This window comes from Paractinoplanes durhamensis, assembly GCF_016862175.1.
GTDB classification, from domain to species: domain Bacteria; phylum Actinomycetota; class Actinomycetes; order Mycobacteriales; family Micromonosporaceae; genus Actinoplanes; species Actinoplanes durhamensis.
In genome coordinates this window covers 53,673-144,389 of the sequence record NZ_BOML01000071.1, presented here as the reverse complement: position 1 = coordinate 144,389, position 90,717 = coordinate 53,673, and the positions used below count along the sequence as shown (strand labels likewise).

Below are 90,717 nucleotides of genomic sequence, written 5' to 3'. Positions count from 1 at the left end.
GAGTGATATATCTGCCGTGTGCAGGCCGTCTTTGTGGGTTTTGGTGGTGAAGATTGTCCATAGTTTGGACTCGTGGAACGGTAGGATTCTGTGGGGGTTGTTGGCTACCTTTTCTAGCATTTTGTCGGCCAGGGTCAGCCAGGTTGTGGCGCTTCCTGTTGTCATGGCTATGGGGGCAAAGGTGCCGTCGTTGTTCAGGCCTGTCAGGTTTTCGTAGCTGTATACGTTGTCGCCTGCGAAGATCCAGGTTCCGTCTTTCTGGTTGGTTACCTCTATTAGCTGGGAGCCTGCGGTGTGGGTGTCGTGGGCCGGGTGCAGTGTTATGCCGGGGGCCACCTCGGCGTAGCCGTCTACCAATGTGGTTTGGCGGGTGGCCAAGTGCTCCGGCAGGTTGGGCTGGCAGGAGCGGGTCAGGAACTCGAAACGTGGCGGGCGGGACTTTGCGGCCACGTAGCTTTCGATCTCGCGTTGCTGGATCCATACGTGGGCGTTGGGGAACTTGTCTACGCAGCCTGCGTGGTCGAAGTGGTTGTGGGTCAGCAGGATCGTGTCTATCTCGTTCGGGGTCACGCCCACTCTCGCCAGTGCCTCTGTCGGGGTGCACCACTGTGTTCTGCCGTATTTTTTGGTAAGGCGCTGGTAGATCTGCTCGTCGGTGAAGCCGGTGTCTACCAGGATTTTGCGAGTGGGGGTGCTTAGCAGGCCGAAGCAATATGGCATTCGGCGGTGGCCCTCGTTCGGCTGGGCGGCGAACAGGTTGCTTGCTGGGAAATTGTCTACGTAGCCGTATTCTAAGATGTGGATTGACCAGTTCATGATTCTGGGCTTACCTCGAACACTGCCAACTGCAGTGCCACCATCGTGTAGTAGCCGATTACGGTTACCAGCTCGAACAGAGGCGCTTCGCCCAGTTTTGTTACTGCCTCGGCGTACTCCTCGTTGGTTAGTTTGTTGTTTTTGAGGATTTGCTTGGTGATTTGGAAGCAGCAGGCCTCTACTTTGGTCAAGGCTGCTGGTTCCGCGCTGTCGGCAAGTGCCTTCAGGTCTTCTGGGGTCAAGCCTGCTGCTGCTCCGGCCCGTTCGTGGGCGTACAGCTCGAAGGGGCTTTTGTGGTGGTGGGCCACCTGCAGGATGGCTATTTCCTGGGCTCGGGGCGGCAGGCTTGAGCCGAAGCGGACGGCGCCTCCTATTTTTTGCAGGGCGTGGCCGAACGTTGGGCTCAGGATCCAGACCGCGGGTGGGCCCTGCAGCCGGCCGTCCGGGGTCACCAGTTTGAACGGGTTGTCTGCGGCTGCTCGCGGGCCGGTGGCGTACCAGTCGTAAAGGCTCTTTTGGTCTTCGGTCATGTCCGCGGGGTCCAGGTCGTCGATTCTCATGCCGGGTTCTCGTCTCCCAGGAAAGTGCGGGGGTTGGTGGCGGTCATCGTGGCCAGCTGCTCGGGCGGCCATCCCAGGTAGGCGAGCTGCTCCAGGAACATGCGCAGGCACTCGGGCTCGGGTGGCACCCAGCGGGAGAAGACGTCCGTGGTGAGGATTGCGTGCTCCGGGCCTACGGCGGTCAAAGCCTCGTGTACCTGCCGCACGGTCAGGTGGCCGTCGGGGTGGATCAGTGGGGCGTTGCAGAACTCCAAGTAGGCGCCGGTGTCGGTCAGGTCTCGCAGCTCTGCCTCGTCCGTCGTGTAGTGCAGCGGGTGGGTGATCAGCAGGCGCTGGGCTTTCTCGGCGCAGTAGGCGGCTACCGCTCGGCTCTCGGCCGGTGACGCGTGACCGGTGGCCAGGGCCAGGTCGAGTGCGCGGCAGGCGTCGATCACTGCGCGTGCCCGGCCGGACAGTTTGCCGGTTGGCTCCAGGAGGTTAACGGCGGTTCGGCTGTTGTAGTCGGCGAACGACGGGGACGTTCGGCGCAGCAGCTTTGTTATGTAGCCGTCGCGTTCGACGTCGTCGGCGGCGCCCCACGTCGGCAGGAACACCACCCGGGCGCCGTGGGCCGCGGCCAGCTCAACGACCGCGGGTTCGAGGCCGCCTACCGGTGGGTTGAGCGTGATGCTGCCGTGCACGGTGAATCCGGATTCGCTTTCGGCCATTGCTTTTTGCAGGGCGCGAGCCCGGTCCATGGTTGTCCACAGGTGGGACTTCAACACCCAGCCGGCCATCCCGTACGCGTGCGCCAGCCGCGCCACCGCCAGGTCGTCGCCTCGGTTCGGGAGGTCGGCCGAGATGTCCGGTCGGCCGTGGACGTGCACGTCGATCGCGCCGCGCAGCAGGCGATCGAAGCCTTCCGGCTGGGCCGCGGCCAGCAGATCCGTCATCGCAAGATTGTATGACGGTATTACCAGATGCTCAATGATCTCCGGGCGCCGGCACAAGATCGGCCGCGGGTGCAACAAAACCGGGGCCCGCGCACGTCATTACGGGTATGACGGTTCGGCCATTGATCCATAGACTGCGCTCGCTCGTAGTCCTCTCCGGCCCCCACCGCTGAGATCGGGAGAGTCATGGTTCGGCGACGTACTGTCATTGTTGGCGCTATCGGCGCGGCTGCTGGTCTTTCCGCGGCCGGGCTCGCGGTCGCGGGCCGGTCCTCGGCGAGTCACGCCCGCGCTGCCGCCGCGGCCGGTGATCCGTCCGGCGCCACGTGGGTCACGCCGACCGCGGCGCCGATCACCCTGACCGTGACGCCCGCGGCCGATGCGGCCAAGGTGTCGCCGGCCGACGACGTCACCGTCTCGGTCGAAGGTGGCACGCTGCAGTCGGTCACCGTCGCCGCCGGCGGGAAGAAGGTGGCCGGCGCGGTCGGGTCGGACGGGCTGACCTGGAAGTCCACCGGGAATCTGGCCTACGGCAAGACCTATCAGGTGACCGCCTCGATCGTCGACAGCATGGGGGCCAAGGTCGAGAAGACCTCCAGCTTCGCCACGATCAAACCGAAAGCCGTCGCCGGGATCACCTTCCAGGCCAACGGCATGGGCGTACTGAAAACCGGCGGGACGTACGGCGTGGGGCAGCCGGTCATCGTGGCTTTCAGCAGGGCGGTCAGCGACAAGGCCGCGGCCGAGAAGGCGATCGCCGTCGAGACCACGCCTTCCGTGGAGGGCAAGTTCTTCTGGGTGAGCAACACGATCGTGCACTGGCGGCCGGCCAAATACTGGGCCAAGGGCACCACGGTCACCACCAGCGTGAACGCGCTCGGGGTCCATCTCGGCAACGGTGTCTACGGCTCGTCCAACGCGAAGACCCACTTCACCGTCGGCCGAGCGCTGGTTGCGGTCAATGACAACACCACGCACCGTACGAAGGTCTACGTCGACGGCAAGATGGTCCGCGACATGGCCAGCAGCAACGGGCGCGGCGGCACCACCAGGATCTCGGACGGCAGCGAGATCCACTTCTGGACCCAGAGCGGCCCGCACGTGGTGCTCTCCAAGGAGCGGACGCACAGCATGAGCTCGGCCAGCTACGGCCTGAGCGACCCGAACAACCCCAACTACTACCCGCCCGAGATCGTCGAATACTGCACCCGGATCACCTACTCGGGCGAGTTCCTGCACGCGGCGCCGTGGAACCACTCGCTGGGTAAGGCGAACATCTCGCACGGCTGCGTCAACCTGAGCGTCGCCGACGCGAAGTGGGTCTACGAGACCTTCCTGGTCGGCGACGTCGTCGAGGTCCACAACAGCCCGAAGACCCTGCCGATCCGCGACGGCCTGGGCGACTGGACGGTCGCGTACGACAAGTACGGCACCTGACCTTCTGACCCAGGTTCCTAGGACGCCTTGCGGGGTGTGACCCCCGGCGCCGAGTGCGGCGCCGGGTCGGTCGTCACGCCCACTGCAGGACGTCGTCGGGGGACAGGCGGGGCAGCCGCGCGAACCAGGGGTTCTCGCCGGGGTGGCCGATGTTGACTACCAGGAGGGCTCGGAAGCGGCCGTCGGGGAAGAACTCGGCGTTCAGGCCGTCGGCGTCGAAGCCGCTCATCGGGCCGGCGGCCAGGCCGTGAGCCCGGACGGCCAGGATGAAGTAGCCGGCCTGCAGGGTCGCGTTGAAGGTGGCCGTGTTGGTTCGCATCGTCTCGTTGGCGGCGAATGCGTCCTTCAGTTCCGGGCGGAACGGCAGGACCGTCGGGATGTGCTCGTGGAACTCGGTGTCCATGGCCAGCACCGCCACCGCCGGGGCGGCGGCCGTCTTCGCCCGGTTGCCCTCGTTCATGTGCTTCACCAAGCGGTCTCGGCCCTCGCCCGGGTGCACGTAGAGCACGCGCAGCGGCTGCGAGTTCGCCGACGTCGGTGCCCACTTCGCCAGCTCCCAGATGTCGGTCAGCTCGGCGTCGCTCACCGGCGTCTCGGCGAAGGTGTTCGCCGTGCGGGCACCGGTGAAGAGCAGGTGCTTTCCGCTCGGGTCCAGGTAGTCGCTCATGTTGCCTCCGAACTGGCCGCTCCGCAGCACGTCGCCGACGTGTGTGCCGCGGTCATCGACCATCTCAGCCCGGCCGAGCTGGCGACCCTCGCCGCCATCGGGGACAAGGTTCGCGCTCGCCTCACCGCGCTGTCGCGCTGAGCCGGGTGGCCGGCCGGTTCAGTGGCGGGGGCCGTGGATCTGGGCGTGCAGGCGTTCCATGCGCTCGTCGAGGCGGGCGGCGTCCTCGGCGGCCGCGCTCAGCTCCTCGTGGAGGGCGGCCGGCACGTCCTCCTCGTACTTGTAATAGATCTTGTGTTCGAGGCTTGCCCAGAAGTCCATGGCAACGGTGCGTAACTGAACCTCGACCGGGACGGTGACCACGCGATCGGAGAGGAAGACCGGGATCTCCACGATCAGGTGAAGGCTGCGGTAGCCGTTGGGCTTGGGCTGGGCGATGTAGTCCTTGGTCTGCAGCAGCGTGACGTCCTGCTGGCGGGTCAGCATGTCGGCGACGGTGTAGACGTCCGAGACGAAGCTGCACACCACGCGGACGCCGGCGATGTCGCGGATCCGGGTGCGGACCGCGTCGAACGCCTGCGGGCAGCCGATCCGCGCCGCCTTCGCGGTGAGGCTCTCGACCGTCTTGAGCCGGGTGTTGACGTGCTCGATCGGGTTGCCGCGACCGCGGTGGGCCAGCTCCTCGGCCAGAATGGTGATCTTTGTGCCGATCTCGGCCAGTCCGAACTTGTAGACCAGCATGAAGTGGCGCAGCTCTTCGGCCGGCCACCGCAACACCTCAATGTCGGCGTTGGGCACCCGGGCCAGCTGGAACCCGTCGGTGGTCACTGTCTCGTCTCCCGTTCGTTGACCCATACCACCGTATGCGGCCGTGTCAGGGGGCGGGCGCGAGCACCCAGAGGACCTCGCATTCCTCGTCACTCTCAGTGGCGTTGGACCAGGTGTGTGGTTCCCGGCCGGGGAAGGTGAAGGCGTCGCCCGCGTCGAGCAGCACCGATTCGTCGGACAGGGTGATCCGGAGCCGGCCGCGCACCACGTAGACGAACTCGACCTCGCAGTCGAGGGTGTAGAGCTCGTCGCCGCCGCTGCCGCCGGGCTCGACGGTCGAGTGAAGCACCTGGAGGTGGGTCTGAGTGCCCGGGGTGAGCAGCAACTCAAGGACGTTGCTGCCGCCGAAGTTGATCGGCCGGCCCTTGCCCGCGCGAACCAGGGAGGTGGCCGGGGGCTCGAACAACTCGCCGACCCGGATGCCGAGCACCTCGCAGATCGACACCAGCGACGCCACCGAGGGGGAGACGTCGTCGCGTTCGAGGCGGCTGATGAACCCCTTGTTCAGGCTGGTCGCGTCGGCCACCTGCTGCAACGTGAGCCCGCGGGCCTGCCGGGCGGAGCGCAGCCGGCCACCGATCGCGGCGGCGGTCACCGGTGGCTGGGCCACCCGCCGTACTTGGCCTGCCATGTCCCTCCTCCGGCTCGCCTACGCACCGCATTGTCCAAGGCGGTGGAAAAGCGGGGCGCCAGGGGTTACGCCGTGGTAAAAGAGTAGCCCGTCAGGCAACAACCGTTGCGTGGCAAATAACTTCGGCTTACGCTCCCCGCCATGACCGACACGCGGCCCAGAATCACCGAGGTCGAGCAGCACGGCATCGACACCATTCCGGCGGAACATCGGCACTCGCGGCCCCTGGACCTGTTCCGCATCCAGTTCGGCGGCGCCAACACGTTCGCCACCGTCATCCTCGGTACCTTCCCCGTGATCCTCGGCCTGTCGTTGTGGCAGGCGGTCGCGGCCACCGTCGCCGGCGTCCTCGTCGGTGCCCTCTTTCTGATGCCGATGGGCCTGTTCGGGCCGGTCACCGGCACCAACAACGCGGTCAGCTCGGGCGCGCACTTCGGTGTCCGCGGGCGGATCGTCGGCTCGTTCCTGTCCCTGCTGACCGCCATCGCCTTCTACTCGATCTCGGTCTGGGTCAGCGGCGACGCGGTCGTCGGCGCGCTGGTCCGGCTGGCCGGGGTGCACGACTCCGACCTGCTGCGCGGCATCGTCTACGCGGTGCTCGGCGGCGTGGTCATCGTCGTGGTGATCTACGGCTACGCGTTCATGCTGCTGGTCAACAAGGTCGTGGTCATCGGCAACACGCTGCTGATCCTGCTCGGCGGCCTCGCCTACACCGGCAAGCTCGACCTCGGCTACAACCCCGGACCTGATGCGTACGCGCTGGGGTCGTTCTGGCCCACCTTCGTGCTCTCCGCCCTGATCGTGATGGGCAACCCGATCTCGTTCGGCGCCTTCCTCGGCGACTGGTCCCGCTACATCCCGGCCGGCACCAAACCGTCGCGGCTGCTCGGGGCCACCCTGTTCGCCCAGCTCGCGACGCTCGTACCGTTCCTCTTCGGCGTTTTCACCGCGACCCTGGTCGCGGGGGAGGCCGACTACATCGTCGCGCTGATCAACGCCTCGCCCGCCTGGTACGCGGTGCTGCTCATCGTGGTCGCGTTCCTCGGCGGGCTGTCCACCGGGATCACCTCGCTCTACGGCACCGGGCTGGACTTCTCCTCGGTGTTCCCGCGGCTCAACCGGGTGCAGGCGTCGCTGTTCATCGGTGCGCTCGCCTTCGTGTTCATCCTGGTCGGGCGGCTGGCCTTCGACCTGATGGCGAGCGTGAACGCCTTCATCGGCGCGATCGTCATCTGCACCACGCCCTGGATGATCATCATGACGATCGGTTATGTGGTTCGCCGTGGCTACTACCGGGCGGCCGACCTGCAAGTCTTCAACCAGGGCCGGGTCGGTGGCGCCTACTGGTTCCTCGGCGGCGTCAACTGGCGGGGGATGGCGGCCTGGATCCCGTCGGCGATCCTCGGGCTGCTGTTCGCGAACTATCCGCCGCTGATCGAGGGGCCGTTCCGGAACGTCGCCGGCGGCGTCGACATCAGTCTGCTCGTGTCGATCGGGACGGCTGCGGTGGCGTACGCAATCCTGCTCTTCGCCTTTCCGGAACCTCGCTATGTCTTCGGGCCGGAGGGTCCGCTGGGGGTGCCGAGTGCGGACGGCGCCGAACCGGAAATCGTCGGGGCGCTCCGGGAAGCCGCAGTCTGAGCACATGTCTGTTCCCCGGATCACCCCTGTTCCCCGGATCGTTCAGGACGGTCGCGTCGGCCAGGTCGACGCGACCGTCGTCCCCCGCTTCGCCGGGCCCGCCACCTTCGCCCGCCTGCCCCGCATCGACGAGGTCTCCGACGTCGACGTCGCCGTGCTCGGCGTGCCGTTCGACGCCGGCGTCTCCTACCGGCCCGGCGCCCGCTTCGGGCCGGGCCACGTTCGCGAATCGTCGCGGCTGTTGCGGCCCTACAACCCGGCGGTCGACGTGGAGCCGTTCGCCCGGCAGCAGGTGGTGGACGCCGGTGACCTGGCCGTCAACCCGTTCGACATCGGGGAGGCGATCGGCGCGATCGAGGCCGGCGCCCGGGCCGTGCTCGAACGGGCCGCGCGGCTGGTCACCATCGGCGGCGACCACACCATCGCGTTGCCGCTGCTGCGGGCGATGGCGGCGGTGCACGGGCCGGTCGCCGTCGTGCACTTCGACGCCCACCTCGACACCTGGGACACCTACTTCGGGGCGGCGCACACCCACGGGACGCCGTTCCGGCGCGCCTCCGAAGAGGGGCTGATCGACCGGTCCGGCTGCCTGCACGTCGGGACGCGCGGGCCGCTCTACTCCACCCAGGACCTGGCCGACGACCGGGAGCTGGGCTTTCACGTCGTGCCGAGCGTCGAGATCGATGACCTCGGGGCGCGGGGGATCGCCGAGCGGATCCGGGACCGGGTCGGGGATCGGCCGGTCTATCTCTCCATCGACATCGACGTGCTGGATCCGGCGTTCGCGCCCGGGACCGGGACGCCCGAGGCCGGCGGCATGACCAGCCGGGAGTTGCTCGCGGTGCTGCGCAGCTTCGGTTCGCTCGATCTCGTCGGGGCGGACGTCGTCGAGGTCGCACCCGCCTACGACCATGCCGAGATCACCGGGATCGCGGCGGCGCACACGGTTTACGAGATCCTGTCCGCCCTAGCTTTTGGGAAAAGTTGATGACTGACGTGCTTCAGGCCGCGCGGAAGCTGGTGGACGCGTTCGCCGCGCACGACACCGCGGCCTATTTCGGCAGCTTCGCCGCCGACGCCACCTTCGTTTTCCACACCCACGAGCGGCCGTTGCGCTCCCGTGCCGATTACGAGCAGCTTTGGTACGGCTGGGAGCGCGACGGTTTCCGCGTCCTGTCCTGTTCGTCCGCGGATCAGCACGTCCAGGAGTTCGGTGACGTCGCGGTGTTCAGCCACCGGGTCCGCACCGTCGTGCTGCTCGCCGGCGCGAAGCAGGCACTCGACGAACGGGAGACTATTGTCTTCCATCGTGCGGAGGACGGTCGATGGCTGGCCGTCCACGAGCACCTGAGCGCGACGCCCTGAGCGCGACGCCCTGAGCGCGAGGCTCTGAGCGCGACGCTCGGGGCGCGAGGCTCTGAGCGCGAGGTTTCCGAGCGTGCCGCTCGGGGCCGCGAGGTTCTGAGCGTGCCGCTCGGGGCGCGGCGGCGGCCGCCGATGTTAATTGCGGTTCGCCGCAGGCCGTCACCGTCGTCGCTGTGGACAGATGCGATCGTCCTCGTGCTGACCTGCGATTTTGCTTTGTTCGGACGTTCGTGAACGTTCCGATCAGTACGGACCCGTTCGGACCGGTGGCCGGTCACGTGTCGCGCCGATGTGCTGTCGCTGCGGGTCGCGCAAGCGCTGCCCGCGATGACAGTCATCGATCGGGAGGAGCGCGATGTTCAGGATCGGAAAACGGGCGGCTGCGGTAATTGTTGGGCTGTTGATCGCCGGTGGCTGGGGAGTGGCGCCGGCCGAAGCCGCCGGTGCCGCTGAGTCCGCTGCCGTTGGTTCTACTGCCGTTGGTTCTACTGCCGCTGGTTCCGCTGCTGTTGGTTCTGCCGCGACGCCCGCGACGCCCACGGCGGCCGGCGCGGTGTCGGAGGGCGCGGATGCCGCGGCGTACGCAAATGCCTTGAAATCGCCGGACTGGGCCAAGATGCCGGGTGGGCTGGTGCGTAAGTCGTGCGTGCACCAGTTGCCTGCCGGTGCGACGTTCGAGGACGGCGCGTTCGTCTACGCCGACGGCACCCGCAAGACCGTCGCCGCCTGCAGTCAGCCGCGACTGACCCGGCCGCAGAAGACCGCGGCGCCCGGCTCAGCGCCCGGCTCAGCGCCCGGCTCGGCGCCCGGCTCAGCGACCGGCTCAGCGGCCGGCTCGGCGGCCGGCTCGGCGGCCCGCTCGGCCACGAGCGTCGGGACCGGGCCGATTCCGGCCACCAACGGCTGGATGATGGCCTCGAACTGGCTGGCGCCGCAGTGGCTTCGCCGGATGTGGGTCAACATCGCGGTGCCCGCCGCGCCCGCCAAGGCCGGCGCCACCGACTTCGTGTTCCCGTCGCTGACCGGCACCTCGACCATCCTGCAGCCGGTGCTGTCCTACGGCGGGAGCGCCTGCGGCGGCGGCAACTACTGGTATGCCACCAGCTGGTACGTGTGGCCCGGCGGCGCGGTCTGCGGTGCGAACATCCGGGTCAACACCGGCGACACCATCTGGGGTGGCCTGGAGGGCAACGACTGCAACAGCGACGGCACCGGCTGCCACTGGACGGTCCGGACCGTCGACAAGACCATCGGCGGCGAATCGCGGATCGACATCACCAGCGGCGTGGTCTTCAAGGAGGCGCAGGGTGGCGTGCTCGAGTCCTACGGCGCGGCCGGGTGCAACATGCTGCCGGCGAACAAACATCTCGCGTTCCGCGGCATCCAGCTCTTCGGGCCGACCTTCAACGCACTGACCCCGGCCTTCTCGACGAAGATCTGGGACCAGGAGTGCGGCATGACGCTCGGCTACACCAGCAACAGCACCGACATCTACTGGACCGTCGGATGAGGGCCGTCCTCGCGGCCGCCCTGGCCACCGGCCTCGTCGTGGCCGGAGCCGTCACCGCCGCCCCGCCCGCCGCGCTGGCCTCGCCCGGCGACCAGACCATCATGACGCTGACCGTCGGCGGCAACCGGCTCGGCTTCGCGTCGCTGACCGTCAACGCCGACGGCCGGTCCCGCCGGCTGGAGGTCTGCGACCAGCTCGCGACCGACGGCGGCGAGGTGGCCGGGCAGTTGATGACCCCGTCCGGGCAGATCATCACCTACCCGGACGCCAACGGCGGCGGCTGCTACCTGCGCGACATCTATTACGCCGTCAACTGGATCCGGGCGGTCCGCGACCAGTACCACACCGTCTGGGAAGGGGCTCCGCCGCTGAACTGACACCGTGCCGCGGCCTTGCGGTCCGTCGATAGGCTTCGGTCTATGTTGGACGCCGCGAACACGGTGGGAAGTCGGCCGGCGCCGGTGGCGAGCGCCGCGGATTTCGTCGCCGAGCTGCGACGGCTACGAGCCTGGGTGGGCCGGCTGTCGCTCCGCGAGTTGAGCAAGATCGCGGAGCGGCGCCGGCTCGCCGATGGCGGGCGCACCGAGCTGCTGCCGCCGAGCACCACGTCGGAGGTGCTGGCCGGCAAGCGCCTGCCCCGGCTGCCGCGGCTGGAGTTCGTCGAGTCGTACGTCGCGGGTTGCCTGTCCGCGGGCAAGGTGGACGAGGCGCAGATCGAGATCGAGTTGGCCCACTGGCGTGAGTTGTGGCGCAGCCTGGCCGAGCCGTCGACGGCGCCGGCGTGCGAGCCGGTCGCCGTCCGGCCCCGGCCGAGGCTGAGCGCGTGGCTCGTCCTGGCCGCCGTCTTCCTGTCCGGCGGTGGACTGGGGGTGGCCGGCACGCAATGGTGGAACGGCCGGCAGCCGGCCGCCGGCAGCCTCGCGGCCGCGGCCTCCCCGGACGCCTGCGCCGGACCGGACACTCCCGTCCCGGCCGGCCGGGACATCGTCGGCCCCACGCCGGCCTGGTGGGTGAACGACACCACGATCCCGCTCCACAGCGCCGGGCTGGCCTTCGACGCCGAGGTACGCCCGGGGACGCAGCGGGCCGGCGACGTGGTGATCGTCAAGAACGTGCAGCTGGTCCAGGGCCGGCACTACGCACTGGCCTTCACGGCCTCGACCGACCGGCCGACCACGGTGAAGGTGCGGGCCCAGGACAACGAGCAGCCCTACTACTACCCGTCGATCGACCGTGACTTCCCGGTCGACGCGAATCCGTGCCGGCACGTCTATGCGTTCGTCGGCGGCAAGACCAGCAGCCATTCCGAGCTGACCTTCCAGGTCGGTGGCCACCCCGATCCCTTCCGCCTGGCCGTTTCCGGGGTCGCCCTGGTCGATCAGGACGGTTGAGGGGGCACACGCAGCGCGGCTCTTTTGCTACGTTCCGGAGCGACAAGATCGTCGATCGTTGAGCGGGCCGGGGGGTGGCGCGAATGAGCGCCCGTCGCGATCGGGTGGTCGCAGTGATGCGCGCCGGGCAGGAGGCGTTCGCGCGCGCCCTCGAGGACTGCGACGAGGAGGGCCGCTTCACCGCACACCGGTGGAACCGGCCGGGCGGGGGCGGCGGCGAGGCCCGCATCCTCGAGGGCGGTCAGGTCTTCGAACGCGCCGGGGTCAACGTGTCGGCCGTGCACGGCGACGAGGCGCCGGCCACCATCGCGGCCGAGCACGGCGTCGACCCCGCCGCCGGATTCTTCGCCACCGGACTCTCCACCGTGGTGCATCCCAACAACCCGCACGTGCCGTCGTTCCACGCCAACTTCCGCTACTTCGAGATGGGCGAGGACACCTGGTGGTTCGGCGGGGGCGCCGACCTCACCCCCTCCTACGGGTACGCCGAGGACGCGGCCCATTTCCACCGGACGCTCAAGGACTACTGCGACAAGTACGATCCGGCGTTCTATCCCGAGGCCAAGAGTGCCTGCGACCGTTACTTCTACCTGCCGCACCGGCGCGAGACGCGGGGCGTGGGCGGGATCTTCTTCGACGGGCTGCGACCCGGCGGCCCGGACGGCTGGGAACGCGCCCTCGACCTGGCGCAGCGCGGCATCGAGACCCTGGCCGCGGCCTACCTGCCCATCGTGCGGCGGCGACTGGACCAGGCGTACGGCAAAAAGGAGCGTGAGTGGCAGCTCCTGCGCCGCGGCAGATATGTGGAGTTCAACCTGGTCTATGACCGGGGCACCAGGTTCGGGCTGCAGACCGGTGGCAACATCGAGGCGATCCTGATGTCGCTGCCGCCGCTGGCCGGCTGGGGTTTCGACGTCACGCCCGAGCCCGGCAGCCCCGAGGCGGAGATGCGCGACCGGTTCCTCACCCCGCGGGATTGGGCAGCGGCCGCGCCCGGTTGGTGAACCGTGCGCGGCCGCCTCCGTGCCCCCATACAGTTGGGACTATCCGAAGATCGACGAAACCCATTCCGGGTGGTCGATGAACGGGTTGCGGTTGTGCTGGTAGGTCGAGTAGATGACCTCGTTGCGGTTCTTCTCGAACGAGTCCGGCGGGTCCTGCGCGCTCCAGGTCAGCAGCTTGGAGAGCTTGCCGATGTAGGGGTTGCTGCCGTTGGAGACCGAGTCGTTGACCTCGAGGTCGGCGAAGCCATCGTCACCCTCGTACCGCACCGCCATGTAGAAGATCATCCGGGCGACGTCGCCCTTGACCGCGTTGCGGGGCTCCCACGAGTCCGAGTCGGTGTAGTTGCCGGGGGCGCCGGTGGCCGCGCTGCCGCCGCTGTCGAAGTCCTTGTTGTCGCGCAGCGCGTTGACCGAGACGTCCTCCGGCCGCAGGTGGTGCAGGTCGGTGCCGGGGCCGGCGGTGGTGCCGAAGTCACCGTGCGACTTGGCGTAGACGTGCTCCCGGTTCCAGTCGCCGGAGTCGCCACCGTTGAGCGTCTTCGACCGGCTGATCCCCGAGTACAGCAGGATCACGTTGGACGAGTTCGACGGGTCCTGGTCGGTGACCTTCAAAGCGTTCCAGACGCCGTCGTACGAAAGCTTCGTCACGCCCGACGAGATGATGCTGTGCAGGGCGTTCTTGAGGCTGTCGCCCGACTTGCCGAGCGCCGACGCGTAGTAGGTGTCGGTCGAGCTGGACGACGTCGGCGACACGGTCGGGCTGGTCGTCGGGCTCGTCGTCGGGCTGGTGGTGCTGCCGGTGCCGCCCTTGACCATCGAGGACGGCGACTTGAGACCGGCGTGCGAGAAGTACGCGGTGAGCGTCCCCGTCACGGTGATCTGGGTCCGCATCAGGCTCGGGTTGGTGAGCAGCCCGAACGCCGACCGGTAGGAACTGGTGATCTGCACGTACAGCATCGACCCGGTGGCGGTCGTGGTGCTGCTGTCGGCCAGCGCCAGCGCGGTGTCCCCGGTGAAGCTGCTGGTCCGCACGGTGCTGGTGGCGGTGGGCTCACCCACGACATAGCCGGTGACGGTGCCGGTCCCACCGGTCTGGCTCGCGATCGCCTGCGCGACCGTCATCGAGGCCGCCGCGGCCGGAAGCATGACGGGCGGCGCAACCGGCGCCCGGAAGAACGTGACCACAAGTGCCAGCACTGCGACAAGCGCAGGTGTGGTTATCGCCGCAATGCGCCGATGGCGGGACGGGCCGGACATGAGCACTCCGATCACCAGGCTATATAGATGCTGGTGAGCGTATGGGCCGGAGCTCTGATACCCGTCATACCGAATCTGTCATACGTGCTCCGGCTCCGTGAACTTTAGGTAGATCCCCTCAGCGTTGCCAGGCTTCCACGACGTTGTCGGGGTTCCAGACGACGTCGACAGCCTCGGGGGACAGGCTCGCACCGGAGCGAGTGACGGCGATCAAGCCGGTGTGTGCTGAGTCGAAGCCGGGGACCTGGCGGGCGCCGTCCTGGAGCCGGCGCAGGTCGTGGGTGTCGAAAGGGACGCCCAGCCATTTCACCGAACCGCAGAAATGGAGCCGCGAGGCGATGGGGGCTCGGTCGGCGCCGACCAGGTCGATCTCCGGGTTGAACTGGCGGTTCCACCAGCCGCCGACCACCTGAGCCTCCGGCCAAGGCAGCGAACCGTTGATCACGGCCTCTTCCAATGACGTACGGATCAGTGGCTCCACCGCTCGGCCGCGCCAGCTTGTCCATCGGTTCTGGAAGAGGGTGAAGCCGGCGTCGGGGCGCCCGCGCCGGGTCAGGTTGTGGACCTCGCGCAGGATGGCCAGGTAGAGCCGCAGGTTGCTGTCGGCGACCCGGTAGAGCGCGGGTTTTCCGCTGGTGGTCGACAGTGGCTGATCGGTGGTCAGGACCTGCTTGTCGTCGCTGAGCTGCCGGAGCAGGGGCGACAGGGTGCCGGAACTGACCGCGCCGTCCCGGCCGCCGGCGGTACTTGCGATGTTCGCGAAGGTGCGGGCGTCGCCGCCGACCGCTTCGAGAACGCGCCGGGCGACGTCCGGGTTGGGGAACTCGGAAGCGAGCGACTGTTCGGGCACGGCGAACAGGAGTGACGCCTGGTCGGCGCACTCGCTGCGCAGGTAGTCGTCGGCGGAGGTTCCGGACGGCCAGCGCAGGAGGATCCCGGGCAGGCCGCCGGTGATCAGGTGCGCGTCGATGGCGTCGGAGCCCGTGAGCCCGGCCGCTACGGCGGTCTCGGCGAGATTGAGGGGGCCCAGGACGAGATTATCGGCGCGGCCGTAGAACGGGCGGTCGTACGCGGTGAGGCGCTGCATCATGTGCAGGTCGCTGCCGAGGAGCATCAGCAGAATCGGGCGACGGGACAGTAAGCGGTCCCAGACGACCTGCAACTGGCCGTCGAACGTGTCGTCCTGCTCGGTGAGCCATGGCACCTCGTCGAGCACGACGATGCACGGCCGATCGGGCAGCGCGCCGGCCAGGACACGCAGCATGTCGCCCCAACCGCCGGCCGGTGGCGTTTCGGGAAGCAGAGCATGATCGTTGGGCAGGTCCGACTCGGTCAGACCGGCGAGGAACTGGGTGGTCGCCTCGGTGACTGATGCGCCCTTGACTGCGGTGAAATACAGATAAGGCAGGCCGGAGCGGTCACAGAGCTCTTGGACCAGGCGTGATTTGCCGACCTGGCGGCGGCCGCGGATGGCCACGGCCAGGCCGGTCCCGGTCCGCGTGACGTGGTCGATCCGCTTCGTCAGGAGAGACAGCTCGGTGCGCCGACCGACGAACATGGGAACCTCCGGCAGATAGATAGCATCTAGGTAGATGAAATCTACGTAGATGCAATCTACCTCAACCGGGTTGGAGTGTCAGGCCGCCAGGTCGGTCGCGGTCGCGGGGGCGGGAGCCGGAGCCGGAGCCGGAGCCGGAGCCGGGGCTTCGGCCCGGCGCCAGCGTGTTGACGGGGCCGGGGCCTTCTTCTCGATCGGGCGGCGGATGGCCGCTTCGCCTCGGTTGGGCAGGGCCAGGCGGAAGACCTTGAACCAGGCCGACGCGACCTGCTTCGGCAGCGGGCCGGAAGTGTAGGACAGGCCGTACCGCTGGAAAAGGTCTTGGATCTTGGGGGCGATCGTGCGGTAGCGGTTGCTCGGCATGTCCGGGAACAGGTGGTGCTCGATCTGGTGGGACAGGTTTCCGGTCATGATGTGCATCGCCCGGCTGCCGCTGATGTTGGCCGAACCCAGCATCTGGCGCAGGTACCACTCGCCGCGGGTCTCGCCCTCGATGGACGTCTTCTCGAACGTCTCGACGCCGTTCGGGAAGTGGCCGCACATGATGACCGAGTGGCTCCACACGTTGCGGATGATGTTGGCGGTGAAGTTGGCGGCGATCGTGTGCAGGAAGAACGGGCCGGACAGCGCCGGGAACACGATGTAGTCCTTGAGGACCTGCTTGCCGATCTTCTTGCGTACGCCCTTGAGCGCGGCCCGGAACTTCGGGTCCCGCCGGCGCTCCTTGGTCTGCAGGTTGCGGCCCAGCTCCAGGTCGTACGCGGCGATGCCGTACTCGAAGAACAGCGCGTTGACCATGTTGTAGAACGGCTGCCCCAGGTGCGCCGGGTGCCATTTCTGGTCCTCGTCGACCCGCATGATGCCGTAGCCGAGGTCGTTGTCCTTGCCGATCACGTTGGTGTACGTGTGGTGCAGCTCGTTGTGCGAGTGCTTCCACTGGTCGGCCGGGGTGACGTGGTCCCATTCCCACTTGGACGAGTGGATCTTGGGGTCCCGCATCCAGTCCCACTGCCCGTGCAGGATGTTGTGGCCGATCTCCATGTTCTCCAGGATCTTGGCGATCGACAGGCCGGCCGTGCCGACCAGCCACGCCGGTGGGAACAGCGAGAACAGCAGGATGCCGCGGCTGCCGATCTCGAGCCCGCGCTGCCAGGCGATCACCCGCCGGATGTACGCCGCGTCCTTCTCGCCCCGGCTGTTCATGACCTCGTCGCGGATGGCGTCGAGCTCGATGCCGATCTGCTCGATGTCCTCGGGGGTGAGGTGGGCGATCGGGCTGATCTTCTTGCGCTGGATCGTCGTCATTTACTCAGCCTTCGATTGTGCAGGGGCCGGCGGCGGCCGAGATGCAGGTCTGGACGAGGATGCGGTCGCCGGGTTCGGCGATGGTGAGCCGGCCGTCGCGCAGGTCGCGCACGGCGCCCTCACGCAGCGGCAGTACGCAGCTGAAGCAGATACCCATCCGGCAGCCGGACGGCATGAGAACGCCGGCGGCCTCGCCGGAGTCGAGCAGCGGCTCCGAGCCGTCGGTCTCGACCACGGTGCCGGATTCGGTGAACGTGACCGTGCCGCCCCCGCCGCCGGTCAGCAGCGTCGGGCGGAAGCGTTCGGTGCGGAGTCGCTCGGCGGCGCCCCCGTCGGCCCAGTGGGCCTCCAGGTCGTCGAGCATCTCGTTCGGGCCGCATGCCCACGTCTCGCGTTCGAGCAGGTCGGGGACCAACTCGGCGACGTCGGCGGGCTTGAGCCGCCCATCGGCCCGGGTGTGTCGCTCGATCAACCGGATCCGTCCTTCGGCGGCCAAAACCCGAAGTTCCGACCCGAAGACCACCGCTTCTTGCGTACGGGCGGAGTGCACCACGACCACGTCGGCCAACTCGTGCAGCGCGCTGCGGAGCATGCCCATGACCGGGGTGATGCCGCTGCCCGCCGTGACGAAGAGAGCCTTCGGCGGCCGGGGTGCGTGCAGCAGGAACTCGCCGGTGGGCGGGTCGAGGTGCAGGATCATCCCGCGCTTGGCGTTGCGGACCAGCTCGGTGCTGACCGCGCCGTCCGGGACCGCGTTGACCGTGATGGTGATCCGGCCGTCGCTGCGCCAGGGCGGGCTGGTGATCGAGTAGGAGCGCCACAGGCGGACGCCGTTGACGTCCACGCCGACCCGGACGTACTGCCCGGGCTCGTGCCGCACCCAGCCGCGGCCGGGCCGCAGCACCAGGGTGACGCTGTTCGCCGTCTCCGCGTGCACAGCGTCGATCTTGGCGCGGAGCACCGACGCGTTGCGCAGCGGAGCGATCACGTCGAGGTAGTCGGCGGGCACCACCGGGGTGGTGATCAACTCGACCACACGCCAGGCGCCGGTGCGAAGGTTCCGGATAACGGCCACGTAACAAGCTTCCTGCGCTCGCGGGGGTAGAGTCCTAACCACATGAAGTGAATCCGACCGTGTTCTTTGTTCGCTGCGAACAAGAACGGGGGTAAAAGGTGTGACGGAGGCCCTACCGGACGTCCGAACCTTCCGGCTGTCCCCGGAGGTGGTCGCCCCGCTGCGCGAACGGCTGTCGCACGTCTCCACGCAGACCATCGATGCCATCATGGCCGAGGTCCCGGCGTACGCGGAGGCGTTCACCGGCGATCTGGGCGCGAAGATCGAGCGAGCCGTCCGCACCGCCCTGGGCACCTTTCTCAAGCTGGTGTCCCGTGACCACGGCCCCGACCCGCAGTCCCCGCTGGCCCCCGGGCTGGAGGCGGCGTATGCACTGGGCCGCGGCGAGGCCCGCAACGGCCGCAGCCTCGACGCGCTGCTCGCCGCCTACCGGGTCGGCGCCCGGGTCTCCTGGCACGAACTGGCCGAGATCAGCGTCGCCACCGGCCAGCCGGCCGCCACCATCGCGCACTTCGCCGAGCTGGTCTTCGTCTACATCGACGAGCTCTCCGCGGCCAGCGTCGTCGGGCACTCCGACGAGCTCGCCTCCTCCGGCCGGGCCCGCACCCGCCACCTGGAGCAGCTCACCCTGGCCCTGCTGGCCGGCGAGACCCAGCACACGATCGTGACGGCCGCCCAGCGCGCCGACTGGTCACCCCCACGCACGCTGACCGCCGTCCTGGTCCCCGAGCACGCCGTCCGGACGGTGGTGGACCTGCTCGATCGCCGCACGCTGCGGCTGAGCGAGGCCGGCCCGGCGGTGCCGGACTTCTCGGTCCTGCTCGTCCCCGACGCCGACGGCACCGCCCGCGCCGCGGTCCTGGGCCTGCTCCGCGGCCAGAACGCGGTGGTCGGCCCGGCCCGGCCGTGGCTGCAGGTCAAGGCGTCCTACGACCGGGCGGTCCGCACCCTGCTGCTCCCCGGCACGTCCACCAAGACCGTCGTCGACACCGAGGATCACCTGGCGACGCTGGTGCTGACCGCCGACCCGCAGGCGCTCGCCGACCTGCGGGCCAAGGTCCTCGAACCGCTGTCGGCCGCCGCCGATCTGTCGGCGGCCAAGCTGGCCGAGACGCTGCGCAGCTGGCTGCGGCACCAGGGCCGGCGCGAGGACGTGGCGGCCGAGCTGTTCATCCACCCCCAGACGGTGCGCTACCGCATGACCCGGCTGCGCGACCTGTACGGCGACCGCCTGCGCGACCCGGAATGGCTGTCGTCGCTGTTCATCGCCCTGTCGGTGCCCGGCGAGGCGTGACGGCTACTCACTGCGGGCCGTCTCCGGGCCGGTGATCCTTTCCAGCAGCGGCATGGTGGAGGCGATGATGGCCAGGCAGGCCGCCAGGCCGGCCACGACCACCAGGTAGAAACCGGCGCCGGGCGCGACCAGCGCGTAACCCATCTGGGCCTGGAGGAACAGCGTGGCCGCCAGGAAACCCATGCCGATCGCCACCACCGCGACGACCAGCAGCGGGGCGGCGGTCTCCAGCGCCACCACCCGGCGGAGCACCCGGACCGGGGCGCCGCTGAGCCGGAGCAGGCTGAACGGGCGTTTGCGCTCGGTCAGGCCGCCGACCACGCTGACCGCGAGGCTGCACCCGGCGATCGCCAGGCTCGCGATGATGACCACGTCGGCGAGCTGCTGCCAGCCGCGCAGCGTGTCGGCGAAATCGGACTCGAAGTCGCCGGTCACGTTCGGCGCGATCCGATAGCCGGGATAGGCCAGCTCGAGAGCGGTGCGGGCGCGTTCGATCGTGGCGGCCGCGCCGTCGGTGAGGATGACGACCGATTCCATCGGCAGCCGCGTCAGGGCGTCGGGCGGCACGGCCGAGGTGGGCCAGATCCGGTCCGGGTCGGCCGATTCGCGCCACGGGATGAAGTCGCCGGCCACCACCGCGACCGCGGCGCCGGGCGCGCACCGGCCGTAGACGGCCGGGATGTCCGCGCACGCGACCAGCCCGGGATCGGCGTACTTCTCGGGGTTCCGGCGCAGTTGCGACACCGAGAGGACGCCGGGCAGCGAACGCAGGTCGCCGGGAGTGGCGTCCGGCAGCGGCGTGCCGTCCGGCGAGTACATCGAGACGGTCCGGCTCTCCAGGGAGCCGGCCGGGGCCTGGCCACGGTTGGCGACGATGGTGGTGATCACGCCGGTCGCCACCGTGGTGATGAAGAGCGCGAGCATGATGCCGCTGATCGCCCGGAAGCCGGCCTTCGGGTTGTCGGCCAGGCGCCGGGCCGCGATCAGGGTGGCCGGCCGGGTCGAGCGGCGCACCATGAACCGGGCGCTGAGCATGGTCAGCAGCGGGCCGGCCAGGATCAGGCCGGTCATCACCAGCAGCAGGCCGGGCAGGAACACCGCGGCCTGGCCGCCCGACGTCTGCGGCCTCGGGCCGAGCAGGAAGAACGCCAGTTCGCCGAGGCCGAGGGCGATCGGCAGCAGCCGGAACCAGCTCGGCGGGCGCGGCGTGGCCCGCCGGGCGATGCCGAGCGGGGAGACCCGGACCCGGCGCAGCGAGACCCCGGCCGCCAGTGCCGCCCCCGCGGGGACACCGGCGGCGACGATCAGCACGTCGCGCAGGCTCAGCGACATGTCGCTGGTGAAGAACCGGTCGCCGGTGAAGGGAATGCTCGCCAGCGAGTCGCGGAAGGCGAGGAAGAGGACGAACCCCAGCGCGGTGCCGGCCAGCGCGGCCGCCGCGGCCTCGATCGCGGCCACCACCGAGATCTGCCAAGGGGTCGCGCCGACCAGGCGCATCGCGGCGAACCGCTGCTCCCGGCGGGCGGCGTTGAGCCGGGTCGCGGTGCCGATGAAGATGAGCACCGGGAAGAGCAGGCCCGCGACGATCACACTCATGATCAGGTTGACGAAGGTCGCCGGGATGGCCGGGGCGTCGGCGCCGACGCTGGTCCGCGGCACCGCACCGGGGAGGTCGGCGGCCCCGGCGTTGCCGGCGATCAGCAGCAGCGAGTCCGGCGACGGCAGCGCCGCGTCGCCGACCGTGCCCATGGCGCGGGCGGGATAGCGGTCGGCGAGCTGGTCGCCCGGGTGGGCGGCCAGCAGCCGCTGCAGGGCCGGGGACGCGTAGAACTCGCCGGGCGCGGGCACGGCCGGAATGCCGACCGGGACGGGGGAGCCTGGCCCGGTGGCGGCGACGTCGATCCGGGTGATCTGCTCGCCGTGGAAGTAGTCGTCGCGGCTGGCCCACCACAGTGGCTCCGGGCCGGGGGCCGGCGCCTGGGGGAACAGGGCCGCGTATCGAGTGAGCTGCTCGTTCACGGCGTTGATGCCGGCGAAGGTGGCCAGCAGCAGGCCGGCCCCGACCGCCACCGCGGCGGCGATGACGATCAGGCGGGTCAGCGCCTCCCGGCCGCCGGCGACGGCCAGCCGCAATCCGAAGCTGATCATGCCGCCCTCCGCACCGGCACGGTCACCCGGCCGTCGCGAACGACAACCTCGCGATCGGCGTACGCCGCGACCCGCGGCTCGTGCGTGACCAGCACGACCGTGGTGCCCTGGGCCCGCGCCTCGCCGACCAGCAGGTCCATCACCTGCTCGCCGGTCAGTGAGTCGAGCGAGCCGGTGGGCTCGTCGGCGAACAGCACCTTCGGCTCGGCGACCAGCGCCCGGGCCAGCGCGACCCGCTGCGCCTGCCCGCCGGACAGCTCACCGGAGCGGCGCTGCTCCAGACCGTCCAGCCCGAGGCGCTCGAAGTAGCCGTGCGCGCTGCGCAGCGCCGCCGCCCGGCGGATCCCGCCGAGCATCAGCGGCAGCGCGACATTTTCCGCCGCGGTGAGCTCCGGGACCAACTGCCCGAACTGGAACACGAACCCGAACTGATCGCGCCGCAGGGCGCTGCGCCGGGCCTCGCTCATCGTGTCGAGGCGCTCCCCGTTGTAGCGGACCTCGCCGCTGTCGGGCACGAGGATGCCGGCCAGGCAGTGCAGCAGCGTCGACTTGCCGGAGCCGCTCGGCCCCATGATGGCCAGGATCTCGCCCGCCTCGATCTCGATCTCCGCGCCGCGCAGCGCCGGGGTGGCGCCGAACGAGAACGCCAGATCCCGCGCCTCCATAACGACAGTCATGAGCGCACCACTTTCCGCAGGGCGTCCAACCGGGCGCCGGTCGTCTCGATCCATCGCAGGTCGGCCTCCAGGTGGAAGAGGCCGTGGTCGGCGAGCAGGCCGTCGACCAGGCTGCCGGTGCGCTTGAGCTCGGTCAGCTCACGCATCCGCTGCAGGTGGGCGGCGCGCTGGGTGTCCAGATAGTCGCCGGCCGGGCGGTCCAGCATCAGGGCCAGCACCACCTTGGCGAACAGCACGGTCTGCAGGTGCGGCTCCGGCTCGACCGGCTCGGTCAGCCAGTGCTCGACCTCGGTCGCGCCCAGCTCGGTGATCAGGTAGCGCTTGCGGTCGGGACCGTCGCCGGGGCTGACGTCGCCGACGGTCACCTTGCCGTCCCGGGTGAGGCGGCTCAGCGTCGAGTAGACCTGGCCGAACGGCAGCGGCTTACCGCGGCCGAAGAAGGTGTCGTAGTCACGCTTGAGGTCATAGCCATGGCTCGGCTCTCGTTCGAGCAGGCCGAGCAGGGTCAGGGGCACACTCATGCCAGGAGAATACACTCGGTGTATACCCCGGGTATATACCCCCGGTGGATAACTAGATGAGAGTCAGCGCCTCCGCGAAGTGGCAGGCGGTCTCGTGGCCCACGCCGCGGGCGGTGAGCGCCGGGATCTCGGTGGTGCACTTCTGGCGCTCGTCGTCGCTGAGCCGGTCGGCGAACTTCGGGCACCGGGTGCGGAAGCGGCAGCCGCTGGGCGGCACGACCGGGCTCGGCACGTCGCCGGAGAGCAGGATCCGCCGGCGGGACCGTTCCTTGCGGGGGTCGGGCACCGGGATCGCCGAGATCAGCGCCTGGGTGTACGGGTGGGCGGCGTTGCGGAACAGGTCCTCGACCGGCGCCGTCTCCACGATCCGGCCCAGGTACATCACCGCGACCCGGTCGGCGATGTGCCGCACCACCGACAGGTCGTGCGAGATGAACAGGTAGGACAGGCCGAGCTCGTCCTGCAGGTCCTCGAGCAGGTTGACCACGCCGGCCTGGATGGAGACGTCGAGCGCCGACACCGGCTCGTCGAGAACCAGCACCTTGGGCCGCAGCGCGAGCGCCCGGGCCACCCCGATCCGCTGGCGCTGGCCGCCGGAGAACTCGTGCGCGTAGCGGTTGCCGTGCTCCGGGCTCAGCCCGACCATCTGCAGCAGGTCGCGGACCTTGTCCCGGGCGTACAGGCCGTGGATGCGCAACGGCTCGGCGATGATCTCGTTGACCGTCATCCGGGGGTCGAGCGACGCGTACGGGTCCTGGAAGACGATCTGCATCTCGCGGCGCACCGGCCGCATCTGGGCGCGGGACAGCGGCACGATGTCGCGCCCTTCGAACAGCACCGAACCCGCGGTCGCCGGGAGAAGGTTGAGCAGCAGCCGCCCGGTGGTGGTTTTGCCGCAGCCGGACTCGCCGACCAGGCCGAGCGTCTCGTGCGAGAAGATGTCGAAGTCGACACCGCAGACCGCGTGCACGTCGCCGATCCGGCGCCGGACGACCCCGCGCGACCGGACCGGAAAGTGCTTGACCAGCCCGCGTACGGAGATGATGGGGGACGCGTCGGCAGTCACGCGAAGACCTCCTCGGCCGTGGCGGTGGCCAGCTCGGTGTGGAAGTGGCAGGCGGCGAGATGCCGCGGATTCGTGGTGGCCGTCAGCTCGGGCTCCACCTCCGCGCACCGGTCCCGGGCCTTCGGGCAGCGCGGCAGGAACGGGCAGCCGGACGGCAGGTTGAGCAGCGACGGCGGCGACCCGGTGATCGGGATCAGCCGCGGCCGGCCGGACTCGTCGATCCGCGGCAGACTGCCGAGAAGCCCCAGGGTGTACGGCATCCGCGGCTCGTAGAAGATCTCGTCCACCGAGCCGGTCTCGACGAGCTTGCCCGCGTACATGACGTTGACCCGATCGGTGTGCCCGGCGATCACCCCGAGGTCGTGGGTGATCAGGACCAGCGCCGCGCCGGTCGCCTTGCGGGCCGCCTCCAGCGCCTCGAGCACCTGGGCCTGCACGGTCACGTCGAGGGCGGTGGTCGGCTCGTCCGCGATGATCAGATCGGGGTCGTTGGCCATCGCGATCGCGATCACGATGCGCTGCCGCATGCCGCCCGACAACTCGTGCGGATAGCTGTTGACCCGCAGCGACGGGTTCGGGATGCCGACGATGTCGAGGAGCTCGACCGCCCGCTTCATCGCCCGGCTCTTCGGCACGTCCTTGTGCGCCAGCACCGCCTCGGCGATCTGGGTGCCCACGGTGTAGACCGGGTTGAGCGAGGTCAGCGGGTCCTGGAAGATCATCGCGACCTTGCTGCCCCGGATCTTCGACATCTCGGCGTCCGAGCGGCCCAGCAGTTCCTCGCCCATCAGCCGGATCGAGCCGGTGATCCGGGCGCTGCGCGGCAGCAGCCCCATCACCGCCATCGACGTCACCGACTTGCCGGAGCCCGACTCGCCGACGATGCCCACCGCATCACCGCGGTTGACCTGGTAGGACACGCCCCGGACGGCCTGGACGACGCCGTCCTCGGTGGGGAAGGCGACGGTGAGGTCATCGACCTCGAGGAGCGCTGTCATTGCCGAACCCTCGTTTGCTTCGGGTCGAAGGCGTCGCGTAGGCCGTCGCCGACGAAGTTGATCGTCAGGGCGATCAGGATGATGAGCAGGCCGGGGAAGTAGAACAGCCACGGCCGGGTGTTCACCGCGTCCCGGTTGATCGACACCAGCAGGCCGAGCGACGTGTCCGGGGCCTGCACGCCGACGCCGAGGAACGACAGGGCCGCCTCGCCGAGGATGCCGGTCGCGATGGTGAGCGTGGCGACCACGATGATCGCGCCGAGCGCGTTGGGCAGCAGATGCCGCAGGATGATCCGGGCATTGCCCGCCCCGAGCGCCCGCGCCGCCTCGATGAACTCCTGCTCGCGCAGGGAAAGAACCACACCCCGAACCACCCGGCTTACGTACGGCCAGGTCAGCGCGCCGAGGATGACCGCGATCGACCACCACTGGCTGCCCCCGACCCCCTGCGCGGCGACCGCGGCGGCGACCGCGATCGTGGGCAGCGTGAGGACGACGTCGACGATGCGCATCATCAGGAAGTCGAGCTTGCCCCGGTAGAGGCCGGCGATCGCGCCCCAGAGCGCGCCGAGCACGGTGCCGATCAGCGCGATCGCGAGGGCGATCTTGAGCGACTGCTGCGTGCCCCGCATGACCTGGGCCATCGTGTCGTGCCCGATCAGGTCGGTGCCGAACGGATGGCCCAGGGACGGCGGCTGGGACAGGTCGTCGGTGATGTCGGTGTAGCTGTACTTCCAGAGCAGCGGGCCGACATAGGCGAACAGCGCGACCACGACGAACAGCACCAGGCTGGTCACCGCGGCCCGGTGCCGCAGGAAGCGGCGCAGCACCAGTTGGCTCTGGGTGCGCTCGCGCACGGTGAACGTCTCGGCCGTCGGCCGCGCGGCGGTGTCACTCATGGCGGATCCTCGGGTCGAGCACGGCGTAGAGCGAGTCGGCGATGACGTTGAAGGCGATCACGACCAGGCCCGCGAGCAGCAGCCAGGCGGCCACCGCGTTGGTGTCGGCGCGGGCGACGCCGTTGAGCAGCATCCGGCCCAGGCCGTTCCAGTTGAAGACGGTCTCGGTGATCACGGCGCCGCCGAGAATGGCGGCGATGTCCAGCGCGGTGACCGTGACCAGCGGGATCAGCGCCGTCCGCAGCACGTGCTTGACCAGCACCTTGCGCCAGGTCAGGCCTTTCGCCCGGGCCAGCCGTACGTAGTCGGAGTTGAGCACCTCGAGCATGGCGGCCCGCTGGTAACGGCTCCAGGCCGCGTACGAGATCAGGGCGAGCGCGATCGTCGGCAGCACCAGGTGCCCGGCGACGTCGGCGAACTTCCCGGCCGCCGACAGGCTCTCATAGTTCTGCGAGGTCTCGCCGATCGTGTAGAACACCGTGGTGCCGGAGGCCCGGTTGTAGCGGACCGCGAGGTCTTTGAGGACGATGGCGATCCAGAACGACGGCATGGCCAGGAAGACGAAGCCGGCGAACGTGGTGGCGTAATCGAACCGCGAGTACTGCCGGACCGCGCTCAGCACGCCGGTGAGGATCGCCAGGACCAGGGCCAGCAGCATCGCGACCAGAACCAGTCGCAGGGTGACGGTCGCCGAGCGGCCCAGGTTGGCGCCGATGTTGTAGTTGCTCTGCACCGACTGGCCGAAGTCGCCGTGCAGGACTCCCCAGAGCCAGTCCCAGTACCGGACGAAGATGTTGTGGTCGAGGCCGAGACGCTGCGTCTCCAGCTCGATCGTCCGCGGTGGCGCGGGCGGGTTGCGCAGCTTCAGCGGTTCGAGCGGATCACCCGAGAGCGCCACCAGGGCGTACGCGAGGAACGACGCGACCAGGAGGACGGGTATCGCGGCGGCCAGGCGCCGCACGACGTACGCGAACATGATTTTTCTCTTTCGAGGAGGCTGCCCGGCGCGGCGGAACCGCGCCGGGCAGCTCGGTACCGGCCTAGTTGGCGGTTGCCTTCAGGCCCCACTCCTCGGTGTTGAACGTCGGACCGGTCGAGGTGGAGTTCGGCCGGATGTTCAGGTAGTCGGCCTTGGCCACCATGAAGTTGGGCCGCTGGAAGAGCGGCAGGACGTAGTAGTCCTTGGCCATCAGCGCGTCGGCCTGGTTGAGCAGGTCGGCGCCCTTCGCCTCGTCGAGGCCCTCCTGAACGCCCTGGTTCAGGACCGTGTCGGCCTGCTCGTTGACCCAGTGGCCGTAGTTGCTGTCACTGGCCTTGCCCCACAGCTGCTGGGCGCCCTGGAAGAAGAACGGGGTGTTGACCCAGGCGTACACGATCAGGTCGAAGTCGCCGGAGTCCAGCGTCTTGCCCAGCGTGTTGGTGGTCTGGATGGTCATCGTGATGCCCAGCTGCTTGAGCGTCGCCTGCACCAACTCCGCCGTGGCGGCCCGGTTGACGTTGCCCTCGGTGTGCCGGAACCGCAGCGTGACCGCCTCGCCGCCGGGGGTCTTGAGCGCGCTGCCGACGCCGGTGTAACCCGCGTCGGTCAGGACCTTCTTCGCCCCTTCGATGTCGGCCTTGCCGGCGCCGGTCTCGCTCACCACGTCCTTGTAATAAGGACTCTGCGGGATGAAGTTGTGGTTGCCGAGCGGCTTGGCGTCCTTCCAGAACGTGCCGACCGTGCGGTTGATGATGCCCTGCACGTCGATCGCCTTGAAGATCGCCTCGCGGAGCGCCTTGTCCTTCAGGAACTTGTTCTGCAGGTTGGCGTCGATGTGCTCCCACGAGAGACCGCCGCTGAGCTTCTGGTTGAAGCCCTGCAGGTTCTGCACCTGGGTGACCATGTCGATGTTGGGCTGCGGGTCGCCCGCGTTGATCTCACCGTTCTGCAGCGCCGGGACGAACGACGACTGGTCCGTCACGATCTTGAAGATGATCTTGTCGAGCGACTGCTTCTTGCCCCACCACTTCGGGTTCGGCACCTCGACGAGCTGCTGACCCTCCTGGTAGCTCTCGATCATGTACGGGCCACCGGACCAGGTCGGCTGGGTCTTGCCGAAGGCGTCCCACGACTTGAGCAGGCCGGCCGGCGTGCCGTTGTCGCCGGCCGCCTTCGCGATGTGCGCCGGGTAGAGCTCGCCGAACAGCGACTTCCAGTCCGGGTACGTCTTGCCGGCCTGGAACACCGCGGTCACGGTCTTGCCGTTGTCGCTGCCGGTGACGCTCTGCAGGACGTCGTAGCCGGAGCTGCTCGAGGTGCCGCAGTCCGGGCAGTCCTTCGTGTTGCGCGCCCGGAAGGCGTAGTTGAAGTCGTCCGCGGTGATCGGCGTGCCGTCGCTCCACACCGCTTCGGGCTTGAGCTTGTAGACCACGGTCTGCGGGCTGGTGCTGGTGACCTTCGGCTCCTCGACCACGAGGTCTGTGTTGAGCCCGGCCTTGTAGTCCGGCGCGCCGTAGTAGACGTTCTGGACGAGGCCGCCCAGCATCACCGAGGTGGCGTAGTGACCACCGTCGGCGCCCACCGTGTTCCAGGTGGCGATGTCCTGCTCCTCGTAGTACACGATCGAGCCGCCGGCCTTGGTCTCGCCGGTGTTGCAGGTCAGCGGGGTCTTCGTGCAGGAGTCGAAGCCGAGCAGCTCCTCGGTCGGAGTTTCGCTGCCGCCGCTGCATGCGGTGATGGCGAGCATCGAGGCGGTCGCGATGGCGATCAGCCTCAGTGCCCCCGTTGAACGGGTAGTCATCTTCCCCTCCGGGACGTGCCGGGGCGCCCGTCGATCAGATGGCCGCCGAATGCGGGATTGCGGTGTGAGCACATCTGACTGCACTGCGTACTGGCGCGCCTAGTCTCCTGTATTGACTTGTGACTATCTCGTTATTGGATCTTGTTCAATATGGACGAATCCGTTGATCGATGTTTCGGCAATGTGAAAGGCCACCGCCGAACGGCGGTGGCCTTCCCGGGGCGTACTAGAAGAAGATCTGGTTGGCCTTGCTGGTGTCGCCGCAGGTCCAGATCTGTAGCTCGGCTCCGTCCGTATTGCCCCAGTTTCGCACATCGAGGCACGTCCCTGAGTAGACGTTCCGGAACTGGTAGCCGCCGTTCGCCGAGAACTGGGCCCACTGCTGGCTGCGGTAGTCGTCGAACTCGGTGCAGCCCCACTGGTGCACGTTGGTGCCGTCCGCCGCCGACGGCCCGGCGATGTCCAGGCACTTGCCGGTGTAAAGGTTACGGAACTTGTAGACGTTCGCGCCGTTGACCTGGTAGCCCTGCGGCGCCAGGCACCAGTACTGGCTGTCCCCGCCGTACCAGTGCCACAGGTGCACCTTCGTGCCGTTGTCGGTCCACGGGCCCTGGACGTCGAGCACCATCCGGGTCGAACCGGGGCTGGCGTTCTTGTTCGCCCACCAGTACGGGCCGCGGTTGTAGTAGTACCCGCTGACCGGGTCGGCGTTGGGGAACTTGGTCGAGCAGCTGGTCACCGCCTGCGCCGCACCCCCGGTCGCCACGACCGCGCCGAGGGTGGCGGCGACGATCGTGACCAGGGACAGCAGGACGGATGAGAACTTCCGCATGTGGCCTCCACTGCTGAAACCGCCGCCCCCTTCCCCCGATGGTGGGGACGCTCGGTTCGAGGTCCACGATGGAGTGAGCAGTCGGCAAACCCCTAGTGGCGCCCGGAAAGTTGCACGATCATGCAGCGGGTCAGGCAGGGTCGTAGCGCTGGTAGATGGCGGCCCGGGTGCCCTCCGGGTCGAGGCGGTGCAGGATGGCCTCGCCGATCTCGGTGAGCTGGGCGATCTGCTCCGGGGTCAGGGCGTCGATGACCGTCTCACGGACCGTTGCGACGTGTCCGGGGGCGGTCTCCTGCACCTTCGCCCAGCCCGCCTCGGTCAGTCGGGCGTTGGTCGCCCGCCGGTCCTCCGGGCACGGGAAGCGCTCGATCAGGCCGCGGCCCTCCAGGCGGGCGACCACGTGCGAGAGGCGGGCCAGGGTGGCGGTGGTCCGCTCGGCCAGCGCGGTCATCCGCAGCGTGTGCGCGGGGGTCTCGGAGAGCATGGCCAGCACGTAGTAGTCGAAGTGGGTCAGCCCGGCGTCCCGCCGGAGCTGACTGTCGAGGGCGGCCGGCAGGAGTTCCAGCACGGCGGCGAGCCGCACCCATGCCGCCATCTCGTCCGGGCTGAGCCATCGTGTGTTCACGCTCACCATGATGACACCGCTTTAGTTGTTGCTACAACCATGCCGTCGGCCGTAGGTTGTAGCTACAACCAATTCGGGAGGCCATTATGGCGCACATCAGCATCATCGGCAGCGGCAACATGGGTCAGGCGATCTCCGGTCTCGCGGCCAAGGGCGGGCACACCGTCGAGCTGCTGACCAGCTCGGACAGCGACAAGGCGGTCACCGGCGACATCGTGGTGCTGGCCGTTCCGTACCCGAAGGTCGCCGAGGTCGTCAGCCGGCGCGGTGCTCAGCTGGCCGGCAAGGTCGTCGTCGACATCACCAACCCGCTCGACTTCGCGACGTTCGACGGCCTCACCGTCCCGGCCGACGGCTCGGCCGCCACCGAGATCGCCGCCGCGCTGCCCGAGTCCACCGTCGTCAAGGCGTTCAACACCAACTTCGCCGGCACGCTGGTCGCCGGTGAGGTCGGCGGCGCGCCCACCACGGTGCTGATCGCGGGCGACGACGCCGACGCCAAGGCCCTGCTCAGCGGCGTGGTCAGCGCGGCCGGGCTGCGCGCGGTCGACGCCGGCAGCCTCAAGCGGGCCCGCGAGCTCGAGTCGATCGGCTTCCTGCAGATCACCCTCGCGGCCGGCGAGAAGGTCTCCTGGACCGGCGGCTTCGCGGTCGCCCAGTGACGACCACCCCCGCGGTGGTGGCGACGGCGGGATCGGACGATCCCGCCGCGCCGCTGGTCCTCCTGCTGCACGGCCGGGGCTCCCACGAGCAGGAGATTCTCGCTCTGAGCGATCATCTCCCGCCCTCCTTTGCGTACGCGGCGGTCCGCGCCCCGATCGCCGAGGGCGGCGGCTTCGCCTGGTTCGCCAACCGTGGCATCGGCCGCCCCCGGCCCGAGTCGCTGCGCGAGACCATGGACTGGTTCCGCGGCTGGCTCGACGGCGCCGCCCCGGCCGGCCGGCCGGTGATCCTGGTCGGCTTCAGCGGCGGCGCGGCCTTCGCCGGCGGCCTGCTGCTCGACGACCCGGCCCGCTACGCCGGCGCCGCCATCCTCTACGGCACGCTGCCGTTCGACGCGGGCGTGCCGACCGCGCCCGGGCACCTGGCCGGCGTCCCGGTCCTGGTCGCCCAGGGCGACTTCGACAACGTGATCCCGCGCGAGCTGCTCGACCGCACCTGGAGCTACCTGACCGGCGAGTCGGGCGCGGCCACCACCGCCCGCCGCGACCCGGTCGGCCACGGCATCGCCCCCGACGCGCGGCGCGCCCTGGCCGAGTGGCTATCCGTGCTTCAGGCCGCGCCACATAGCTAGCACTCCGGCGGTGGGCTGGTGGATCTCGACGGGGTGGCCGAACACCGGGCCCCCGTCGAACCAGTCCGCCCACGCCCCCGCCCGCGAGGTGGTGAGCAGCGGGCAGCCCGCGTCCGCCATCCGGGCGCCCTCGGCGTCGAGGTCGTCGGTGGTCCACGCGAGGTGGCTGACGTTGCCGTGCCCGACGTTGAGGGCCCGGCCCAGCTCGGGCGTGACGTCGTGGACGACCCCGAGCTCCAGGATGATCGAACCCCACTGCCCGAACGCCGCGCTGTGGTCGAGCACGGCCGGCTCGCCCCGGAACCGGAAGCCGGCCCCGAGGTCGACGTGCTCGACCACGGTGAACGGGCCCGCGCCGAGCACCCGCCCGGCCCAGTCGACGGCGGCGGCCAGGTCGTCGACCCAGTAGCCGATGTGGTGGATCTCGGTCATGGTCTCTCCTTGACGGCGCTGGTCCAGCGGAACGTGTTGCGCATCGCGACCGACCCGTCGGCCGCGGTGAAAGGGAGCACCGCCGTCCGGATCGCGGCCGCGGCGGCCGCGCGCCCGGCGAACTGCGCCGCGCGGGCACCCCCGGCCGAGGACAGCAGGCCGCGGACGACCTCGTCGTGCCCGGCATACGCCCACACGCACTCGACCTCGCCGTGGCCGAGCACTCTCAGCCCGGCCGCGGCCATCGCTTCGTCCAGGCGGCCGGGCTCGGACAGCAGGTAGGGCGCGTGGTTCCCGGCCGGTGCCAGCGCCGACAGGGCGTGGTGGATGACCGTCGACTCGGAGCGCTCCGGCTCGGCGAACATGCTGGCCACCACCCGCCCGCCCGGTGCGAGGACCCGGCTCGCCTCGGCCAGCGCCACCCGCGGATCGGCCGCGAACTGGAACGCGTTGATCCCGGTGACCACGTCCACGCTCCCGTCCGGAAGGAGCAGCTCGTCGAGCTCGCCGACGATCAGCTCGGCCTCGGGGACCACGCTCGCGGCCAGCGCAAGGAGCGGCCCGGAGGAGTCCAGGCCGGTCACCGTCGCGCCGCGGTCGGCGGCCAGCCGCAGCGCCCGCCCGGTGCCGCAGCCCACGTCGAGCAGCCGGGTGCCGGCCGTGACCCCGGCCGCGTCGAGAACCGCGACGAACAGCGCCTCGTTCTGCCGCTCGGCGTACGTCGCCCAGCCCTCGGGATCGGTGTCCCACAGCCCGGTCATGCTGTGCCCTCCTTGTGCAAGCCCTTCTGGCCCTCGCCTGCGATGTCGTTGTTCGGTGCAGCTGGGTGCCGCTCGGTGCAGGCGGTCATGCCGGCTTGATGTTCTGGTTGAGGTGAAAGACGTTGGCCGGATCCCACTCCGCTTTGACCTGGCGCAGGCGGCGCAGCGTCGACCCGTACGCGGTCTGCTCGTCGCTGGCCTCGTCGGCGTCCATGAAGTTGCTGTAGCTGGTCCCGTCCAGGTGCGGCCGGACCGCGGCGTACGTCCCGCGCACCCAGGCCAGCTCGTCGTCGCCGTCGGTCGGGTCGGTCCACGACGCCGGGATGTTGACCAGCCAGGACGCGCTCCGATGCGGGTACGCGGTGGCGTCGGCCGGCACGTCGGCGATCGCCCCGCCCTGGGCCAGCAGCTCGATCTGGCTGATCTCCGACCCGAGGAGCCGCCCGCGTTCGATCAGGTCGGCGACGAGGTCCGGCGTGAGCGCATCGGCAAAACCGGCCTTCACGTACGTGTAGAGGCCGTGCCGGAACATCTCGTCGCCGGCCGTCTGCAAGGTCAGGAACGGCACCGGGTCGACGGTCGCCGCGACCGGCGCGAGCTCGTCGCGCAGCTTCTCCAGCAGCCGCAGGCCCTCCGCGACGTCGCCGGACCACTCGATCACCGTCATCAGCCCGGGCGTGCCGACCAGGTCGGCCGGCATCCAGGGGAGCGGGTGACCTTTGCGGAAGAAGCTGGTCCAGAGCAGCTCGCGCGGGGTGGCCGGGTCGGCGATGACCTCCTGGGCGCGGGCCAGCACCCGCGGTGCGTCGGCGAGCGGGTGGAAGCAGGCGAGCACCGGGATCGTGGTCAGCTCGTGGGTGCGGTAGGTGAATTTGGTGACGATCCCGAAGTTGCCGCCGCCCCCGCGCAGCGCCCAGAAGAGGTCCGGGTGCTCGGTCGCGCTCGCGGTGACCACCTCGCCGGCCGCGGTGACCAGCTCGACCTCGAGGAGGCTGTCGATGGTGAGGCCGAAGCGCCGCATCAGCCGTCCGACCCCGCCGCCGAGGGTCAGCCCGGCCACCCCGGTGTGCGAGATGACCCCGGCCGGCACCACCATGCCGTGCTCCTGGGCGGCCCGGTCGACGTCGCCGAGCAGCGCGCCACCCTCGGCGACGAGCACTCGCCGGTCCGGGTCGACGGAGACGCCGCGCAGGCCGTCGAGCGCGATGACGATGCCGTCGTCGACCGTGCTGAACCCGGGCATGCTGTGCCCGCCGCCGCGGACCGCGATCTCCAGGCCCTGCTCCCGGGCGTAGCGCACGGATTCGACGACGTCGGCGACGCTGCCGCAGTGCGCGATGAGGGCCGGTCGCCGGTCGTGCATGGCGTTCCACACCCGGCGGTCGGTGTCGTAGTCGGGATGATCGGGGCCCACCAGCCGTACGGTCATGGATCCTCCTCGAATTTTATCTCTTAGTTCAGAGGTATTTATCTCGTAAGGTAGAGATATCTCGGAGGACCGTCAAGGGAGCAGACCGTGGCCACCACCCGCACCGACGCCGAGGCGCTGGCCGTCGTCCTGCACGATCTGGCCTGGCTGCTGCCGCGCACGATCGGCGCCGAGGCCGGCCGGGCCGAGCCGCTGCCGCCCACCGCGCTCGAGGTGATGCGCCTGCTGACCCGCCGCCCCGGCCGCTCGGTCAACGAGGTGGCCGCCGAGATCGGCGTCGCGGCCAACAACGTGAGCACCGCGGTGTCCCAGCTCGAGGCGCGCGGCCTGCTGGCCCGGCAGCGCGACGAGACGGACGGCCGGGTGACCCGCCTGCACCCCACCGCGACCGCGCACGAGGCCCGGCAGCGGCGCGAGCACTCCTGGGGCGAGCGGATGGCGGCGGCCCTGTCCGGCCTGTCCGCCGCCGAGGCCACCAGGCTGGTCGGGGCGCTGCCGGCGCTGCGGCACCTGGCCGGCGACCTCGCCGACGCGGAGGCCAAGGGATGAGCGCGGATGGGTACTGTGACCCATGCGCTACCAGATCGCCACCCCCGCCGGGGCCTCGCTCGCCGTCCTCGACCTCGGCGCGGCCGAGCCCGTCCGCGTCTACCTGGGCGGACTCGGCTCCGCCTCGACGGTCGCCTTCGCCGAGGTGACCGGCCACCCGGAGCTGGCCGGCCACGGACGGCACATCCTGATCGACCTGATCGGCAGCGGCTGGAGCGACCACGACGACACGTTCGGCCACACCATCGACGAGCACGCCCGCACGGTGATCGGCGTCCTCGACGAGCTGGCCCTGCGCGAGGTCACGCTGATCGGCCACTCCCTGGGCGGCTCGATCGCCATCAGCCTGGCCGCTCAGCGCCCCGACCTGGTGGGCCACCTGATCGTGGCCGAGCCCAACCTGGACCCGGGGGTCGGCTCGATCTCCGCCGAGATCGCCGCCTCCGACGAGGACACGTTCGCCGAGACCGGCCACAAGAGCCTCGTCGACGAGCTGCTCAAAACCGAACCCGAATACGCCCGGACGGTGGCCCGCTGGTCCGCCCGCGCCCTGCACCGCACCGCGGTCTCGCTGCTGGCCGACCGCCCGGCAACGTTTCGCGCACAGCTGGCCGCCTTCGCCAAACCAAGCCGCTACCTCTCCGGCGAACGCTCAGCCGAGGACTTGACCGAGCTCCGTAAGACAAATTCCGAGGTGTACGTCGTCCCCGCGGCCGCTCATGACCTGATGACCGACAACCTGGACGGTTTCGTGGCCGCCCTCCGCTGAGGCTGAGCTACCGGGGTGTCTCGAAGCCGGCCAGCCACGTGGTGAGGATCGCCTCCAAGCGGTCGGCGTCCTCGGGGGACAGCTGGTCGAGCAGGCGGCGCTCGTTGCGCATGTGGTCGGTGAAGGCCCGGTCGATCAGTTCTCGGCCGGCCTCGGTCAGGGCCACCACCCGCCCCCGGCCGTCGGTGCTGCTCGGGCGGCGGGCGACCAGGCCGTCTCGCTCCAGGCGGTCCAGTCGCTTGGTCATCGCTCCGGTGGTGACCATCGTGAAGGCGGCCAGCTCGCCGGGGGCTCGCTCGAACGGGGCGCCGGCCCGGCGCAGGGCGGCCAGGACGTCGAACTCGCCCTCGCCCAGGCCGTAGCGGCGGTAGACCAGGGTCAGCTCCTCGGTCAGGTGGCCGGCCAGGCGGTGCAGGCGGCCGATCACGCCCTGTGGGCGTACATCAAGATCTGGTCTTTCTTTTTCCCATGCCTGCTGGATGCGGCCCACGTGGTCGAGGTGCTCGGTCATGGTTGCCAGAATAGCTTCCTTGGAAGGTATAGTACCTTCCATGGAAGCTAATTTGCGGTGGGTGTCGGTAACCGCCCTTGCGCCGATCGCGTGGGGGACCACCTACTTCGTGACTCATCGGTATCTTCCGGCCGACTATCCGCTCTACGGCGCGGCCATCCGGGCGCTGCCGGCCGGGCTTCTGCTCCTGCTCGTGCATCGGCGGCTGCCGGCCGGGTCGTGGTGGTGGAGGTCGATGGTGCTCGGCACGCTCAACATGGGGGCGTTCTTCGCGCTGATCTATCTGGCCGCGCAGACCCTGCCGACCAGCATCGCCTCGACCGTGATGGCCACCTCGCCGGTGATGCTCATGCTGTTCGCCTGGGCGGCACTGGCCGAGCGGCCGAGGGTGGCGCACCTGGCCGGCGCCGCGATCGGGGTGGCCGGCGTCTGCCTCATGCTGCTGACCGGGCCGGTCGCCATCGACGCTCGCGGGGTGCTCGCCTCGATCTCGGCGATGGTCATGTCGTCGTTCGGGTATGTGCTGGCCAAGAAGTGGAGCGCCGACGTCGACGTGTTCTCGCTGACGTCGTGGCAGCTCATCGCGGGTGGCATCGTGCTGGTCCCGGTGGCCGTGGCGGTCGAGGGGGCGCCGCCGGCCCTGGGCGGGCAAGCGGTGCTGGCGTTCGGCTACGTCACGGTGATCGCGACCGCGGTGGCGTTCGCGGCCTGGTTCACCGGGTTGCGGCACCTCAGCGCCGGCACGGTCGGGCTGGTCGGGCTGCTGAACCCGGTGACCGGCGTGCTGCTCGGCACCGCGGTCGCCGGGGAGGCGCTGTCCGGGCGGCAGATCGGCGGGCTGGTGCTCGTCTTCCTGGGTGTGCTGCTCGGTCAGCCCGCGCTGGCCCGGCTCAGCGCCAGCCGGCCGCGGTGGAGTCGGGTGCGGTCAGGTCCGCGGCCATCCGTACGATCAGCTGGCTGACCCGGGTGTCCCGGTCGTGGGCGCTGTGCGTGAGGCTCGCGGTGCGGGCGGCCGCGGCGTCGCCGGTCCGGATCGCGTCGAGGATCGCGGCGTGCTCGGCGTAGCTGGGGCCGAACTCGCGCGGGCCGCCGCCGGTGGTGGTCCATGGCGCGGACACCTTCACCTGGGCCTCGATCGTGCGCAGCAGCGCGGTGATGGTCCGGTTGTGGGCGGCGTTGCGCAGCGCGTCGTGGAAATGGTTGAAGATCCGGCGGACCTCGGCCGGGTCGGTGGTGGCCTGCGAGCGGTCGTGCAGGTCCTGCAGCCGGGCCAGGTCGATCGGGGTTGCCCGGGTCGCCGCCGCGTAGACCGCCGAGGACTCCAGGATGGCCCTGGTCTCGAAGATCTCCAGGATCTCCTCGTCGCTGCGGCGGCGGATCTCGAAGCCGCGCTTGCCCGAGACGAGCAGGCCGTCCTGCTCCAGCAGGGCCAGCGCCTCCCGGACGGGAGTGCGGGAGACCTCGAACTCCTCGCTCAGCGCCTGCGGGATCAGCGGGGAACCGTCCCGGTAGTCGCCGTGGGTGAGCCGCTCCAGCAGCGTCCGGTAGATGGTGTCTCGTGCGTTCGCGGTCATCGGCCGGTCTCCAGCGGCAGCGCCGCGGCGCGCCACTCGTTGAGCGAGCCGTCGTAGAGCCGGGGCGCGGGCAGGCCGGCCGCCTCCAGGGCCAGCACCAGGCCGGCCGCGTTGATCCCGCCGCCGCAGTAGGCGATCGCCGGCGTCCGGTCGAGACCCAGGTCGGTGGCGCGGCGGCGGACCAGTTCCAGGTCGAGGGTGCCGTCGGCGCGGAGCAGTTCGGCGTACGGGAGGCTCGCGCTGCCCGGGATGTGGCCGTTCTCGAAGTCCGGCTGACGGATGCCGCAGACCAGCAGGTCCTCGGTGCCGCCGGAGATCTCGGCCAAGCCGGCGGTGACCTCGCCCGGCTCGTGCAGGGTCAGTTCGCCGGGTTCCGGTGCTGCCGGAATTCCCGATTCGACCGGGCCGGTCCAGCCGCCGAACCCGCCGTCGAGCACACTCACCTCGGCAAATCCGTGGATGCGGAGCAGCCACCACACCCGCGCGGCCCAGGCGCCGCCGTTGCGGTCATAAACCACAACCTTTACCCCATTGCGTACGCCCACCTCTCGGGCGGCCGACCGCAATTGCTCGGCCGTAGGCAGCGTGAAGGGCAGCGGCGCGTCCGGGGCGGAGAACCCGCCGAACAGGTCGGCGAAGCGGGCGCCGGGCAGGTGCGCCTCGGCGTACGCATCAAGGCCGGAACTGAACGGGCGGGGGCCCTCGCCACGCCGGATGGACGCGTCCAGCAGCACCACCTCGGCCAGGTGGTCGCGCAGCCAGGCCTGGTCGACCAGGGTCATTTGCGGCGGGCCTTCCACTCGCCGCGCTCCGGCCGGGCCAGGCCGAGGTTCTCCCGCAGGGTGGTGCCCTCGTACTCGGTGCGGAACAGGCCGCGGCGCTGCAGCTCGGGCACGACCTCGGCGACGAACTCGTCGAAGGAGCCGGGCACGTGCGTCGCCTGGATCACGAAGCCGTCCGCGGCGCCGGCGTCCACCCACTGCTGGATGGTGTCGGCGATGTCGGCGGCCGAACCGATCAGCCGGCCCTCGGTGCGGGCGCCGTACCAGCGGCCGATCTGCCCGACCGTCAGTTTCTCCCGCTCGGCGAACTCGACCACCTCCCGGTAGTGCCCCTCGACCCCGACCTCCTCGAGGGTGGGCAGCGGACCGTCCACGTCGTAGGCGGTCAGGTCCACGTTTACGTGGTAGGCCAGCCGGGACAGGCCGGCCTCGACCGACACCAGGTCGGCGAACGCCTCGTGCTTGGCGAGAGCGTGCTGCGCGTCCCGGCCGATCACCGGGGTCGCCGCGGGCAGGATCAGCAGCTGGTCCGGGTCGCGGCCGTGCGCGGCGGCGCGGGCCTTCACGTCGGCGTAGAACGCGACCGCCGACTCGAGCGACTCGTGGCTGCAGAAGATGACGTCGGCCCACCGGGCGGCGAAGTCCCGGCCCGACTCGCTCGCCCCGGCCTGGATGATCACCGGATAGCCCTGCGGCGGCCGGGGCACACTGAGCGGCCCCTGCACCCGGAAATGCTCGCCGTCGTGGTCGATCCCCTCGACCTCGTCCGGCCGGCCGAACACCCCGGACTCCTTGTCGGCGACGATCGCGTCGTCCGACCAGCTGTCCCAGAGCCGGGTGGTGACCTCCAGGAACTCCTCGGCCCGGGCGTAGCGCTGCGGCCGCGGCGGCAGCTTCGCCTGGCCGAAGTTCTGCGCCTCGGCGTCCTGGAAGCTGGTCACCACGTTCCAGCCGGACCGGCCGCCGGTGAGGTGGTCGATGGTGGCGAACTCGCGGGCCACGTTGTAGGGCTCGTGGTAGCCGGTCGACACGGTCGCGGCCACCCCGAGGTGGGTGGTCACCGCGGCCATCACGGTGATGACCGGCACCGGATCGAGCCGCGGGGTGCCCGAGCCCCACTTCACCGCGGGCGCGAACGAGTCGCCGAGGCTGCGCGGCACGCTCAGCGCGTCCGGCACGAACGCGAAGTCGAACAACCCCTGTTCCAGCACCTGGGCGATCCGGACGTAGTGCGCGGCGGTCAGGAAGCCCGGCGCGGCGTCCGGATGCCGCCAGCCCGCCGTGCCCTGCACCCCGGCGTTCAGGAAAGCGCCCAGGTGGATCGTCATTTAACGTCCTCGCCCAGCAGCGACAGCTCGTCGACCAGGGCGACCGCGAACTCGCCGGTGCCGCGGGTGCGGGCCCCGGCCCGCTCGGCCGCGACCGCGTAGGCGGCGTGCGCGACCACGGCGCCCCGGAGTGGGTCGCCGGTGGCGAAGATCGCGGCCGCGGTGAGTGCGCCGAGCGCGCAGCCCGCACCGGTGACCTTGGTGAGGCGGACGTCGCCGCCCGGGACCTCGACCGTGCGGGAACCGTCCGAGATGTAGTCGACCGGGCCGCTGACCGCCACGATGGTGCCGGTCCGGGCGGCGAACTCGCTGACCGCGGCGACCGCGTCGGCCGAGCTGACCGTCGTCTCCACGCCCTTGCCGGTGGCCGCGCCGCCGGCCAGCGCGATGAGCTCGCTGGCGTTGCCGCGGATCGCCGCGGGCTTGAACTCCAGCAGCGAGCGGATGAAGTCGTCGTAGCCGCTCGCGCCCGCGCCGACCGCGACCGGGTCGAGAACCCACGGGGTGCCGGCCGCGTGCGCCGTGCGGGCCACCGCGCGCAGCGACTCCTCGTCGCTGCTCATCAGGGCCGCGGCGTTGATCCACACCGCGTTCGCCCCGGCCGGGAACGTGGTGGTCCAGTCGGCGGCCGCCCCGATCGCCGGTCCGGCCCCGGCGGCCAGCAGAACGTTGGCGCTCAGGTTGGCCGCGATGTAGTTGGTCAGCCCGTACACGAAGGGGCCCTTGCCCGCGATCTGCGCCCAGCCCTCGCGGACGTCCGCGTCGTTCCAGCTTGCCGAAGTCATGGTCTGCATACTGCTGCATGCAGCTGGCCGCAAACCAGGTTTCCGCTGGTGACGAACATCGCTATCCTAGTTCTCCTTGCTGCCTAGTAGGATATTCCGACCCCGACCTCCCGCCGGTCGGAAGGAGCGACCGGCCGGTTGGCGGGGCTGGGGAAGGCGGCGCTAGTTGCCGAACGCGGCGCCCAGGCCGGTGAGGTCGATCGGGCGGCGGGCGCCCGGCGGGACGTGCGCGACCAGGGGGCGCAGGACCTCCAGCGCCGCCAGCACCTCGCGGCCGACCTGCTCGACCGGGCGCATGGCGTCGACCGAGACCAGGATGCCGCGCTCCGCGTACCAGTCGACGATCGGCGCGGTCACCTCGTGGTAGAGCGCGAGCCGCTTCCCGATGATCTCCGCGGTGTCGTCCGACCGGTGCTCCAGCGCGGCCCGGGCGAGCAGCCGGCGGACCAACTCGCTGTCGGCCGCCTTGAGATGCAGCGCGACGTCGGCGGTCATCTCGAGCTTGACCGCGGTCTCGTAGAGCGCCCGGGCCTGCGCCATGTTGCGGGGCAGGCCGTCCAGCACGTAGCCGAGGCCGGCCTCCTTGGCCGTCGCGAACGCCTCCTCGACCATCTCCAGGACGATCTCGTCGGGCACCAGGCCGCCCTGGTCGAGGTGGTGCTTGATGGCGTTGCCGAGCTCGGTGCCACGCGCGACGTGGTCCCGCAGGAGATCGCCGGTGGCGATGTGCGGGATGCCGAAGTGGGTGGCGATCAGCGCACCCTGAGTGCCTTTACCGGCGCCCGGCGGCGCGATGAGCAGAATTCGCACGGATGCCCTTTCGCGAAACCCGGCCGGAGACGAACCTCAGAACTATAACAATCTGCCGATCGCCCCGCGGCGGCCACGGACCCCGGCCGACTTTGACCGCCGGTTTCCGCCGGTCGGCACCGCGATGGGCGCGGCCGGTAGAAAAGCGGTAGGAATCTTCGGAAGCATTGGCCGGTTCGGCTGCCATTAATGGTGGTGATCGCCGCGCGAGATGAATAATTCAATGCTGGTGATCTTCGCTGATCGTGCGATAGCCTTCCGTCCATCGCTCGGCTGAATCGGGCCTGGGAGCAGGCGATGGCGGGTGCCGAAATTGGATCGGATTCATAATAATTCATTGCCCGACCGGCCGCGCGTCGACATGGCCAGCCCTCGGGATTTAGGAATTCACAGCGCAATTCCAGGAGTCGGTGACGATTCCGAATTGCCGACCTACGTCGACCGCAGTTTCGATTTTCCGCTGCGCACCGTGCTCTCCGCCAACCTGCCCGATCGCGGGAGCTTCGTGGTCATGGTGGGCGGCTCGTCGGCCGGCAAGACCCGATCGCTGTACGAGGCGGTCTACGCGCTGGTGCCCGACTGGTCGCTGGTCCAGCCGGCCGAGGCCGCCGAGTTGCTGGACCTGCGAAACGCGCCGCCGCGGAGCACCGTCTTCTGGCTCGATGAGCTCCAGCGGTACCTGGGTGGCAAGGACGCGCTGACCGCCGAGTGCGTCCGCGCCCTGGTGCGGCACGGCAACCTGGTGGTCGGCACGCTGTGGCCGGACCAGTACGCGAAATGGACCTCCGGCCGCGACGACGTCTACCGCCTGCTGCAGATCGCCGTCCCGATCTCGGTCCCCGAGTCGCTGGACCTCATCGAGCTGTCGGCGGCGCGGGCCGTCGCGGTGCACGACAGCCGCATCCAGGACGCCCTGAACACCAGCGACGACGGGATGACCCAGGTCCTGGCGGGTGGGCCGCGGCTGGTGATGTGCTGGGAGCAGCCCGCCAACCCGTACGTGAAGGCGATCATCGCGGCCGCCGCCGACGCGCACCGGCTCGGCGTGCAGTCGCCGCTGAGCGAGGAGCTGCTGGCCGACGCCATGTTCGGCTATCTGAAGCCACGCGATCGGGTGCGCCCGGCCGCCCAGTGGCTGGCCGCGGCGCTGCCGCACGCGACCCGGCCGACGCACGGCGACGTGTCGCCGCTCTACCCGGTGGACGACGGGCGCGCCGGCACCCTGGCCGGCTACACGATCGCCGACTACCTGGCCCAGCACGTGCGGCGCCGGCGCCGCAGCGAGCCGCTGCCGCACAAGGCCTGGCTGGCCCTGGTCACCCACCTGCAGCGGCCGGAGGATCTGCGGCGGGTGGCGAACGGCGCGATCGCCCGGCTCCGCTACTGCTACGCCGAGCCCGCGCTGACCCGGCTCGCCGCCGAGTTCGGCGACGGCCGGGCCGCCGCCGAACTGGCCGACCTGCTGGTCCGGCAGGACAGGCTGAAGCAGGCCGTCGAGGTGCTCCGGCATCAGGTGGCCGCCGACCCGCAGGACACCCTGGCCGGCCAGAAGCTCTCCGACATCCAGCGGCTCTGGCAGCGGGTGGAGCAGATGCGCCTGCCGGCCCGCCGCCGGGCCCGCGGCCTGCCCGACGAGGTCGCCGAGATCCTCGCCGACGGCGGGGTCGGTGACGAGCTGCGCCGGCAGGCCGCGGCCGGCAACGCGATGGCGGCCGAGCGGCTGGTCGAGCTCCTCGCCGACCGTGGCTGCCTGCGCGAGCTCCGCGAGCGGGCCGACCATGGCGAGCGGCGGGCGGCCGAGGCCCTGGCCGACCTGTATGCGGCGTGGGGCGACGTGCACCAGCTCCAGGCCCGGGCCGATGCCGGGGACCGGGATGCCGAGCTGCGACTGTCCAAGACGCACCTGGCCCAGGCCCGCCACGAGGGGGCCAAATACCAGATCGGCGAGCTGCGGGCGGCGGCCGACGAGGGCCGGGCCGAGGCCGCGCTGCAGCTCTGCACGCTGCTGTTCGAGCTGCGCGACGCGGACAGCCTGCGCGCCGAGCTGGACGCCGGCACCACCGGCGCGGCCGACCGGCTGATCGCCCTCTACACCGCCCAGGACCACCGTTCGCTGATCCAGGTGCGGGCCTTCGGGCTCGACGCGGACGGTCACCCCCTCACGAACGTCCGTGGAAAGGACTCCTGATGGCTGCCGAGCTCGCCTCCGCCGAATACGCGTTCCTGATCATCCTGCGGGCCGAGGGCCGCGAGATCTCCAACACCGAGATGGACAAGCTCTACGAGGTCCGGTTGCGGACCCCGATCTACGAAAAACTCAATGCCCTGGGGTACGTCTCCTCCGACACCTCGCACCGCCCCTACCGGCACGCGATCACCAATCAAGGCCTGAAGGTGCTCGCCGGACCGCTGACGATCGAGGCGGAGGACGGGGAGAAGCGCACGCTCCGGGAGAAGCAGCTCTGGGCGGCCGTGGTGGCCCAGCACAACGGCACCCGACCGGATGCCGGCATCGAGGACGGCATCCGGGCCGCCTACCGGGAGCTCGCGGCCGGGCCGGGCGAATGGGTCGACCTCGCCGCGCTGCGCCAGCTGCTCGGCGACGTCTCGAAGACGGCGGTCGACCGGGCGCTGATCCACCTGCTGGACGAGCCCGACGTGCGGCTCGAACCGGAGCCGTTCGGGCACCGGATCGGCCCGGAGGAGCGTCGTGCCGCCGTCCACATCGGTGGCGAGGACCGGCACAAGCTGGCGATCGGCCTGCGATGACCGAGCAGGAGCGCACCGCGCTCGCCGCCCTGCGGCTCAGCTGGGTGCAGGCGCCGGACGATGTGTGGCGCCGCTCGCCGTTCCACGTCGACGGCCTGCACGCCGCGGTCGCCCGGGACGTGCAGGACGGCATCACCGAGGCCGAGACCAGCGCCGACGCCAGCCCGGTCGGCCTGGTCCTGGAGGGCCGGCAGGGCACCGGCAAGACCCACCTGCTCGGCTGGGTCCGCGAGCAGGCGCAGCACCGCGGTGGGTATTTCTTCCTGATCGGCCTGCTCGACGGCCGCAACTTCTGGGACGGCCTGCTGGTCTTCCTGCTCGACGGCCTGGCCCGGGAGGTGCCCGGCGGCGAGACCCAGCTGCGGCTGCTGCTGCGCCGGCTGGCCTCCCGGGTCGGCGCGCCGCGGGCCGACCGGCGGGCGGTGATCGGCGAGACCGAGCTGACCAAGGCCGCGCTCGACGCCTTCGCCGGCGGGCTGCGCGAGTTCAACGGCTACGTCGCCCACGAGTGCCGGGACACGCTGCGGGCCCTCGCCCTGCGCGCCTCGGACAGCGAGGAGCACCAGGACATCGCCGACGACTTCTTCGCCGGCAACGAGGAGACGTTCGCGGGGGAGCGGCAGCGGTGGGGGATCCGGCACCGCCCGCGCACCGCCCAGGATCTGGTCCGGGAGATCTCCTGGCTGCTCGCGCTGACCGGCCCGTCGGTCTTCGCCTTCGACCAGATCGACACCGCGGTGGCCCAGTCGGCCCTGCAGGAGGACCTGGCCCGGATGGCGGCCGGCGAGGGCGACCTGCGCCAGGCGGTGGTGACCTCCGGGCTCGCGCACGGCCTGAGCGACCTGCGGGACAACACCCGCCGCACCCTGACCGTGGTGGCCCTGCTCTCGACCACCTGGGATCTGATCGAGAAGCGGGCGCCGTCGTCGTTCTCGCCACGCTTCCGGCGCCGGCTGGCCCTGCAGGGCATCCAGGACCCGCGGATCGCCCGGGAGTTGATCGAGAAGCGGTTCGCGGTGCAGTTCTCGGCGGTCGGCTTCACCCCGCCCTACCCGACCTGGCCGATCCGGCAGCAGGTCTTCGACGAGGTGCGCGACTACACGCCGCGGAAGCTGCTGATGGCCGTCGACCGGCACGTCCGGGCCTGCCTGGTCGACGGCGCGGCCCGCGAGCTACGCCACCTCGGCGACGTGCCGACCGAGGACCAGATGACCAAGGCGCCGGTCACCACCGCGCCGGCGATCGCCGACGCCGAGCTGGCCCGGATCGAGGCGCGGTTCGAGGAGCTGCGGCGCACCGCCGACGTGACCTCGCCACTGGAACGGGAGACCGAGGACGGTACGTTCCCGGCGCTGCTCGCGGCCGGCCTGCAGGCGTGGATCGTGGAACGCGGCGACCGGGGCGCCCGGTTCAGCATCGACCCGCCGCCCAGCTCCAAACCCGACCTGCACGCCCGCCTGCGCCGCGACCTGGACGAGCGGTCCGAGGAGGAACGGGAGCTCTCGCCCGACCAGTCCCGCACCGAGGACCAGGCGCACTGGTCGTTCCGTGCGATCAGCGACACCCACCACGGGGTGGCCGCGCTGCACCGGATCCGCCGGGCCCGCACCGCGGCCGGCCTCACCGCCGACGTCGCCAAGCGCAAGCTGTTCCTGCTGCGCAACGGCGAGTGGAGCCAGTCGGCGAAGACCCAGGAGGTGATCCGGCAGCTCACCACGGACGGCGGGGTGACCCTCGCGGTCGACGACGCCGACCTGCGGGTGCTGGCCGCGCTGCACGCCCTGCGCGACGAGAACCCGGCGCAGATGCACGCCTGGCTGGTCCGCTACCGGCCGACCGAGCAGATCACCCTCTTCAAGGAGGCACTCGCCGACGCCGACGCGTGGACCGGCGAGCAGCCGCGGACGGTGGTGGCGGCCGCACCGGCGACCGGCTTCACGATCGACTCCGACGCGTCGGTGCCGCTGACCCTGGACGCCCTGCGCAAGCACGCGGCGATCTTCGCCGCCTCCGGGTCGGGCAAGACGGTGCTGCTGCGGCGGCTCGTCGAGGAGAGCGCCCTGCTCGGGGTGTCGGCGATCGTCCTCGACCCGAACAACGACCTGGCCCGGCTGGGCGACCCCTGGCCGGAACCGCCGGCCGGCTGGCGGCCCGGCGACGCCGAACGCGCCGCGCGCTACCTCGCGGACACCGAGGTGATCACCTGGACGCCGCGGCGGGAATCGGGCCGCCCGCTGAGCTTCCAGCCGCTGCCCGACTTCGCGGGGGTGCTCGACGACCCCGACGAGTTCGGCGCGGCGGTGACGGCGGCGGTGTCCTCGCTCGCCCCGCGCGCCAAGCTCGTCGGCCGCACCCGCGCCGCGCACCTGGGCACGGCCGTGCTCCGCAAGGCGGTCGAACATTTCGGCCGGCAGGGCGGCCGCGACCTGCGCGCGCTGATCGCGCTGCTCACCGATCTGCCGGACGGGGTCAGCTCCCTCGACGACGCCCCGAAGATCGCGGCCGGCCTCGCCCAGACCCTGACCGCCTCGATGGACAACGACCCGATGTTCGGCGGCGACGGCACCCCCGCCGACCCCGGCGTCCTGCTGACCCCGTCGCCCGGCCGACGCGCCCGGATCTCCGTCATCAGCCTCATCGGCCTGCCCGCCGACGACGCCCGGCAGGGTTTCGTCAACCAGCTGCAGATGGGCCTGTTCGCCTGGATCAAGAAGAATCCGGCCCGGAACCGCCCGCTGCTCGGCCTGCTGGTGATGGACGAGGCGCAGACCTTCGCCCCGTCCGGCGCGATGACCGCGTGCACGCAGAGCACGCTCGCGCTGGCCTCGCAGGCCCGCAAATACGGCCTCGGGCTGATCTTCGCCACCCAGGCCCCGAAGAACCTGCACAACCGCATCCCCGGCAACGCGGCCACGCACTTCTTCGGCCGGCTGAGCGTGCCGATCCAGATCGACGCGGCCCGGGAGATGGCCAAGGTCAAGGGCGGCGACGTGCCGGAGATCGGCAACCTCACCGCCGGCGAGTTCTACATCGCCCTGGAGGGCGAGGCACCCCACCGGATGCGTACGCCGATGTCGCTCAGCCACCACCCCAGCAGCCCGCTCACCGACGAGGAGGTGATGGAAAGGGCAAGAAGTTCCTAGGGCGCATCTGACGGATCACCCAGGGCTGCGGCGTGGCCCAGAGCGCGCCTGACGGCGCCCGCGACGCCAGCCACACTCTGGACCTCGCCTCGCACTTGGGTGATCCGTCAGATGCGCCCTAGAGGTACGGGCGGAGCAGGCTCGCGAGATCAGCGCGCCCGATCTCGTCCAGGGCGTCCGGAAGGTCGGCCAGCCGTTGCCGCCCCTCCAGCCAGGCCCACAGCTCGTAGGGTTCGTCGCCGGCCCGGAACTGCCTCGTCTCGTAGGACGGCACCCCGACCACGTCGGCCAGATCCTGCCAGTAGTAGGTGAGCTGCCGCACCACCTCGTGCCTCACCCCGTCGGGAAACCGGCCGGCCGGCGCGGCCGGCGCCGGCCCGGTGACCAGCAGCTTCGCCAGCAGGGCGAAGAGCACCTCGGCGGAGGCCCTGGCGGCGAACGCCTTGAACCGGTCGTCCTTCTCCGGATCGGCGTGGTCCATCACGCCCTTGGCGACCAGCCAGTGCGGGACCCGTCGCTGGTGCGCGATCGTGGCGATGGTCGCGGACTCCATGTCCAGGGCCAGGATCTTGCGCTGGCCGGCCTCGAGCCGGCTCCAGGTCTCCGGATCGGCCATCACGGCGCTCCCGCTGGCCATCGCGCCGTCGAGGACGACGAACGGCAGCCGGTCCGGCCCGTCGACGTCGGCGTACAGGATCCGCTGGATGAGGTCGCGGCCGGTACCGGTCAGCGCCAGGCCGCCGTCCTGCCAGGCGATCAGGCCCTTGGCCTGCAGGGCCTCGAGCCGGGTGCCCCAGGTGGCCCGCGGGAAGTACCGCGGGCGGGCCGGATGCGTACGCGGATCCTGGCCTTTGTGGAGCCGCTCCAGAAACCAGACCGACGCCTCCTCCTCGGTCGCGGCGCCGTAGCCCGGCAGGTCCGGCGGTGCGAAGTCCTGCACCGCGCGAACCCACCGGCTGTCCTGCGGAAACTGCTGGGGATCCGAGCGGAACGCGGACCCGGTGTGCTTGCCCTCGTCCCACTCGTAGGCGAGCGAGGCGACGATGACGTCGCCGGGTGCGGTGGCACCGGGATTGCCCGCGCAGACGCCGCACATCGCGAGGCAGGCGGGCCGGAGCCGGTCGGTCAGGGAGGTGGCGATCGGGCTGGTGTTCCGCCCGCCCATCCAGGTCGGCCGGGCCAGCGCCACCGACAGCGTCCTACCGTTCCCGATCCGAAGCTCGGAAACGGAGTACGGGGTCTCGCCCTCGGCGTCCCTGTCCTCCCAGCGCGACAACCCGGCCACCGCCCTGGCCGCGTCGTACTCCTCCTTGATCGCCGTGATGACCAGAACGTCGACGCCGGTCCGCCGGCGTTCGCCGCGCCCCGATGTGGTCGTCCGCCCGGCGACAGGCCCGTGGATCACCTGATTGCCGTAGTTGATCGAGCCGATATTCGTCTCGCTGTCCATCGGCGAAGTCCTTCCTCAGCTCTCGGCCTTCTCGGTCTGGTTGCTGGTGCCGGCGACGTCGCCGTTGATGACGCTCTCGCCGTTGTTGATGACGCCGACGTTGAGGACGGAGGCGCCGCGGGCCCGGTATTCGGTCGTGTCGACGTCGCAGGCGTCCAGGAAATCCAGGACGTGGGCGTACACCCTGATCTCGATGAGCCGCCGGAACTTGAGGACGTCCTTGCGCTGGGTGAAGTTGCGCAGCTCGTCCTCGGTGCCGAGCTGGCGGACGCTGACCATCGCGCCACGATCGGCCAGCCGCCGTCGCCGGCGCCGGCTGCGCTGCCGCGGGCCGGCCATGTCGGCAAGCGTCCGGATCAGATGCACCGGGGCGGCGGCGATCGTGCCCGGCGTCTCCCGGATGCCGGACCCGATCGCTCGAACCCAGGCTCGCGGTCCCCGGCCGCCCTCGAGGTCGACGATCCGGTACCGCTCGTTGCAGGGCGCCATCGACGTGGTGGTCACCTCCAGGTAGAGCGATCTCCCCTGGACGGCGAGGTGGACGTGGACGGTGGTGACGACCTCACCGCCCCAGGCGAGGACCTGGCAGACGAGATAGTGGCGGGCCGGCTGGGTGGGATTACGGATGATCTCGGCGATCCGGTCGGGGCCGGTGATCAGGTCGCGGACGCCGTGCTCCCCGGCCGACAGGAAGATGCGGTCGTCGACGGTCAGGTTCGGGATGGTTGTCTCGGCGTCGCCCGCGGTGAGCCGGCCGAGATGGAACCGCACGTAGGAGACGATCTCCTCCGCGGTGAACGGCGGGTTGGCGAACTCGCGCCGGCCCTCGTCGCTGCCGGTGACTCCGGTCGCGTCATGCGGCTTGCGGACCAGCCGGGTGGCGAATCCCCAGGTGGAGATGACGTCGCCGGAACCGATGAACGGCTCGAAGTTGCTGTAGATGACCGTGTTCGCGGTTCGCTGGGAGTTGATGTCGCGAAGACGGGCGTTGTCGCCGGCGGCGGGCATCGGCCGGTCCGAGGCGAAGTTCCGGATCCGCTTCTGCCGCCACAGGCTGAAGAAGCAGGGCAGCGCGAAGAGCAGGACCACCGCGGGGATCGCCGCGCCGACGATGCCCGGGTGCGGCAGGTCGGCGATCGGCCGCGGTGCCGAGGACAGGATGCGGGCGGTGAGGACGGCCAGGGTCAGCCAGGCGGCCGCCCACAGGATCAACTTCGCCACGGCCAGACGCGTACGCCAGGCGGCCTCGCCGTCCTCGATGAGATGCCCGCGCCGGTAGCAGGTGCCCGCGACGTGCATCGCCGGGCTCGTCATGCCCATGCCGATCATGGCGGCGCCCACCGCGACGAGAGCCCGCCAGTCGAGATAGGCGACGAGCCCGACGACCAGAATGATCGACGCGTCCCGCCAGATCGTCAGCCGCCGGGCGCGAAGGCAGTGCCACAGCACGGTGCCGAGATCGAAGCCGTAGGACGGCGCGACCGGCCGGCGTCGCTGGTGGTAGACATCGCGCAGGCAACGGTTGCGGAAGTGCGAGTCGACATAGGCGCCGACCGACAGGTAGCGAGTGGCGGTGGTGGGTAAATCGTCCTCCGGCAGGTCCGGAGCGGGTGGTTCATCGGCCGGCGGTGCGGGGTCCACTGTCTGAATTGCCATCAGATCATCCCTTTGGTGCCCCGGCAGCTTGCTGTCAGGGCGACATAAAATAAAGATGTGGCAGCCGTGGATCAGTCATCGCGAGGATTCCGGAGCCGCCTACCGGATATCTACCGCCCTGATCGGATGGTGCGGATGAACGAGTTGACTCTCGCCGAGTGCCGGGTCGCCGCGCGGTCGATCCGGGAGTCCGAGTTCGGCCGCGAAGCCGTCGACGTGGTCCGGCCGCGCGGCACGCTCGGCGTGATTCGCAGCCGTGGCCCGCTGTCGCTGCTGCTCCACGCGGCGGCTCGGGAGGGCCGGCTGATCTGGCGTGGCCCGGACTCGCTGGCCCTGTTGCAGCCGCCGGGCGATGCGGCCCGGCCGGTGCCCGACCTGCGGGCTGCCGTTGCCCAGCGGCTCGTCCGCGGGTGGGACGGCTGGGTCCTGCTGATCCCGTCGTTCTCGTTGCTGGCCCTCGCGGCCCTGTCCGATCTGGTGTGGACCGCCACCGGAGCGATCTTCTTCGCCTGGGCCCTGCTGTTCCTCGTTCTGGGCGCGGTCGTGCCGGTGGCCGTGCTGCTGGCCTGCGGAGTGGCGAGCTCGCTCGTCGGGTTCGCCCGGGCGATGCGCCGCCGGTCACCCGAGGTCGTGCCGTACGAGAACTGGTCGATGGTGCTCTGCCACCACGTTCAGGTCGAGACCTCGCCCCGGCTGTTGCTTCGCGAGGTCCGGCGTGGGCTCGATCGGTTGCTGGCGGCCGAGGCCGGGGCGGCGGCGGCGGACCTCGGCGTGCGGATGTCGCACGGGGAGACCACCGAGGAGTTGCTCTGCCTTCGGCGCGGAGTCACCACCGAGGGCATGCGCGCGGAGGTCGACGCCTGGTCGGAGCGGCTTGCCGGCGGCCTCAGCGTGCGATTGTCGGACCACCGAGCCGTCCGGGAGCCGGTCCGCATCTTCGACCGGGGCGGCTTCGTGCTCTGGTATCTGGGCGGCCAGGCCGTCGTGCTGCTGGTGCTCGCCCGCATGGTGCCGATCTGGGAACGAGCTTCGTGCGGCGACGCCTGTGCCGGGCGCCCGGTGACCTACGGCTCGGCGCTGCGCTGGCTCGCCCAGCGCCTGCTGTTCACCGACCCGGACGGGTTGAGCCCGGTCAGCTGGCCGGCCTGGCTCATCGGCTGGCTGGTCAGCATCATGTCGGCGGTGGGGGTGCTGGTCCTGGCCGTCGCACTGCGGCAGTACGTCCGGGCGCGGGACGTCGTCCGGAGCCGTCTGCGGGAGACACGGCGGCTGCTGAACGACCGGTCCCGTACGTTGATCATGGTGGTCACCGCAGGCGAGCGGGACGCGGTCGTCGCGGCGGTGCAGGCCGTCAACCAGGGCGAGCCCGAACCGTTCCGGGTGGCCGGTCAGGTCGTGCTGCGGCTGGGCGTGGTGAGCCGCACCGAGCTCATGCTCGCCCAGGTGGAGCCGGGTGCGGTGGGGCCGGGCAGTGCCGGGATCGCCGCGGCCGCGCTGATCGACCGGCTGGATCTGGACTTCCTCATCCTCGCCGGCATCTGTTACGGCCTCCGGCCGGACCAGCACGAGTACGGCGATGTGCTGGTCTGCGATCAGCTGCGTGCCGTCGACCATCGGAAGGTGACCGATCCGGCGGAGGCCGGCGACCCGGTCGTCCTCGTTCGTGGCGACTACGTGACGCCGTCGACGGCCCTGTTGAGCGGGTTCCGCGCGGCCGGGCGCACCTGGCGGGGGACGGCCGAGGTCCACTTCGGGCCGATGGTCTCGGCCAGTGTCCTGGTGAACTCGCGGGCGCTGGTCGACGAGTTGCGCGCCCAGCAGCCCGATGCGCTCGGCGGTGAGATGGAGGGTGCCGGCGTCTACGCGGCCGCGGCCGACGCCGAGGTGGATTGGATCGTGGTCAAGGCGATCTCGGACTGGGGTGTCGGCAAGACCGACGAGCATCAGGCGGCGGCCGCTCGCAACGCCGCCGCATTCGTGGTCCACGCCGCGCGGGAGCAGGCGCTGGACGACGTGCCGGCGCGAGGGCGCCGCTGAGGGCGTGACCGGCGGGCACGCCGGAACCTTCCCGCGGCCGGGGCGTTTGGCTGCGAGACGGCCCGGCGTGCCGGATCGCCGGGCCGCCCGCGGGCCCGCCATCCCAGCGGGCGGCGGATGGAGTCTGTCGCGGTGTTCTTCCGGATTCCTTCCGGGGCGTTCAGCCCCGCAGGATCGGCGGGTTCAGCGTCGTCGCCGCGCCGGCCCGGTAGAGGGCCGCCGGGCGGCCCACCTCGGGGATGCGGCGGTCGCCGGTCGGCTCGACGAAGCCGGGGGTGTTGGTCACCTTGCGGCTGAAGTTGCGCGGGTCGAGCTCGTGGCCCCACACCACCTCGTACACATTGCGCAGGTCGCCCATGGTGAAGGCCGGGGCGCAGAAGGTCGTCGCCAGGGTGGTGAACTCCAGGCGGGTGCGGGCCCGCTCGACCGCCTCGGCGAGGATCTCGTCGTGGTCGAAGGAGAGGGTGCCGGCCACCTTGCCGACCGGGGCCCAGGCGGCGCTGCTCGCGTCCGAGCCGGCGGTGGGCAGCGGCAGGTCCGGCATGATCGCCAGGTAGGCGATGCTGACCACCCGGCCACGCGGGTCCCGATTTGGTGCGCCGTACGCCCGGAGTTGTTCGAGGTGGAGGGTGCTGCCGTCGAGGCCGGTCTCCTCGGCCAGCTCGCGGACGGCGGCCTCGGGGATGTCCTCGTCGCCGCGCAGGAAGCCGCCGGGCAGCGCGGGCCGGCCCTGGAACGGCTTGTTGGCCCGGGTGATCACGAGCACCTGCAGGGTGCCCTCGCGAACGGTGAGGATGGCGAGGTCGACGGCGAGCCGGAGATAGAGATGATCCCGATCGATCATTCGGCGAGCGTACGCAAATTGTCGTTTTGACACAAACGCCCGGCCGCCCAGATCTGCTCGAACTCGCCGCGGAAATGCTGGTACCAGATGTGGTCGCGGCCGGCCTGCAAAGTCAGCGCCGGCTCCGGGCCGCCGAACGTGTGCGAGTAGATGTCCACGCACAGCCGGTCGCCCGCGGCGAGCAGGCCGAAGGCCGGCACGAAATCGAGCAGGCGCACCTCGATCCGGCCGTGGCCGGCCGCCGCCAGCTCGCCGAGCAGGTCGAGGGTGGGGCGCAGCCGGTGCGCGAAGAGCTCGGCGGTGTCCGGCGCGGTGCTTCGCCGGGCGGCCTCGTGCAGCACCTCGCCGTGCGGATCGATCACCGCGACCCGCACGGTGCCGCCGCGCCGCAGGCACTGGGCGAGGGCCGTCGCGTGGTTGCGGACCGTCCGGTTGAGGGTGACGCCGACGATGTCGATCGTCCGCGCGCCGGCCAGGTCGGCGTCGACGCCCGAGGTGGACGGGTGCAGCAGCCGGTCGGCGGCCGGCGGGTCGACGAGCGACTGCCGGGTGATCCGCAGCAGGTCGCTTATCTGGAACCGGGAGTGCAGCGCACCGGCCGCGAGGACGCCGAGGGTGGCCAGCGTGGCGCCGGCCAGGATCGGGCCGTCGGCGAGGTCGAGCATGCCGAGCGCACCGATGGTGAGGGAGATGGCGAGGGTGGCCACGAGATCGAGGGATTGCCAGATGCGCATCGCGACCGCCTAACCGAGAGTCAGCGTTGCGTCCGACAATACCAGGAGTTACTGTCACTTAGACAATAAGTATTTCGGCGGTGGCGGAGCAGCAGCCGGCGGGCGATCTGCGCGGGCACGTCGGCCGGGCGGATCCAGGCCGGCCCGACCGGCAGCGACGGCGTGCCCGGGCCTGAGGGGTGCACCACGACCACCGCGCCCACGACCCGGCGGCCGGCCACCCGCCGCAGCGTCCGCACCGACCCGGCCAGCGTGTGCACCGACTGCCCGATGTAGACGCCGTCGCAGAGCACGAAGCCCTGCGGCGTGACCGTGTAGGCCCCGGCCGGCCAGGCGACCGACTCCACCAGCAGCAGATGGGAGGCCGAGATGACCGCGAACCCGATCCGGGGCGCGCCCGCGGCGACCAGGACGCCGGCGGCGACGAGGCGCACGCCGGGGGTGTCGGCCAGCCGGTCCAGGAGCACGCCGGTGCGCGCGGCGGCCTCCCGCACACTCATGCCGATCGGCCGCAGCGATCGATTCTCGTCGTCGGTCAGGCGTTCCAGGCTGCCGCGCAGGCGGTGGGGCATGGCGTACTCCCGTCACGATGGGCTGATGGGGCACTTGCTCCCCGCGATTTGGTCATGGAGAGCTACCGGTTTGCTTCCGCGCCGTCCGCGCCGCGCGTGCCAACTACCCGTCGTGGTGATGGCGCCGGCCCGGCGAAGCTCCTACGGTGGCGGCTCGACGTTGTGGCGGCACGGCGAATAGGACAGTCGATGCTCTACCGGGTCCTGGGCGATCTAGAGATAAGCACCACCGGCGATGACCTGGTCGAACTGCCTTCCGGCCGGGCTCGCGCGGTGCTGGCCACGTTCCTGCTTAGACCGAACCGAACCTTGCCGGCCGAGGAGTTGATCTCCGCCGGGTGGGGCGAGCACGGCGTCAATCAGGCCCAGTTGCACAAAGCCGTCTCCACGCTCCGCAAGGTCTGCGGCGACGCCCTGAAAACCCACCCCCGCTACGGGTACGAGTTGGTCGTGCCCGACGACGACCTCGACATGCTGTCGTTCCGCCGGCTGGTCCGGCAGGCCGACGCGCGCCGCGACGGCTCAGCGGAGGAGGTCGCCGCCCTGCGCGCGGCCCTGGCCCTGTGGCGGACCGGCCGCCCGCTGTCCAACATGCAGGTCGACGCCCTGTCCGGCGAGATCGAGGCGCTGCGCCGGCAGCGCAAGCGGGCCGCCACCCGGCTGTTCGACCTGGAGGTCCAGCGCGGCGCGCACACCGAGGTGCTGGAGGAGCTGACCGGGTTCGCGGCCGAGTACCCGGCCGACGCGAACCTCTGCCGGCTGCTGCTGCTCGCCCTCTACCGCGACGGTCACGCGGCCGACATCATCCCGGCGTTCGACCGCTACGAGCAGGCCAGCGAGGCCCCGGACCGGAGTCTGCGCCATCTCGCCTTCCGGCTGGTCAGCACCGGCGAGGCGCCCGGGCTCACCGTTCCCCGCCAGCTGCCGGCCCGCCCGCCCTACCTCCTCGGCCGCGACGGCCTGCTCGCCGAGATCCTCTGGCTGCTCCGCCGGCCCAAGCTGCCGGTGCTGGCGATCTCCGGGCCGGGCGGGATGGGCAAGACCGCGCTGGCGCTGGGGGCGGCGCACGACGCGGCGGAGACCTACCCGGACGGCCAGCTCTGGGCCGACCTGCGCGGCACCCGGGAGCAGCCGGCCGATCCGGCCGAGGTGCTCGCCGAGTTCCTCCGCGCGCTGGGGGTGCCGGCCGTGCCGGAGAGCCGGGCCGAGCGGGCGTCGCTGTTCCGCTCGACGATGGCCGGCCGCCAGGTCCTGGTCCTGCTCGACGACGCCGCCGACGGCGCTCAGGTCCGCGATCTGCTGCCCGGCGGCGGCAAGTGCCTCACCCTGATCACCTCGCGGCGCCGGCTGCCGGACCTCGGCGCGCCCACCCACCACGTGCCGCCGCTCGGGGCCTTCGACGAGGCCACCGCCGAGCAGCTGTTCGCCCGGATCGCCACCGACCACCACGTCAGCCTGGCGGGGGAGCGGGACGCGGTCGGCGCGGTGGTCCGGCTCTGCGGCGGGCTGCCGCTCGCCGTCCGGATGGCCGCGTTGCTGCGGGTGGAGACGTTCCATCGATCCACCGGCGAGCTGCTGCAGCGTCTCGAAGAACAAGGAACGACGGGATTTGCGTACGGCGAGGAAAGCGTGGCCCGCACCCTCGGCGCCGGGCTGATCCCGCTCGACGAACGAGCCCGCCGGCTGTTCCTCGGTCTGGGCATGCTCGCCCTGCCGACGTTCGCCGAGTGGACCGCGGCCGCGGTGCTGGACGAGTCCGGCCCGTTCGCCGCCGAGGCCCTGACCCAGCTGGCCGCGATCGGCATGGTCGACCCGGTGCCCGGCGTGGCCCGTTACCGCTTCCACGATCTGACCCGGCAGTATGCCCACGGCCTGGCCGCCACCGGCCCGTCCTGGGGTGCCGGGCTCGGCGACGCGCCGCTGCGGGTGTGCCTGGCCCTGCTGACGCTGACCCGGCACGCGCACACGGCGATCTACGGCGAGGATTTCGACGTGACCCACAGCGACGTGCCGGACGTGGGTGTCCCGGCCGCCGAGCTGGCCGCGGCGACGGCGCACCCGCGGGCCTGGTTCGACCGCGAGCGGGCCAACATCCGCGCCGCCGTCGACCAGGCGGCCGCCCTGGGCCGCGCCGACGTGTGCTGGGACCTGGCCGTCTCGGCGCACGAGTTCTACGCGATCGGCAGCTACTTCGACGACTGGCGGGCCACCCACGAGGTCGCCCTGGCCGCCTGCCGGGACGCCGGGGACCGCCGCGGCGAGGGCGTCGTGCTGACCATGCTGGGCATGCCGCCGCTGGTGGCCAGCGGAAGTGCCGGGGTGTCCGGGGTGCCCGAGCTGGAGCACGCGGTGGAGCTGCTGCGCGCGACCGGCGAGCGGCACGGCCTCGCGGTGGCGCAGCGGACCCTGGCCAACGCGCAGCGGCGCAAGGGGGAGCTGGCCCGGCCGCTGGCGCTGTTCACCGAGGCGCTGGTGCACTACCAGGAGAGCGGGGACATCGTCGGCAGCCAGCAGGCGCTGCGCTTCATCGGACAGGCCCACCTCGATCGCGGCGACCCGGAGGCGGCGGTGCAGGTGCTGCGCGAGGCCGCGCGGATGGCCCGCACCCAGGGCTCGGCCCGGGTGCTCGCGCCCGCGCTCTACTGGCTCGGGCAGGCCTACCTCAGCGGCGGCGACCTGGCCGCGGCCGGGGCGGCCTTCGACGAGGTGCGCGGGATGTCACCGCCGGAGACCGGCCTCGCCCACGCGTACGCGCTGCACGGGCTGGGCGAGCTGGCGCTGGCGCGGGGCGACGCGGGTGCGGCCAGGCCGTTGCTGGAGGAGGCCGAGGAGCTGGCCCGCGACGGCGCGGACGCCGGCTTGGAGGGCCGGGTCGGGCTGTCGATCGCGACGCTGGAGGAGTCGCTGGGCCGGGATGCCGAGCGGGTGGGCGCGTTGCGGCGGGCGCTGGTGCCGATCCGCTCGTTCGGGGCGGCCAAGCTGGAGATCCGGGTGGAGACGGCGCTGTCCGACGCGTACCGAAAGCTCGGTGACCAGGCGGCCGCCAAGGCGGCCCGGAACCGGATCACCGAGCTGTACGACCGGGGAAACGTGCCGCCGGAGGATCGCCGCCCCGCCTGACTCCCTCTTATTGTCTTCTTGACACAAAGCCCTGGCCGGAGTTAGTGTCAGGCTGACAGTAAGACCTGAGTTCCGCACCGAGGCGTACGACCCGGGACGGGGCGCGGGCGTGCTGTCGAGCGCGCGTACGGCATGCGCGGGGAGGCCGGCCAGCCTCCCTCGCCACGGTTCGGCCGGATCAGGCGATCGCGTGTGCCGCCCCACCTCCCACCGCAACCTTCCTCGAAAGGAAAGGTCATGCGCGCACGTCATCGGCACCTTCTCGTGACTCTCATCGCGGCCGTCGCGGTCGCCCTCACCGGCCAGTTCGCTCCCGCTGCCTCCTCGTCGGTCGCCTACGACTGCCCGGCCAGCACCACCTGGGACGACTTCCTGAAGCGCTGCGTCTGATCGGCAGCGCGTGCGCCGGCGGCACTCGGGTGCCGCCGGCGCACCACCGCGTACGGCAGGAAACCGGAAGGCTTGATCGATACCTTGCGCCGGGGCTGGGTCCGGCGCCTCGGGGGCGCCGGACCGTCAGTCGGGTGAGCGACGTCGCCGCCCCGGACGGCCGGCTCAGGTGATCCGGACTCAGGTGATCCGGCGCCGTGCCTCGCGGTGTGCGTCCAGGTAGGCCTCCAGGCGCTCGGCCGGCATCGGCTTGCCGAGCAGGTCGCCCTGGCCGAGCCGGCAGCCCGCGGTGCGCACGGTGTCCAGGTCGGCGGGGGACTGCAGGCCGTGCGCGATCACCTCGAGGCCGAGCCGCCGGCCGAGGGCGACCGTGACGTCCATGACCGACGCCCCGGAGTCCGGGCCGAACAGCTCCCGGTCGATCTTCAGCAGGTCGATCGGGAGGATCCGCAGCCGGCTCAGCGACGTCGGGCCGGCGCCGAAGTTGTCCAGCGCGGTCCGCAGGCCCTGCGCGCGCAGCCGGCCGAGGAGGGCGGGCAGGTCCTCGACGACCGGCAGGTCCGGCTCGGCGACCTCGATCACCAGGGCGTCCGGCGGGATCCGGTAGAGCTCCAGGGCGGTGTGCAGGCTGACCTGGAAGGCCGGGTCGGCGAGCGCACGCGGCCGGACGTTGAGGGCGAGCCAGAGCGACTCGTGCTGCAGCCGCCAGGTGGCGAGCAGCCGGCAGGAGGCGTGCAGCGCCCACACGGCGACCTGGGGGAGCAGCCCGAGATCCTCGGCCAGCGCGAGCAGCTCGCCGGCCGGCACCGGGCCGAGGGTGGGGTGCCGCCACGACGGCAGCGCCTCGACGCCGACCGGCCGGTCGGCCGCCAGGTCGACGATCGGCTGGAAGGTCAGCTCCAGGTCGATCATCGAGACCGCGCCGGGCAGGTCCTGCTCCAGGGTGGACCGGCGGAGCAGCCGCACCTCCATCTGCTCGTCGTACCACTCGACGGCGCCGGGCGGCCCGGCCCGCACCGACCGCAGCGCGAGCACCGCCCGGCGGACCGTCTCGTCGATGTCCGTCGCGAGGTCGGTCAGGCCCGCCCACGCGGACAGGTGGGCCGTGGTGCCGGCCGTCGTGTAGGGCGCGGTCAGCGCGGTGACCAGCTGGCTGGTGAGCAGGTGGGCGCGGACCGCGCCGCAGCGGGTCAGCACCGCGAAGCGGGTCTCGCCGATCCGGGCCGGCACGTCCGCGCCGCTCACCCCGGCCCGCAGCCGGCGGGCGGCCTCGGCCAGCACCACCTCGGCCATCTCCGGCCCGTGCACGTCGCCGATCGCGGTCAGGCCGCCCAGCTCGACGACCAGCATCGCGCCGGCGTCCGGGATCAGCTCGGCCGCCCGGCGCAGGCCGGCCTGGTTGGCCAGCGCGGTCTGCTGGTCGAGGTGGGTGGCCTGGCGCAGTGCCTGTTCGAGATGGCGCAGCTCGCTGACGTCGCGGACGTGCACGACCAGGGTCTGCCCGGGCTCGGCCGGGTCGGCGCCGTTCGTCGTCCATTCGGTCTCCCGCCAGCGGCCGAACCCGTCCCGGAGGCGGACCGGCAGGCTGGCGCCGGTCGGCGGCCCGGCCAGCTGGGCGGTCAGGTAGTCGTGCACCGCGTCGGCGTGGTCGGGGTGTACCAGCACCGACACCGGCCGGCCGAGAACGTCCTGGTCGGAGAGTCCGAACTGGCGGGCGGAGGCCGGTGACTGCCAGCGCACCCCGAAGTCGGCGTCCAGGATCATCGCCACGTCGGCCGAGCCGAACATCAGGCTGCGCAGCCGGTTGCCCTGATCGGTGAGGTGGTCGGCCCGCCGGCGCAGGGCGATCGCGGACACCCACTCGCGGGCGGCCACCGCGGTGATCGCGGTGGTGCCCAGGACGATCGACACGGTGTTCAGCCGGCCGCCGTTGACCAGGTGGTAGGCCAGCGCCAGGGCGGACCCGAGCATCGGCAGGGTGAGCAGCGGGAAGCCGGCCGAGGACTCGCTGCCGGCCGGCGGGATCGGCCGGGCGTCCGGCAGGATCCGGGTCGATCCGTGCCACATCAGCCCGGCGGCCACGTTGACGGCGGCGGCCGCGGCCACCGCGGCGATCGCCGCGTTCCCCCTGGTCGCGTAGTCCATCGCGATGACCAGCGCGGTCATCCCGATCAGCGACAGCGCCGCACCGGCCGCACACCACTGCAGCGCGGCCCGCTGCCGGATCGCGTGCACGCCGGCCACCGCGACGGTCGCCGCGGCGGCGGCACCGAGGAAGAGCGCGGTGGTCGACGCCCCGCGCCGCTCGGCGCCGCTGGAGAGCAGCAGCCAGGGCGGGAAGATCAGGCTGGCGGTGACGCCGAGGGTGTCGAGCCCGACCCGCAGCCGGGTCAGCTGGTCGCGGCGCTGGTGCGGGCGCAGGATGGCGGGCAGGTAGCACCCGGTCACGAAGAACAGGGTGACCAGCGGGATCTCGGCCGGCAGCGGGACGCCGCCGGCGACCAGCACGTCCGGCGCGACGACGCTCGCGACGGCACTGGCCGCCGCGGCCAGCGCGGTGAGCAGGATGCCGCCGGCCAGGACCAGCGCGCGGAGGTGCGGTCCGGCCGACCGGCCGGTGCGCACCGCCCGGATCATCACCGCCGCGAACCCGGCCGAGCAGGCGGTCAGCAGCCCGGCGGCGACCGCGGTCGGCAGCACGATCAGCGCGGTGACCACGAGCACGGACACGACGAACCCGGCCGAGCGGCTGATTCGCGCGCCGGCCGGGCGGTTGGGGGGTCCGCCTGCCATCGGCATTCATCCTGCTACTACGAGGGGTGTTTCGGACATGCCAAAACGGTCAACGATCCACCCCGGATGAGGGTTACGGGCGACGGCCTTTGCCCGTAGTGCCGCTGCCGCGGCTCCCGTGGGGTGGGGGTCGCGGCGGTGTGATCATGGTGACCATGGCAAGTAAACCTATCTGGGTTATAGGGTTTGCCAGGGAAGTAGCCAAGATCAACTAAGGATGGCCGCCGTGACGGTGGAGGAACACGATGCCTGGAAGGCGGCCCGCCGCAGCGCGGTCACCGCGCCGGCCGGGAACCTGGCGCTGATCGACACACGCTGGGGTGCGGACGATCCGGACGCCGCGCTGAGCGGGCAGCCGGCCACCGGGTGGGCCGCATCGTCGCCGAGCCGCTGCGGGGCCTGGGCCTGGGCGCCGACCCGGCACGCGTGCAGGAGGCCCTGGAGGCCGTCGGCCTGCCCACCGACGCGGCAACCCGCTACCCGCACGAGTTCTCCGGCGGCCAGCGCCAGCGCATCGCGATCGCCCGCGCGATCGTCTGCAAACCACGCCTGCTGCTGGCCGACGAGCCGGTAAGCGCCCTCGACCTGACCACCAGGGTGCGCATAGTGGACCTGCTGGCCTCCTTGTGGGCCGATCGAGGCCTGACCATCCTGCTGGTCTCACACGACCTGGGCGTGGTCGCCGAGCTGTGCGAGCACACCGCCGTGCTGGAACACGGCCGCCTGGTCGAGCAGGGCGGGACGGCCCAGGTTCTGGGGGCGCCGTCCCACCCGTACACCAGGAAGTTGCTCGAAAGCGTGCCTCGCCTGCCGGGCTGAACGGCGGCTCAAGGCCGCGGTCCTGCGCTAGGCATTCGTGTAGTGCGCAATGGCCAGTAGCACCCCGACGGTGCCGGCGAAGGCGCCGCCGCCGGTGAGGATGGATCCGGGGACGTTGTTGCCGGCTGCATGTGACAGCAATCCGGCAACACCACTGACGATTCCGGCGGCCAGCAGAATGAGCACGACCCGGATCGCACGATCCGGGGAGGTGGCCGGCTCAGCCGGCTGCGGGGTGGTCGGTGGTGTCCTGTCGATCATGATTTCCGCCAAGGGCAGTCGGGTTGACTACCCTGAGTGTCAATTCACGGTCACTGACTTTCCACGGTTATTCACGGTTAGTCAAAGGATCTCGGCCATCAATTCGGCCAGGTGGCAGGCGGGTAGTGTGCATATTGCCACGAGGCTGCTGCTCCTACGCTTGTTTCGTGTATGTCCTTGACCGGGTTGGCTGACTGAATATGGTTGCACCGTGAATAAGACCTTCGAAGAGGCACAGTCCGGGCGGCACGAGTTCACTTCGTCCTCGCTCACCCCGCTACGGCCAGTGGCCAACCTCTGCACCGCCGGCAATTGCCCGACGGTGTACGTGAGCGGCACCGGCACCTTGGTGGTGCAGGGGTACGCCGTGCCGGCCGAGCGGGCGGGCATTGATGTTCCCGAGGGTGAGTTGCTGGTGGAGATTCCTCTCGACCTACTGACCGAGGCCGTTCGTAACCTTTCCTGACCCGACCAGGATCCTTATCGGAGCGAAGGGGTGCCGAGATGTCTGTCGTTTCCGGCACCCCCGAAGACGAGAATGAGTCGGTCGGTGCCGCCCTGGCCAGGATGCGGAGGGCAAGGCGTTATACCGGTGCCCAACTCGCCGCCATGGTGGGGATGAGTCAGCCCAAGATTTCCCGGATCGAGCGCGGTCGAGGCATTCCCGATCCGGAGGACGTCGGCATCATCGCTCGGGCACTCGGGGCCGACGAGGACGAAGCCCATGCATTGATGACCCGCGCCGAACGCTCTCACGATCGAATGACCGAGTGGCGTCCGACGATGAACGGCCTCGCCGGCCAGCAGAAGACGCTCGCAGACTGGGAGTTCGCGGCCACCGACGTCCGTACCTTCGAGCCGGCCTTGATACCAGGGCCGCTGCAGACGAGCGGCTACGCCAAGGCGGTCTTTCAGACTTTTCGGCGTGTCGTGCCGGTAGCGGCCGACATCGCGGGCGAGGCGGCGCTGTTGGCGGCGGTCACCGCACGGGTCCGGCGGCAAGAAGCGCTGGCCGACCGAACGAGGTCATTCCAGTTCGTGGTCGGCGAGGACGCGCTGAAGCCCCGGACCTACCCGGCCGTGGAGATGCTGGCCCAGATCAGGCACATCCGCGAGGTGGCCGCGAACAGCGCCAATGTCAGCATTGCCGTCATCCCGGACAGCGCACCGGCAGCCTTTCCCTTGCTGCACGGATTCACTGTGCTCGATGACAAGGTGGTCGTTGTCGATCTTTACAACACTGGCCTGGTCTCGCGCAGTCGCCAGGATGTGGAGAGCTATCGCAAGGTTTTCGACGCCTTGGGGGAGCATGCCGTCGACATCGAGCCGATCCTGGACAAGTACCAGGCGATCTACATCGACATGCTCCAGGCGCCCGGCGGCCAACGCCGTTGAGCCGAAGGGGCGGTTCCGTGCCGCCCGAGCGGAGAGCCCGGGCGGCACGGATCGATCAGACGAGGCCGTTTTCGGTGAGGAAAGCCTTGGCGACCGCGGCGGTGTCCTGCTTGTCGACCTGGACCTTGGCCAGGTAGGTGGTCAGGTTCTCGGTCGTCAGCTTGGCCGACACCGCGTTCAGAGCGCCGCTGACCGTCGGGTTGTTCGCCGTGGTGCGGATCAGCGGGATGATGTTCTCGGCCAGGTAGAGGTTCTTCGGGTCGTCCAGGACGACGAACTTGTTGGTGGCGATCGACGAGTCCGTGGAGAAGATGTTGCCTACGTCGATCTGGCCCTTGACCAGGGCGTTGACCGTCAGCGGGCCGCCCGCGTCGAGCGGCTTGAAGGTCTTGAACTTGATGCCGTAGAGCGACTCCAGGCCCTTGAGGCCCTGGTAGCGCTCCTGCCACTCGGGGCCGGCGCCGATGGTGAGCTTGTCCGCCACCGGCTTGAGGTCCTCGATGGTCTTCAGGTTGTACTTTGTCGCCGTCTCGCTGGTGACGGTCAGCGTGTCCTTGTCCTCGGCGGCCGACTGCTCGAGCACCGCGGTGCCGGCCGGCAGCACCTTCTTGAGCTCGGTCAGCACCTGGTCGGGGCTGCTCACGCCCTCGGGGGCGCCGCCCTTGGCCAGTGCGGACAGCAGTGCCCCGTTGTACTCGGGGAGCAGGTCGATCGAGCCGTCCTGCAGCGCCTTCAGGTAGAGCTCCCGGGCGCCGATGTTGAACTGCCGCTTGACCTGCACCTGCTTGGCCTCCAGGGCCTGGGCGTAGATCTCGCCGAGCAGCTCGCTCTCGGCGAAGTTGGCCGAGCCGATGGTCACCGTGGACGTCCCGGTGCTGCTGCCGGCGCCGGCGTCGTTGCTGAGCGGGTCGTCGTTCGCACCGCAGGCGGACAGGGTGAGCGCCAGGGTCACGCCGGCGGCAAGGGCGCCGGCAAATCGCGTACGCAACATGGGGGTTGACCTCTTCTTTCTAGCGGAACCGGCCGGACAGGCCGGGGGAGACGATCCAGCGCTGCGCGAGCGCGAGGATCAGGTCGAGCACGACCGCCAGCACCGCGACGACAATGGCGCCGGCCAGCACACGCGAGTAGTCGTTGACGGCGAGGCCGTCGATCAGGAGACGGCCGAGGCCGTTGAGGCCGACCGCGGCGGCGACCGTCGCGGTCGCCACCACCTGCAGGGCGGCGCTGCGGAAGCCGCTCATCATGACCGGCAGCGCCATCGGCAGCTCCACCCGCAGCAGCACCTGCGAGGGGCGCATGCCCATCCCGCGGGCGGCGTCGACCACCCGGCGGTCGAGGGTGCGCATGCCGGCGTATGCCGAGGTCAGGATGGGCGGGATGACGAGCACGGTCAGCGCGATCAGCACCGGCGTGAGGCCGAGGCCGAGCAGGGTGACCATGAGCATCAGCAGGCCGAGGGTGGGCAGTGAGCGGCCGGCGTTGCCGGCGTTGATGGCCAGGAACGAGCCGCGGCCGGTGTGCCCGATGTACAGCCCGACCGGCAGCGCGATGACCGTGCCGATGATCAGGGCCAGCACCACGTACCAGAGGTGGGACAGGATCAGCTGCGGGATGCTGCCGTCGGTGCTGAGACTCCAGTGCGCCGCGTCGAACAGGTAGGAGAGGTTCACGCCGCGCTCCCCTGGAACCGGGTCCACGGCGTGACCAGCCGCTGGAGCAGCACGATCGCCAGGTCGGCGAGGCCCGCGAGGGCCACCGACAGGACGATGCCGACGATGATCGGCTCCAGGTAGAAGAGCTGGAAGCCGCGGGTGAACAGCTGGCCGAGACCGCCGACGCCGATCAGCGCACCGACGCTGACCAGGCTGATGTTGGAGACGGTGGCCACCCGCAGACCGGCCAGGATGACCGGCAGGGCGACCGGCAGCTCGACGTCGGTCAGGCGCCGGAGCCGGCGGTAGCCCATCGCGGTGGCCGACTGCACGATGATGTCGTCGACCGAGCGCAGGCCGTCGGCGACGGTGCGGGAGAGCAGCGCGACCGTGTAGATGGTCAGCGCGACCACGATGTTCAGCGGCGACAGGATCTTGGTGCCGAGCAGGACCGGCAGGAACACGAACAGCGCGAGCGACGGGATCGAGTAGAGCACCCCGGCCGTGTTGACCAGCGGGTGGTAGAGCCACGGGAACCGGACCCCGAGGTAGCCGATCGGCAGCGCGATCACGAAGCCGATCACCACCGGGAGCAGCGCGAGCCAGATGTGCTGGCGTAACGCGGTCAGGATGGTGTCCCAGTTGTTCGAGAGGTAGGTGCTCACTTCTGCCCCCGGCGGGCCGCCAGGTGGTCGACCAGGTCGTGGTGCGGCACCACGCCGTCGGCCTTGCCCTCCGCGTCGACCCGCACCGCGATCCCGACCGGCGACATGATCGCCAGGTCGGTGACCAGGCGCAGCGAGTCGCTGGTGAGGAACGTGCCGGCGGTGGACCGGACCCCGTCCGCGGTCCGCCAGCCCTCGGGCCGGCCGGCGTCGTCGAGAACCAGGTCGTCCGGCAGCGGCTTCACCGGCAGCGCGGCCGCCGTGTCGAAGGAGAGGCTGCGCAGGCCGCGGTCGCGACCGACGAACTCGGCCACGAACTCGTCGGCCGGGTGGTCGAGCAACTCCTGCGGGGTGCCGACCTGGGCCAGCTTGCCGCCCTGGCGGAGGATGACGACCACGTCCCCCAGTTTGATCGCCTCGTCGATGTCGTGGGTGACCATTGCGATGGTCTTGCCCAGATCCTTCTGCAGGCGCAGGAACTCGCGGTGCAGGCCCTCCCGCACCACCGGGTCGACCGCGCTGAACGGCTCGTCCATCAGCATCACCGGCGGGTCGGCGGCGAGCGCCCGGGCCACGCCGACCCGCTGCTGCTGGCCGCCGGAGAGCTGGGCGGGGTAGCGCGACGCGAACTCGGGGGCCAGGCCGACCCGGTCGAGCAGGTCGAGGGCGGCGGCGCGGGCCTCCTTGCGGTTCTTGCCGAGCAGCAACGGCACGGTGGCGACGTTGTCGAGCACGGTGCGGTGCGGGAACAGGCCGGCGTGCTGGATGACGTAGCCGATGCCGCGGCGCAGCAGCGCCTCGTCCTGGCCGGCCACGTCCTTGCCGTCGATCAGGATCCGGCCGGCGGTCGGCTCGATCATCCGGTTGATCATCCGGAGCGAGGTGGTCTTGCCGCATCCGGACGGACCGACGAACACCGTCATCTTGCCGGTGGGAAGCTCCAGGGAGAGGTGGTCGACGGCCGTGCTGCCGCCGGGATACACCTTCACGACATCGTCGAATGTGATCATGGCACTCCCAGGACGGCTGCGGTGAATATGGCTATTCATACTTCAGGGGTAGTGAATAGGATGTCAAACGGTGGAGCCTAGCCTTTACGCTCCTGAAACTAGGTGACGCTGTTATGCACGTAAAAGTCCGGCTCGATGGCCACAGTCTGACGATCGGGGACCTGGTGGCGGTCGCCTCCGGCCGGGCCGGCGTCACCGTCGAGCCGGCCGCCCTCGGCCTCGTCGAGCAGCGGCACGCGATGCTGCGCGGCGCCCTCGCCGCCGGGGCGGTCTACGGCGCCAACACCGGGGTCGGCGCCAACCGGCACGAGGCGACCGGCGAGGACGGCGGGCACGGTCTGCGCCTGCTACGCAGCCACTGCGCCGCGATCGGGCCGCTGGTCGACGACGAGACCGCCCGGGCGGCGATGACCACCCGACTCAATCAGATCCTGGCCGGTGGGTCGGGCATTTCCCGGCCGGTGGCCGAGGCGCTCGCTCAGGCGCTGTACGTGGGGGCGGTGCCGACCATGCACTCGTGGGGCGCGATCGGCACCGGTGACCTGGCCGCGCTCGCCGAACTCGGGCTCACCCTCGCCGGGGAGCGCCCGTGGCGGCACGGCCCCGGCCCGGTCACCACGATCGACGCCACCGACGCGCTCCCGATGATCAGTTCCAGCGCGGTCACCGTGGCGACCGCCGCGCTCGCCCTCGACCGGGTGGCCACCCAGCTGCAGGCCTCGACGGTGGTGGCGGCGCTGAGCTTCCTCGCCCTGCGGGGCAATCCGGAGGCGTACGGCGCGGCCGTGCACCGGGCCCGCGCCCATCCGTGTCAGGCCGAGGTGGCGGCGAGCCTGCGGGCCATGGTGGCCGGCTGCGCGGCGCCGGTGCGCATCCAGGACCCGTTCGGGCTCCGGGTGCTGCCGCAGGTGACCGCGCCCGCCCTGCACACCGCCCGCGAGCTGCGCGAGGTGCTCACCGACGAGCTGAACGCCGCGGTGGAGAACCCGCTGGTCACCGCCCATGGCGTGCACCACCACGGGCAGTTCCACACGGCCACCCTGGCGTCCCACCTCGACGCCGTGCGTAACGCGTTCCTGCCGGTGCTGTCGCTCTCGTCGGCCCGGCTCGGCCTGTTGATGCGCCCTGACCTCACCGGTCTGCGGGCCTTCCTGGCCGACGGCCCGACCGGCAGTTCCGGCCTGATGATCAGCGAGTACGTCGTGCAGGACCTGCTCACCGAGATCCGGGTCGGCATGCAGGCGGTCGCGGCCGGCACCCTGACCATCTCGCTCGGCCTGGAGGAGCACGCCAGCTTCGCCACCCAGGGCGCCCGCTCGCTGCGCCGGATGACCGAGCTCGCCCCGACCCTGCTCGCGGCCGAGCTGGTCGCGGCGGTGCGGGCGTTGCGGATGGCACCGGGCCGGCTCGTCGACGGCACCGCCCGGGAGGCCTTCGACCTGGTCGGCAAGGCCCTCGACCCGGGCATGGAGGACCGCCCGCTCGGCGTCGACCTTTCCCGGGCGGCCGATCTGCTGCCGGCGTTGGCCGCGTTAGTCGAGCGGCCGTAGCTCCTCGGCGTAGCTGACCGCGCGGCGGCGCAGCACCCCGCTCGGGGTGATCGAGTATTGCCCCATGCGCCACAGCGGCGGCGAATACGCGTGGATCGAGACCGAGCCGTCGACCGCGCCGGCCATCCGGTGGATGTGGTCGGGCCCGAAGCCGAAGGTGCGGCCCGCCCGGACCACCCTGGTCACCGGCGTGCCGCCCATCCGCGGGGTCGCCTCGGAGACCGCGCCGCGGGTCACCGCGACCGCGCCGGACGAGATGTCGTGGTCGTGCCAGCCGGTGTCGTCCTGCAGGTTCCAGCAGAGCACCCACACGTCGATGTCGCCGTCGCGGTAGAGCGACGCGTAGTGCCGGCCGCCGGTGTCGTGCCGGACCAGCGGCTCCCACAGCTCCGGGCGCCCGGCCACCTCGGTCACATAGCGCCGCAGCTCGGGGATGCGCAACACACGCCCGGGCAGAGCGGGCAGCGCGACCGTCGTCGTCATCGGGCATCTCCAGTCAGCAGGCGCCGGGGGTTGGCGGTGAACAGGGCGTGCGTGAAGGCCGGACCGAGCTCCGGGTCGGTGGACACCGCATACGGCCGGTCGGAGCCGTGCACCAGCGGATCGACGCCGACCACCCGGACCAGCGCGTCGATCGCCCGGGTGCCGTAGGACGAGGTCTCGTAGAAGACATTCGGATCCAGCGGGCCGAGGGCGCCGCCGCGGGCGCCGAGCCGTTCGTGGTGCAGCGGGGCGAGGCCGGCGAGCGCGACGAAGGCGATCCGCAGCCGCGGATGCTGCCGCCGGCCGGCGACATGCCAGGCCAGCCAGGATTGATGAAGCTGCGAAACGTACGGGACCATTGCGGGCCACCATCCAGGAAGTCCCGGGTCGCAGGCCGGAGCGGGGCCGGGATGGATGAGTACGGGTTTGCCGGCGCGCTCGGCCTCGTCGAGCAGGGGGCGCAGCCGGGCGATCGCGGCCGGCTCGGTCAGGGCGGTCGCGGGCAGTTGCAGGCCGGCGATGCGCTCCTCGCGCAGCACCTTGGCCAGGCCGTCCGGGTCGAGGCCGGCGACCGAGGCGGCGGCCCACACCTGGAACTTCGCGCCGAGCTCGAGCGCGCTCTCGTGCCACACGTCGATCAGCTCGGCACCCTCCGGCCCGGGCAGGTGCTCGATGCCCAGCGGGCTGGACAGCGACAGCAGCACCAGGTCGGCGTCGTCCCTCTTGCGGACGGCCAGGTCGTGCGCCGCCGGGTCCACCTCGTAGGGCGGCTCGCCGGGCAGGAACAGCGTCCAGCCGCGCATGAACGGGAACTCGGACCGGCGGCGCAGGGCATCGAGGAAGCGCGGCGGCCACAGGTGCTGGTGGCAGTCGACTGTCATGGCTAGTCCCTCGATCACCCCGGAAGCGCTTCACAAGATGCATCGAGTGAAGCGCTTCCGTGTTACGGCTGCAAGACATTCTCAGGCTCTGGGCTGTTACTCTCGCCCGGTGTCGGGGGAGAAGCGACGCACGTTGCAGGACCTGGCGGACGCCGCCGGGCTCTCCCTGGCAGCCACCTCCTACGCGCTGCGCGGCATCCGCGGTTCCGCGGCCACCATCGCCCGGGTCCGCGAGCTCGCCGGCGAGCTCGGCTACACCGTCGACCCGATCGCCCGGGCGCTGGCCAGTGGGCGGACCGGTTCGGTCGGCGTGAGTGGCTCGCTGCGCGACCTCTGGCAGCAGGACTTCTCGGTGCTGCTCACCCGGGCGCTGCGCCGGCAGGGCCGCTACGCGACCATCGCCGACGCCGATGCCGACCCCGAGCAGGAACGGCTGATCGTCGAGCAGTTCGCCGCCCAGCGCGTGGACGGCGCCCTGGTCTCGCCGGTCGACCCGACCGCCGACTACTGGCGGCTGCTCGGCCCCGAGGTCGCGGTGGTGGCGATCGGCGACGCGCTGACCGCCCGGCCCGGCTCCGGCAGCGTCCTCTTCGACAACCGCTACGGCGTCCAGACCGCCCTGGCCCACCTGGCCGACCTCGGCCATCAGCGGATCGGCCTGCTCGCCCCCGCCCTGCCGTCCACCCCCGGCCGCCCGGCCCAGGTCCTGGCGGCTTCGGTGGCCGCCACGATCGGGGTCACCCTGGTCGAGATCGCGGCGCCCGCCGCCACCGCCGAGGCGGTCGAGGTGGCCGCCGCCCTGCTGGCCGGCCCGGCCCGGCCCACCGCGGTGTTCTGCCTGAGCGACTCGCTGGCGTTCGCGGTCTACCGGGCCGCCCGCGACGTGGGCCTGCGCCTGCCGGACGACCTGTCGGTGGTCGGCTACGACGACCACCAGCTGGCCGCCCTGGTCGACCCGGGCCTGACCACGATGGCGTGGGACGAGGACGCGATCGTCGAGGCCGCCGTGAGCCAGCTGGAGGGCTCGATCGACGGAGTCCCGACGTTCCGCCCCGACCTCATCGTCCGGGGCTCGACCAGCCCGCCCCGAGCAGCCGAATAACACGCTCAAGATCCCGCCCGAACGCCCGATCCCCACTCCCACCGGGAAGAACCGCAGCGACCTCATCAAGTGCGCCCCAGGCTGCACCGCTCAGCCCACCCAGCCCACGCCCCACCGATCCACCGCCGGCGCTGTCGGCCGCGCCGCGGGGCACGCCGCCTCGGAAGCTGCCGGCCGCGCTCTCGGGTGTGCCGCCAGCGTAGTTGTCGGGTGTTCCGTCGCCCAAGCGGTTGGCCGCGTCGTCGCTGGAGTTGGGTGGCATGCTGTCGACTGGGTCCTCGGGATGGCTGAGGCGCGGGCCATCCGGCGTGGCGGCCAGCAGGCGGGCCTGGTGGATGGCGAGGAGTTCGCAGGCCAGCACGTCGCGCAGGCCGGTCACGGCTTCACCGAGGCACTCGGCTGCCTCGAAGCCGAAGCTCTGCACGTCCTCCTGGCCCAGCGAGGTCTCCATCGCGCCGACATGGGACGGCGCGGCGAAGCGGCGTAGCCGGTGGGCCACGCCGACGGCTCGCTTGTGCACGGTGACCATCCCGGCGTGCAGGCCGGGGGAGTCGGACAGCTGCCGCGGCAGGCCGGTGAGTGTGGAGTCGAGAAGCCGGTGAAGCCGGGCCGTGCCCAGCTCGGCGAGGTGGATCAGGGCGGTGGTCAGGGCACCGATCGTGGCGGCGAGATCGGTGCCGGCGAAGCCGAAGGTGCCGACGAACCGCCCGTCCAGGTGCGCGGGGGAGTCGGTGACCGCCGACAGCGCCCGGTCCGCGGCGGCCTCGACGTCGGCGACCGCCCGCAGCGCCACGGCGATGGCCGGCGCGGTGACCCGGAACGACACCGGCGCCTGCAGAGCCCGCCCACCCCCAGCCCCGCCCGACTCCCGCGAGGCATCCTCTCGCAGCCCGTCATCGCCGCGGCCCCCGCTCCGATGGCGATCTTGATGACTTGCCGTCCGATCTGGTGCCGAACTCGACAAGATCAGGTGTGTGGGGGTTACGTCGTTTTGGCGGGCGGCGGCCATTCCGCGATCTTGGTGAGTCTCGGTCGGACTCGGTGTGGGATTCGACAAGATCGGGTGCGCGGAGGCGGCGTGGGGTGGGTGGTGGGGTGTCAGCAACGCGCGTAGGGACGTCAGGACTTCTTGCAACTCGGCGCTGTCGGCCAGGGCGGGGTGCAGCGGGTCGTGGCTTGCGCCGATTATCGCGTGGGCGGTTGCTGTCGCGACGATGATCTGTGCCAGCAACCCGCGCGTTTCGGTGGCGAAGAGTGCTGCCATGCCGGTCAGGCCGGGGACGCCCTCCAGGAACGCGACGCCCTCCTTCGCCTCGAACGGGCGCGCGGACAGGCCGGCGGCGGCCAGTGCGGGGGCTGCGTCGACCGCCTCGCCGTGCTTGTCGAGGACCTGGCCGATTCCGGTCAGGACGGCGCCGGTGTGGGCCAGCGGGATGATCTCGCCGGCGGCGCCGCCGCGCAGGGGGATCGCCGGGATCACGTCGGCGTCCAGCAGGGCGGCCAGGTGCAGGCACAGGGACGGCGAAGCGCCGGCGGCCGGGTGCAGCAGGGTGCGCAGGCGGGTGGCCAGCAGGGCGCGGGCCTGCGGCCGGGTCAGCCAGGGGGCCGAGCCTACCGACCGGCCGATCATCAGGGTGTTCTGCTGGCGGGCCTGGGCCTCGGTGTCCAGCCGGATGCCGGCCATCGCCCCCATGCCGGTGTTGACGCCGTAGACGGGCTGGTCACCCTCCAGATCGTCGAGGGTGGCGCGGCGGCTTACGGCCAGGGTGGCGAGCAGGTCGGGGGTCAGGGCGATCCGGCACTCGCCACGGGCCAGGCCGGCGATCACCGTCCGGTCGAGCTGCTCGGGCCGGTCGATCCGGATCATCGGTAGCGGAGCATCGTGCCGGTGCCGGCGGCCTCGGCTCTGGTCAGGATCAGGTGGGCCAGGGCCACGTCGAGGATGGACAGGCCGCGGTGCCAGAACAGGATGCGCTCATCGGGGGTTTCGCGGCCGGGCTTGGCGCCGCTGACGATCTCGCCGATCTCCGCGTAAAGGCTTTCCTCGGTCAGGCGGCCCGTGTCCACGTGGGCGCGCAGGGCGCCGAAGCGGCCGGAACGGGACTCGCGCCAGTCGTCGACCACCACCTTGTCCATCACGTCGAGCAGGTCCAGTTCCACGGCGCTGACCGTGCCGTACGGGACGACGAATGCGCCGGGGCGCACGGACGCCGTACGCAAAAGTGGGATTGGCTTTTCCAGGCGGGAGGCCTCGACCAGGATGTCGGCCTGGTCGTAGGCCTCGTCGGCCGTCGCCACCGCTCGCACCGGGGTTGTCGTCACCTCGCGCAGGCGGGCCGCGAAGGCATCGCGGGACTCGGGGCGGCGGCTCGTCACCCGGATCTCCGCCAGGGGGAAGAGGCTGTCGAGCATGGTCACGTTGGCGAAGGCGGTGCCGCGCGCGCCCACGTGGCCGAGGACCTTCGCATCCGGGCGGGCCAGGTATTTCGCGCCGACCGCGGTCATCGCGCCGGTGCGGACCTCGGTGATCAGGGTGGCGTCCATGATTGCCAGGGGTACGCCGGTGGTCGGGTCGTAGACCGTCATCAGGGCCAGCTCGCTCGGCAGGCCGCGCAGGTAGTTCGGGACGAAGTCGCCGACCACCTTCACCCCGCTCAGGCCGTGCTCGCCGAGCGTGGAGACGTGTCCACGGAGGATGTTGAAGTGGCCCGCGCCCCCGTTGTCCGGCACCAGGTGGGTGCGCGGCTCGAAGACCGTCTCACCGCGGCCGTGGGCGCCGACCACCGACTCGACGGCGGCGATGACCTCCGCGTCGGTGATGGCCAGGTCGTCGACGTCCGCCCCGGAGAGGAAGCGAAGGTGAATCATGACATGCACCCTATAGCCTAGGTGTTTCAAGTTATTCAGGTTCGCGAAGGCGCTGGCGGAGGGAGCCGGATGGGCGCGGAGGACTGGCTTCTCGCGCTGGCGCAACAGCACCGGCTCTCGCCGACCCAGCGTCAGATCGTGCAGCGCATGCTCGGCATGTTTCCCGAGGTGGCGTTCAAGTCGACGATCGAGATCGCCGAGCAGACCGGGGTCAGCCAGCCCACCGTCACCCGGCTCGCCACCGCGCTGGGCTTCGCCGGCTTCCCCGAGTTCCGGTCCGCGCTGCGGGATGCGGTGCTGGCCGACCGGGCCGGCGCGACCCCGAGGCCGGGCCGGCACGAGTCGTCCGCGGTCGACCAGGAGATCATCAACCTGGACAGCCTGAAGCGGGTCCTCGACGGCGACCGGTTCCCGGAGGCGGTGCGCCTGCTGGCCGGGGGGCCGATTGGTGTGCTCGGGCTGCGAGCCTCGGCCGCCTTAGCCCAATATTTCGGATATTTCGCCCGGCGGCTGCTGCCCGCCGTGGCCGTCTGCACCGATGCGAGCACCGCGGATGACAGTGTTCTCGAGCTGCGGCAGCAAAAAGGCTGCGCGCTGCTGGTGTTCGTGATGCCGCGCTACCCGGCGGCCACCGTCGGCGCCCTTCGCCTGGCCCGGCAGCTCGGACTCAAGACGGTGGTGGTGACCGATTCGGCGCTGGTGCCGTTCGCCCAGGACGCCGACGTGCTGCTGGTCGCGCCGGTCGGCACCGACCTGGTCTTCGACTCGCACGCGGCGGTGACGGTGCTGGCGATCAGCCTGCTGGACGCGATCGCCCGTACTGATCCGAAGCGGACCCAGAAACGCCTGGAGGCACACGAAGCCCTCGTGGACCGATGGGTCCACGAGGGCTGAGGAACCTAGTTGGTGCCGTTGTCCAGGATCTTGGCGGTGGCGGTGATGGTCTTCGAGCGCTGCTTGCCGTCGCCGAGGGCCCAGATCGCGTAGGTGTGCTTCTCGACCGAGCCGACCGGGCCGGCGCAGCTGAACTCGAAGGTCTCGGTCCCGGAGAGCTCTTCCGGACCGTACGTGCCGGGGGTGTTGGTCGGGTCGTCGACGCTGAGTGCCGCACTGGTCGCGCCGGTGATCTTCCACTTGATGATGGCCGGGACGGCCTTGGCCCGGAAGACCGCGGTGCCCTCGGCGCACTTGGGCTTCTGCACCACCTTGAACGAGACGATCGTCGGCCCGGACGCCGTCGTGGAAGCCGTCGGCGTGGGCTTGGTGGTCGTCTTCGGCTTCGAAGAGGTGGTCGACGCGGGCTTCGCGCTCGGCGTCTCGGCCGCGGAGGTGGTCGCGGTCGTTTCGACGGGGGAGCTGTCGATGGAGGGGTTGTCGCCGGCGGTGGCGGCGACGGTCTTGGTAGCGATGGGCGATGCGGCGTCGTTGCAGCCGGCCAGGATCACGAGTGTCGTTGCGGCCAGCGCCAGCACCGTCATCTGCTTCTTCATGAGAAGGACGGTAGGCAATCGATCACCGCCTGTGCTCCTACCTTCGTGCCGTCATGATCGATGCTTGTGCGACCCCCGCACACCAGGGCCAAAGTGCCCGGTGAGAAAGGTTTCGCACTGAGCATCAAAGTATTGCTGAACGGTTACCGTCGCGATACTGTTCGGGGAACGGAGAGCCTCCCGAGCGGGGGATGACATGCATGACGGTCCCGGTGCGATCCTGGTCGGCGTCGACGGTTCGACGTCCTCGATGCGCGCCATCGCGTACGCCATGGGCCTCGCCCGGCGGCAGCGCTGCAAGCTCGTCGCCGTCTATGTCCGCTCGCTTCCGCCGCTGCTCCTGCCGCTCGCGGACGCCGGCGGTGGCGCCGTCACCACACTGATCGAGACCCACGACGACGTGGAGAAGGAGCTGCGCGCCGTCATCGAGGCCGGCCTGACCCTGGATGTCGATGCGCGGCTGGTCGTCCGGCACGGCGAGCCCTATGCCGAGCTGCTGGCCGTGGCGCGGGAGATCCAGGCCGACGCGGTGATCGTCGGCCGCTCCGCCCAGGCGCTGCACCGGATCGCCGGTTCCCTGTCCGGCAAGCTCACCCGTTGCGGCCGCTGGCCGGTCACCGTAGTGCCCTGACCTGCGCTCCACGTCACAAGCCTGCCCATTGAGCAAAACTGCGCGTTGAGCAATAATTGCTTGACAAGCAGTTAGGGGCAGGCGGATGACGTCACTTTGCACTCGGCGCCGCCGATGGCTCCGGTCCGCCGGGATCGTCGCGGTGGTCGCCCTGCTCGCCACCGAGCTCGTGCTCGGCTGGTCCTCGCTGGCCGGCGCCCTGCAGCAGCTGCGCACCCCGCACCTGGGCTGGCTCGCCCTCGCGGTCGGCGCCGCGCTGGCCTCGATGGGCGCCTACGCCCGGATGCAGCGCCACCTGCTGCAATCGGCCGGTGTGAAGCCGCCGTTGATCGACAACGTGCGGCTGGCCTACGCCGCGCACTCGCTCAACGAGACCCTCCCGGGCGGCCCGGCGTTCTCCACCCAGCTCAACTACCAGCAGATGCGCCGCTTCGGCGCCAGCCCGGCCGTCGCGTCCTGGACCATCGCGCTCAGCGGCATCCTCTCCGGCGCCGCGCTGGCCGTGGTCACCGTCGGCAGCGCGCTCGCCGCGGGCGGCGCCGCCGAGTGGGGTGACCTGGCCGCGCTGCTGGTCGCCGCGGTGCTGCTCACCCTGGGCGTACGCCGCGTCGCCAAGCGCCCGGAGATCGCCGAGGCGCTGCTGCGCACCCCGCTGGCCTGGATCAACCGGCTGCGGCGGCGGCCCGCCCAGCACGGCCACGACCGGATCCGCGGCTTCCTCGACCAGCTGCGTGCCGCCCGGCTGACCCCCGGCCGCGGTGCCGCCGCGGCCCTGCTCGCCGTGCTCAACTGGCTGCTCGACGCGCTCTGCCTGTGGCTGTGCTTCCGGGCGATCGGCGAGCAGCCGGCCGGCCTGACCGCGGTGCTGCTCGCGTTCTGCGCGGCGATGGCGGCCGGCACCATCACGATCGTCCCCGGCGGCCTCGGCATCATCGACAGCGCCCTGATCCTCGGCCTGCTGGCCGGCGGCGCCGGCACCTCGGCCGCGGTCGCCACGGTGGTCCTCTACCGCATCATCAGCTTCGGCTTCATCATCGGCATCGGCTGGCTCTCCTGGCTGCGTCTCCGGCGGCGGCCGGCCCCCGCCCCCGTCAAGGAGGAGCCGGCCCGAGTCGTAGCGGCATCTGCCGCGATGTCGGCAATTTATTGACGGCCGTCACTTTCGCGCCTAGCTTTGGCGGCACACGCTCCTGAGTACACGGAGGTACTCATGCGACGTCTCACCGCCTCATTCGCAGCGCTCCTGCTCCTGCTCCCCGCCGCCTGCAGCACGGACGACAAAGGCGACGACGCAACGCTCAAGGTCGGTCTGATCGTCTCGCTGACCGGTAACTACGCACCCCTCGGCAGCGAGGACAAGAAATCCGTCGAGCTGGCCGTCCAGCAGCTCAACGACGCCGGTGGCGTGCTCGGCCGCAAGGTCGAGCTGATCGTCCGCGACGACAAGAGCCAGCCCGAGCAGTCGGTGCTCAGCTTCAACGAGCTCAAGGGCAACGAGGTGGTCGCGGTCATCGGGTCGCCGTTCTCCAACTCGGCGCTCGCCACCATCCCGCAGGTCGACCGGGCCAAAATTCCCTACGTCTCGCTGACCCCAGCCGACGAGCAGATCAAGCCCCTTCATCCGTACGTCTTCGTCGTGCCGGCCACCTCCGCGACCTACGCGGACCGGATCCTGCAGTACTACCAGGCCCAGAAGATCAGCAAGGTCGCCGTCGCCCACGACAACCGCAGCTCGTACGCGAACGCGGGCGCGGCCGGCATGGAGGCCAAGGCCGCGCAGTACGGCATCACCCTGGTCGCCGGCGAGCAGTTCCAGACGTCCACCACCGAGTTCAGCGCGGTCATCAACAACATCAAGACCTCCGGCGCGCAGGCCCTCACCGTCTGGGCGACCGGCGCGCCCGCGGTCGCCTTCGCCAAGCAGTACACGGCGGCCGGCGCCGGCCTGCCGCTGATGTTCACCGGCGCCCAGGCCAGCACGCTCTGGCTCAAGCCGGCCGGGGCCGCGGCCGAGGGCGTCTTCGTGGCCAGCTCGATCGCGGTGGTCGGCGACGCACTGCCGGCCGGTGCGCAGAAGACCGCGATCGACGAGCTGGCCACGCCGTTCACCGCCGCGCACGGCTATCCACCACCGCAGTTCGCGGCCGACGGCTACACCGGGTTCAAGCTGCTCACCGCGGCGATCAAGGCGGCCGGCGGCACCGAACCGGAGAAGATCCAGAAGGCGTTCGAGGGCCTGACGCTGACCACGCCCAACGGCACCTACCACTATTCCGCGACCGACCATGCCGGCCTGACCGCCGACTACATCTCGATCAACGTGGTGAAGGGCGGCAAGTTCGAGGCCACCGACTGGGCCAGGAGCAAGCTGACCGCGGTTGCCGGCGGGTGACCGCGGTGCCCGCACTGCTCACCGTCACCGGCGCCACCCGGCGGTTCGGCGGCGTCCACGCCCTGCGCGACGTCGACCTCGACGTCGCGCCGGGCGAGACGCACGCCGTGATCGGCCCGAACGGCGCCGGCAAGTCCACCCTGTTCAAACTCATCGGCGGCCAGCTGGTCGCGACCGCCGGCACGATCGGCTACGACGGCCAGCGCATCGACCGGCTCGCCCCGCACCGGCGGGCCCGGCGGGGGATCGCGATCGCCTTCCAGGACTCGCCGGTGTTCGGCGGCATGACCGTCACCGAGAACGTCATGGTCGGCGCGCACGCGGTCACCCGGGCCGGGCCGGTCGCCGCCGTGCTCGGCCTGCCGCGGCACCGGCGGGAGGAGGCCGAGATCCGCGAGCTGGCGGCCCGGGCCCTGGACCGGGCCGGGCTCACCGCGTGGGCCGACCGGCCGGCCGACGCGCTGCCGCTCGGCCAGCAGCGGGCGCTGCAGGTGGCCCGGGCGCTCTGCGGCGGCCCGCGGTTGCTGCTGCTCGACGAGCCGGCCTCGGGGCTGCGCGGCCCGGAGCGGTCCGCGCTGGCCGGCCTGATCGAGCAGCTGCGCGGCGAGGGACTGTCCATCCTGCTGGTCGAGCACGACGTCGCGTTCGTGGCCCGGCTCGCCGACCGGGTGACCGTCCTCGACCTCGGCCGGGTCATCGCCCGCGGAACGTTCGCCGAGATCCGCACCGACCCGGCCGTGATCACCGCCTACCTGGGCGGTCCGCCATGATCGAGGTCGAGGGCCTGACCGTGCGCTACGGCGTCGCCACCGCGCTCGACGAGGTCAGCCTGGAGGTCCGGGACGGCGAGATGGTGGCGCTGATCGGGCCGAACGGGGCCGGCAAGTCCACCCTGGTCAACACGCTGTTCGGCATCCTGCGGCCGGCCGCCGGCCGGGTCACCACGACCGGGCGGCTCGCGCTCGTCCCGGAAGGACGGCACCTGTTCGCGCCGCTGACCGTCGACGACAACCTGCGGCTCGGCGCCTGGCGCGACCGGAAAGGCCGGGACACCGGGCCGATCTACGAGCTGCTGCCTGAGCTGGTGCCGCTGCGGAAACGGCCGGCCGGGCGGCTCTCCGGCGGGCAGCAGCAGATGGTCGCGCTCGGCCGGGCTCTCATGGCGAGGCCGGACGTGCTGGTCATCGACGAGATGTCGCTCGGCCTGGCGCCGCTGGTCGTCGAAACCCTTGCCGGGCACCTGCGCGACCGGCACGCCGAAGGGCTCGCGGTGCTGCTCATCGAACAGAACGCGCGGCTCGCCCTCGACCTCTGCTCCCGGGCGTACGTGCTGGAAGCGGGCCGGGTCGTCGCCGAGGGACCGTCCGCCGAGCTGGCCGGCAGCGCCGGCGTGGCCGCCGCCTACCTGGGCCTGGAGGCGTGATGGCCGAGCTCCTCCAATACCTGGTCACCGGGGTCGGGATCGGCTGCGCCTACGCGCTGACCGGCAGCGGCCTGGTGGTCATCTACCGGGTCACCCGGGTGGTCAACTTCGCCCAGGGCAGCTTCGCCGTCCTCGCCGCGCTGACCGTCACCACGCTGCTCGGCGCCGGCCTGCCGCACGGCCTCGCCGAGATCCTGGCGGTGCTGGTGGCCGGCCTGATCGGCCTGCTCTGCGGGCTCGTCGCCACCGGTAAACCCGGAACGACCCCGCAGACCGCGCTGATCGTCACGCTCGGGCTCGGCGTCCTCGCGTACGCGGTGGAGATTCTGTTCTGGGGTGACCAGCCGCGGTCGTTCGCCGGGCTGGCCGGCTCGACCGGCGGTGTCCAGACGCACTACCTGCTCATCATCGGGGTGACCGCGGTCGTGCTGGCCGCGACCGCGCTGCTGTTCGCCCGCACCGACCTCGGCCGGGCGCTGACCGCGACCGCCGCCGACCCCTACGCGGCCCGGATCGTCGGCATCGACGTGCTGCGGATGGGCCTGCTCGCGTTCGCCGTCGGCGGTGCGCTCGGCGGGCTGGCGGGGGTGCTGATCACGCCGGTGCAGCAGGTGTCGTTCGACAGCGACGTGGCCCTGGTGGTGAACGGGTTCTCGGCCGCCATCCTCGGCAACCTGACCCGCCCCGCGCTCACTCTCGCCGGTGGTCTTCTGCTCGGCGTCGTGCAGGCGCTGGTCGGCGGGTACCTCTCCACCTCGTACCAGTCGGAAGTGGCCTTGATCTTCATGTTGGCCGTGCTGGTGGCGCGGGCCGGGCGGCGCGGCGTGCTGGAGGCGGCATGACCGAGCGAAGCGAGCGTCATGATCGCGTTTTTTGGTCTTCGTTTTTCTCCTCAAGGAAGGGCGGCATGACCGAGCGAAGCGAGCGTCATGATCGCGTTTTTTGGTCTTCGCTTTTCTCCTCAAGGCAGGACGGCATTAGGTGGTGGTGGATCGCCGGCGCGCTGATCGTGAGTGCGGTGCCGTTGCTGCTGGCGCCGGGGCAGCTCACCACGTTCGTCCTGCTCGGACTGTCGGCCATGGCGGTGGTCGGACTGTCGCTGCTGATGGGCTATGCCGGGCAGGTGTCGCTGGGGCAGGCGTCGTTCACCGCGATCGGGGCGTACACCTCGGGTCTTCTTGCCCTGCACCACACGCCGCCGCTGCTCGCCCTCCTCGCCGCCCCGATCGTGGCGGCGCTCGCCGCCGCTGGAGTCGGCGTGCCCATCCTCCGGCTGCGCGGTCACCAGCTCGCCTTCGCCACCCTCGCGCTGCAGTTGATCCTGCTGTCCGTGCTCGGTGACGCCGATTGGGCGGGTGGCGCGGTCGGCCTGCAGGGGTTGCCCTATCTGTCGATCGGCGGGTTCGAGCTCGACGCCGACCTCGACTACGCCTATCTGGTGCTGGCCGGGGTGCTGCTGGTCAGCCTGATCGCCCATCGGCTGGTGCGCTCGCGCGTCGGGCGGGGGCTGCGCGCGCTGGCCACCGGGGAGACAGCGGCCGAGGCCAGCGGCGTACCCGTCGGGGCGTACCGGCTGCTGGTCTTCGCCGTCTCGGCGGCTTTCGCCGGCCTCGCCGGCGGCATCTACTCGTTCTTCCTCGGTTACCTCGCGCCGGGTTCCTTCCCGGTCCTGCTGTCGATCGAGTACGTCGTGATGGCCGTGGTCGGGGGTCTCGGCAGCATCGGCGGTGCCCTGCTCGGGGCGGCGCTGATCACCGTGGTGGTGCAGCTGCTCACCACCCTGGCCACTCAACCCGGCATGCCCAGCTACGCGCCGAGCGTCCTCTCGTATGCCGTGTATGCGCTGCTCCTGATCGCCGTCGTGCTGTTCGTCCCCAAGGGAATCGTCCCCACCCTGCGGAGGTCGTCGTGAAGCGTTTCGCCGCCCTGCTCGCCACCCTCGTCCTGATCGTCCTGCCCGCCGCACCCGCCCGCGCCGCCGCCACCCACCACTCCGGCACCCTCGCCGACGGCGCCACCTGGATCGCCGACGTGCCGTCGCCCTGGAACGGCACGTTGCTGCTGTTCAGCCACGGTTTCGGATCGCTCGCCCCGGCCGACGCTCCGGACCCGGCGACCAAGCAGGTCCTGCTCGACCGCGGCTACGCGCTGGCCGGCTCCTCCTATGACCCGAACGGTTCGCTGTGGGCCCTTCAGAGCGCAGCGCGGGACCAGTTCGCCACCCTGGCCGCCGTGTCCGCGCTGGCCGGGCGGCCGCGGGTCACGATCGCGCTCGGCCAGTCGATGGGCGGGTTGATCAGCACCCAGGAGGCCGAGCGGGCCGGGCACCGGCTGGACGCCGTGGTCTCCGCCTGCGGCCTGCTCGGCGGTGGCCTCGATCTGAACAATTACCAGCTCGACGGCGAGTACGCGCTCACCCGGCTGCTGGCGCCGTCGGCGGACATCCCGCTCGTCGGCTACGCGAGCCCGGCCGAGGGTGCGGCCGCCGCCGGGCAGCTCGCCGCGGTGGCCACCGCCGCCCGGGGCACCGCCGCCGGGCGGGCCCGGGTCGCCCTCGGCACCGCCCTGCTCAACATGCCGACCTGGTCTTCGGCCCAGCCGGTGCCGCCGACTGACGCCGAGGGGATCGCGCAGGCCCAGTACGACTGGCTGGTCGCCACGCTGCCGTTCATCATGCCGTCGCGGTATTTCATCGAGCTGAGCGCGGGCGGGAACTCGTCCTGGAACGTGGGCGTGGACTACGCCGCACTGCTGGCCCGATCGCCCTATTACGACACGGTCCGCGCTCTCTATCGCGCCGCCGGAGTTGATCTTCGCGCGGATCTTGCCGACCTCACCCGGCACGCGTCCACCCGGGCCGACCGTGCCGCGATGGCCTCGCTGCGGCGGACCTCGACCGTCACCGGGCGGCTCGGCGTGCCGATGCTGACCATGCACACGCTCTACGACCAGCTCGCGCCGGTCGAGTACGAGAACCGCTACGCCCAGCAGGCCGCCGGTCCGCTGCTGCGGCAGGCGTTCGTGGCCCGGCGCGGGCACTGCGCGTTCGTCCCGTCCGAATACCTCGCCGCGATCCAGGCAGCAGAAAAACGCGTGGCCACCGGCCGTTGGGACGGCTCGGTGACCACGCGTGGTCTGCAACAGGCAGCTCTGGATCTAGGGTTGGGTGACTCCCCGGCGTTCGTTGGCTTCCGGCCCGGATTGCTGGTCAGTCACCGCTGATCGTCCGTCAGGACATCGACATCGCGACGTCGTCGAACCACACCGTGCCGGTGTTGCCGCCCGACTTCAGGTGCACCTGCATGCTGGTCGCGCCGGCCGGGGCGGTCGAGTCGACCGACAGCTTCGTCCAGTTGACCGTGCCGGTCGGCAGGGTGGCCGAGGTGGCGCCGCCGATCCAGGCGTCCTTCGCGTCGAACCAGCTGACCGCGACCTGGGTGGTGCCGGTGGTGGCGTTGCCGCGCGCCCACGCCTCGGCGTGCCACTTCTGGCCGGGCTTGATCGGGACGATCGGGGAGACCCGGTAGGAGGGCGAGCCGGCCGCGGTCTTGCCGGTGCGGGTCAGCGCGACCGACCACTTGCCGGTGCGGGCCACCGCCGTGGTCTTGGTGGCGACGCCGAGCTCGGGCAGGTAGGCCCGCCACGGGGTCTGGCCGACGGCGTTCTCGAAGCCGGGGTCCATCAGGCCGGCCGGGTAGGCGGCGCCGGCCCAGGCGGCCTTGACCACGGCGGCGGCCGGCTTGGCGCTGCCGTCGATGCGGTACAGGCCGAACTGGTACTGGCCGGGGATCTTGGAAACGGCCGACTCCGGGATGGCGCCGGGGCTGACGTCGTTGAGGGTCCACGGCGCGATCGAGGCGATGCCGGCCTGGCCGGCCGCCTGGAACACCCGGGCCAGGAACGCGGCCTGCTCGCCGTCGCTGTACGACAGGCTGCTCAGCCCGGTCTCGCCGATCACCAGCGGGGCCGGCGCGACCGCGGCCTTCGCCTGCTGGAGGATCGACAGCGCCCGCTCGGAGTTGGCGTAGAAGTGGAAGTCGTAGTAGTCCAGCGGGGTCCCCGCCATCGCGGCCTTGAGCTTGGTGAGGCCGGGGATGCCGTCGGTCGCGCTGATCGAGATGGTCAGCGGGAGGCCCGGCGCGGCCGCCCGGATCGCCGGGACGATCTTCTTGGCCCAGGCGATCGCGGCGGCGTTGTCCGGGTCGAGCTCGTTCTGCACGCCGACCGAGATGATCCGGTCGTCGTAGCGGTACGGGGTGAGCAGCGCGGTCGCCCACGCGGCGCTGCCGGCGGTGTCGGAGTAGCCGTCCCACCAGTCGAACAGGGTGAACTTGACCGACAGCCCGTGCGCCGCCGCGAGCGTCACGAACTGGGCGAGCTTCGTCGTGTACTCCGGCTTCGGGGTGGGGTAGCCGAACGTCGACGGGAAGATGATCGCCCGGACGCTGTCCGCACCCACCGCGGCGGCCGCGGCGAAGTCGGCGTCGATCGCCTTGACGTCGAAGTCGGTCCACATCTTCGACCAGCCGGCCTCGGCCGGGAAGTAGTTGATCTGCTTGGAGATCTTGACCTCAGCGAGTCGTCCGGCCAGCTTGGCGCCTTCGTCGGTGGCGGGCGATCCGGCCGCGTTCGCCGGCGTCGCCGCCATCATCAGAGCGGTCAGAACGGCGGGAACAATACCCTTCCGGAAAACGGAAGCAACGCGCATGAGTGTCCAGTCCTTCGGGCCGCAGTAGGGAAGCGCCGTATATGTCGGCAGCGCTGCGGACCGGACAAGAAGTACTGATTGCCGCCAGGGTGCTGGTATGGAGCGAGTCGGTACTTAGGGGCAGGTTGCGGGCGGGTTACGAACGGTATCGATCCGGTGCATAACGCCGGTCCACCTATCCGACTGGTATGTCGAGCAGGGTTTCGGTCGCTCCGAAGATCAAAGATCATCGATCGCGACCGTCCGGCACCCCCCTTGCCGGGCGCAAGAAGGAGTACGCGTGATGTTCCGAACCAACCTGGCCGTCGCCGTCGGTACCGCGACAGTGGTGGCCGCGGCGCTGACCGGCGTCCCGGCGAGTGCCCAGCCGTCCGCGCCGAACGTCGCCCCGGCGGCGGCGGCCGACGCGCTGATCGCCGCCCGGCCGTCCTACCTGCACGCCAGCAGCCTGGACACGTTCCAGCGCCGTCAGGTGATCAGCTCCGAGGGCATCAACTACGTGCCGTTCACCCGCACGTACAAGGGCTTCCCGGTCGACGGTGGTGACCTGGTCGTGGCCACCGACGCCGCGGGTAAGGCCGTCTACACCTCGGTCGCGCAGACCAGCCCGATCGGCGACCTCGCCGTCACCCCGAAGATCACCGATACGGCCGCGCTGGCGACCGCGAAGGCCCAGCTCAAGACGGTGACGAACGTCGAGGGCACCAAGCTCGTCGTGGTCGCCGAGGAGGGCAAGGCCGCGCGCCTGGCCTGGCAGTCGACGATCAACGGCACCGGCGCCGAGGGCGTCAGCCGGCTGACCGTCAACGTGGACGCGATCAGCGGCGCGGTGCTCGGCACCAAGGAGCACGTGACCAACGTGTCCGGCACCGGCAACGGCTGGATCTACGGCTCGGTCACCCTCGACACCACCCTGTCGGGCTCGACCTACCTGCTGCAGGACCCGTCGCACACCACGGTCAAGGCGCAGAACGCGACCGGCAACGCGACGTTCTCCGGCACCGACAACGTGTGGGGCAACGGCGTCGGCACCAACCGCGAGTCGGGTGGCGTGGACGCGTTCTACGTGGCGCAGAAGCAGTACGCGATGCTCTCGTCGTGGCTGGGCCGTAGCGGTCAGAACGGCTCCGGCGGCGCGTGGCCGATCCGGGTCGGGCTGAACGACCAGAACGCGTACTACGACGGCACCCAGGTGCAGATCGGCAAGAACACCGCCGGTCAGTGGATCGCCTCCGCCGACGTGGTCGGCCACGAGCTGGGCCACGGCATCGACGACAACACCCCGGGCGGCATCTCGGCCAAGGGCACCCAGGAGTTCGTGGCCGACACGTTCGGCGCGGCGACCGAGTGGTACATCAACAGCCCCGCCGACGCCCCCGACTACCTCGTGGGCGAAGAGGTCAACCTGGTCGGCTCCGGCCCGATCCGCAACATGTACAACCCGTCGGCGCTGGGCGACTCGAACTGCTACACCAGCAGCACGCCGACCGGCGAGGTGCACGCGGCCGCCGGCCCCGGTAACCACTGGTTCTACCTGCTCGCGCAGGGCACCAGCGGCAACGGCCAGCCGGCGTCGACGACCTGTAACAGCACCACGATCACCGGCCTCGGCATCCAGAAGGCCATCAAGATCATGTACAACGCGATGCTGCTGAAGACCTCGGCGTCCTCGTACCTGAAGTACCGGGTGTGGACGCTGCAGGCCGCGAAGACCCTCTACCCGTCCAGCTGCACCGAGTTCAACACGGTCAAGGCGGCGTGGACCGCGGTGAGCGTGCCGGCCCAGTCCGGCGAGCCCACCTGCTGATCCAGCGGTTCCACCCCGTGCCCGTCAGGCGATCGATGATCTTCGCTTGACGGGTACGGGGGTCGCGGCCGATGATGTCCGGGTCCACGCGGCCGTGTGTGGCGGAACTGTCGGCCGATCGTGGGTGGTGTCACGACTTTGTGGGAAGTCGTTAACTTCTCCCACCCTCGTTCGCACTCCTTCGGCAGGCCTCGCGCGGTCGCGCACCCACCCCCGAAGGACGAGAACATGTCCCCGCGCAAGAAGGGCCGGCTTCTCGCCGTCCTCGCGACCGTCGTGCTCGGCCTCACCGCCGCCGTCGGCCCCACCCTCGCGAAGACCGCGTTCGCCGCCACCAAGACCGTCTACATCCCCGCGTCCTGGCAGAGCACCGGCGAGGTGCCGTGGGCCTCGAACCGGACAAAGGAATCGGCCAACTTCATCCTCCTGTGGGGCGAGAAGTCCGGCACCGACCCGCTCACCGCGCCGTCGCCGTACACGTTCGATCCGGCCGACATCCTGTCCCAGCTCGAGTCGCTCTACTCCTACTACGTGAACACGATGCAGTTCACGCCGGAGTCGGGAGCGCTCGCGCAGTACAAGATCGACGTGATCGTCACCCAGACCTGGAACCGCACCGAGCTGGACGCCTGGGCCACCGGCGGCAGCGCGGACGGCAAGGTCGGCGTGATCAACATCGCGCCCGCGGCGGCGCTGCCCGGATCGTGGGGGCTCGCCCACGAGCTGGGACACGTCTTCCAGAATCTGACCTTCCTCGGCAAGTCCGGCTACGGCTTCACCGACGCGTCGGCCGGCACGTTCTGGGAGTCCAGCGCCGAATACATGGCGATGCAGGTCTACCCGGACGGCGGAGCCGGTGACCTCACCCGGTTCCTGCGCACCGAGAACATGGCGTACTCGTCCAGCCGGCACCACTACGGCGCCTGGATGCTGATCCAATATCTCGTCGACAAGGCCGGCGGGATCGGGATCTTCAACCGGATGTGGAACGAGGCGCGCAGTAGTGAACATCCGCTGGAGACCTATCGGCGGATTGCCGGGCTGACGCAAGATCAGCTTAACTCCGCCCTCGCCGGTTACGCCCAGCACCAGGTCACCTACGACTACAGCAACAAGAGCCACTTCCAAACCTTCATCAACAACGTGTACGGGGCGGGCTTCATCAACGCCTACAACGGCATCGCCGTGGACGCGGTCAACCAGAGCGCCGGGCACTACGCCGTCCCGGACGCGCTCGCACCCTCCGACTACGGCTACAACAAGATCAAGCTGGTGCCCTCGTCGGACGGTGCGCTCGTCCGGCTGCACTTCAAGGGGCACGTGAACAGCGCGGCCGGGTCCGGCTGGAGCTACGGGTTCGTCGCCGTCAAGAACGGCACCCCGCGCTACGGCACGGTCTCCACCGCCGCCGACGGGCAGCTGTCGTTCCAGCTGCAGTCCGGCGAGAACGAGGTCTATCTCGTCGTCCTGGGCGCGCCCGCGTCGGTGCACCACTACGGATTCCTCGACGGATACACCAAGAACTACCGCTACCCGTACGAGTTCACCGTGGCGGGCGCGACGCCGTCCGGATACGAACCCGGCTACACCAAGCCGACCGCCACCGGCGGCGGGCACTGGCACACCAACGGCGGCGGCTGGGTGTCCAACAGCGCGACCGTGGCGTCCACCGCCTACGTCGGGCCGCGGGCGGCCGTCTACGGCAACAGCACCGTCTCCGGCAACGCCCGCATCGAGGGGCTGGCCTGGGTCAACTCCGGCGCGACGATCAGCGGCAACGCGGTCGTCCGGGACAACGCGCTGATCCAGGGCGGGGCCAACCTGTCCGGGTCGATCGTGGTCGGCGGCGACGCCGAGCTGGCCTCGGCGTGCAGCTCGGGGACCTACCTGCTGTTCAACCCGGACCGCGGCTGCGACGGCAAGGCGGGGGAGACGGACATCAACCCGTCCTACGCCCGCTTCACCGACGCCGAGCTGGCCATCACCGACGGCGGCACGACCACGCCGACCACCGCTCCGACGACTTCTCCGACGGTTTCGCCCACGGTCACCACCACCACCTCCGCACCGCCCGCCACCGGGGCCTGCTCGGCGCGGCTGGCGATCGTGGGCAGCTGGAGCGGGGGCTTCCAGGGTGAGGTCACGGTGACCGCCGGGACGGCCGGCACCAAGGCCTGGAACGTCGGCTGGACGCTCGGTTCGGGCCAGGCGATCAGCCAGTCGTGGGGCGCCACGGTGACCGCCTCCGGCAGCACCGTCACGGCCACCAACGCGGCCTGGAACGGCACGCTCGCGGCCGGTGCCAGCACCACGTTCGGGTTCATCGCCACGGGCGCGGCGAGCACGCCGGCCCTCAACTGCACCGCCGCCTGACGTGAGAAAGGGGCCGCCGGGTCATCCCGGCGGCCCCTTTAAAGACGCTCAGGCGAACGTGAACTCGCCGCCGTAGTCACGAGTGTGGTCACGGTAGATCGTGTGGTAGTGGATCTGGTTCTGCAGGACGACCCCGTTCTGGCAGACGAACTCCACCCAGACGCTCGGCCCGTCGATGCGGACATAATCGGCGTGCTTGGTCAGCCCGGTCGTGCCCGACCAGCCGATGTAGGTCTTGTCCAGCTCGGACTCGTACGTACTCATCAATGCTGTCGCCGTGGCGTCGTCGGCGTTCGCCACCCATGGTTTGATCGCGGCCAGGACCAGCTTCTTCTGCGCATCGGTGAGCGCGCCGACCGCCAGTCCCTGCTTGGTCGCCGGGAACTGGCCGTCCTCGCCCGGCCCGAGCAGCACGTCGCTGAACGACTGGGACAGCTTGGCCTTGGTCTGCTCGGCGGTGCTCAGGCCGGTGGTCATGGCCAGCATCGCGGCCTTCATGTCCTGCAGCGGCTCGTGCGTGGTCCCGGCCGAATCGGACCAGCTGGTCGGCTCGACGCCGACGAAGAACGGCGAGGCGCCGGCCACCGCGCCCGCCTTGTAGGTCAGGTTCACCGCCAGGTGGTGGCCGCCGAAGTGCAGCTGCCAGGTGCCGGTGCTGCTGGGCGTGCCGAGGAACGCCATGTAGTAGTTCCCGGCGTCGTAGCCGCCGAGCCCGCCGGTGCCGCCGGACATGCTCCCGCCGGACGGCATCGCGCCGCCGGGCCCGCCCGACATGCCGCCGCCCGGGCCGCCCGACATCCCGCCGCCCGGGCCCGCGCTCGTGCCGCTGCTGGCCTGCACGCTGCCGAGGTAGTCGTCGGCCAGGAAGATCTGGGCGACCCGCTCGAAGCCGGTGCCGGTCCCGGTGCCGAGCGCGGTCAGCAGCACGCTCTTGCCCGCCGCGACCTGGCTGTCGTCGAGGTTGCCGAACTCGATGCCGGGCCGGCAGGTTGAGCCGCAGGGCAGGTTGGACCAGGCGATCGCGTTCGCCTGGGTGAGGTCCAGCTGCACCGACGTCTTCTCGGTGTCGTCGAGGGTGGCGAGGAACGCCTCCGCCGCCTCCACGACGCCGGCCACGCTCTTGTCGTACGACTTGATGGTGGCCGACGTGGCCGGGGTGGCCTCGTCGCCGCTGTCGTCGTTCGACCCGCAGGCGGTCATCATTCCGACCGCGAGGGCGGCTCCGAGGAGCACCCGCCAGCGCCGGTGCGGCGTCGTACTCGTCAAGATCTACTCCTCGAAAGATGACTGAATGTACCGCGAGTCACGCTATAGGCCTTGTTCGACGTTTTTGCCGTAATTGCTAATCCTGTGAACGAGGGTTTCCCCCATTACGGCCATCGATAGCAATCGATAACGTCTCGACTGTCCACCGGATGCGGCCCCATCGCCGCGCCGGGAGTCGAGAAGGAGTACGCGTGATGTTCCGAACCCATCTGGCCATCGCCGTCGGGACCGCGACCGCGGTCACCGCCGCGCTGGTCGCCGGGCCGGCCAGCGCTCAGCCGTCGGCGCAATCCGCCGTGGAGCCGCTTGCCGCCGCCGCTGCCGGTGCCGACGCCCTGGTCGCCTCGAGGCCGTCCTACCTGCACGCCAGCAGCCTGGACACCTTCCAGCGGCACGCCGCGATCTCGTCGGCCGGCCACAGCTTCGTTCCGTTCACCCGCTCCTACAAGGGCCTCGCGGTCAAGGGCGGCGACCTCGTCGTGCAGACCGACGCGAGCGGCAACGCCGTCTACACGTCGGTCGCCCAGACCAGCGCGATCGGCGACCTGGCCGTCACCCCGAAGATCACCGACGCGGCCGCCCTGGCCATCGCCAAGAAGCAGCTGACGTCGGTCACCGGCGTCGAGGGCGCCAAGCTCGTCGTGGTCGCCGGTGAGGGCAAGGCCGCGCGCCTGGCCTGGGACGCCACGGTCAAGGGCACCGGCGCCGACGGCGTGAGCCGGCTGACCGTCTCGGTCGACGCGCTGACCGGCCAGGTGCTGGGCACCCAGGAACACGTCCTGAACGCGGCCGGCACCGGCACCGGCTGGGTCTACGGCGCGGTGTCGCTGACCACCACCCAGTCGGGCTCGTCCTACCTGCTGCAGGACCCGTCGCACACGACGATCCGGGCCCAGAACGCGACCGGCAACGCGACGTTCTCCGGCACCGACAACGTGTGGGGCAACGGCGTCGGCACCAACCGGGAGACCGGCGGCGTGGACGCGTTCTACGTGGCGCAGAAGCAGTACGCGATGCTCTCCTCGTGGCTGGGGCGTAACGGCCAGAACGGCTCCGGCGGCGCATGGCCGATCCGGATCGGCCTGAACCAGCAGAACGCCTACTACGACGGCACCCAGGTCCAGATCGGCAAGAACACCGCCGGCAACTGGATCGCCTCCGCCGACGTCGTCGGCCACGAGCTGGGCCACGGCATCGACGACAACACCCCCGGCGGCATCTCGGCCCGCGGCACCCAGGAGTTCGTCGCCGACACGTTCGGCGCGGCCACCGAGTGGTACATCAACAGCCCGGCCGACCCGCCGGACTACCTGGTCGGCGAAGAGGTCAACCTGGTGGGTTCGGGCCCGATCCGCAACATGTACAACCCGTCGGCGCTGGGCCACTCGAACTGCTACTCGTCGAGCACCCCGAACGCCGAGGTGCACGCCGCGGCCGGCCCCGGTAACCACTGGTTCTACCTGCTCGCGCAGGGCACCAGCGGCAACGGCCAGCCCGCCAGCTCGACCTGCAACAGCACCACGATCACCGGTCTGGGCATCCAGAACGCGATCAAGATCCTCTACAACGGGATGCTGCTGAAGACCTCG

At 70.7% G+C, this 90,717-nt stretch carries 84 protein-coding genes (1 of these 84 cut by a window edge); 37 read left to right on the top strand and 47 right to left on the bottom strand.

Annotated features, from left to right (window positions below; all coding sequences use genetic code 11):
• From Adu01nite_RS41910 to Adu01nite_RS41900, 3 genes are all read right to left on the bottom strand, one after another.
• A partial coding sequence (locus Adu01nite_RS41910) for an N-acyl homoserine lactonase family protein (protein ID WP_203734927.1) occupies nucleotides 1-816 on the bottom strand: 816 nt, incomplete at its 3' end.
• Entirely contained in the window at nucleotides 813-1,376 is a 564-nt protein-coding gene (locus Adu01nite_RS41905; protein ID WP_203734926.1) for a carboxymuconolactone decarboxylase family protein, read from the bottom strand. The genes Adu01nite_RS41905 and Adu01nite_RS41910, both read right to left, overlap by 4 nt.
• Nucleotides 1,373-2,308, bottom strand: a complete 936-nt coding sequence (locus Adu01nite_RS41900) for a DUF6282 family protein (RefSeq protein WP_203734925.1) — start codon at nucleotides 2,306-2,308, stop codon at nucleotides 1,373-1,375. Before Adu01nite_RS41900 ends, Adu01nite_RS41905 begins: the two co-directional genes overlap by 4 nt.
• A gap of 186 nt (nucleotides 2,309-2,494) precedes the next feature.
• Here Adu01nite_RS41900 and Adu01nite_RS41895 point away from each other — a divergent pair, with 186 nt between their 5' ends.
• Nucleotides 2,495-3,745, top strand: coding sequence for a L,D-transpeptidase (locus tag Adu01nite_RS41895; protein ID WP_203734924.1), 1,251 nt, complete (start codon nucleotides 2,495-2,497; stop codon nucleotides 3,743-3,745).
• A 73-nt stretch (nucleotides 3,746-3,818) separates the two neighbouring features.
• Here the strand turns inward: Adu01nite_RS41895 and Adu01nite_RS41890 are convergent, their stop codons facing one another.
• The 3 genes from Adu01nite_RS41890 to Adu01nite_RS41880 all read right to left on the bottom strand — a co-directional run bounded on the left by Adu01nite_RS41890 (nucleotide 3,819) and on the right by Adu01nite_RS41880 (nucleotide 5,871).
• Nucleotides 3,819-4,412 carry a malonic semialdehyde reductase gene (locus Adu01nite_RS41890; RefSeq protein WP_203734923.1) on the bottom strand — a complete coding sequence of 198 codons (594 nt, stop codon included), beginning with the start codon at nucleotides 4,410-4,412 and terminating at the stop codon, nucleotides 3,819-3,821.
• A 159-nt stretch (nucleotides 4,413-4,571) separates the two neighbouring features.
• Complete coding sequence (locus tag Adu01nite_RS41885) at nucleotides 4,572-5,240, bottom strand: GTP pyrophosphokinase (protein ID WP_239133122.1); 669 nt, start codon at nucleotides 5,238-5,240, stop codon at nucleotides 4,572-4,574.
• Nucleotides 5,241-5,286: 46 nt separating this feature from the next.
• Nucleotides 5,287-5,871, bottom strand: coding sequence for a helix-turn-helix domain-containing protein (locus Adu01nite_RS41880; RefSeq protein WP_203734921.1), 585 nt, complete (start codon nucleotides 5,869-5,871; stop codon nucleotides 5,287-5,289).
• Between the two features lie 141 nt (nucleotides 5,872-6,012).
• Here Adu01nite_RS41880 and Adu01nite_RS41875 point away from each other — a divergent pair, with 141 nt between their 5' ends.
• The 7 genes from Adu01nite_RS41875 (at nucleotide 6,013) to hemF (ending at nucleotide 12,782) form a co-directional block, all read left to right on the top strand.
• A complete protein-coding gene (locus Adu01nite_RS41875) occupies nucleotides 6,013-7,512 on the top strand; it encodes a purine-cytosine permease family protein (protein ID WP_203734920.1) in 1,500 nt (499 codons plus the stop codon).
• Between the two features lie 4 nt (nucleotides 7,513-7,516).
• Nucleotides 7,517-8,500 carry an agmatinase gene (speB, locus tag Adu01nite_RS41870; RefSeq protein ID WP_203734919.1) on the top strand — a complete coding sequence of 328 codons (984 nt, stop codon included), beginning with the start codon at nucleotides 7,517-7,519 and terminating at the stop codon, nucleotides 8,498-8,500.
• Entirely contained in the window at nucleotides 8,500-8,877 is a 378-nt protein-coding gene (locus tag Adu01nite_RS41865; protein ID WP_203734918.1) for a YybH family protein, read from the top strand. Before speB ends, Adu01nite_RS41865 begins: the two co-directional genes overlap by 1 nt.
• A 592-nt stretch (nucleotides 8,878-9,469) precedes the next feature.
• Nucleotides 9,470-10,387 (top strand): hypothetical protein, encoded by a 918-nt coding sequence (locus tag Adu01nite_RS41860; protein ID WP_203734917.1) that lies wholly within the window; start codon nucleotides 9,470-9,472, stop codon nucleotides 10,385-10,387.
• The gene (locus Adu01nite_RS41855; protein ID WP_203734916.1) at nucleotides 10,384-10,764 is read left to right on the top strand and encodes a hypothetical protein; all 381 of its coding nucleotides are present in this window, start codon (nucleotides 10,384-10,386) and stop codon (nucleotides 10,762-10,764) included. Before Adu01nite_RS41860 ends, Adu01nite_RS41855 begins: the two co-directional genes overlap by 4 nt.
• A gap of 42 nt (nucleotides 10,765-10,806) precedes the next feature.
• On the top strand, nucleotides 10,807-11,778 hold the full coding sequence (locus Adu01nite_RS41850; RefSeq protein ID WP_203734915.1) for a hypothetical protein: 972 nt from the start codon (nucleotides 10,807-10,809) through the stop codon (nucleotides 11,776-11,778).
• 83 nt (nucleotides 11,779-11,861) lie between these two features.
• Nucleotides 11,862-12,782, top strand: coding sequence for an oxygen-dependent coproporphyrinogen oxidase (gene hemF / locus Adu01nite_RS41845; protein WP_203734914.1), 921 nt, complete (start codon nucleotides 11,862-11,864; stop codon nucleotides 12,780-12,782).
• A 39-nt stretch (nucleotides 12,783-12,821) separates the two neighbouring features.
• On the opposite strand, the gene Adu01nite_RS41840 is transcribed toward hemF, so the two are convergent.
• From Adu01nite_RS41840 to Adu01nite_RS41825, 4 genes are all read right to left on the bottom strand, one after another.
• Nucleotides 12,822-13,979 (bottom strand): endonuclease, encoded by a 1,158-nt coding sequence (locus tag Adu01nite_RS41840; RefSeq protein WP_239133121.1) that lies wholly within the window; start codon nucleotides 13,977-13,979, stop codon nucleotides 12,822-12,824.
• Between the two features lie 178 nt (nucleotides 13,980-14,157).
• Nucleotides 14,158-15,597 (bottom strand): ATP-binding protein, encoded by a 1,440-nt coding sequence (locus Adu01nite_RS41835; RefSeq protein ID WP_203734912.1) that lies wholly within the window; start codon nucleotides 15,595-15,597, stop codon nucleotides 14,158-14,160.
• A 78-nt stretch (nucleotides 15,598-15,675) separates the two neighbouring features.
• Nucleotides 15,676-16,902, bottom strand: coding sequence for a fatty acid desaturase family protein (locus tag Adu01nite_RS41830; protein WP_203734911.1), 1,227 nt, complete (start codon nucleotides 16,900-16,902; stop codon nucleotides 15,676-15,678).
• 4 nt (nucleotides 16,903-16,906) lie between these two features.
• Nucleotides 16,907-17,977, bottom strand: coding sequence for a ferredoxin reductase (locus tag Adu01nite_RS41825; RefSeq protein ID WP_203734910.1), 1,071 nt, complete (start codon nucleotides 17,975-17,977; stop codon nucleotides 16,907-16,909).
• 100 nt (nucleotides 17,978-18,077) lie between these two features.
• Between Adu01nite_RS41825 and Adu01nite_RS41820 the strand changes: the two genes are divergently transcribed.
• Complete coding sequence (locus Adu01nite_RS41820; RefSeq protein WP_239133120.1) at nucleotides 18,078-19,271, top strand: PucR family transcriptional regulator; 1,194 nt, start codon at nucleotides 18,078-18,080, stop codon at nucleotides 19,269-19,271.
• Between the two features lie 3 nt (nucleotides 19,272-19,274).
• On the opposite strand, the gene Adu01nite_RS41815 is transcribed toward Adu01nite_RS41820, so the two are convergent.
• The 10 genes from Adu01nite_RS41815 to Adu01nite_RS41770 form a co-directional block, all read right to left on the bottom strand.
• Complete coding sequence (locus tag Adu01nite_RS41815; RefSeq protein WP_203734909.1) at nucleotides 19,275-21,419, bottom strand: FtsX-like permease family protein; 2,145 nt, start codon at nucleotides 21,417-21,419, stop codon at nucleotides 19,275-19,277.
• The gene (locus Adu01nite_RS41810) at nucleotides 21,416-22,096 is read right to left on the bottom strand and encodes an ABC transporter ATP-binding protein (protein ID WP_203734908.1); all 681 of its coding nucleotides are present in this window, start codon (nucleotides 22,094-22,096) and stop codon (nucleotides 21,416-21,418) included. The genes Adu01nite_RS41815 and Adu01nite_RS41810 overlap by 4 nt, the downstream gene beginning before the upstream one ends.
• A complete protein-coding gene (locus Adu01nite_RS41805) occupies nucleotides 22,093-22,617 on the bottom strand; it encodes a PadR family transcriptional regulator (RefSeq protein WP_203734907.1) in 525 nt (174 codons plus the stop codon). The genes Adu01nite_RS41810 and Adu01nite_RS41805 overlap by 4 nt, the downstream gene beginning before the upstream one ends.
• Before the next feature lie 52 nt (nucleotides 22,618-22,669).
• Nucleotides 22,670-23,683, bottom strand: a complete 1,014-nt coding sequence (locus tag Adu01nite_RS41800) for an ABC transporter ATP-binding protein (RefSeq protein ID WP_203734906.1) — start codon at nucleotides 23,681-23,683, stop codon at nucleotides 22,670-22,672.
• Nucleotides 23,680-24,681, bottom strand: a complete 1,002-nt coding sequence (locus Adu01nite_RS41795) for an ABC transporter ATP-binding protein (protein ID WP_203734905.1) — start codon at nucleotides 24,679-24,681, stop codon at nucleotides 23,680-23,682. Before Adu01nite_RS41795 ends, Adu01nite_RS41800 begins: the two co-directional genes overlap by 4 nt.
• Entirely contained in the window at nucleotides 24,678-25,580 is a 903-nt protein-coding gene (locus tag Adu01nite_RS41790; protein ID WP_203734904.1) for an ABC transporter permease, read from the bottom strand. The genes Adu01nite_RS41795 and Adu01nite_RS41790 overlap by 4 nt, the downstream gene beginning before the upstream one ends.
• Complete coding sequence (locus Adu01nite_RS41785) at nucleotides 25,573-26,556, bottom strand: ABC transporter permease (protein WP_203734903.1); 984 nt, start codon at nucleotides 26,554-26,556, stop codon at nucleotides 25,573-25,575. Before Adu01nite_RS41785 ends, Adu01nite_RS41790 begins: the two co-directional genes overlap by 8 nt.
• A 64-nt stretch (nucleotides 26,557-26,620) precedes the next feature.
• Nucleotides 26,621-28,360, bottom strand: coding sequence for an ABC transporter family substrate-binding protein (locus tag Adu01nite_RS41780; protein WP_203734902.1), 1,740 nt, complete (start codon nucleotides 28,358-28,360; stop codon nucleotides 26,621-26,623).
• A gap of 226 nt (nucleotides 28,361-28,586) precedes the next feature.
• Nucleotides 28,587-29,192, bottom strand: a complete 606-nt coding sequence (locus Adu01nite_RS41775; RefSeq protein WP_203734901.1) for an RICIN domain-containing protein — start codon at nucleotides 29,190-29,192, stop codon at nucleotides 28,587-28,589.
• 130 nt (nucleotides 29,193-29,322) lie between these two features.
• Complete coding sequence (locus tag Adu01nite_RS41770) at nucleotides 29,323-29,826, bottom strand: MarR family winged helix-turn-helix transcriptional regulator (RefSeq protein ID WP_239133119.1); 504 nt, start codon at nucleotides 29,824-29,826, stop codon at nucleotides 29,323-29,325.
• 77 nt (nucleotides 29,827-29,903) lie between these two features.
• Between Adu01nite_RS41770 and Adu01nite_RS41765 the strand changes: the two genes are divergently transcribed.
• Both Adu01nite_RS41765 and Adu01nite_RS41760 read left to right on the top strand, forming a co-directional pair.
• Nucleotides 29,904-30,479, top strand: a complete 576-nt coding sequence (locus Adu01nite_RS41765; protein WP_203734900.1) for an NADPH-dependent F420 reductase — start codon at nucleotides 29,904-29,906, stop codon at nucleotides 30,477-30,479.
• Nucleotides 30,476-31,111 (top strand): alpha/beta hydrolase, encoded by a 636-nt coding sequence (locus Adu01nite_RS41760; RefSeq protein WP_203734899.1) that lies wholly within the window; start codon nucleotides 30,476-30,478, stop codon nucleotides 31,109-31,111. The genes Adu01nite_RS41765 and Adu01nite_RS41760 overlap by 4 nt, the downstream gene beginning before the upstream one ends.
• Here Adu01nite_RS41760 and Adu01nite_RS41755 read toward each other — a convergent pair.
• The 3 genes from Adu01nite_RS41755 to Adu01nite_RS41745 all read right to left on the bottom strand — a co-directional run bounded on the left by Adu01nite_RS41755 (nucleotide 31,079) and on the right by Adu01nite_RS41745 (nucleotide 33,733).
• A complete protein-coding gene (locus Adu01nite_RS41755) occupies nucleotides 31,079-31,543 on the bottom strand; it encodes a VOC family protein (protein WP_203734898.1) in 465 nt (154 codons plus the stop codon). The two genes, Adu01nite_RS41760 and Adu01nite_RS41755, sit on opposite strands and share 33 nt — an antisense overlap.
• Nucleotides 31,540-32,304: a class I SAM-dependent methyltransferase gene (locus Adu01nite_RS41750; RefSeq protein WP_203734897.1), complete on the bottom strand. Its 765-nt coding sequence runs from the start codon at nucleotides 32,302-32,304 to the stop codon at nucleotides 31,540-31,542. The genes Adu01nite_RS41755 and Adu01nite_RS41750 overlap by 4 nt, the downstream gene beginning before the upstream one ends.
• Before the next feature lie 85 nt (nucleotides 32,305-32,389).
• A complete protein-coding gene (locus Adu01nite_RS41745) occupies nucleotides 32,390-33,733 on the bottom strand; it encodes an FAD-binding oxidoreductase (RefSeq protein WP_203734896.1) in 1,344 nt (447 codons plus the stop codon).
• Between the two features lie 87 nt (nucleotides 33,734-33,820).
• Between Adu01nite_RS41745 and Adu01nite_RS41740 the strand changes: the two genes are divergently transcribed.
• Together Adu01nite_RS41740 and Adu01nite_RS41735 are read left to right on the top strand one after the other, a co-directional pair.
• Nucleotides 33,821-34,282, top strand: coding sequence for a MarR family winged helix-turn-helix transcriptional regulator (locus Adu01nite_RS41740; protein WP_203734895.1), 462 nt, complete (start codon nucleotides 33,821-33,823; stop codon nucleotides 34,280-34,282).
• Nucleotides 34,283-34,304: 22 nt separating this feature from the next.
• A complete protein-coding gene (locus Adu01nite_RS41735; RefSeq protein ID WP_203734894.1) occupies nucleotides 34,305-35,051 on the top strand; it encodes an alpha/beta fold hydrolase in 747 nt (248 codons plus the stop codon).
• A 7-nt stretch (nucleotides 35,052-35,058) separates the two neighbouring features.
• Here Adu01nite_RS41735 and Adu01nite_RS41730 read toward each other — a convergent pair whose 3' ends face one another.
• A complete protein-coding gene (locus tag Adu01nite_RS41730; protein WP_203734893.1) occupies nucleotides 35,059-35,562 on the bottom strand; it encodes a MarR family winged helix-turn-helix transcriptional regulator in 504 nt (167 codons plus the stop codon).
• A 40-nt stretch (nucleotides 35,563-35,602) separates the two neighbouring features.
• Here Adu01nite_RS41730 and Adu01nite_RS41725 point away from each other — a divergent pair, with 40 nt between their 5' ends.
• Entirely contained in the window at nucleotides 35,603-36,523 is a 921-nt protein-coding gene (locus Adu01nite_RS41725; protein WP_203734892.1) for a DMT family transporter, read from the top strand.
• Here the strand turns inward: Adu01nite_RS41725 and Adu01nite_RS41720 are convergent.
• The 5 genes from Adu01nite_RS41720 to Adu01nite_RS41700 form a co-directional block, all read right to left on the bottom strand.
• Entirely contained in the window at nucleotides 36,453-37,136 is a 684-nt protein-coding gene (locus Adu01nite_RS41720; protein WP_203734891.1) for a GntR family transcriptional regulator, read from the bottom strand. The two genes, Adu01nite_RS41725 and Adu01nite_RS41720, sit on opposite strands and share 71 nt — an antisense overlap.
• Complete coding sequence (locus Adu01nite_RS41715) at nucleotides 37,133-37,918, bottom strand: sulfurtransferase (RefSeq protein WP_203734890.1); 786 nt, start codon at nucleotides 37,916-37,918, stop codon at nucleotides 37,133-37,135. Before Adu01nite_RS41715 ends, Adu01nite_RS41720 begins: the two co-directional genes overlap by 4 nt.
• Nucleotides 37,915-39,246, bottom strand: coding sequence for an LLM class flavin-dependent oxidoreductase (locus Adu01nite_RS41710; RefSeq protein ID WP_203734889.1), 1,332 nt, complete (start codon nucleotides 39,244-39,246; stop codon nucleotides 37,915-37,917). Before Adu01nite_RS41710 ends, Adu01nite_RS41715 begins: the two co-directional genes overlap by 4 nt.
• The gene (gene thiM, locus Adu01nite_RS41705; protein ID WP_203734888.1) at nucleotides 39,243-40,031 is read right to left on the bottom strand and encodes a hydroxyethylthiazole kinase; all 789 of its coding nucleotides are present in this window, start codon (nucleotides 40,029-40,031) and stop codon (nucleotides 39,243-39,245) included. The genes Adu01nite_RS41710 and thiM overlap by 4 nt, the downstream gene beginning before the upstream one ends.
• 162 nt (nucleotides 40,032-40,193) lie before the next feature.
• A complete protein-coding gene (locus tag Adu01nite_RS41700) occupies nucleotides 40,194-40,841 on the bottom strand; it encodes an adenylate kinase (protein WP_203734887.1) in 648 nt (215 codons plus the stop codon).
• A 424-nt stretch (nucleotides 40,842-41,265) separates the two neighbouring features.
• Here Adu01nite_RS41700 and Adu01nite_RS41695 point away from each other — a divergent pair, with 424 nt between their 5' ends.
• The 3 genes from Adu01nite_RS41695 to Adu01nite_RS41685 are packed head-to-tail and all read left to right on the top strand — an operon-like array spanning nucleotide 41,266 to nucleotide 46,753.
• Nucleotides 41,266-43,029 carry a hypothetical protein gene (locus tag Adu01nite_RS41695; protein ID WP_203734886.1) on the top strand — a complete coding sequence of 588 codons (1,764 nt, stop codon included), beginning with the start codon at nucleotides 41,266-41,268 and terminating at the stop codon, nucleotides 43,027-43,029.
• Nucleotides 43,029-43,610, top strand: a complete 582-nt coding sequence (locus Adu01nite_RS41690; protein ID WP_203734885.1) for a hypothetical protein — start codon at nucleotides 43,029-43,031, stop codon at nucleotides 43,608-43,610. The genes Adu01nite_RS41695 and Adu01nite_RS41690 overlap by 1 nt, the downstream gene beginning before the upstream one ends.
• Complete coding sequence (locus tag Adu01nite_RS41685) at nucleotides 43,607-46,753, top strand: ATP-binding protein (RefSeq protein ID WP_203734884.1); 3,147 nt, start codon at nucleotides 43,607-43,609, stop codon at nucleotides 46,751-46,753. The genes Adu01nite_RS41690 and Adu01nite_RS41685 overlap by 4 nt, the downstream gene beginning before the upstream one ends.
• A 118-nt stretch (nucleotides 46,754-46,871) precedes the next feature.
• Here Adu01nite_RS41685 and Adu01nite_RS41680 read toward each other — a convergent pair whose 3' ends face one another.
• Nucleotides 46,872-48,203: a phosphorylase family protein gene (locus tag Adu01nite_RS41680; protein ID WP_203734883.1), complete on the bottom strand. Its 1,332-nt coding sequence runs from the start codon at nucleotides 48,201-48,203 to the stop codon at nucleotides 46,872-46,874.
• 15 nt (nucleotides 48,204-48,218) lie between these two features.
• Nucleotides 48,219-49,859 carry an AbeC-like domain-containing protein gene (locus Adu01nite_RS41675; protein ID WP_203734882.1) on the bottom strand — a complete coding sequence of 547 codons (1,641 nt, stop codon included), beginning with the start codon at nucleotides 49,857-49,859 and terminating at the stop codon, nucleotides 48,219-48,221.
• Between the two features lie 135 nt (nucleotides 49,860-49,994).
• Here Adu01nite_RS41675 and Adu01nite_RS41670 point away from each other — a divergent pair, with 135 nt between their 5' ends.
• Nucleotides 49,995-51,896 carry a 5'-methylthioadenosine/S-adenosylhomocysteine nucleosidase family protein gene (locus Adu01nite_RS41670; protein WP_203734881.1) on the top strand — a complete coding sequence of 634 codons (1,902 nt, stop codon included), beginning with the start codon at nucleotides 49,995-49,997 and terminating at the stop codon, nucleotides 51,894-51,896.
• Nucleotides 51,897-52,056: 160 nt separating this feature from the next.
• Here Adu01nite_RS41670 and Adu01nite_RS41665 read toward each other — a convergent pair whose 3' ends face one another.
• From Adu01nite_RS41665 to Adu01nite_RS41655, 3 genes are read right to left on the bottom strand one after another with little or no spacing between them, the layout of a single operon-like run.
• Nucleotides 52,057-52,740: an NUDIX domain-containing protein gene (locus tag Adu01nite_RS41665; RefSeq protein WP_203734880.1), complete on the bottom strand. Its 684-nt coding sequence runs from the start codon at nucleotides 52,738-52,740 to the stop codon at nucleotides 52,057-52,059.
• Entirely contained in the window at nucleotides 52,737-53,474 is a 738-nt protein-coding gene (locus Adu01nite_RS41660; protein ID WP_203734879.1) for a hypothetical protein, read from the bottom strand. The genes Adu01nite_RS41665 and Adu01nite_RS41660 overlap by 4 nt, the downstream gene beginning before the upstream one ends.
• Nucleotides 53,475-53,494: 20 nt before the next feature.
• Complete coding sequence (locus Adu01nite_RS41655; protein ID WP_203734878.1) at nucleotides 53,495-54,046, bottom strand: hypothetical protein; 552 nt, start codon at nucleotides 54,044-54,046, stop codon at nucleotides 53,495-53,497.
• A gap of 189 nt (nucleotides 54,047-54,235) precedes the next feature.
• Between Adu01nite_RS41655 and Adu01nite_RS41650 the strand changes: the two genes are divergently transcribed.
• The gene (locus Adu01nite_RS41650; protein WP_203734877.1) at nucleotides 54,236-57,166 is read left to right on the top strand and encodes an ATP-binding protein; all 2,931 of its coding nucleotides are present in this window, start codon (nucleotides 54,236-54,238) and stop codon (nucleotides 57,164-57,166) included.
• Nucleotides 57,167-57,403: 237 nt separating this feature from the next.
• Nucleotides 57,404-57,556 (top strand): hypothetical protein, encoded by a 153-nt coding sequence (locus Adu01nite_RS41645; protein WP_203734876.1) that lies wholly within the window; start codon nucleotides 57,404-57,406, stop codon nucleotides 57,554-57,556.
• 180 nt (nucleotides 57,557-57,736) lie between these two features.
• On the opposite strand, the gene Adu01nite_RS41640 is transcribed toward Adu01nite_RS41645, so the two are convergent.
• Complete coding sequence (locus Adu01nite_RS41640) at nucleotides 57,737-60,349, bottom strand: GGDEF domain-containing phosphodiesterase (RefSeq protein WP_203734875.1); 2,613 nt, start codon at nucleotides 60,347-60,349, stop codon at nucleotides 57,737-57,739.
• A gap of 366 nt (nucleotides 60,350-60,715) precedes the next feature.
• Here Adu01nite_RS41640 and Adu01nite_RS41635 point away from each other — a divergent pair, with 366 nt between their 5' ends.
• A complete protein-coding gene (locus Adu01nite_RS41635) occupies nucleotides 60,716-61,168 on the top strand; it encodes an ATP-binding cassette domain-containing protein (RefSeq protein ID WP_239133118.1) in 453 nt (150 codons plus the stop codon).
• A gap of 27 nt (nucleotides 61,169-61,195) precedes the next feature.
• Here Adu01nite_RS41635 and Adu01nite_RS41630 read toward each other — a convergent pair whose 3' ends face one another.
• Nucleotides 61,196-61,354: a hypothetical protein gene (locus Adu01nite_RS41630; protein ID WP_203734874.1), complete on the bottom strand. Its 159-nt coding sequence runs from the start codon at nucleotides 61,352-61,354 to the stop codon at nucleotides 61,196-61,198.
• Nucleotides 61,355-61,640: 286 nt separating this feature from the next.
• On the opposite strand from Adu01nite_RS41630, the gene Adu01nite_RS41625 reads away from it, so the two are divergent.
• The gene (locus Adu01nite_RS41625) at nucleotides 61,641-61,895 is read left to right on the top strand and encodes a hypothetical protein (RefSeq protein ID WP_239133117.1); all 255 of its coding nucleotides are present in this window, start codon (nucleotides 61,641-61,643) and stop codon (nucleotides 61,893-61,895) included.
• Nucleotides 61,896-61,933: 38 nt separating this feature from the next.
• The gene (locus Adu01nite_RS41620; protein WP_203734873.1) at nucleotides 61,934-62,824 is read left to right on the top strand and encodes a helix-turn-helix domain-containing protein; all 891 of its coding nucleotides are present in this window, start codon (nucleotides 61,934-61,936) and stop codon (nucleotides 62,822-62,824) included.
• A 55-nt stretch (nucleotides 62,825-62,879) separates the two neighbouring features.
• Here Adu01nite_RS41620 and Adu01nite_RS41615 read toward each other — a convergent pair whose 3' ends face one another.
• The 4 genes from Adu01nite_RS41615 to Adu01nite_RS41600 are packed head-to-tail and all read right to left on the bottom strand — an operon-like array spanning nucleotide 62,880 to nucleotide 66,154.
• Nucleotides 62,880-63,815 (bottom strand): ABC transporter substrate-binding protein, encoded by a 936-nt coding sequence (locus Adu01nite_RS41615; RefSeq protein ID WP_203734872.1) that lies wholly within the window; start codon nucleotides 63,813-63,815, stop codon nucleotides 62,880-62,882.
• Nucleotides 63,816-63,834: 19 nt separating this feature from the next.
• Nucleotides 63,835-64,497, bottom strand: a complete 663-nt coding sequence (locus Adu01nite_RS41610) for an ABC transporter permease (protein ID WP_203734871.1) — start codon at nucleotides 64,495-64,497, stop codon at nucleotides 63,835-63,837.
• Entirely contained in the window at nucleotides 64,494-65,144 is a 651-nt protein-coding gene (locus Adu01nite_RS41605; RefSeq protein WP_203734870.1) for an ABC transporter permease, read from the bottom strand. The genes Adu01nite_RS41610 and Adu01nite_RS41605 overlap by 4 nt, the downstream gene beginning before the upstream one ends.
• Nucleotides 65,141-66,154, bottom strand: coding sequence for an ABC transporter ATP-binding protein (locus Adu01nite_RS41600; RefSeq protein WP_203734869.1), 1,014 nt, complete (start codon nucleotides 66,152-66,154; stop codon nucleotides 65,141-65,143). Before Adu01nite_RS41600 ends, Adu01nite_RS41605 begins: the two co-directional genes overlap by 4 nt.
• Before the next feature lie 113 nt (nucleotides 66,155-66,267).
• Here Adu01nite_RS41600 and Adu01nite_RS41595 point away from each other — a divergent pair, with 113 nt between their 5' ends.
• The gene (locus Adu01nite_RS41595; protein WP_203734868.1) at nucleotides 66,268-67,704 is read left to right on the top strand and encodes an aromatic amino acid lyase; all 1,437 of its coding nucleotides are present in this window, start codon (nucleotides 66,268-66,270) and stop codon (nucleotides 67,702-67,704) included.
• Here the strand turns inward: Adu01nite_RS41595 and Adu01nite_RS41590 are convergent.
• Nucleotides 67,687-68,187, bottom strand: a complete 501-nt coding sequence (locus tag Adu01nite_RS41590) for a cysteine dioxygenase (RefSeq protein ID WP_203734867.1) — start codon at nucleotides 68,185-68,187, stop codon at nucleotides 67,687-67,689. The genes Adu01nite_RS41595 and Adu01nite_RS41590 overlap by 18 nt on opposite strands.
• Entirely contained in the window at nucleotides 68,184-69,068 is an 885-nt protein-coding gene (locus Adu01nite_RS41585; RefSeq protein WP_203734866.1) for an amidohydrolase family protein, read from the bottom strand. The genes Adu01nite_RS41590 and Adu01nite_RS41585 overlap by 4 nt, the downstream gene beginning before the upstream one ends.
• Before the next feature lie 109 nt (nucleotides 69,069-69,177).
• Here Adu01nite_RS41585 and Adu01nite_RS41580 point away from each other — a divergent pair, with 109 nt between their 5' ends.
• Nucleotides 69,178-70,170, top strand: a complete 993-nt coding sequence (locus tag Adu01nite_RS41580; RefSeq protein ID WP_203734865.1) for a LacI family DNA-binding transcriptional regulator — start codon at nucleotides 69,178-69,180, stop codon at nucleotides 70,168-70,170.
• On the opposite strand, the gene Adu01nite_RS48255 is transcribed toward Adu01nite_RS41580, so the two are convergent.
• Nucleotides 70,127-72,037 (bottom strand): aromatic amino acid lyase, encoded by a 1,911-nt coding sequence (locus Adu01nite_RS48255; protein ID WP_239133116.1) that lies wholly within the window; start codon nucleotides 72,035-72,037, stop codon nucleotides 70,127-70,129. The two genes, Adu01nite_RS41580 and Adu01nite_RS48255, sit on opposite strands and share 44 nt — an antisense overlap.
• Entirely contained in the window at nucleotides 72,034-73,038 is a 1,005-nt protein-coding gene (locus tag Adu01nite_RS41565) for an ornithine cyclodeaminase family protein (RefSeq protein WP_203734864.1), read from the bottom strand. Before Adu01nite_RS41565 ends, Adu01nite_RS48255 begins: the two co-directional genes overlap by 4 nt.
• Before the next feature lie 69 nt (nucleotides 73,039-73,107).
• On the opposite strand from Adu01nite_RS41565, the gene Adu01nite_RS41560 reads away from it, so the two are divergent.
• Nucleotides 73,108-73,932, top strand: coding sequence for a MurR/RpiR family transcriptional regulator (locus Adu01nite_RS41560; RefSeq protein ID WP_203734863.1), 825 nt, complete (start codon nucleotides 73,108-73,110; stop codon nucleotides 73,930-73,932).
• Between the two features lie 5 nt (nucleotides 73,933-73,937).
• On the opposite strand, the gene Adu01nite_RS41555 is transcribed toward Adu01nite_RS41560, so the two are convergent.
• The gene (locus tag Adu01nite_RS41555) at nucleotides 73,938-74,528 is read right to left on the bottom strand and encodes a hypothetical protein (protein WP_203734862.1); all 591 of its coding nucleotides are present in this window, start codon (nucleotides 74,526-74,528) and stop codon (nucleotides 73,938-73,940) included.
• 196 nt (nucleotides 74,529-74,724) lie between these two features.
• Here Adu01nite_RS41555 and Adu01nite_RS41550 point away from each other — a divergent pair, with 196 nt between their 5' ends.
• From Adu01nite_RS41550 to Adu01nite_RS41515, 8 genes are all read left to right on the top strand, one after another.
• Entirely contained in the window at nucleotides 74,725-75,159 is a 435-nt protein-coding gene (locus Adu01nite_RS41550) for a universal stress protein (protein WP_203734861.1), read from the top strand.
• Nucleotides 75,160-75,244: 85 nt separating this feature from the next.
• Nucleotides 75,245-76,309, top strand: a complete 1,065-nt coding sequence (locus tag Adu01nite_RS41545; RefSeq protein WP_203734860.1) for a lysylphosphatidylglycerol synthase transmembrane domain-containing protein — start codon at nucleotides 75,245-75,247, stop codon at nucleotides 76,307-76,309.
• A gap of 60 nt (nucleotides 76,310-76,369) precedes the next feature.
• Entirely contained in the window at nucleotides 76,370-77,551 is a 1,182-nt protein-coding gene (locus tag Adu01nite_RS41540; RefSeq protein ID WP_203734859.1) for an ABC transporter substrate-binding protein, read from the top strand.
• Nucleotides 77,548-78,321, top strand: coding sequence for an ABC transporter ATP-binding protein (locus Adu01nite_RS41535; RefSeq protein WP_239133115.1), 774 nt, complete (start codon nucleotides 77,548-77,550; stop codon nucleotides 78,319-78,321). Before Adu01nite_RS41540 ends, Adu01nite_RS41535 begins: the two co-directional genes overlap by 4 nt.
• Nucleotides 78,318-78,974 (top strand): ABC transporter ATP-binding protein, encoded by a 657-nt coding sequence (locus tag Adu01nite_RS41530; RefSeq protein ID WP_203734858.1) that lies wholly within the window; start codon nucleotides 78,318-78,320, stop codon nucleotides 78,972-78,974. Before Adu01nite_RS41535 ends, Adu01nite_RS41530 begins: the two co-directional genes overlap by 4 nt.
• On the top strand, nucleotides 78,974-79,816 hold the full coding sequence (locus Adu01nite_RS41525) for a branched-chain amino acid ABC transporter permease (RefSeq protein ID WP_203734857.1): 843 nt from the start codon (nucleotides 78,974-78,976) through the stop codon (nucleotides 79,814-79,816). Before Adu01nite_RS41530 ends, Adu01nite_RS41525 begins: the two co-directional genes overlap by 1 nt.
• Before the next feature lie 176 nt (nucleotides 79,817-79,992).
• On the top strand, nucleotides 79,993-80,886 hold the full coding sequence (locus tag Adu01nite_RS41520) for a branched-chain amino acid ABC transporter permease (RefSeq protein WP_239133114.1): 894 nt from the start codon (nucleotides 79,993-79,995) through the stop codon (nucleotides 80,884-80,886).
• On the top strand, nucleotides 80,883-82,196 hold the full coding sequence (locus tag Adu01nite_RS41515; RefSeq protein WP_203734855.1) for an alpha/beta fold hydrolase: 1,314 nt from the start codon (nucleotides 80,883-80,885) through the stop codon (nucleotides 82,194-82,196). Before Adu01nite_RS41520 ends, Adu01nite_RS41515 begins: the two co-directional genes overlap by 4 nt.
• A gap of 7 nt (nucleotides 82,197-82,203) precedes the next feature.
• On the opposite strand, the gene Adu01nite_RS41510 is transcribed toward Adu01nite_RS41515, so the two are convergent.
• Nucleotides 82,204-83,682, bottom strand: a complete 1,479-nt coding sequence (locus Adu01nite_RS41510) for a carbohydrate binding domain-containing protein (RefSeq protein WP_239133113.1) — start codon at nucleotides 83,680-83,682, stop codon at nucleotides 82,204-82,206.
• Between the two features lie 283 nt (nucleotides 83,683-83,965).
• Here Adu01nite_RS41510 and Adu01nite_RS41505 point away from each other — a divergent pair, with 283 nt between their 5' ends.
• Both Adu01nite_RS41505 and Adu01nite_RS48250 read left to right on the top strand, forming a co-directional pair.
• Complete coding sequence (locus Adu01nite_RS41505; RefSeq protein WP_203734936.1) at nucleotides 83,966-85,489, top strand: M4 family metallopeptidase; 1,524 nt, start codon at nucleotides 83,966-83,968, stop codon at nucleotides 85,487-85,489.
• Nucleotides 85,490-85,717: 228 nt separating this feature from the next.
• Nucleotides 85,718-87,862 (top strand): DUF6055 domain-containing protein, encoded by a 2,145-nt coding sequence (locus Adu01nite_RS48250; RefSeq protein WP_239133112.1) that lies wholly within the window; start codon nucleotides 85,718-85,720, stop codon nucleotides 87,860-87,862.
• A 48-nt stretch (nucleotides 87,863-87,910) separates the two neighbouring features.
• Here the strand turns inward: Adu01nite_RS48250 and Adu01nite_RS41495 are convergent, their stop codons facing one another.
• On the bottom strand, nucleotides 87,911-89,128 hold the full coding sequence (locus Adu01nite_RS41495; protein WP_239133111.1) for a DUF3500 domain-containing protein: 1,218 nt from the start codon (nucleotides 89,126-89,128) through the stop codon (nucleotides 87,911-87,913).
• A 194-nt stretch (nucleotides 89,129-89,322) separates the two neighbouring features.
• Between Adu01nite_RS41495 and Adu01nite_RS41490 the strand changes: the two genes are divergently transcribed.
• A protein-coding gene (locus Adu01nite_RS41490; protein WP_203734933.1) for a M4 family metallopeptidase crosses the window boundary here: on the top strand, nucleotides 89,323-90,717 show its 5' portion. It continues 144 nt past the right edge of the window; the window shows 1,395 of its 1,539 coding nt (coding positions 1-1,395); the start codon lies at nucleotides 89,323-89,325; its stop codon lies beyond the right edge, outside the window.

Excerpts from the sequence above, each read along its gene's own strand:
- Adu01nite_RS41905 (WP_203734926.1), bottom strand. The coding sequence starts at position 1,376 with ATGAGAATCGACGACCTGGACCCCGCGGACATGACCGAAGACCAAAAG.
- Adu01nite_RS41900 (WP_203734925.1), bottom strand. The coding sequence starts at position 2,308 with ATGACGGATCTGCTGGCCGCGGCCCAGCCGGAAGGCTTCGATCGCCTG.
- Adu01nite_RS41895 (WP_203734924.1), top strand. The coding sequence starts at position 2,495 with ATGGTTCGGCGACGTACTGTCATTGTTGGCGCTATCGGCGCGGCTGCT.
- Adu01nite_RS41890 (WP_203734923.1), bottom strand. The coding sequence starts at position 4,412 with ATGAGCGACTACCTGGACCCGAGCGGAAAGCACCTGCTCTTCACCGGT.
- Adu01nite_RS41880 (WP_203734921.1), bottom strand. The coding sequence starts at position 5,871 with ATGGCAGGCCAAGTACGGCGGGTGGCCCAGCCACCGGTGACCGCCGCC.
- Adu01nite_RS41875 (WP_203734920.1), top strand. The coding sequence starts at position 6,013 with ATGACCGACACGCGGCCCAGAATCACCGAGGTCGAGCAGCACGGCATC.
- speB (WP_203734919.1), top strand. The coding sequence starts at position 7,517 with ATGTCTGTTCCCCGGATCACCCCTGTTCCCCGGATCGTTCAGGACGGT.
- Adu01nite_RS41865 (WP_203734918.1), top strand. The coding sequence starts at position 8,500 with ATGACTGACGTGCTTCAGGCCGCGCGGAAGCTGGTGGACGCGTTCGCC.
- Adu01nite_RS41855 (WP_203734916.1), top strand. The coding sequence starts at position 10,384 with ATGAGGGCCGTCCTCGCGGCCGCCCTGGCCACCGGCCTCGTCGTGGCC.
- Adu01nite_RS41850 (WP_203734915.1), top strand. The coding sequence starts at position 10,807 with ATGTTGGACGCCGCGAACACGGTGGGAAGTCGGCCGGCGCCGGTGGCG.
- hemF (WP_203734914.1), top strand. The coding sequence starts at position 11,862 with ATGAGCGCCCGTCGCGATCGGGTGGTCGCAGTGATGCGCGCCGGGCAG.
- Adu01nite_RS41835 (WP_203734912.1), bottom strand. The coding sequence starts at position 15,597 with ATGTTCGTCGGTCGGCGCACCGAGCTGTCTCTCCTGACGAAGCGGATC.
- Adu01nite_RS41830 (WP_203734911.1), bottom strand. The coding sequence starts at position 16,902 with ATGACGACGATCCAGCGCAAGAAGATCAGCCCGATCGCCCACCTCACC.
- Adu01nite_RS41815 (WP_203734909.1), bottom strand. The coding sequence starts at position 21,419 with ATGATCAGCTTCGGATTGCGGCTGGCCGTCGCCGGCGGCCGGGAGGCG.
- Adu01nite_RS41810 (WP_203734908.1), bottom strand. The coding sequence starts at position 22,096 with ATGACTGTCGTTATGGAGGCGCGGGATCTGGCGTTCTCGTTCGGCGCC.
- Adu01nite_RS41805 (WP_203734907.1), bottom strand. The coding sequence starts at position 22,617 with ATGAGTGTGCCCCTGACCCTGCTCGGCCTGCTCGAACGAGAGCCGAGC.
- Adu01nite_RS41795 (WP_203734905.1), bottom strand. The coding sequence starts at position 24,681 with ATGACAGCGCTCCTCGAGGTCGATGACCTCACCGTCGCCTTCCCCACC.
- Adu01nite_RS41790 (WP_203734904.1), bottom strand. The coding sequence starts at position 25,580 with ATGAGTGACACCGCCGCGCGGCCGACGGCCGAGACGTTCACCGTGCGC.
- Adu01nite_RS41785 (WP_203734903.1), bottom strand. The coding sequence starts at position 26,556 with ATGTTCGCGTACGTCGTGCGGCGCCTGGCCGCCGCGATACCCGTCCTC.
- Adu01nite_RS41780 (WP_203734902.1), bottom strand. The coding sequence starts at position 28,360 with ATGACTACCCGTTCAACGGGGGCACTGAGGCTGATCGCCATCGCGACC.
- Adu01nite_RS41775 (WP_203734901.1), bottom strand. The coding sequence starts at position 29,192 with ATGCGGAAGTTCTCATCCGTCCTGCTGTCCCTGGTCACGATCGTCGCC.
- Adu01nite_RS41770 (WP_239133119.1), bottom strand. The coding sequence starts at position 29,826 with ATGGTGAGCGTGAACACACGATGGCTCAGCCCGGACGAGATGGCGGCA.
- Adu01nite_RS41765 (WP_203734900.1), top strand. The coding sequence starts at position 29,904 with ATGGCGCACATCAGCATCATCGGCAGCGGCAACATGGGTCAGGCGATC.
- Adu01nite_RS41755 (WP_203734898.1), bottom strand. The coding sequence starts at position 31,543 with ATGACCGAGATCCACCACATCGGCTACTGGGTCGACGACCTGGCCGCC.
- Adu01nite_RS41750 (WP_203734897.1), bottom strand. The coding sequence starts at position 32,304 with ATGACCGGGCTGTGGGACACCGATCCCGAGGGCTGGGCGACGTACGCC.
- Adu01nite_RS41745 (WP_203734896.1), bottom strand. The coding sequence starts at position 33,733 with ATGACCGTACGGCTGGTGGGCCCCGATCATCCCGACTACGACACCGAC.
- Adu01nite_RS41735 (WP_203734894.1), top strand. The coding sequence starts at position 34,305 with ATGCGCTACCAGATCGCCACCCCCGCCGGGGCCTCGCTCGCCGTCCTC.
- Adu01nite_RS41730 (WP_203734893.1), bottom strand. The coding sequence starts at position 35,562 with ATGACCGAGCACCTCGACCACGTGGGCCGCATCCAGCAGGCATGGGAA.
- Adu01nite_RS41725 (WP_203734892.1), top strand. The coding sequence starts at position 35,603 with ATGGAAGCTAATTTGCGGTGGGTGTCGGTAACCGCCCTTGCGCCGATC.
- Adu01nite_RS41720 (WP_203734891.1), bottom strand. The coding sequence starts at position 37,136 with ATGACCGCGAACGCACGAGACACCATCTACCGGACGCTGCTGGAGCGG.
- Adu01nite_RS41715 (WP_203734890.1), bottom strand. The coding sequence starts at position 37,918 with ATGACCCTGGTCGACCAGGCCTGGCTGCGCGACCACCTGGCCGAGGTG.
- Adu01nite_RS41710 (WP_203734889.1), bottom strand. The coding sequence starts at position 39,246 with ATGACGATCCACCTGGGCGCTTTCCTGAACGCCGGGGTGCAGGGCACG.
- thiM (WP_203734888.1), bottom strand. The coding sequence starts at position 40,031 with ATGACTTCGGCAAGCTGGAACGACGCGGACGTCCGCGAGGGCTGGGCG.
- Adu01nite_RS41690 (WP_203734885.1), top strand. The coding sequence starts at position 43,029 with ATGGCTGCCGAGCTCGCCTCCGCCGAATACGCGTTCCTGATCATCCTG.
- Adu01nite_RS41685 (WP_203734884.1), top strand. The coding sequence starts at position 43,607 with ATGACCGAGCAGGAGCGCACCGCGCTCGCCGCCCTGCGGCTCAGCTGG.
- Adu01nite_RS41680 (WP_203734883.1), bottom strand. The coding sequence starts at position 48,203 with ATGGACAGCGAGACGAATATCGGCTCGATCAACTACGGCAATCAGGTG.
- Adu01nite_RS41675 (WP_203734882.1), bottom strand. The coding sequence starts at position 49,859 with ATGGCAATTCAGACAGTGGACCCCGCACCGCCGGCCGATGAACCACCC.
- Adu01nite_RS41670 (WP_203734881.1), top strand. The coding sequence starts at position 49,995 with ATGAACGAGTTGACTCTCGCCGAGTGCCGGGTCGCCGCGCGGTCGATC.
- Adu01nite_RS41665 (WP_203734880.1), bottom strand. The coding sequence starts at position 52,740 with ATGATCGATCGGGATCATCTCTATCTCCGGCTCGCCGTCGACCTCGCC.
- Adu01nite_RS41660 (WP_203734879.1), bottom strand. The coding sequence starts at position 53,474 with ATGCGCATCTGGCAATCCCTCGATCTCGTGGCCACCCTCGCCATCTCC.
- Adu01nite_RS41655 (WP_203734878.1), bottom strand. The coding sequence starts at position 54,046 with ATGCCCCACCGCCTGCGCGGCAGCCTGGAACGCCTGACCGACGACGAG.
- Adu01nite_RS41650 (WP_203734877.1), top strand. The coding sequence starts at position 54,236 with ATGCTCTACCGGGTCCTGGGCGATCTAGAGATAAGCACCACCGGCGAT.
- Adu01nite_RS41645 (WP_203734876.1), top strand. The coding sequence starts at position 57,404 with ATGCGCGCACGTCATCGGCACCTTCTCGTGACTCTCATCGCGGCCGTC.
- Adu01nite_RS41640 (WP_203734875.1), bottom strand. The coding sequence starts at position 60,349 with ATGGCAGGCGGACCCCCCAACCGCCCGGCCGGCGCGCGAATCAGCCGC.
- Adu01nite_RS41620 (WP_203734873.1), top strand. The coding sequence starts at position 61,934 with ATGTCTGTCGTTTCCGGCACCCCCGAAGACGAGAATGAGTCGGTCGGT.
- Adu01nite_RS41615 (WP_203734872.1), bottom strand. The coding sequence starts at position 63,815 with ATGTTGCGTACGCGATTTGCCGGCGCCCTTGCCGCCGGCGTGACCCTG.
- Adu01nite_RS41600 (WP_203734869.1), bottom strand. The coding sequence starts at position 66,154 with ATGATCACATTCGACGATGTCGTGAAGGTGTATCCCGGCGGCAGCACG.
- Adu01nite_RS41595 (WP_203734868.1), top strand. The coding sequence starts at position 66,268 with ATGCACGTAAAAGTCCGGCTCGATGGCCACAGTCTGACGATCGGGGAC.
- Adu01nite_RS41590 (WP_203734867.1), bottom strand. The coding sequence starts at position 68,187 with ATGACGACGACGGTCGCGCTGCCCGCTCTGCCCGGGCGTGTGTTGCGC.
- Adu01nite_RS41585 (WP_203734866.1), bottom strand. The coding sequence starts at position 69,068 with ATGACAGTCGACTGCCACCAGCACCTGTGGCCGCCGCGCTTCCTCGAT.
- Adu01nite_RS48255 (WP_239133116.1), bottom strand. The coding sequence starts at position 72,037 with ATGATCCGGATCGACCGGCCCGAGCAGCTCGACCGGACGGTGATCGCC.
- Adu01nite_RS41565 (WP_203734864.1), bottom strand. The coding sequence starts at position 73,038 with ATGATTCACCTTCGCTTCCTCTCCGGGGCGGACGTCGACGACCTGGCC.
- Adu01nite_RS41560 (WP_203734863.1), top strand. The coding sequence starts at position 73,108 with ATGGGCGCGGAGGACTGGCTTCTCGCGCTGGCGCAACAGCACCGGCTC.
- Adu01nite_RS41555 (WP_203734862.1), bottom strand. The coding sequence starts at position 74,528 with ATGAAGAAGCAGATGACGGTGCTGGCGCTGGCCGCAACGACACTCGTG.
- Adu01nite_RS41550 (WP_203734861.1), top strand. The coding sequence starts at position 74,725 with ATGCATGACGGTCCCGGTGCGATCCTGGTCGGCGTCGACGGTTCGACG.
- Adu01nite_RS41545 (WP_203734860.1), top strand. The coding sequence starts at position 75,245 with ATGACGTCACTTTGCACTCGGCGCCGCCGATGGCTCCGGTCCGCCGGG.
- Adu01nite_RS41540 (WP_203734859.1), top strand. The coding sequence starts at position 76,370 with ATGCGACGTCTCACCGCCTCATTCGCAGCGCTCCTGCTCCTGCTCCCC.
- Adu01nite_RS41530 (WP_203734858.1), top strand. The coding sequence starts at position 78,318 with ATGATCGAGGTCGAGGGCCTGACCGTGCGCTACGGCGTCGCCACCGCG.
- Adu01nite_RS41525 (WP_203734857.1), top strand. The coding sequence starts at position 78,974 with ATGGCCGAGCTCCTCCAATACCTGGTCACCGGGGTCGGGATCGGCTGC.
- Adu01nite_RS41510 (WP_239133113.1), bottom strand. The coding sequence starts at position 83,682 with ATGCGCGTTGCTTCCGTTTTCCGGAAGGGTATTGTTCCCGCCGTTCTG.
- Adu01nite_RS41505 (WP_203734936.1), top strand. The coding sequence starts at position 83,966 with ATGTTCCGAACCAACCTGGCCGTCGCCGTCGGTACCGCGACAGTGGTG.
- Adu01nite_RS48250 (WP_239133112.1), top strand. The coding sequence starts at position 85,718 with ATGTCCCCGCGCAAGAAGGGCCGGCTTCTCGCCGTCCTCGCGACCGTC.